At 68.7% G+C, this 111966-nt stretch carries 110 protein-coding genes and 1 pseudogene (2 of these 111 running past the window's edge); 53 read left to right on the top strand and 58 right to left on the bottom strand.

The features are described 5' to 3' along the window. The 10 genes from ABZ319_RS01865 to ABZ319_RS01820 all read left to right on the top strand — a co-directional run. Positions 1-151, top strand: partial view of an ABC transporter ATP-binding protein gene (locus tag ABZ319_RS01865; protein WP_354984387.1) — the end only. 638 nt of this gene lie to the left of the window's left edge; the window shows 151 of its 789 coding nt (coding positions 639-789); its start codon lies beyond the left edge, outside the window; it ends in the stop codon at positions 149-151. Beyond that, positions 148-975, top strand: a complete 828-nt coding sequence (locus ABZ319_RS01860) for an ABC transporter ATP-binding protein (protein ID WP_354984386.1) — start codon at positions 148-150, stop codon at positions 973-975. Before ABZ319_RS01865 ends, ABZ319_RS01860 begins: the two co-directional genes overlap by 4 nt. After that, positions 972-1343, top strand: coding sequence for a hypothetical protein (locus ABZ319_RS01855; protein WP_354984385.1), 372 nt, complete (start codon positions 972-974; stop codon positions 1341-1343). Before ABZ319_RS01860 ends, ABZ319_RS01855 begins: the two co-directional genes overlap by 4 nt. Next, positions 1315-1623, top strand: coding sequence for a hypothetical protein (locus ABZ319_RS01850; protein WP_354984384.1), 309 nt, complete (start codon positions 1315-1317; stop codon positions 1621-1623). Before ABZ319_RS01855 ends, ABZ319_RS01850 begins: the two co-directional genes overlap by 29 nt. 271 nt (positions 1624-1894) lie before the next feature. Further along, positions 1895-3061, top strand: coding sequence for an acyl-CoA dehydrogenase family protein (locus ABZ319_RS01845; protein WP_354984432.1), 1167 nt, complete (start codon positions 1895-1897; stop codon positions 3059-3061). Next, positions 3061-3825 carry an SDR family NAD(P)-dependent oxidoreductase gene (locus tag ABZ319_RS01840; protein ID WP_354984383.1) on the top strand — a complete coding sequence of 255 codons (765 nt, stop codon included), beginning with the start codon at positions 3061-3063 and terminating at the stop codon, positions 3823-3825. The genes ABZ319_RS01845 and ABZ319_RS01840 overlap by 1 nt, the downstream gene beginning before the upstream one ends. Then, positions 3825-4655: an enoyl-CoA hydratase-related protein gene (locus ABZ319_RS01835; RefSeq protein ID WP_354984382.1), complete on the top strand. Its 831-nt coding sequence runs from the start codon at positions 3825-3827 to the stop codon at positions 4653-4655. Before ABZ319_RS01840 ends, ABZ319_RS01835 begins: the two co-directional genes overlap by 1 nt. A gap of 3 nt (positions 4656-4658) precedes the next feature. Further along, positions 4659-5804 carry a thiolase family protein gene (locus ABZ319_RS01830; RefSeq protein WP_354984381.1) on the top strand — a complete coding sequence of 382 codons (1146 nt, stop codon included), beginning with the start codon at positions 4659-4661 and terminating at the stop codon, positions 5802-5804. A 15-nt stretch (positions 5805-5819) separates the two neighbouring features. Then, complete coding sequence (locus tag ABZ319_RS01825; RefSeq protein WP_354984380.1) at positions 5820-6971, top strand: acyl-CoA dehydrogenase family protein; 1152 nt, start codon at positions 5820-5822, stop codon at positions 6969-6971. 71 nt (positions 6972-7042) lie between these two features. Further along, positions 7043-9082 (top strand): nitrate- and nitrite sensing domain-containing protein, encoded by a 2040-nt coding sequence (locus tag ABZ319_RS01820; RefSeq protein ID WP_354984379.1) that lies wholly within the window; start codon positions 7043-7045, stop codon positions 9080-9082. Between the two features lie 85 nt (positions 9083-9167). On the opposite strand, the gene ABZ319_RS01815 is transcribed toward ABZ319_RS01820, so the two are convergent. From ABZ319_RS01815 to ABZ319_RS01780, 8 genes are all read right to left on the bottom strand, one after another. After that, positions 9168-10589, bottom strand: a complete 1422-nt coding sequence (locus ABZ319_RS01815) for an aldehyde dehydrogenase family protein (protein WP_354984378.1) — start codon at positions 10587-10589, stop codon at positions 9168-9170. 2 nt (positions 10590-10591) lie between these two features. After that, on the bottom strand, positions 10592-12298 hold the full coding sequence (locus tag ABZ319_RS01810) for a thiamine pyrophosphate-binding protein (RefSeq protein ID WP_354984377.1): 1707 nt from the start codon (positions 12296-12298) through the stop codon (positions 10592-10594). Beyond that, on the bottom strand, positions 12288-13214 hold the full coding sequence (locus ABZ319_RS01805) for an SDR family NAD(P)-dependent oxidoreductase (protein ID WP_354984376.1): 927 nt from the start codon (positions 13212-13214) through the stop codon (positions 12288-12290). The genes ABZ319_RS01810 and ABZ319_RS01805 overlap by 11 nt, the downstream gene beginning before the upstream one ends. 31 nt (positions 13215-13245) lie before the next feature. Continuing rightward, the gene (locus tag ABZ319_RS01800; protein ID WP_354984375.1) at positions 13246-15069 is read right to left on the bottom strand and encodes an NAD(P)/FAD-dependent oxidoreductase; all 1824 of its coding nucleotides are present in this window, start codon (positions 15067-15069) and stop codon (positions 13246-13248) included. Between the two features lie 28 nt (positions 15070-15097). Then, positions 15098-16468: an aromatic ring-hydroxylating dioxygenase subunit alpha gene (locus ABZ319_RS01795; protein ID WP_354984374.1), complete on the bottom strand. Its 1371-nt coding sequence runs from the start codon at positions 16466-16468 to the stop codon at positions 15098-15100. 27 nt (positions 16469-16495) lie between these two features. Next, positions 16496-17341: an SDR family oxidoreductase gene (locus ABZ319_RS01790; RefSeq protein WP_354984373.1), complete on the bottom strand. Its 846-nt coding sequence runs from the start codon at positions 17339-17341 to the stop codon at positions 16496-16498. Between the two features lie 7 nt (positions 17342-17348). Then, the gene (locus tag ABZ319_RS01785) at positions 17349-18947 is read right to left on the bottom strand and encodes an SMP-30/gluconolactonase/LRE family protein (RefSeq protein WP_354984372.1); all 1599 of its coding nucleotides are present in this window, start codon (positions 18945-18947) and stop codon (positions 17349-17351) included. A 408-nt stretch (positions 18948-19355) separates the two neighbouring features. After that, positions 19356-20171, bottom strand: a complete 816-nt coding sequence (locus ABZ319_RS01780) for an FCD domain-containing protein (RefSeq protein WP_354984371.1) — start codon at positions 20169-20171, stop codon at positions 19356-19358. A gap of 125 nt (positions 20172-20296) precedes the next feature. On the opposite strand from ABZ319_RS01780, the gene ABZ319_RS01775 reads away from it, so the two are divergent. Genes ABZ319_RS01775 through ABZ319_RS01755 form a run of 5 tightly spaced genes read left to right on the top strand, consistent with a single transcriptional unit; the run spans position 20297 to position 25513 of the window. Next, positions 20297-21463, top strand: coding sequence for an acyl-CoA dehydrogenase family protein (locus tag ABZ319_RS01775; protein WP_354984370.1), 1167 nt, complete (start codon positions 20297-20299; stop codon positions 21461-21463). A gap of 23 nt (positions 21464-21486) precedes the next feature. Next, on the top strand, positions 21487-22434 hold the full coding sequence (locus ABZ319_RS01770; RefSeq protein WP_354984369.1) for an acyl-CoA dehydrogenase family protein: 948 nt from the start codon (positions 21487-21489) through the stop codon (positions 22432-22434). 3 nt (positions 22435-22437) lie between these two features. Next, positions 22438-23220, top strand: coding sequence for an enoyl-CoA hydratase/isomerase family protein (locus ABZ319_RS01765; RefSeq protein ID WP_354984368.1), 783 nt, complete (start codon positions 22438-22440; stop codon positions 23218-23220). Further along, positions 23217-24443, top strand: a complete 1227-nt coding sequence (locus ABZ319_RS01760; RefSeq protein WP_354984367.1) for an acyl-CoA dehydrogenase family protein — start codon at positions 23217-23219, stop codon at positions 24441-24443. Before ABZ319_RS01765 ends, ABZ319_RS01760 begins: the two co-directional genes overlap by 4 nt. Further along, on the top strand, positions 24443-25513 hold the full coding sequence (locus tag ABZ319_RS01755; RefSeq protein WP_354984366.1) for an acyl-CoA dehydrogenase family protein: 1071 nt from the start codon (positions 24443-24445) through the stop codon (positions 25511-25513). The genes ABZ319_RS01760 and ABZ319_RS01755 overlap by 1 nt, the downstream gene beginning before the upstream one ends. A gap of 23 nt (positions 25514-25536) precedes the next feature. On the opposite strand, the gene ABZ319_RS01750 is transcribed toward ABZ319_RS01755, so the two are convergent. Further along, positions 25537-25872, bottom strand: coding sequence for a hypothetical protein (locus tag ABZ319_RS01750; RefSeq protein ID WP_354984365.1), 336 nt, complete (start codon positions 25870-25872; stop codon positions 25537-25539). A 164-nt stretch (positions 25873-26036) separates the two neighbouring features. Here ABZ319_RS01750 and ABZ319_RS01745 point away from each other — a divergent pair, with 164 nt between their 5' ends. The 8 genes from ABZ319_RS01745 (at position 26037) to ABZ319_RS01710 (ending at position 34051) form a co-directional block, all read left to right on the top strand. Then, positions 26037-26432 (top strand): hypothetical protein, encoded by a 396-nt coding sequence (locus ABZ319_RS01745; protein WP_354984364.1) that lies wholly within the window; start codon positions 26037-26039, stop codon positions 26430-26432. Positions 26433-26575: 143 nt separating this feature from the next. Next, positions 26576-27883, top strand: a complete 1308-nt coding sequence (locus ABZ319_RS01740) for a DUF1254 domain-containing protein (protein WP_354984363.1) — start codon at positions 26576-26578, stop codon at positions 27881-27883. A 240-nt stretch (positions 27884-28123) separates the two neighbouring features. After that, positions 28124-28978 carry a hypothetical protein gene (locus tag ABZ319_RS01735; RefSeq protein WP_354984362.1) on the top strand — a complete coding sequence of 285 codons (855 nt, stop codon included), beginning with the start codon at positions 28124-28126 and terminating at the stop codon, positions 28976-28978. 131 nt (positions 28979-29109) lie between these two features. Further along, a complete protein-coding gene (locus ABZ319_RS01730; protein ID WP_354984361.1) occupies positions 29110-29337 on the top strand; it encodes a hypothetical protein in 228 nt (75 codons plus the stop codon). Between the two features lie 265 nt (positions 29338-29602). Continuing rightward, complete coding sequence (locus ABZ319_RS01725; protein WP_354984360.1) at positions 29603-30025, top strand: DUF6325 family protein; 423 nt, start codon at positions 29603-29605, stop codon at positions 30023-30025. A 13-nt stretch (positions 30026-30038) separates the two neighbouring features. After that, a complete protein-coding gene (locus ABZ319_RS01720) occupies positions 30039-30338 on the top strand; it encodes an SHOCT domain-containing protein (protein WP_354984359.1) in 300 nt (99 codons plus the stop codon). 170 nt (positions 30339-30508) lie between these two features. After that, complete coding sequence (locus ABZ319_RS01715; RefSeq protein WP_354984431.1) at positions 30509-31420, top strand: formylglycine-generating enzyme family protein; 912 nt, start codon at positions 30509-30511, stop codon at positions 31418-31420. A 126-nt stretch (positions 31421-31546) separates the two neighbouring features. Continuing rightward, entirely contained in the window at positions 31547-34051 is a 2505-nt protein-coding gene (locus tag ABZ319_RS01710) for an arylsulfatase (protein WP_354984358.1), read from the top strand. Positions 34052-34251: 200 nt separating this feature from the next. Here the strand turns inward: ABZ319_RS01710 and ABZ319_RS01705 are convergent, their stop codons facing one another. Continuing rightward, positions 34252-35091, bottom strand: coding sequence for a LysR family transcriptional regulator (locus tag ABZ319_RS01705; RefSeq protein WP_354984357.1), 840 nt, complete (start codon positions 35089-35091; stop codon positions 34252-34254). 105 nt (positions 35092-35196) lie between these two features. On the opposite strand from ABZ319_RS01705, the gene ABZ319_RS01700 reads away from it, so the two are divergent. The 3 genes from ABZ319_RS01700 (at position 35197) to ABZ319_RS01690 (ending at position 37543) form a co-directional block, all read left to right on the top strand. Further along, positions 35197-35922 carry an SDR family oxidoreductase gene (locus ABZ319_RS01700; protein ID WP_354984356.1) on the top strand — a complete coding sequence of 242 codons (726 nt, stop codon included), beginning with the start codon at positions 35197-35199 and terminating at the stop codon, positions 35920-35922. Positions 35923-35962: 40 nt separating this feature from the next. After that, entirely contained in the window at positions 35963-36499 is a 537-nt protein-coding gene (locus ABZ319_RS01695) for a MarR family transcriptional regulator (RefSeq protein ID WP_354984355.1), read from the top strand. Between the two features lie 138 nt (positions 36500-36637). Next, complete coding sequence (locus ABZ319_RS01690; RefSeq protein WP_354984354.1) at positions 36638-37543, top strand: LLM class flavin-dependent oxidoreductase; 906 nt, start codon at positions 36638-36640, stop codon at positions 37541-37543. Here ABZ319_RS01690 and ABZ319_RS01685 read toward each other — a convergent pair. Further along, positions 37536-38492, bottom strand: coding sequence for a LysR family transcriptional regulator (locus tag ABZ319_RS01685; RefSeq protein WP_354984353.1), 957 nt, complete (start codon positions 38490-38492; stop codon positions 37536-37538). The genes ABZ319_RS01690 and ABZ319_RS01685 overlap by 8 nt on opposite strands. A gap of 121 nt (positions 38493-38613) precedes the next feature. Here ABZ319_RS01685 and ABZ319_RS01680 point away from each other — a divergent pair, with 121 nt between their 5' ends. After that, positions 38614-39873: an MFS transporter gene (locus ABZ319_RS01680; RefSeq protein ID WP_354984352.1), complete on the top strand. Its 1260-nt coding sequence runs from the start codon at positions 38614-38616 to the stop codon at positions 39871-39873. A gap of 44 nt (positions 39874-39917) precedes the next feature. Next, positions 39918-41816, top strand: coding sequence for an alkyl sulfatase dimerization domain-containing protein (locus ABZ319_RS01675; protein WP_354984351.1), 1899 nt, complete (start codon positions 39918-39920; stop codon positions 41814-41816). Between the two features lie 103 nt (positions 41817-41919). Here ABZ319_RS01675 and ABZ319_RS01670 read toward each other — a convergent pair whose 3' ends face one another. Then, complete coding sequence (locus ABZ319_RS01670; RefSeq protein WP_354984350.1) at positions 41920-42657, bottom strand: hypothetical protein; 738 nt, start codon at positions 42655-42657, stop codon at positions 41920-41922. A gap of 139 nt (positions 42658-42796) precedes the next feature. Here ABZ319_RS01670 and ABZ319_RS01665 point away from each other — a divergent pair, with 139 nt between their 5' ends. Beyond that, positions 42797-43396 carry a DUF6000 family protein gene (locus tag ABZ319_RS01665; RefSeq protein WP_354984349.1) on the top strand — a complete coding sequence of 200 codons (600 nt, stop codon included), beginning with the start codon at positions 42797-42799 and terminating at the stop codon, positions 43394-43396. Between the two features lie 37 nt (positions 43397-43433). On the opposite strand, the gene ABZ319_RS01660 is transcribed toward ABZ319_RS01665, so the two are convergent. The 4 genes from ABZ319_RS01660 to ABZ319_RS01645 are packed head-to-tail and all read right to left on the bottom strand — an operon-like array spanning position 43434 to position 44489. Then, positions 43434-43640 (bottom strand): hypothetical protein, encoded by a 207-nt coding sequence (locus ABZ319_RS01660; RefSeq protein ID WP_354984348.1) that lies wholly within the window; start codon positions 43638-43640, stop codon positions 43434-43436. Between the two features lie 27 nt (positions 43641-43667). Beyond that, the gene (locus ABZ319_RS01655) at positions 43668-43916 is read right to left on the bottom strand and encodes a Clp protease N-terminal domain-containing protein (RefSeq protein ID WP_354984347.1); all 249 of its coding nucleotides are present in this window, start codon (positions 43914-43916) and stop codon (positions 43668-43670) included. After that, positions 43909-44238: a hypothetical protein gene (locus tag ABZ319_RS01650; protein WP_354984346.1), complete on the bottom strand. Its 330-nt coding sequence runs from the start codon at positions 44236-44238 to the stop codon at positions 43909-43911. The genes ABZ319_RS01655 and ABZ319_RS01650 overlap by 8 nt, the downstream gene beginning before the upstream one ends. Further along, positions 44235-44489 carry a MarR family transcriptional regulator gene (locus tag ABZ319_RS01645; protein WP_354984345.1) on the bottom strand — a complete coding sequence of 85 codons (255 nt, stop codon included), beginning with the start codon at positions 44487-44489 and terminating at the stop codon, positions 44235-44237. The genes ABZ319_RS01650 and ABZ319_RS01645 overlap by 4 nt, the downstream gene beginning before the upstream one ends. Positions 44490-44745: 256 nt before the next feature. Here ABZ319_RS01645 and ABZ319_RS01640 point away from each other — a divergent pair, with 256 nt between their 5' ends. Beyond that, entirely contained in the window at positions 44746-46002 is a 1257-nt protein-coding gene (locus ABZ319_RS01640) for a hypothetical protein (protein ID WP_354984344.1), read from the top strand. Here ABZ319_RS01640 and ABZ319_RS01635 read toward each other — a convergent pair. The 7 genes from ABZ319_RS01635 to ABZ319_RS01605 form a co-directional block, all read right to left on the bottom strand. Further along, positions 45999-46649, bottom strand: a complete 651-nt coding sequence (locus ABZ319_RS01635; RefSeq protein WP_354984343.1) for an HAD family hydrolase — start codon at positions 46647-46649, stop codon at positions 45999-46001. The genes ABZ319_RS01640 and ABZ319_RS01635 overlap by 4 nt on opposite strands. A gap of 94 nt (positions 46650-46743) precedes the next feature. Then, positions 46744-48324, bottom strand: a complete 1581-nt coding sequence (locus ABZ319_RS01630; protein ID WP_354984342.1) for an alpha-(1->6)-mannopyranosyltransferase A — start codon at positions 48322-48324, stop codon at positions 46744-46746. A gap of 189 nt (positions 48325-48513) precedes the next feature. Continuing rightward, positions 48514-50217: a class I adenylate-forming enzyme family protein gene (locus ABZ319_RS01625; protein WP_354984341.1), complete on the bottom strand. Its 1704-nt coding sequence runs from the start codon at positions 50215-50217 to the stop codon at positions 48514-48516. Positions 50218-50236: 19 nt separating this feature from the next. Next, positions 50237-51502: a MaoC family dehydratase N-terminal domain-containing protein gene (locus ABZ319_RS01620; RefSeq protein ID WP_354984340.1), complete on the bottom strand. Its 1266-nt coding sequence runs from the start codon at positions 51500-51502 to the stop codon at positions 50237-50239. 13 nt (positions 51503-51515) lie between these two features. Next, positions 51516-52499 carry an MDR family oxidoreductase gene (locus tag ABZ319_RS01615; protein WP_354984339.1) on the bottom strand — a complete coding sequence of 328 codons (984 nt, stop codon included), beginning with the start codon at positions 52497-52499 and terminating at the stop codon, positions 51516-51518. A gap of 169 nt (positions 52500-52668) precedes the next feature. Next, on the bottom strand, positions 52669-53451 hold the full coding sequence (locus ABZ319_RS01610) for an SDR family oxidoreductase (protein ID WP_354984338.1): 783 nt from the start codon (positions 53449-53451) through the stop codon (positions 52669-52671). 3 nt (positions 53452-53454) lie between these two features. Continuing rightward, the gene (locus tag ABZ319_RS01605; RefSeq protein WP_354984337.1) at positions 53455-54951 is read right to left on the bottom strand and encodes a class I adenylate-forming enzyme family protein; all 1497 of its coding nucleotides are present in this window, start codon (positions 54949-54951) and stop codon (positions 53455-53457) included. Positions 54952-55058: 107 nt separating this feature from the next. Between ABZ319_RS01605 and ABZ319_RS01600 the strand changes: the two genes are divergently transcribed. The 5 genes from ABZ319_RS01600 to ABZ319_RS01580 all read left to right on the top strand — a co-directional run bounded on the left by ABZ319_RS01600 (position 55059) and on the right by ABZ319_RS01580 (position 60047). Continuing rightward, positions 55059-56228, top strand: a complete 1170-nt coding sequence (locus ABZ319_RS01600; protein WP_354984336.1) for a CoA transferase — start codon at positions 55059-55061, stop codon at positions 56226-56228. Further along, positions 56228-57115 carry a CoA ester lyase gene (locus ABZ319_RS01595; protein WP_354984335.1) on the top strand — a complete coding sequence of 296 codons (888 nt, stop codon included), beginning with the start codon at positions 56228-56230 and terminating at the stop codon, positions 57113-57115. Before ABZ319_RS01600 ends, ABZ319_RS01595 begins: the two co-directional genes overlap by 1 nt. Further along, positions 57112-58380: an acetyl-CoA hydrolase/transferase C-terminal domain-containing protein gene (locus tag ABZ319_RS01590; protein ID WP_354984334.1), complete on the top strand. Its 1269-nt coding sequence runs from the start codon at positions 57112-57114 to the stop codon at positions 58378-58380. Before ABZ319_RS01595 ends, ABZ319_RS01590 begins: the two co-directional genes overlap by 4 nt. Beyond that, complete coding sequence (locus tag ABZ319_RS01585; protein WP_354984333.1) at positions 58380-59159, top strand: enoyl-CoA hydratase-related protein; 780 nt, start codon at positions 58380-58382, stop codon at positions 59157-59159. Before ABZ319_RS01590 ends, ABZ319_RS01585 begins: the two co-directional genes overlap by 1 nt. Before the next feature lie 291 nt (positions 59160-59450). Then, the gene (locus tag ABZ319_RS01580; RefSeq protein ID WP_354984332.1) at positions 59451-60047 is read left to right on the top strand and encodes a hypothetical protein; all 597 of its coding nucleotides are present in this window, start codon (positions 59451-59453) and stop codon (positions 60045-60047) included. 3 nt (positions 60048-60050) lie between these two features. Here the strand turns inward: ABZ319_RS01580 and ABZ319_RS01575 are convergent, their stop codons facing one another. Beyond that, positions 60051-61283 carry an acyl-CoA dehydrogenase family protein gene (locus ABZ319_RS01575; RefSeq protein WP_354984331.1) on the bottom strand — a complete coding sequence of 411 codons (1233 nt, stop codon included), beginning with the start codon at positions 61281-61283 and terminating at the stop codon, positions 60051-60053. Between the two features lie 35 nt (positions 61284-61318). After that, a complete protein-coding gene (locus tag ABZ319_RS01570; protein ID WP_354984330.1) occupies positions 61319-62473 on the bottom strand; it encodes an acyl-CoA dehydrogenase family protein in 1155 nt (384 codons plus the stop codon). Between the two features lie 142 nt (positions 62474-62615). Here ABZ319_RS01570 and ABZ319_RS01565 point away from each other — a divergent pair, with 142 nt between their 5' ends. Continuing rightward, complete coding sequence (locus ABZ319_RS01565; RefSeq protein ID WP_354984329.1) at positions 62616-63914, top strand: cytochrome P450; 1299 nt, start codon at positions 62616-62618, stop codon at positions 63912-63914. Then, positions 63911-64099, top strand: a complete 189-nt coding sequence (locus tag ABZ319_RS01560; protein WP_354984328.1) for a ferredoxin — start codon at positions 63911-63913, stop codon at positions 64097-64099. The genes ABZ319_RS01565 and ABZ319_RS01560 overlap by 4 nt, the downstream gene beginning before the upstream one ends. Positions 64100-64230: 131 nt before the next feature. Here ABZ319_RS01560 and ABZ319_RS01555 read toward each other — a convergent pair whose 3' ends face one another. From ABZ319_RS01555 to ABZ319_RS01545, 3 genes are read right to left on the bottom strand one after another with little or no spacing between them, the layout of a single operon-like run. Beyond that, positions 64231-65049 carry an NAD(P)-dependent oxidoreductase gene (locus tag ABZ319_RS01555; RefSeq protein WP_354984327.1) on the bottom strand — a complete coding sequence of 273 codons (819 nt, stop codon included), beginning with the start codon at positions 65047-65049 and terminating at the stop codon, positions 64231-64233. Next, positions 65049-66044, bottom strand: coding sequence for an alpha/beta hydrolase (locus ABZ319_RS01550; protein WP_354984326.1), 996 nt, complete (start codon positions 66042-66044; stop codon positions 65049-65051). Before ABZ319_RS01550 ends, ABZ319_RS01555 begins: the two co-directional genes overlap by 1 nt. A gap of 30 nt (positions 66045-66074) precedes the next feature. Beyond that, complete coding sequence (locus tag ABZ319_RS01545) at positions 66075-66782, bottom strand: SDR family NAD(P)-dependent oxidoreductase (protein WP_354984325.1); 708 nt, start codon at positions 66780-66782, stop codon at positions 66075-66077. A 106-nt stretch (positions 66783-66888) separates the two neighbouring features. Here ABZ319_RS01545 and ABZ319_RS01540 point away from each other — a divergent pair, with 106 nt between their 5' ends. The 4 genes from ABZ319_RS01540 to ABZ319_RS01525 all read left to right on the top strand — a co-directional run bounded on the left by ABZ319_RS01540 (position 66889) and on the right by ABZ319_RS01525 (position 71969). Then, positions 66889-68355: an aldehyde dehydrogenase family protein gene (locus ABZ319_RS01540; RefSeq protein ID WP_354984324.1), complete on the top strand. Its 1467-nt coding sequence runs from the start codon at positions 66889-66891 to the stop codon at positions 68353-68355. Continuing rightward, entirely contained in the window at positions 68352-69560 is a 1209-nt protein-coding gene (locus tag ABZ319_RS01535; RefSeq protein WP_354984323.1) for a CoA transferase, read from the top strand. Before ABZ319_RS01540 ends, ABZ319_RS01535 begins: the two co-directional genes overlap by 4 nt. A gap of 76 nt (positions 69561-69636) precedes the next feature. Next, complete coding sequence (locus tag ABZ319_RS01530) at positions 69637-70815, top strand: OB-fold domain-containing protein (RefSeq protein ID WP_354984322.1); 1179 nt, start codon at positions 69637-69639, stop codon at positions 70813-70815. After that, a complete protein-coding gene (locus tag ABZ319_RS01525; RefSeq protein ID WP_354984321.1) occupies positions 70812-71969 on the top strand; it encodes a thiolase family protein in 1158 nt (385 codons plus the stop codon). The genes ABZ319_RS01530 and ABZ319_RS01525 overlap by 4 nt, the downstream gene beginning before the upstream one ends. A 142-nt stretch (positions 71970-72111) precedes the next feature. Here ABZ319_RS01525 and ABZ319_RS01520 read toward each other — a convergent pair whose 3' ends face one another. The 7 genes from ABZ319_RS01520 to ABZ319_RS01490 all read right to left on the bottom strand — a co-directional run bounded on the left by ABZ319_RS01520 (position 72112) and on the right by ABZ319_RS01490 (position 79760). After that, positions 72112-73476 carry an oxygenase MpaB family protein gene (locus ABZ319_RS01520; protein ID WP_354984320.1) on the bottom strand — a complete coding sequence of 455 codons (1365 nt, stop codon included), beginning with the start codon at positions 73474-73476 and terminating at the stop codon, positions 72112-72114. A gap of 226 nt (positions 73477-73702) precedes the next feature. Then, positions 73703-74113 carry an SgcJ/EcaC family oxidoreductase gene (locus ABZ319_RS01515; protein ID WP_354984319.1) on the bottom strand — a complete coding sequence of 137 codons (411 nt, stop codon included), beginning with the start codon at positions 74111-74113 and terminating at the stop codon, positions 73703-73705. A 183-nt stretch (positions 74114-74296) separates the two neighbouring features. Further along, on the bottom strand, positions 74297-75295 hold the full coding sequence (locus ABZ319_RS01510; protein ID WP_354984318.1) for an RNA polymerase subunit sigma-70: 999 nt from the start codon (positions 75293-75295) through the stop codon (positions 74297-74299). A 143-nt stretch (positions 75296-75438) separates the two neighbouring features. After that, the gene (locus ABZ319_RS01505) at positions 75439-75738 is read right to left on the bottom strand and encodes a hypothetical protein (protein ID WP_354984317.1); all 300 of its coding nucleotides are present in this window, start codon (positions 75736-75738) and stop codon (positions 75439-75441) included. A gap of 12 nt (positions 75739-75750) precedes the next feature. Then, complete coding sequence (locus tag ABZ319_RS01500) at positions 75751-77007, bottom strand: amidohydrolase family protein (RefSeq protein ID WP_354984316.1); 1257 nt, start codon at positions 77005-77007, stop codon at positions 75751-75753. A gap of 135 nt (positions 77008-77142) precedes the next feature. Continuing rightward, positions 77143-78582: a FadD3 family acyl-CoA ligase gene (locus ABZ319_RS01495; protein WP_354984315.1), complete on the bottom strand. Its 1440-nt coding sequence runs from the start codon at positions 78580-78582 to the stop codon at positions 77143-77145. Continuing rightward, positions 78579-79760 carry an amidohydrolase family protein gene (locus ABZ319_RS01490; protein WP_354984314.1) on the bottom strand — a complete coding sequence of 394 codons (1182 nt, stop codon included), beginning with the start codon at positions 79758-79760 and terminating at the stop codon, positions 78579-78581. The genes ABZ319_RS01495 and ABZ319_RS01490 overlap by 4 nt, the downstream gene beginning before the upstream one ends. Positions 79761-80017: 257 nt before the next feature. Between ABZ319_RS01490 and ABZ319_RS01485 the strand changes: the two genes are divergently transcribed. The 3 genes from ABZ319_RS01485 to ABZ319_RS01475 all read left to right on the top strand — a co-directional run bounded on the left by ABZ319_RS01485 (position 80018) and on the right by ABZ319_RS01475 (position 82860). After that, the gene (locus tag ABZ319_RS01485; protein ID WP_354984313.1) at positions 80018-80578 is read left to right on the top strand and encodes a hypothetical protein; all 561 of its coding nucleotides are present in this window, start codon (positions 80018-80020) and stop codon (positions 80576-80578) included. A gap of 117 nt (positions 80579-80695) precedes the next feature. Further along, positions 80696-81973, top strand: coding sequence for a cytochrome P450 (locus ABZ319_RS01480; RefSeq protein WP_354984312.1), 1278 nt, complete (start codon positions 80696-80698; stop codon positions 81971-81973). A 50-nt stretch (positions 81974-82023) separates the two neighbouring features. Next, positions 82024-82860 carry a mycofactocin-coupled SDR family oxidoreductase gene (locus tag ABZ319_RS01475; RefSeq protein ID WP_354984311.1) on the top strand — a complete coding sequence of 279 codons (837 nt, stop codon included), beginning with the start codon at positions 82024-82026 and terminating at the stop codon, positions 82858-82860. Positions 82861-82953: 93 nt separating this feature from the next. Here the strand turns inward: ABZ319_RS01475 and ABZ319_RS01470 are convergent, their stop codons facing one another. From ABZ319_RS01470 to mftA, 8 genes are all read right to left on the bottom strand, one after another. Then, positions 82954-83463, bottom strand: coding sequence for a DoxX family protein (locus ABZ319_RS01470; RefSeq protein ID WP_354984310.1), 510 nt, complete (start codon positions 83461-83463; stop codon positions 82954-82956). A gap of 127 nt (positions 83464-83590) precedes the next feature. Then, positions 83591-84337 carry a mycofactocin biosynthesis peptidyl-dipeptidase MftE gene (gene mftE, locus ABZ319_RS01465; RefSeq protein WP_354984309.1) on the bottom strand — a complete coding sequence of 249 codons (747 nt, stop codon included), beginning with the start codon at positions 84335-84337 and terminating at the stop codon, positions 83591-83593. A 187-nt stretch (positions 84338-84524) separates the two neighbouring features. Next, a complete protein-coding gene (mftF, locus tag ABZ319_RS01460) occupies positions 84525-85847 on the bottom strand; it encodes a mycofactocin biosynthesis glycosyltransferase MftF (protein WP_354984308.1) in 1323 nt (440 codons plus the stop codon). Beyond that, a complete protein-coding gene (locus ABZ319_RS01455; protein ID WP_354984307.1) occupies positions 85844-86635 on the bottom strand; it encodes a mycofactocin-coupled SDR family oxidoreductase in 792 nt (263 codons plus the stop codon). The genes mftF and ABZ319_RS01455 overlap by 4 nt, the downstream gene beginning before the upstream one ends. Next, entirely contained in the window at positions 86635-87807 is a 1173-nt protein-coding gene (gene mftD / locus ABZ319_RS01450) for a pre-mycofactocin synthase MftD (protein WP_354984306.1), read from the bottom strand. Before mftD ends, ABZ319_RS01455 begins: the two co-directional genes overlap by 1 nt. 30 nt (positions 87808-87837) lie before the next feature. Next, on the bottom strand, positions 87838-89019 hold the full coding sequence (mftC, locus tag ABZ319_RS01445; protein WP_354984305.1) for a mycofactocin radical SAM maturase: 1182 nt from the start codon (positions 89017-89019) through the stop codon (positions 87838-87840). A gap of 20 nt (positions 89020-89039) precedes the next feature. After that, on the bottom strand, positions 89040-89330 hold the full coding sequence (gene mftB, locus ABZ319_RS01440; protein WP_354984304.1) for a mycofactocin biosynthesis chaperone MftB: 291 nt from the start codon (positions 89328-89330) through the stop codon (positions 89040-89042). Beyond that, positions 89320-89427 (bottom strand): mycofactocin precursor MftA, encoded by a 108-nt coding sequence (gene mftA / locus ABZ319_RS01435; protein ID WP_354984303.1) that lies wholly within the window; start codon positions 89425-89427, stop codon positions 89320-89322. Before mftA ends, mftB begins: the two co-directional genes overlap by 11 nt. A gap of 74 nt (positions 89428-89501) precedes the next feature. On the opposite strand from mftA, the gene mftR reads away from it, so the two are divergent. Both mftR and ABZ319_RS01425 read left to right on the top strand, forming a co-directional pair. Beyond that, complete coding sequence (gene mftR, locus ABZ319_RS01430) at positions 89502-90113, top strand: mycofactocin system transcriptional regulator (protein ID WP_354984302.1); 612 nt, start codon at positions 89502-89504, stop codon at positions 90111-90113. Between the two features lie 129 nt (positions 90114-90242). Beyond that, positions 90243-90677 carry a GH-E family nuclease gene (locus ABZ319_RS01425; RefSeq protein ID WP_354984301.1) on the top strand — a complete coding sequence of 145 codons (435 nt, stop codon included), beginning with the start codon at positions 90243-90245 and terminating at the stop codon, positions 90675-90677. 88 nt (positions 90678-90765) lie between these two features. Here ABZ319_RS01425 and ABZ319_RS01420 read toward each other — a convergent pair whose 3' ends face one another. From ABZ319_RS01420 to ABZ319_RS01390, 7 genes are all read right to left on the bottom strand, one after another. Further along, positions 90766-92166, bottom strand: a complete 1401-nt coding sequence (locus tag ABZ319_RS01420; protein ID WP_354984300.1) for an amidohydrolase family protein — start codon at positions 92164-92166, stop codon at positions 90766-90768. Continuing rightward, on the bottom strand, positions 92163-92297 hold the full coding sequence (locus ABZ319_RS01415) for a hypothetical protein (RefSeq protein ID WP_354984299.1): 135 nt from the start codon (positions 92295-92297) through the stop codon (positions 92163-92165). Before ABZ319_RS01415 ends, ABZ319_RS01420 begins: the two co-directional genes overlap by 4 nt. Continuing rightward, a complete protein-coding gene (locus ABZ319_RS01410) occupies positions 92294-93493 on the bottom strand; it encodes a CoA transferase (protein ID WP_354984298.1) in 1200 nt (399 codons plus the stop codon). Before ABZ319_RS01410 ends, ABZ319_RS01415 begins: the two co-directional genes overlap by 4 nt. Positions 93494-94002: 509 nt before the next feature. Continuing rightward, a complete protein-coding gene (locus ABZ319_RS01405) occupies positions 94003-95034 on the bottom strand; it encodes an enoyl-CoA hydratase/isomerase family protein (RefSeq protein WP_354984297.1) in 1032 nt (343 codons plus the stop codon). Continuing rightward, a complete protein-coding gene (locus tag ABZ319_RS01400) occupies positions 95031-95609 on the bottom strand; it encodes a helix-turn-helix domain-containing protein (protein ID WP_354984296.1) in 579 nt (192 codons plus the stop codon). Before ABZ319_RS01400 ends, ABZ319_RS01405 begins: the two co-directional genes overlap by 4 nt. A gap of 496 nt (positions 95610-96105) precedes the next feature. Further along, complete coding sequence (locus tag ABZ319_RS01395) at positions 96106-97239, bottom strand: phosphotransferase (protein ID WP_354984295.1); 1134 nt, start codon at positions 97237-97239, stop codon at positions 96106-96108. Positions 97240-97290: 51 nt separating this feature from the next. Beyond that, positions 97291-97737, bottom strand: a complete 447-nt coding sequence (locus ABZ319_RS01390) for a hypothetical protein (protein ID WP_354984294.1) — start codon at positions 97735-97737, stop codon at positions 97291-97293. Positions 97738-97925: 188 nt separating this feature from the next. Between ABZ319_RS01390 and ABZ319_RS01385 the strand changes: the two genes are divergently transcribed. Then, positions 97926-98735 (top strand): NAD(P)-dependent oxidoreductase, encoded by an 810-nt coding sequence (locus ABZ319_RS01385; protein ID WP_354984293.1) that lies wholly within the window; start codon positions 97926-97928, stop codon positions 98733-98735. Between the two features lie 8 nt (positions 98736-98743). Here ABZ319_RS01385 and ABZ319_RS01380 read toward each other — a convergent pair whose 3' ends face one another. Further along, positions 98744-99130, bottom strand: a complete 387-nt coding sequence (locus ABZ319_RS01380) for a DUF427 domain-containing protein (RefSeq protein WP_354984292.1) — start codon at positions 99128-99130, stop codon at positions 98744-98746. 44 nt (positions 99131-99174) lie between these two features. Beyond that, a complete protein-coding gene (locus ABZ319_RS01375; protein ID WP_354984291.1) occupies positions 99175-100086 on the bottom strand; it encodes an acyl-CoA thioesterase domain-containing protein in 912 nt (303 codons plus the stop codon). Positions 100087-100235: 149 nt separating this feature from the next. On the opposite strand from ABZ319_RS01375, the gene ABZ319_RS01370 reads away from it, so the two are divergent. Together ABZ319_RS01370 and ABZ319_RS01365 are read left to right on the top strand one after the other, a co-directional pair. Beyond that, on the top strand, positions 100236-101774 hold the full coding sequence (locus ABZ319_RS01370) for an AMP-binding protein (protein ID WP_354984290.1): 1539 nt from the start codon (positions 100236-100238) through the stop codon (positions 101772-101774). A gap of 34 nt (positions 101775-101808) precedes the next feature. After that, the gene (locus ABZ319_RS01365) at positions 101809-103002 is read left to right on the top strand and encodes an amidohydrolase family protein (protein ID WP_354984289.1); all 1194 of its coding nucleotides are present in this window, start codon (positions 101809-101811) and stop codon (positions 103000-103002) included. Positions 103003-103046: 44 nt separating this feature from the next. Here the strand turns inward: ABZ319_RS01365 and ABZ319_RS01360 are convergent, their stop codons facing one another. After that, on the bottom strand, positions 103047-103892 hold the full coding sequence (locus ABZ319_RS01360; RefSeq protein WP_354984288.1) for an LLM class flavin-dependent oxidoreductase: 846 nt from the start codon (positions 103890-103892) through the stop codon (positions 103047-103049). Positions 103893-103998: 106 nt separating this feature from the next. Between ABZ319_RS01360 and ABZ319_RS01355 the strand changes: the two genes are divergently transcribed. Then, positions 103999-104370, top strand: a complete 372-nt coding sequence (locus tag ABZ319_RS01355) for a hypothetical protein (protein ID WP_354984287.1) — start codon at positions 103999-104001, stop codon at positions 104368-104370. A gap of 110 nt (positions 104371-104480) precedes the next feature. Here ABZ319_RS01355 and ABZ319_RS01350 read toward each other — a convergent pair whose 3' ends face one another. Beyond that, positions 104481-105713 carry a CaiB/BaiF CoA-transferase family protein gene (locus ABZ319_RS01350; protein WP_354984286.1) on the bottom strand — a complete coding sequence of 411 codons (1233 nt, stop codon included), beginning with the start codon at positions 105711-105713 and terminating at the stop codon, positions 104481-104483. A 139-nt stretch (positions 105714-105852) separates the two neighbouring features. On the opposite strand from ABZ319_RS01350, the gene ABZ319_RS01345 reads away from it, so the two are divergent. Then, a complete protein-coding gene (locus ABZ319_RS01345; RefSeq protein ID WP_354984285.1) occupies positions 105853-107502 on the top strand; it encodes an OB-fold domain-containing protein in 1650 nt (549 codons plus the stop codon). Between the two features lies 1 nt (position 107503). Here the strand turns inward: ABZ319_RS01345 and ABZ319_RS01340 are convergent, their stop codons facing one another. After that, complete coding sequence (locus tag ABZ319_RS01340; protein WP_354984284.1) at positions 107504-107947, bottom strand: SRPBCC domain-containing protein; 444 nt, start codon at positions 107945-107947, stop codon at positions 107504-107506. 420 nt (positions 107948-108367) lie between these two features. Between ABZ319_RS01340 and ABZ319_RS01335 the strand changes: the two genes are divergently transcribed. Further along, positions 108368-108502 (top strand): hypothetical protein, encoded by a 135-nt coding sequence (locus ABZ319_RS01335; RefSeq protein ID WP_354984434.1) that lies wholly within the window; start codon positions 108368-108370, stop codon positions 108500-108502. Positions 108503-108713: 211 nt separating this feature from the next. On the opposite strand, the pseudogene ABZ319_RS01330 reads toward ABZ319_RS01335, so the two are convergent. Beyond that, a pseudogene (locus ABZ319_RS01330) lies at positions 108714-108818 on the bottom strand (NAD(P)-binding protein); the annotation flags it as partial. Then, positions 108785-108919 carry a hypothetical protein gene (locus ABZ319_RS01325; protein ID WP_354984283.1) on the bottom strand — a complete coding sequence of 45 codons (135 nt, stop codon included), beginning with the start codon at positions 108917-108919 and terminating at the stop codon, positions 108785-108787. The gene ABZ319_RS01325 and the pseudogene ABZ319_RS01330, both read right to left, overlap by 34 nt. Positions 108920-109477: 558 nt before the next feature. Between ABZ319_RS01325 and ABZ319_RS01320 the strand changes: the two genes are divergently transcribed. Beyond that, on the top strand, positions 109478-110434 hold the full coding sequence (locus ABZ319_RS01320) for a helix-turn-helix domain-containing protein (RefSeq protein ID WP_354984282.1): 957 nt from the start codon (positions 109478-109480) through the stop codon (positions 110432-110434). Positions 110435-110452: 18 nt separating this feature from the next. Here the strand turns inward: ABZ319_RS01320 and ABZ319_RS01315 are convergent, their stop codons facing one another. Beyond that, positions 110453-111966, bottom strand: partial view of a long-chain fatty acid--CoA ligase gene (locus ABZ319_RS01315; protein WP_354984281.1) — the 3' portion only. 370 nt of this gene lie beyond the right edge of the window; only the last 1514 of its 1884 coding nucleotides appear in the window; the start codon falls outside the window, past its right edge; its stop codon occupies positions 110453-110455.

Here is a 111966-nt window from a genome sequence, read left to right as displayed (position 1 = left end):
GGTCCTGCTGGTCGAACACGACATGGGACTGGTCATGGAGGTCTGCGACGAGCTGTTCGTCCTGGACCTGGGCACGGTCATCGCCGCCGGCCCGCCCGCCGCGGTGCAGGCGAACAAGGCTGTCATCGCCGCCTATCTGGGGGAGATATGAGTTCGCGAGCGACGACCACCGCCGGATCTCCGGGCGCGGTGGCGGTGAGCGAGGAGCCGGCCACCGGTGCGTCGGCCGACGCCATCGAGAGCAGTCCTCCCACAGCGATATCGGCGCAAACCCCGCTGCTGGAACTGCGCGGTGTGCGCGCGGCCTACGGGGCGATCACCGTCCTGCACGGCGTCGATCTGAGCGTCGCGGCGGGCAAGGTGGTTGCCCTGCTCGGACCCAACGGAGCGGGCAAGACCACCGCGCTGCGGGTCGCGGCGGGCATCCATCCGGTCACCGGCGGCGACGTAGTCCTGGGTGATCGCGTGGTCACCGGGGCGGATCCGCGGGACCTGGCCCGCGCGGGCGTCTGCCTGATTCCCGAGGGCCGCGGCGTCTTTCCCAATCTCAGCGTGCTGGACAACCTGCTGATGATGACCTTCACCGGTCGTTCGCGTGCGGAGATCCAGGAGACCGCGTTCGCCCGGTTCCCGATTCTGGCCCGGCGCGCCAACCAGATCGCGGGCACCATGTCCGGCGGCGAACAGCAGATGCTGGCGCTGGCCCGTGGGCTTGCCACCGATCCGGCCGTGCTGCTGCTGGACGAATTGTCCATGGGCTTGGCGCCCCTGGTGGTCGGCGGGCTGTACGAGCAGGTCGCCGAGATCGCCCGGCAGGGCGTGGCGGTGCTGGTCGTGGAACAGTTCGCGGCCGCCGTCCTCGACATCGCCGATCACGCGGCCGTGCTGGTGCGCGGGCGGGTCGCCGCGCACGGGCGGCCCGACGCCGAATTCCGCAACGACCTCGCAGCCCACTATCTAGGAAGTACGACATGACCGAGTCCCGCGCGGACCGCTTCGTCCGCGAACTCACCGACCTGAAGATCCCCGATCCGGCCGCCGGGCGGGCCCGGTTGTGGCTGCGCACCGGAATCGCCCTGATGGCGGCGGGTCTGGTGCTCGCGCTGTCCGCGTACTTCCTCTCGCACGGCACCAAGAACCCGCTGACCCAGCGCGACGCCATCACCCTGGCGCTGGGCGGGGTGGCCGCCAGCGTGGTCGGTTCGGCGATCTTCCTGCGTTATTCGCTGACCGAATTCCTGCGCTTCTGGCTGGCACGACAATCGCACGATCTCGCCCTTCTGGGGGATCGACTGGCGGAGAAGGAGATTCACGATGACGACATTGTCTCTGCGACCCGGTGAGCAACTGGCCAGCGCGGTGTGCGCGACCCGAGTGGTCGTGGTGCGCACGCCGAGCGCCGAACCGGTGAGCCTGACCTGTGGCGGTTCGCCCATGGTCGCCGCGGCCACGGCCGAGCCGAAAGACGATGCGGGCCAAGCGGTCACGCTGATCGGCAAGCGCTACGTCGACGCCGCCGAACAGGTAGAGCTGCTGTGTACGCGTTCGGGCAGCGGCGAACTCGCGCTCGACGGCGTGGCCCTGACCCTCAAGGCCGCCAAGGCGCTGCCCGCCTCGGATTGAGCGCGGGCCCACGGACATCGCGCTGATCACGCCGGGCAGTTCGCCCGGCGGGCGCGGAACACATCCCGGTGCCTCCACGTGCCGGGATCGATGACGGCCGTCGTCGGCGCGCCGCCGCCCCGGGGTACAGGCCGGTGCGGTTCGGACGCGTTCGGCCGTCGAGATGAGCCGCCGATGCGGGCGGACCGGCAGACTCCGCCCGCATCGGCGCGCCCACGGGGCCGATGGCCCCGTGCGAGGAGAAAGGCAGGCCCCACCCATGTCCGAGGGCATGAATTTCGAACTCTCCGAGGATCAGCACCTGATCCGCAAGGCTGTCGCCGAACTGTCCCGGCGCTTCGACGATCAGTACTGGATGGAAAAGGATCAGGCGCACGAGTTCCCGTCCGAGTTCTACTCCGCGATCGCTTCGGGCGGATGGCTGGGCATCACCATTCCCGAGCAGTACGGCGGGCACGGCATGGGCATCACCGAGGCCACGCTGCTGGCCGAGGAGGTGGCGCGCTCGGGCGGCGGCATGAACGCCGCCAGTTCGATCCACATGTCGATCTTCGGCATGAATCCGGTGGTGATGCACGGGTCCGACGAGCTGAAGGCCCGGACCCTGCCGCACGTGGCCACCGGTGAGCTGCATGTATGTTTCGGCGTCACCGAGCCGACCGCGGGCCTGGACACCACGCGCATCACCACCTTCGCCAAACGCGTGGGCGACGACTACGTGATCAACGGGCGCAAGGTGTGGATCTCCAAAGCCCTGGAGTCCGACAAGATCCTGCTGCTCACCCGCACCACCCCGTACGACGAGGTGGTCAAGAAGACCGACGGCATGACGCTGTTCCTGACCGATCTGGACCGTGCGCACATCGATATCCGCCCGATCAAGAAGATGGGCCGCAACGCGGTCAGCTCCAACGAGCTGTTCATCGACGATCTGCGCGTCCCGGTGCGGGATCGAGTCGGCGAGGAGGGCAAGGGTTTTCAGTATCTGCTGGACGGACTGAATCCCGAGCGCATGCTCATCGCCGCCGAGGCGCTGGGCCTGGGCCGGGTGGCCCTGGACCGCGCGGTGCGCTACGCCAACGAGCGCGTGGTCTTCGACCGGCCCATCGGCATGAACCAGGGCGTGCAGTTCCCGCTCGCGGACTCTCTCGCCCACTTGGACGCCGCCGAGCTCATGCTGCGCAAGGCGACCTGGCTCTACGACCACGGAAAACCCTGCGGGCGCGAGGCGAATACCGCCAAATACCTGTGCGCGGAGGCCGGCTTCACCGCCACCGACCGGGCGCTGCAGACACACGGCGGCATGGGCTACTCCGAGGAGTACCACGTGTCGCGCTATTTCCGGGAGGCCCGCGTCATGCGGATCGCGCCCATCAGCCAAGAAATGATCTTGAACTACCTGGGTTCACACACCCTGGGACTGCCGAGGAGTTACTGATGACCCAGCGCGCACCATTCGACCTCACCGGGCGCTCGGCGCTGGTGACCGGCGCCGCGGGCGGCATCGGAGCGGCCGTGGCACAGGCCCTGGCCACCGCCGGCGCGACCGTCCTGGTCACCGACGTGGACGGTGACGCGGCCGCGGCCGTGGCGGAGAAGATCCGCGGAAACGGCGGCGCGGCTTCGAGTTTCGCGCTCGACGTGGCGGACCGGTCCGCCGCCGACGCCGCGGTCGCCGCGGCCGCCGAACCCACCGGCGGCACCCTGCACATCCTGGTCAACAACGCCGGGGTGACCGACCCCGCGATGTTCGCCGACACCACCGCCGAGTCGGTGCGGCGACTGTTCGACATTCACGCGCTCGGCGCGATCAATTGCGCGCAGGCCGCACTGGCCGCGCTGCCGACCGACGGCACCGGCCGCATCATCAACGTCACCTCCGCCGCGGCCCTGGTCGGCACCCTGGGTCAGGTGAACTACTCGGCCGCCAAGGCCGCGATCATCGGCATCACCAAATCCCTGGCGAAAGAGCTGGCGCGCAAGCGCATTCTGGTCAACGCCCTGGCGCCGCTGGCCGCCACGCCCATGACCGCCACCATTCGCACCGATGAGCGCTTCGCCGAACAGATGCTGAATCGAATTCCGCTGCGGCGCTGGGCCGAACCCGAGGAGGTCGCCGGCGCTTTCGTGTTCCTGGCCTCGGACGCGGCGTCGTTCATCACCGGCCAGGTGCTGCCGGTGGACGGCGGCATGGTGATGTGATGAGCGAGCCGCCGGTGCTGTTGAGCACCGACCGGGACGGCGTCCGCACCCTCACCCTCAATCGCCCGCACCGCAAGAACGCCATCGACCCGGCACTGTGGTCCGCGCTGGCCGAAGCCCTGCGGCGCACCGCCGATGACCGTTCGGTGCGCGCGCTGATAGTGGCCGGGGCCGGGGACGCGTTCTGCTCGGGCGCCGACATCGGCGCACCCGACCTCCGGCACCCGGTGTACCGGATGCGGGCGCTGACCGATGTGGCACTGCTGCTGCGCGAGCTGCCGATTCCCACCGTGGCGAAGGTGGCCGGGGTGGCGATGGGCGCGGGCTGGAACCTGGCGCTGGGCTGCGATCTGGTTGTCGCGACCCCGGAATCGACCTTCTGCCAGATCTTCACCAAGCGCGGGCTGACCCTGGATCTGGGCGGCTCCTGGCTGCTGCCCCGCCTGATCGGACTGCAACAGGCCAAACGCCTTGCCCTGCTGGCCGAGACCATCGACGCCGGACAGGCGCTCGAGCTGGGATTGGTCACCTGGGTGGTGCCCGGGACGGACATCGACGCCTTCACCGACGAGCTGGGCGAGCGGTTGGCCGTCGGTCCGCCGGTGGCGCTCGCCCAGACCAAAGCCCTGCTGGACGCGGGCGCGGAGACGGCGTTCCGGGACGCGCTCGCCGCCGAAGCTCGCGCCCAGGGCCTCAATTTCGCGACCGCGGACGCCCCCGAGGCCTACGCGGCGTTCGCCCAGCGCCGCGAACCCCGGTTCACCGGTCGCTGGACCGCGCCGCGCCGGGGACCCGAGCACGCGGCGACATCGACCGAGAACGGAGCATGAGCGATGCGGGAAGTCATTGTGGCGGGTGCGGTTCGCACCCCCGTCGGGCGGCGCGGCGGCGGATTGTCCGGGGTGCACCCCGCCGATCTGTCGGCGCAGGTGCTCAACGAGCTGGCTGCGCGAACCGGGATCGACCCGGTGCTCGTCGACGACGTGATCTGGGGCTGCGTCTCCCAGGTCGGGGATCAGTCCAGCAACATCGCCCGCTACGCGGTGCTGGCGGCGGGCTGGCCGGAATCGGTGCCGGGGACCACCGTCAACCGCGCGTGCGGTTCGAGTCAGCAGGCCGTGGACTTCGCCGCCCAGGCCGTGGCGTCCGGGCAGCAGGATCTCGTGGTCGCGGGTGGGGTGGAGGTGATGAGCCGGGTCCCGCTGGGCGCGGCCCGGGGCACCGGAATGCCCTACGGTCCACAGGCATTGGCGCGATACGACGGGTTCTCCTTCAACCAGGGCCTGTCGGCCGAACTGATCGCCGTCAAGTGGGCGCTCGACCGTACCCGGGTCGACGACTATGCCGCTCGATCACACGAGCTGGCCGCCCGCGCGCAGGACGCGGGCGCGTTCGACGCCCAGATCATGCCGGTGACAACCGATTCGGGCACCGTGAGCGCCGACGAGGGTGTGCGGCGCGGCACCAGCGTGAAGAGCCTGGCCGGGCTGTCGCCGTCCTTCCAGGAGGACGGCGTGCTGCACGCGGGCAATTCGTCGCAGATCTCCGACGGCGCCGCGGCGCTGCTGCTCACCACCCCGGACAAGGCACGCGAACTCGGGCTGACCCCCCTCGCGCGCTACCGGGCGGGCGCGGTGGCCGGCGCGGACCCGGTGCTCATGCTCACCGGCCCCATCCCGGCCACCGCCAAAGTACTGGCCAAAGCCGGGGTGTCCCTGGCAGATATCGGGGTCTTCGAGGTGAACGAGGCGTTCGCCCCGGTCCCGCTGGCCTGGCTGGCCGAGACCGGAGCGGACCTCGCCCTGGTCAACCCGCTCGGCGGCGCGATCGCACTGGGCCATCCGCTCGGCGGGTCCGGCGCGGTGCTGATGACCCGCATGATCCATCACATGCGGGACAACGGGATTCGATTCGGCCTGCAGACCATGTGCGAGGGCGGCGGCACCGCCAACGCCACCGTCGTCGAACTCATCCCCTGATCGAGAGGGCCCATCGTGCGCCGCGACCTGTTCACCTCCGAACACGACGAATTCCGCTTGCTGGTCCGGGATTTCGTGAAGCAGAAGATCGTGCCCGACTACGCCGACTGGGAACGGGCCGGACTCATGCCGCGGGAGATCTTCGGCGCCATGGGCGATCTCGGCATGCTGGGCATCGCGCTGCCGCAGGAGTACGGCGGCGCGGGCCTGCGGGACTACCGGTTCAACATGGTGTTGCAGGAGGAGGCGGCACGGGCGCTGGTGACCCTGGGCACCGTGCGCACCCAGCTCGATGTCATCCTGCCCTACTTCCTCGAATACGCCGACGCCGCACAGCGGGAACGCTGGTTCCCTGGGCTGGCCGCGGGGAGGCTGCTGACCGCCATCGCCATGACGGAGCCCGGGACCGGTTCGGATCTGGCGGGCATGCGCACCCGCGCGGTGCGCGACGGGGACGACTATATCCTCAACGGCGCCAAGACCTTCATCACCGGCGGCCTGCACGCTGATCTGATCATCGTGGTCGCCCGCACGGCGACCGATCCGGAGAACCGCCGGGCGGGTCTGACCCTGCTGGTGGTGGAGGACGGCATGGCCGGGTTCACTCGCGGCCGAATGCTGGAGAAGCTGGGCTGCAAGGTGCAGGACACGATGGAGCTGAACTTCGACAATGTGCGCGTGCCGCAGGCGAATCGACTCGGGGAGGACGGGGCGGCGTTCGGCTACCTGGGGCGGAATCTGCCGCAGGAGCGGATCACCGTCGCGGTCGGCTCGGTAGCCCAGGCTGGGGCGGCCATCGCCGCGACCGTGGATTACGTCAAGCAGCGCAAGGCCTTCGGGACGCCGGTGTCCTCGTTCCAGAACACCAAGTTCGAACTGGCCGCCATGTCGGCCGAGGTGGAGGCCGCCCAGGCCATGGTGGACCGGGCGGTGAGCGAACTGGTCGAGGGCAGGCTGTCGGGTGCCGACGCGGCGCGCGTGAAGCTGTTCTGCACCGAGGTGCAGGGCCGGGTGGTCGATCGCTGCCTGCAGCTGTTCGGCGGCTACGGGTACATGCTCGAGTACCCGATCGCGCGGCTCTACGCCGATGCGCGGGTGGCCCGGATCTACGCCGGCACCAGTGAGGTCATGAAGCTGATCGTCGCCCGCGAACTGGGACTTTCCTGATATGGAAGTTTTGATATGCAATTTTGAGAATTGCATTGTTCATGTGATCTAGATCTCGTTATACTTTGCCGATGTTCAAGGCGAAACCCGGTGTGCGGGTACGCATCCTGGCAATCGCTCTCGTTCCCAGCCTCACGTTGCTCGGGGTCGGCGTCGGCACGACCGGCTATCTGGTCTCGACCAGCCGGCACGACGAGGAGTGGGCGTCGAAGATGCTCGACGGCATCGCCCCGGTCTCGGAGCTGGTGGCCGCCATCCAGCGGGAGCGCCAGGTCACCCTGTGGATCTACGCCGGGTCGGCGCCCGAACCGGGCGCGCTCGCGGCCGCCCGGCAGCGCGTGGATTCGGCGCTGCGGCAGATGAATCCGACCGAGGACGCGCTGCGGGCGCTGGGTCGCGAGGACCTCAAGGACTCGGTCGGTGACCTGAACCTGCTCGAGAAACTGCTGGGCGGTCAGCGCACCGCCTTCGACGCGGGAGCGGTGAGCCTGAACGAGGCCTACGCCTTCTACGGCCGCCTGCCCGACATGGTCATCCTGGGCACCCGCATGATCCAGGACCAGGCTCCCAACGCGGAGAGCGCGGGCAAGCTGAACCTGGCCGCGGAGGCCCTCACCGCGCAGGAGGCCCTGAATCGGGCCAATGCCCTCGCGGCGTCGCTGGCCGGCGACGGTGGGCTGCCCGACGTGCTCGCCGCCGAATATCAGCGATTGGTCGGGTACGCGCACAGCCTGGTCGAGAACTTCGCCAAGGACCTGTCCTCCGATCAGGCCCAGGGTGCGCAGCGCCTGCTGCAATCGATGGCGTGGAAGCGCATGACCGGGGTGGAGAGCGCTCTCCTGCAGCGCGCCGACGCCCGCCGGATCGCCGCGGCCTCGGGTCTCACCGGCAGCGCGATGCAGGCACTGTTCGCGACCCCGCTGCCGGTCAGTACCCAGGAATGGCAGGACGCGGTCACCGAGGTCTCGACGGTCCTGACCGGGTTCTGGAACGCGCACAATCACCGGGCTCAGACCCTGGCCATCGAGGCCGCCAAGGCCACGCGCGGGGACGCGATGCTGGCCGGAACCGCCGTGCTGCTGCTGGCCGCCGGCGCGATCGCGGTCGCGCTGCTGCTGGCCGACCGCATCATTCGCCGACTGCGGCGACTGCGCAATCGCACCCTGGCGCTGGCCAATACCGGCCTGCCCGAGGTGATGCGGCGTCTGCGCGCGGGCGAAACCGTGGAGCCCGCCGCGGAAGTCGCGGTCCTGAATTTCGGCGACGACGAGATCGGGCAGGTGGCGGACGCTTTCGGGCACGCGCACACCATCGCGATCTCCGCGGCGGTGACCGAGGCCCGCACGCGCGGCGGCGTCGAATCGGTGGTGCTCAATATCGCGCACCGCAGTCAGGTGATGGTGCACCGCCAGCTCGAGATCCTCGACGACGTCGAAGCGTCCCAGGAGGATCCGGCCCTGCTGGAGGTGTTCTTCCGGCTCGATCATCTGGTCACCCGCGAACGCCGCAACGCCGAGAATCTGATCATTCTGGCGGGCGGTCAGCCGGGACGCCAATGGCGGCAACCGGTTTCGCTCATGGAGGTGGTGCGCTCCGGGGTCGGGGAGACCATCGACTACACCCGCTCCCGGATCACCCGCATGCCCGACGTGGCGGTCGCCGGGACCGTGGTGGCGGACCTGTTGCACCTGCTGGCCGAGCTGATCGACAACGCCGTGGCGTTCTCGCCGCCGAAGGCGCCGGTGGAGATCATCGGCACCGTCGTCGGCAAGGGCGTGGCGATCGAGATCATCGACCAGGGCGTCGGCCTGCCCGCGTCGGAGAAGCAGCGGCTGGACCATATGCTCTCCACCCCACCGGATTTCGGTGTGCACACCCTCTTCGAAGACTCGCGTCTCGGCCTCTTCGTGGTGGCCCGCCTCGCGGCCCGGCACGGCATCGTCGTGCGCCTGGGTGAATCGGACTACGGCGGCGTCCGCGCGGTGGTCCTGGTCCCGTCCCGCCTGGTGGTCGCTCCCGCTCAGCCGGCCAACCCGCCGCAGCCGGCCTCGGCCCAGCTGGAATCGGTGGCCGGGCCGGGCCAACCGGCCGGGCCCCTCGGCCCGTCGTAGCCCCATCCTGGACACGAGATCGCCCCGCGAGCACGATGCTCACGGGGCGATATCGAGCGTGATCAGGCGCTGACTCCGAGGGTGATCAGGCGCCGTAGCCCACGATGCTCTTGATCTCCAGGTAGTCGTGGAAGCCGAACTCGCCCCACTCCCTGCCGTTTCCGCTCTTGCGATAGCCGCCGAACGCGCAGTGGAAGTCGAACGCGTCGTTGATGGTGACGTACCCGGCGCGCAGCCGCCGGGCCACCGCGCGGGTCTGTTCCGGGTCGGCCCCGGCGACGTTGGCGGCCAGGCCGTATTCGGTGTCGTTGGCGATGTCCACGGCGTGGTCGATGTCGTCGTAGCCGAGAATCGAGAGCACCGGCCCGAAGATCTCCTCGCGCGCGATCGTCATGTCATTGGTGACGTTCGCGAAGATCGTCGGCTTGACGTAGTAGCCGGTGGTCAGCCCGTCCGGTCGCCCGGTACCGCCGATCACCAGGGTCGCGCCTTCGTCGATGCCCCGCTTGATCAGGCCCTGCACCTTCTCGAACTGCGGTCCCGAAACCACCGGGCCGAGTGCGACATCGCCGGTGGGGTCGCCGACGGTGAGCGCCGCGGCGGCGGTGCGCGCGGCCGTGACGGCCTCGTCCATGCGGGCCCGGGGAACCAGCATGCGGGTCAGGGCGCTACAGGTCTGGCCGGTGTTCATCATGACCGGGCCGATGGCGGCGGCGACGTTGGCCGCCAGGTTCGCGTCGTCGAGCACGATGTTCGGGCTCTTGCCGCCGAGTTCCTGCACGACCCGTTTGACGCTGGGCGCCGCGTTGCGGGCGACCTCGATCCCGGCGCGCGTGGACCCGGTGAAGGAGATCAGATCCACGTCCGGATGCGCCGACAACGGCACGCCCACGCTCGGGCCATCACCCTGAACCAGGTTGAACACGCCCCCGGGAACCCCTGCGGCATCGAGGATCTCGGCGAAGATCTGACCGCTGAACGGCGCGCGTTCGGCCGGCTTGAGCACGATGGTGCACCCGGTGGCCAACGCCGGGAACACCTTCACCGCGATCAGGCTCAACGGCCAGTTCCACGGCGTGATGAGTCCGCACACCCCGATCGGCTCGCGCACGATGCGGGTGTCCCCGCGCTGCTCCTCGAAGGCGAAGCGCTCGAGCACCTCGATGGCGGTGTCCAGGTGCCCGGTGCCCAGATTCAGCTGGAACCCGCCCGCCAGCGCGGCGGGCGCGCCCATCTCCTCGGTCAGGGCCGCGGCCAGATCCGAGGACCGTTTGGCGTACTGCTCGCCGATCGCCCGCAGCACCGAAACTCGTTCGGCGACCGTGGTAGTCGACCAGGCGGGAAAGGCCGCGCGGGCAGCCGCCACGGCCGCGTCGACGTCGGCCGCCGATCCGCTCGCGACCCGGCCGCAGACCTGCTCGGTCGCCGGGTTCACGACCTCGAAGAGGTCCGTTCGGACCGGATCGACCCAGGCGCCGCCGATGTAGAACCTGCCGTATTCGCGCATGACTACTGCGTCCCTTCCGCGTACCAGGTACGGAACTCGTCGTAACTGGGCATCTCCTCGGAGTTGGCCTTCGGGTCGACCGCCACGTGGATGACCCCGACCTTGCCGCTGGCGTAGGCGCGTGCGATGGCCGGCCCGATCTCCTCTTCCTTCTCCACGTACTCGCCGTAGCACCCGAAGCCCTCGGCGACCTTGTCCAGGCGGACATCGGTGCTCCAGTGGGTGCCGGTCTCGAGCGACCCCTGCCCGAACAGTCCCTTGTACACGCCGACCTCGAGGCCCCACGCGTAGTCCACGGCCACCACGCAGACCAGTGGAAGTCCCAGTCGCGCGGCGGTTTCCAGTTCGGCGATGTGGAACTGGAAGGAGGAGTCACCGCTGATCAACATGACCGGCCGCGTGCGGCCCTGTGCGACCGAAGCCCCTACCGCGTAGGGGATTCCGGTCCCCAGGTGCCCGAAGTTCTGATTCCAGATGACATCGCGGGGCTTGGCCTGGGAGTAGGTCCAGCCGAAGATCGTGGTGGCCCCGCCGTCGCGCACCATGATGCCGTCGGCGGGAAATGCCTTGGTGGCCTCCACGATCAAGCGTGCGGGATGCACCGGGGACCGTCCCGAGGGCGCGGTCTCGGCCAGCTCGGCCAGACGCGCGGCGTCCTGTTCGATCCAGCCCGCCAGCTCGGGGGCCGGGGTGCGCGGGGTATCTCGCAGCGCGGCGGTCAGCTGGGGCACGATGGCCCGCAGGTCGCCGACCAGGGGCACGTCGATGGCGCGGTTCACCCCGATGGCCTCCGGATTCTGTTCCACGAGAATCCATTTACGGTTGGCTTCGTTCGCGACCCAGTGCCGCCCGACCCCGTAGTGCACGGGTTCGCCGAGTTCGGTGCCGATGGCCAGGCACAGATCCGAGGCCACCACCGCCTCGATGGCGGACGGGGAGAACCCGTAGGCGAAGGTGCGATCCTCGAGGCCCTCGATGAAGGAGGTGCCGCCGGAGGTCTGGATGACCGGGCACGCCATGACCTCAGCCAGCTCGCGCACCGCGGCCCCGGCGCGGGTGGTGTGCACCCCGTGCCCGACCAGCAGGATCGGCTGCGCGGCGGACCGGATCAGCTCGGCTGCCTCGTCGATCAGGTTCTGGCCCGCGGTCTGACCGACGAGCCGATACCGGTGCGGCGGCAGCGGTTCCGGGACGTCGAGTTCCTCCTGGATGATGCCCTTGGGCCATTCGATGTACACGGGACCCGGGGTGCCGGTGAGCGCGCGGCGCAGGCCCTCGCGAATGATCTCGTCGGTCTGATCGGCGTATTCGATGCTGGCGCTGTACTTCACCGACGGCGTGAACAGCTCGGCCTGCTTCACGAACTGGATCCGCCCGCGCCGCACCCGCTGTTCGGTGATCCGGGCACGCTGGCCGCCGAGGAAGATGACGGGGGAGTTCTCCACCTTCGCGCACATCATGGCGGCGGCCAGATTCGCCACGCCCGGTCCCAGGGTGCCGATGCAGACCGCGGCCTTACCGGTCATCCGCGAGACCGCCTCGGCCATGAAGCCCGCCGATTCCTCGTGGTGCGGTGCGATCACATTCCAGCCGCGTTCCTCGGCGAGATGGAACATGTGCACGAAGTTCGGGTCGGGAATACCGAAGATCGTGTCGATGCCCTCGGCCTCGAAGAGCTGGAGGATGCGTTCGAAAACCTTAACGGCCATGGTTGGCTGCCTCCGTGGCTAGCTCGAAACTCTTGGTCAGATGAACGGTGTGGCCGTCGGGCACCGGGGCCAGGGTCCAGGCGCCCGCGGTGTCGCGAATGCCCTGGATCTGCGCGCCGATCTCCTCGACGCTCCAGTCGGGCCGGTAGACGCCCGGGGTCTCGGCGATGTACGCGCGCGCCACCCGGCCCGCCACGGCCACCAGCATTTCGCCGGTGACGGAACAGGATTCGTGTGCCAGCCAGCCGACCGCGGGCGCGATGAGCTCGGGCCCCATCGGGGGATAGGCCGAGGTGTCCAGGCCGTCGGCCAGGCGGGTGACCGCCGCGGGCACGATGACGTTGCTCTTGATGTCGTGCTCGGCCCCTTCCAGGGCGATCACGTTCGAGAGCCCGATCATCGCGGACTTGGACACGGCGTAGTTCACCACGCCCTTGTTGCCGTACAGCCCGCCGATGGAGGAGGTCAGCACCACGCGCCCGTACCCGGCGTCGGCCATGACCGGGAACGCCGGTCGCACCAGGTGATACGCACCGCGCAGGTGGACGTCGAGGACGGATTCGAAGTCCTCGTAGGACAATTCGCGCAGTGAGCCGTAGCGCACGTTGCCCGCGTTGTGGATGAGGATGTCCAGCCGGCCGTAGCACCCCAGCGCGGTGTCGATGATCGCCTGCCCGCCGTCGGGCGTGGCCACCGATTTGGTGCAGGCGATGGCCGTGCCACCGGCCGCCTCGATCTCCCGGACGACCGAGACCGCGGGGTTCGCGTCGACGCCGTCGCCGCGCACACTGCTGCCCGGATCGTTCACCACCACCTTCGCCCCGCGCGCGGCCAGCAGCAGCGCGTAGGCCCGGCCCAGACCGCGGCCGCCGCCGGTGACCACGGCGACCCGGCCGTCGTATCTCAGTTCATCCACGAAATATCCTCTCCTGCAACGACGTACGCGACTACTTGCCGACGCTCAATCCCGGCATGTCCCCGGCGTCCCGCCAGCCCTGCAGCACGTCCTCGAACGCGTAGAAGCCCGGCCAGTAGGGCTCGCCCAGATGCGAGCGAATGTTCTTCTCGCCTTCGTTGTTGTAGTAGCCGGGCGTGCACTCGCGCTGGAACGCCGAATTGTCGATGGCGGTCTCGCGCACGGTGGCGACCCACGCGGCCACCGCCTCCGCGGTCGGCTCCACGGTGGTGATTCCACCGGCGACGGCCTGTCCGAGAATGTGCGCGATGTGTTTGGCCTGCTGATCGAAGACCGCGGTGATGCTGGCGGTGACCCCGCCCTGCAGGAACCCGGTGAAGAAGACATTCGGGAAGCCGTGGGTGGTGAGCCCGTGCAGGGTCGAATAGCCCTGCGCCCAATGCTCGTACAGCGAGAGCCCGTCGCGGCCGGTGAACGGCGCGATCCCCAGGCGGCGATCCAGATCGGTGGTGATCTCGAAGCCGCTGGCGAAGATGATGCAGTCCACCTCGTGCTCGACGCCGTTCGCGACGATGCCCTTGGCGGTGATCCGCTCCACGCCCTTGGTGGCCGCGACGTCGACCAGCGTGACGTTGTCGCGGTTGTACGTCGGCAGGTATTCATCGCTGAAACACGGCCGCTTGCACAGGAACCGGTAGTAGGGCTTGAGCGCCTCGGCGATCGCCGGGTCGTCCACGAGCTCGTCCACGCGCTGCCGCACGCGCTCCATCGCCCGGTAGTCCTCGATCTCGCGCAGCTCGACGAACTTCTCCGGGGTCAGCGACGCCCAGCCGTTGCTCGCGCTGATGTTCGCTTCCAGATTCCGGGAAACCTCGGTCCAGCCGTCGCAGATCAGATCCTTCTCACCCGGCGCGAACGCCTCGAACGCGGCGGTGTGGAAGTTGCGCTTGCGCACCTCGGTCCAGCCGGGCTCGAGGGTCGCGGCCCAGTCGGGATCGGTGGGGATGTCGCCGCGCTCGTTGATGAACGACGGCGTGCGCTGGAAGACGTACAGGTGCTCGGCGGATTCGGCGATGTGCGGAATGACCTGGACGCCACTGGCTCCCGTTCCGATGACCGCGACCTTCTTGCCGGCGAGCTTGTCCAGCCCGCCGCGCGAGCTGCCGCCGGTGTAGTCGTAGTCCCAGCGTGCGCTGTGGAAGGTGTGGCCCTCGAAGTCGCCGATGCCGGGGATGCCGGGCAGTTTCGGCTTGTTGAACGGTCCCTGCGCCATGATCACGAACCGGGCCCGGAGGTCGTCGCCGCGATTGGTGCCGATGCGCCAGCGCTCGATCGCCGCGTCCCATTCCAGGGATTTGACCATGGTGCCGAAGATGGCCCGCTCGTACAGGTCGTAGTGCTTGCCGATGCGCTGGGCGTGCTCGAAGTTCTCGTCCCCGCGGGTGTACTTCTCGCTCGGGATGTAGCCGGTCTCCTCGAGCAGCGGCAGATACAGGTAGCTGTCGGTGTCGACCTGGATCCCCGGGTAGCGGTTCCAATACCAGACACCGCCGAAATCGCCCGCGTGCTCGATGATTCGGAAGTCGGTGACCCCCGCCTCGCGCAGCCGCGCCCCGGCGAGCAGCCCGGCCCAGCCGCCGCCCAGCACCGCGACGCCGATCTCCTCGGTGATCGGCTCGCGCGGCACCACCGGGGAGTAGGGGTCGCCCTCGTGGAACTGCTCGAACCCGCTCTCGGTGGTCAGGTACTGGTCCTGGCCCTCGGTCCGCAGGCGCTTATCGCGTTCGGCGAGGTATTTCGCGCGCAGCGCGGGCAGATCGATCTCGGGCGTCTGCGTGGGTGTGCAGTCTTGCATTGTGTGTTTCCTTGTCGAAGAAGCTGATTCAGGCCAGATCTCGGGGTTCGCCGGTCCCCATGTAGGTGGCCAGGTTGTGGTGCAGGTTCACGACGCTGCGTTCGCGGTAGGGATTGGGTTTGGGGCCGGAGAACCCGCGGCTCTTCATGCCCTGCTGGACGGCGGCCATATTGTCGAAGTCCTGGGGCAGCACCGTGCGCCAGCCGGGATCGCCGACCGGGGTGTACTCCCATTCGGTCTCGGGTTCCTCGCCGAGCGGGAACAGCTCGAACACCGCGGCTTCGAACACGCATTTGTCCGGGTCCTGGCCGTAGGGCCGGAATCGGTAGCAGAGCATGTTGTTCAGTGCGTGGCCGATCTGGAAGTTGGGGAAGATCTGCCACGCGGTCCCCGCGCGTGCGACCACGGCGGGATCGATCTTCGGCCAGATCACCCCGCGCGCTTCGTCTTCCGCGCGGGCGGTGTCGAGCCAGTAGCGCAGCACCTCGGGGGCCGGTGTGCCCTCGGGCACTTCGTCGACGAGGCGGTTCGCCACGTCGACGAGGGTGCGGGTGGTGTTGGTATTGGCGTTCTCCCAGGTGAAGTTCTGGAGTTCGGCCGTGGCCAACCGGGCGTCCGGGCCGCTGCCCAGGCGCACCTTGGCCTGGTTCTCCTCCATGCCCTTGGGCGCGTCGTAGCCGATGTTGCTGTGCTTGCCCTGGGCTCGCGCCCAGCCCAGGAACTGGCCGAAGTTCATGAACTCGGGGTGCGTGTAGGGGACGTGGTAGGTCTCCATGAACGCCTCGAAGGCGACCTTCCAGTTGCAGTCGAAGGTCAGCCAGCGCCGCCACCGGTAGCGCATGTTCTCGAGTTCGAAATGCTCGAGCAGGCTCGCGGCCGGTTCCAGGTAGTCCCGCAGCGGCTCGCACTCGGGATCCATGTTGATGAAAACCCAACCGCCCCAGGTGTCCACCTGTACCCGCGCGAGGCCGTCATTGCGTTCGGTGAGCCCGCAGGTCCAGTCCTCGCGTTCGGCGGCGAAGGTGTTGCGGCCCTCGAGGTCGTAGCGCCAGCCGTGGAAACCGCAGACGAATTGCCGTGCCGCGCCGCGGGCGTCGTGCGCGCCGGGCGGGGTGTCGACGAGCCGGCGGCCGCGGTGCGCGCACACGTTGTGGTAGGCGCGAATCGTGTCCGGCGCGGTGCGCACCACGATGATCGAGTCGGCCATGATCTCGTACGTGAGGTAGTCGCCGACCTTCGCGATCTCCTCCACGCGACAGACCTGCTGCCATATCTTGGCCCACAGCTTGTCGCCTTCGGCGCGGGCGTACTCCGGCGAGATGTAGGCCTCGACCCCGATCTGCTTCGGGGTGGCGAGCGGTTCGGCAGGGGCGGAAGTGTTTTCGACGGTATCGGTCACGACATCCTCCTGAGGTTGACCGTGGTGTCAGCGGGTGAGCGAGGCGCGGAAGTCCTCGTTCTCGAGGAACAGCGAGGTGTTGTCGGCCCCCAGGTGGGTCCACTTGAGGTTCAGCCCGCCGTCCACGAGCAGGGTCTGCCCCGTGATGTAGGTGGACAGGTCCGAGAGCAGGAACAGGATGGGGCCGGCCTGTTCCTCGGGCGTGCCGCGCCGCCCCATCGCGATCGCGCGCTGATCGCGTTCGGGATCGTCGCCGACGTAGGCGCGCGAGGCCGGGGTGGCGGTGACGCCGGGGGCGACCGCGTTGACCCGGATCCCGTGCCCGGCCAGCTCGACCGCCAGTGTGCGGGTCACCGCGACGAGCGCGGATTTCGCTGTGCCGTAGGCGATATGGAACGGGGCGGTGTTCATGCCGCTGATCGAGGAGATGGACACGATCGAGCCGGGGTGTCCGGTGGCGGCCAGCTCGGCCGCCACCGCCTGGCTCATGAAGAACATCGACTCGAGGTTCTGGGTGAACAGGGCGCGCCAGTTGTCCCGGGGCACCCGGATCGCGGGCATCCAATCGGCGAGCGCCGCGCCACCGGCGACGTTGACGAGCCCGTGCAATTGCCCGGGTGTGCGGCGGGCGTGCTCGAGCACCGTGGCCACGCCCTCGTCGGTGGACGCGTCGGCGGCCAGCGGAATCACCGGAAGACCCTGTGCTGCAAGGGGTTCGACGTGTTCGGCGAGGTTCTGCGGCGAGCGGCTCACCGCGAGGACGGTCGCGCCCGCGGCGGCGACCAGCCTGGTCACGGCGGTGCCGATGCCGCCGCCGCCCGCGCCGGAGACGATGACGATGCGGCCGTCGAGCCCGAAACCCGGTTCGGTCATGGGGGACTCACGCTCCGATCGTCAGCGCCATGACGCTGCCCTCGGCATCGGCCGAGAGGTAGACGGTGCCGTCCGGACCGGCCGCCAGGCCCGCGAACGGGCCCATGGGGCCGGAGAACGGCGGGCTGGCGTTGAGCGGTTTGGCGACGACCCCGTCGGGTGCGCCCACCGGCAGATTGGCGGCCAGCGTGCGCCGGACCTTGGTCTCGAGATCGACGCCGATGAGCGCCTTGAGGCCCACGTCGAGAATCAGTAACTCATTGCCGCGCAGCAGGATTCCCTGCGGCGACTCGAGTCCGTCGACCACCGTGTCCACGCCGGCGCCGCCGATCGAGACGACTCGTCCGCCGCCGGATTCGGAAACCAGCACCGAGCCGTCCGGGCCGAAGGCCACGCCCATCGGGGCGCTCAGGCCGGACGCGAGCACCTCGACCTCGCCGCTCGCCCGGATCGAGAGCACGCGCCCGGTGCCGAGTTCGGCGGTGACGACGGTGCGGTTCGCGGTCGCGACCAGGCCGTAGAGCTGGTCGAATCCCTCGGCCACGACCTGCGGTTCGGCGTCGGCGCCCGGCTGGAAGAAGGTGACCTGGCCGCTCGAGGTGGTGCCGACGAACTCGCCGGGGCCGACGATGGTGAACCCGCGGATGTAGCCGGGGGTGTTGGGGCTGAAAAGCGAAGCGACGGTGTGCAGTTTGCCTTCGCGCAGCACGTAGAAGAACGTGCCGTCGGCGACATACAGCACGCCCTCGGGCGTGACCGCCAGGTCCAGGGGCCACAGCAGGCCCCCTTCCAGCAGCGCCCTGGTCTGCCCGCCGGACAGGATCTCGGTGATCTCGCCGCAGAAGTTGGAGACGAACAGCCGGTCGCCGACGAACGTGCAGTTGTCCAGGCCCGAGTTCAGTTGGGCCAGTAGCTGACGCTCGCCGGTGCGCGGGTTGATGCGCAGCACCTCTCCGGTGTGCACCTGGGTGGAGACGATGAAGCCCTGGGGGTCGAACTTGACCGAGTCGGGGACGCCGAGGTCACCGACCACGCGTTCGGGCTCGCCGCCGTCGGGGTCGATGCGCCAGATGTCGTTGGTGCCCATGACCGGGTAATAGAGCAGCCCGTCCGGGCCGACCTCCATGGCGTTGGGCATGATCAGGTTGTCCTGCAACACCTTCGGCGCGCTGCCGTCCATCGGCAGTTCCATCAGCCGGCCGCCGGGTCGGCATTCGTTGACGAACAACCGGCCCTGGTGCACGGTGATGCCGTTGGCGCCGGGCAGGTCGTCGCGCAGCACCCGCGAGCGGCCGTCCTTGCCGCGCACGCTCACCCGAGCGTCCAGGTATTCGGTGGCGATGATGTTGCCGTCGGGGTCGAAGGCGATGTCGTCGGGTGCGACGATGTCGCCGCCCTTGGCGCTGATGGTTTCGATGTCGCCGGTGGTGATGTCGATGGCGCTGATCGTGCTGCCTGCGACCTGGGCGACGTATATCCGGTTGTCGGCGCCGGTGCGCAGGCCGTTCGCCCCGAAGAGCCGGCTGGGCGGCGTCAGTCGTTCGATGCGCACGCCGTCGGCGAGGGTGATGGATGTGGTGCTGCTGTAGCGCGCCCCTTGAGACAAGGCGGGGCCTCCCGTGTGAGTGCGAAGTGCGGTCGCGGATGTCGGGCTGCGCTGCCGGGGGCGATTCCGTGGGCGTGATGCAGGCCACTGATCCGTGGGAGTACGCTACTTCAATCCTCATAAGGATAGCAATAGTTCGGGGTTGAGAGCCCTGGATCGGGTGTGAATCGCAGGGTTGTGGATGGTGCCGGACCGCCCGGTCCCGGTGTGGTTCGGGCGACGAATGATGCAGTTGGACAGTGCTATTCGGCCGGGACTCGGCCGTTTCTCCCGTGCGTCGGCAGGCTACGGTCCGGCAGTATGGAGACTTACGTAAGTCTTGTAGGAGAATTAAATACTGACATGCGAGAGCAGCATTATCGCACGTACAGGCCAGATTTGGCGCCCGAATTCGGGTAGAAGCAGGCCTCAGATGCGCGTGCGAGGGGTCGATCCGAAGGTCGAGCGCGCGGACGCGGCCGCATTGACCACGCCGTCGCCGAACCGATCGATCACCAGGGCCTGGGTGGCGGTCAGATGCGTGCGGTACAGCCGCTCGGCCTCGGACGCACGCCCGGCCGCGATCTCGCGCACGATGCGCCGGTGGGTGCGCACCACCTCGGACGCTTCATCCGCCGAGGGGTACTCCCCGCGCTTGGTGAGCGCCTCCGCCCACGCCTCCTCCTGGGTCGACCACAGCGCGACCAGGGTGCTCACCACGTAGCGCACGGTGAGATTGGGGGTGAAAGAGACGATGAGATCGTGGAACTCGCGCGCGGTGTGGGTGAAGGCAACGCCGTCCTCGACCAGCGCCGCGCACGCGTCGGCGTTCGCGGTCAGGGCCGGGACCACGGTCTCGGCTCGGTCGGCGCGCTCGGCGCAGGCCCGCGCGCACTGCGGTTCCAGCAGTCGCAGGCCATCGGCCAGGTCCCCGAGGGTGACCCGTGCGCCCTGCAGGGCCAGGCCCAGGTGATACGCCGCCGAGGACTCGTCGGGCCGATGCACCTCCGCGCCACCGACATTCCCGCGCCGGACCGTGACCAGGCCCTCGGTCTCGAGAATGCGCAGGGCCTCGCGGATCGAGGGATAGCTGACCCCGAAGTCCTGTACCAGCTGCTCCTGGGTGGGCAGGCGGTAGTCTTCGTCACCGGCGAGAATGCGTGAACGCAGTTCCGCGGCAACGGTTTCGGCGATACGCAGCTGCGGTGTGCGACCGGCGGGCCGGCCCCGCCGGGCAGAGGTCACGCCGACCGTCCCGGATTCGTGCGCACGCCCACCGGCGCCTCTGGTTGCATTAGCGGGAGTCTAGTCACCGGCGTATTGGCCTTCAAACATTGCTATCCTTATGAGGATTGAAGTAGCCTCCGCCCATGGACTTCACAATGGGAGAGTCCGTCGCGACGCTCAGGGGGGACCTGCGGCGTTTGATAGCGGACGAGGTCCCGGCCGAATTTCTCGGTGCTTTCACCGACGATCCCGCCGATCTGGCCGTGGCCCAGCGCTTCTGCCGGTTGCTGTCGGACCGGGGGCTGCTGTGCGCGGCGTGGCCCGAGGAATTCGGCGGGCGCGGGGCCTCGATCTGGGAACAGACCGCGGTCCGCGAGGAGATGTGGGCGCGGCACGAACCCCGGGGCGCGCAGTACATGGGCGTGAACTGGGTCGGGCCGACGATCATGCGGCACGGCAGCGCCGAACAGCAGCGCAAACACCTGCCGCCCATCGCCCGCGGCGAGGTGATCTGGTGTCAGGGCTTCAGCGAGCCCGACGCCGGTTCGGACCTGGCCTCGCTGCGGACCACCGCGCGCCGCGACGGGGACGGCTGGCACATCTCCGGCCAGAAGATCTGGACCTCCTACGCCACGATGGCGCAGTGGTGCTTCCTGCTGGCGCGAACCTCGGTGGAGGATCGAAAACAGCAGGGCCTCACGGTGTTTCTGCTCCCCATGTCCGATCCCGGCATCGAGGTGCGGCCGATTCGCGCCATGCTCGGACCGCATCACCTCAACGAGGTATTCCTGGACGGGGTGCGCGCCACCGAGGCCGACGTACTGGGCGAGGTGGGTCGCGGCTGGTCCGTGGTGCAGGAGGTGCTGGCGTTCGAACGCGTCGGCATCGCGCGCTACGCGCGCTGCGAACGGCTGCTGCACGCCGCCCCGGATGTGCTCCGCGCGCGCTGGGCTGGTCTGCCCGCCGATCTTCGCGGTCGCTGGGCGCGCGGGCTGACGCACTGCCGGCGGGCGCGTCTGCTCGCCTACCAGGTTGTGGCACTACAGGATTCGGGCCGGGTATCCCCGGCGGACGCAGCCGTCTACCGGATCGCGGTGACCCGGCTGGACCAGGAGAGCGCCGCGGTGCTCAGCGAGATAGCGCAGGTGGCCGACCCCGGCGATCCGGCGCAACGCCGGTTCCGCCGTGCGGTCGAGGATCACTGGCGCTACGCCAACGCGGCCACCGTCGCCTCCGGGAGCATCGAGATGCAGCGGATCCTGCTGGCTCGAAACCTACTGGCGTCGCGCACAATTCGCGACGCGGCCTGAATCCTCGCGGCGGAAGAACTGACATGAACATCGAGCTGTGTGACGAGGCCCGGGAATTCGGCCGGGAGTCGCTGCGCGCCTTCCGCGCCGCCGGCGGAGACGAGCTGTTGCAGCGAGCCGAGGCCGAGCCGGCGGTGCGCGGGGAGCTCGTGGAGCCCATACTGACCGCGCTCGGCGCCTGGGACCTCGCGCCGCGGGACGACGCGGTGGAGCTCGAAGCCGCGGCGGCCCTGTGCCGGAGCGCCGGGTACTACGCCGTTCCCTATCCGGTCGCCGAACGCCTGGCGCGGGTGCCGGAATCGGACGGGCTGATCGTGGTGGATGGACCCGAACCCGGTGGTGCGGTCGCGGGACTCGACCTGCGCTGGTCCGCGGTCACGCTGTCCGGCGAGCGAGCCGAAGTCACACCGCGAGAACCGGATTCGCCGCCGCGCACCTCGATGTTCGTGGCTCGGCTCGACCCGGGGCCACCGAGCCCGGTCAACCCGGACGGCGAGCGCGATGCGGCGCTGGCCTTGGCGCTGGCGTGCTGGACGCTGCTCGGCATGCTCGACCGGGCCATGGATCTCGCCCGCGACCACGTGCTCGTGCGCGAGCAGTTCGGGCGGCCGCTCGCGGAGTTCCAGTCCGTGCAGTTCCAGCTGACCGATGCCGAAGTCGAGCGCCGGGGCGTGGAAATGCTTGCCCGCTATGCGCTCTGGAGCATCCAGGACCGCCGGGCGGACGCGCTGAACGACGCGCTCGGGGCCCGGCTGGCCGCCGTCGAAGCCGCCGACATCGTGTTCCGGGTCGCGCACCAGGTTCACGGCGCCCTCGGCTTCTGCGACGAGTCGCCACTGTCCTGGCTGTCCCGGTACAGCCTGCCCCTGCGCCGGTTCCCCTGCGGCCGGTCGGGTACCGAAGCCGCGCTGACCCGCCGCATCGAGGGGCACGGCCTGGCCGGGCTCTTCTCCGAACCCACAGGAGCGTGACGCGTGGCCTACGACCTACCTCCCGAACTCACCGTCGAGAGTGACGGCCCGATCCGTACGGTGATCATCAACCGGCCCGAGGATCTGAACGCGGTGAACCAGGCCCTGCACTGGGCGCTGGCCAATGTCTGGCGGCAGCTCGCGGCCGATACCGAAGCCCGCGTGGTGATCCTGACCGGCGCGGGCCGGACCTTCAGCGCCGGTGGAGATCTGGACTGGATCACCTCGTTTCTCGAGGACCCGGTGGGGCGCGACGAGAGTATTCGCGAAGGCGCGCAGATCATCGAGGAGATGCTGCGTTTCCCGCTGCCGGTGATCGCGGCGGTGAACGGGGCGGCCGTCGGGCTCGGCGCGAGCGTGGCTGTGCTGTCGGACATCGTGCTCATCTCCGAGCGCGCGCACCTGGCGGATCCGCACGTGGCGGTGGGTCTGGTGGCGGGGGACGGGGGCGCGGCGTTCTGGCCGCTGCTCACCCCCATTCTGCGATCGCGGGAATACCTCTACACCGGAGACCGCATCGACGCCGCGACCGCGGTAGAGGTGGGATTGGCCAGCCGGGTGGTTCCGGCGCAGGACCTGCTCGCCGAAGCGCGCACGCTGGCTCATCGCCTGGCCGCGCAGCCGGCCGAGGCGCTGCGAGCTACCAAACGCGTTGTGAACATGTATCTTTCGCAGGCACTGGCGGGTCCGATGCAAGCCGGGTTCGCCGCGGAGGTGGTGACCATGCAGTCGGCCGAGCATCGCGAGAAGTTGTCGGCGCTGCGGCAGCGGGTGCGGGCGCGATGACCGGGCTCGCCGCGCCGGGGCATCTCGCCGATACCGCCGACCTCGGGGAATTCCGCGCCGCCGTGCGCGATTGGTGCCGCGACAATGTTCCCGTGGACTGGCGGCGCGCTCAGACGGGCGCCTCGGAGACGGAGTTCGTGGCGTTTCAGCGGGAGTGGTTCGAGCGGTTGCACCGTGCCGGATTCGCGGTGCCGCACTGGCCCCGCGAGCACGGCGGCGGCATGTCCGTCGAGCGACAGGTCGTGCTCTATCAGGAGCTCGCCGCGCACGACGCGCCCCGGCTGGTGCTGTCCTTCGTCGCGATCCATCACGCCGCGGCCACCCTGCTCGGGGCCGGCACACCCGAGCAGATCGCCCGCCACCTGCCCGCCATCGCCGCGGGCGAGATCTGGGTGCAGGGTTTCTCCGAGCCCGAAGCCGGGTCCGATCTGGCCGCGCTGCGAACCTCCGCCCGGCGCGACGGCTCGGAGTTCGTCGTCACCGGTCAGAAAGTGTGGGCCAGCGGCGCCCAGTACGCGGACTGGTGCCTGCTGCTGGCCCGCACCGATCCGGATGCGCCCAAGCGACAGGGTATTTCGTACTTCCTGCTGGACATGCGCAGTCCCGGAATCGAGGTCCGGCCGATCCGGCAGGCGACCGGGGAGGCGCACTTCTGTGAGATCTTCCTGGATCAGGTGCGGATCCCGGCCGCCAACCTCATCGGCCCCGAACACGGGGGCTGGCAGGTGGCGCAGCGGACCCTGGGCGCCGAACGCGGATTGACCATGCTGGAGCTCGCCGAGCGCCTCGGCAACGCCGGATTCGACCGCCTGGTGCGCGAATGCCTGACCCCGGACCCGCTGGGCGGGCGGCCCATCGATGATCCCCTGGTGGCCGACCGCCTCGCCGTCCTGGACATCGAGATCACCGGACTGCGGGCGCTGTGCCGGGACCTGGTCGAACGCCACGCCACCGACACCGTCGGCCCCGCCGATGCCTCGATCGTGAAGCTCTACTACAGCGAATTGCTGCAGCGCACCATGGATTTCGCCACCGAGATCGGCGGCGTCCCCGCCCACACCGTCCTGCGCAAGCCGATGTCCGGCGGCTGGGAGTCCGGGGCCTGGGTGCTGGATTTCATCGGCTCCTGGGAGTGGACGATTCCGGGCGGGGCCAGCGAGATCCAGCGCACCATCATCGCCGAACGCGGCCTCGGCCTGCCACGCCCCTCGAAGGAGAGCTGATGGTTCCCGCCACCGAGTTCGCCGAACTGCACGGGGAGTTGCGGCAGGTTGCCCGCGACCTGCTCGGCCGGTCGGATCCGGCCCGCGCGGTGGATTGGGCCACGATGGCGCGCGCCGGGTGGCTAGGTCTGGAGGTGGGCGTCGAATACGACGGTGCGGCCGCGACATTCACCGAAGTCGCGGTCCTACTCGGTGAGATCGGCCGCGCCGCGGCGTGCACGGCGTACCCCGGCGTCGCCGCGCTCGGACTCGGGGCGCTGCTGGCCGTGGCACCCGATCCCGACCGCGATCACCTACTGGCGGAATCGGTTTCCGGTGCGGCCGTTCCGGTCACGGTCCTGGACAGCCGAAACATGACCGCCGCCAAACCCACGTTCCACCTGGCCGGCGGCCACCTGCGAGGCGACGCGGACCTGGTGCTCGACGCCCCCCTCGCGACGCACCTGCTGGTCCCCGCCTTCACCCGCGACGGATCCCGCGTGCTGGCCATGGTCATTCCCGGCACGCCCGGCCTCACCGTGTCCGCCCGCCCCGCCGTGGACCACACCCGCCGCCTGGGCCGCGTTCACGCCGACAACGTTCGCGCGGCGGCGGCCTGGGACCTGATTCCCGACCCTCGCACTGCCCTGGGCCACCTCTACGACCGCGCTGCCCTGGCAACGGCCTGCGACAGCCTCGGCATCAGCGAGGCGATGCTCGAGGCCACCGTCGCCTACACGAAGGTTCGTCACCAGTTCGGCTGCCCGATAGGCACTTTCCAGGCGGTGCAGCACGCCTGCGCGGACATGCTCGTGGACATCACTGTTGCCCGCCAATTGGTGGCCGCCGCGATCCGGGCCATGGCGACGAACGACCCCGGCACTCCCACCGCGGTCTCGATGGCCAAGTCCCACACCACCGCCGCGGCCGTCCACATCGCAGGAAAGGCGATGCAGCTACACGGCGGCATCGGCTACACGTGGGAACACAACCTCCACACCCACCTGAAACGTGCCACCCTGAACCGCTCCCTCTTCGGCTCACCCGCCGCCCACCGCCGCCGCCTGGCCACCCGATACCTGGACCGGTAGCGGCTGTTCCGCACGTGCGCCGGTCACATCGGCGGAGTGTCCGCGAACTCCCCGAGGAGTCGAAGCTCGAACTGCCGCTCCACGTCTGCCACCGCGTCGGCGGGCAACTCCGGATTCTCATAGGTGATATTGAGCCAAAGAACCGGCAGCGCACCGGCAACCGCCAACAGTCGCTCGGCCACGAGCAGGTCGTTCGCCATGTCCTCGACCGTGAAGTACGCGCGCGCCTGGAACCGTGCAGACGGATACGACTCGAGGATCGGCCCGAGCACGCCCTTCAGTTCGAGGAGCCGGTCGTAGGCGTCCCGCTTGGTCTCCGCCCGCAGCGGTCCCGCCCATTCCCGGCATGCCAGCGACATCGCTCGACTGTACAACCGTGGTGTCGGTGCCCAGGTGTCGTCCGGGCTCGCCGGTGCGGGCGCTGCCCGTCCGACCAGTCAGTTACCGGTCTTGTCGGCTCGGTGCGGCAGGATGCTCGTGCGCCCGGGACGACAGGTTCCGGCGCCGAAAGAAGGGCGGGGACATGACATTCCACCGATTCACCGAGTCCGCACGACGCGCAGCTCTGCTCGGCGCGCTGCCGCTGGCTCTCCTTGCCGGACCGGCGGTGGGCACCGGACATGCCGCCGAGGATCCACTGACCACCTGGTGCGATCTGTACCTCGGTCAGAGCAAGGCCGAAGTAATGGCCGCGATGGGAACAACGAACGGGCACCGCGCCGATTCGCTCATCGAATTCATCCAATGGATGCACGAGGGGTCGACGACCGCGGAATGGAATCCGGACGGCGCGATCCTGTTCGCGGCCTTCGACAAGGACAACGTCGCGATCAAGCTGCTGGCCTACGACGCGGCAGCCGGGGTCGACGGTGCCACTGCGCCCGCGGGAATCACCTGCGAGCCCTGGCGCGCCTCCTGATTACCTGAACCGGGGCGGGGTGTGCGGATCAGCTCAGTGAACCCGGCAATCCGGACGCGGGTGTCGGCGTATCGTGTGCTGAAGATTGCCAGCGAATTGCTCAGCCGTGGCAGTCAGACGGACCGCAATCCGACGGAGGCGTGATGAGCGTACTGTCCGATGATCTGCACACCCTGAGCTACGAAGCGTATGTCTACCTGTACTCGCTGGTGACGATGGACATCACCCGCACGCAGCAGACCGCGGGCGCGGCGGGTTCGGCGTCCGTGTTCGGTCCGCTGAATCAGTTCCATCATGTGCGGCAGTTCCCGGACGCCGACTTCCGGGCGGTGGTGCGGCCGAACTTCGACACCCTCTATTCCTCCGCGCATCTGGACCTCACACGCGGCCCGGTCCGCCTCCACGTCCCCGACAGCGGCGACCGCTACTTCATGCTGCCGATCCTCGACGCGTGGACCGATGTGTTCGCCAACCCCGGCAAACGCACCACCGGCACCGGCGAACAGGACTACATCATCACCGGTCCCGGTTACCGCGGCACCGTGCCCGACAGGGTGCCCGTGCTGAACTGCCCGACGCCGCACGCCTGGATCATCGGACGCACCCAGACCAACGGCCCCGCCGACTACGACGCGGTCCACCGATTCCAGGAGGGACTGGGACTGACCGAACTGGGCGAGCCCGCCCCCTTTCGATCCGACCCGACCATCGACACCACGACCGAACCGCTGCGGACGGTCAACACCATGCCGGCCACCGACTTCTTCGTCCGCGCTGCCGCCGCGTTGCGTGTCGATCCGCCGCACAGCACCGATTTCTCACAACTGGCTCGCATCTCGCTGCTCGGGATCGTGCCCGGCCGGGATTTCGACCCCACCCGGTTCTCCGCGGACGAACTCGCCGCCATCGAGTCCGGGGTGGCGGCAGCCCGCACCGGGCTGGGTGCATCGATTCCCAAACTCGCGCCGCCCGTCAACGGCTGGGTCACCGTTCTCGGCGCGATGGGCGTCTACGGCAACGACTACGCCAAACGGGCCACCATCACCCTGGTCGGGCTGGGCGCGAACCCGCCCGAAGACGCGATCTACCCCCTGGCCGTCACCGACGCCGACGGCGACCCCATGACCGGTGAAACCGACTACGTCATTCACTTCGCCGAGGGCAAACTCCCACCCGCCGCGGCGTTCTGGTCGGTCACGATGTACGACGCCGAAGGTTTCCAGATCCCCAACGAGCTCGACCGCTTCGCCCTCGGAGACCGAGATGCCCTGCAATACAACGAGAACGGCTCCCTGGATATCTACATTTCGACCAAAAACCCCGGCCCCGAACGGGAATCGAACTGGCTCCCCGCCCCCGCCGGCCCGGTCGGGATCACGATGCGCCTCTACGCGCCCCGCCCCGAAGCCCTCGACGGAACCTGGACTCCACCCCCGATTCGCAAGGCCTGAGTGTGCTTGAATCGGCCGCCGGTCACCGTGATCCGCGGCCGAGTAGCGCGTTCCGCGCTGGTGAGTAGTTTCGCGGTGGGCGGATTCGTGCGTGGCCGGGAGGATTCGGCACGTGCCCCAGAATTCGACTGCCCCGCAACAGGTATTCGCCCACCCGCGCTTGCTTTGGACCGGCTCGGCCCTACTGCTGACCGGCCGCTCGTGCCAGCAACGTAGTTCTGCTGGGAAGCGGTAGATCCCGTGCGGGAAGTCCCGATCGTAGGGGAGTTCGTCGGGGGCCTGATCGTAGGCGCCGCGCCCCTGGCTTCGTCGCTCCTGATCCTGTACGTCGTGCTGCGGTTGTGGGTCAATCGCGTCACGATGCGATTGCTCGGCCGGGGCATCGTCGCAACCGGTATGTACCAACTGCTCCACGGCGTGGCGGTGGTCCCGATAGCCCTGTGGCTTTCGCTTCTCCCCTTGGCATTGTGGTGGTTCTACTGCGGTGCAGTCACTTTCGCAGTAGGCGTTTCGATCGCGCTGATACTCCAGCTGCTGGTCTACCCATTCGCGAGGTTCCTGTACAACTTCCTATGGGACAACCCGGAGGCCCTGCTGAATGAGGCGTCCCATCCCGTCGACACCAGCGCAAGGAGCGGAAGAACAAGGCGTGCTTATGATCTCGACGTGACGTATGCGCTGTATGCCTGGGGAAGCTTCATCGACGAGGTCGGCCTGAACCGCGATCCGGGCTGGCTCGACGCCGCCCTGCTGCGCGGCGAGCGGGACGTTGTCAGCACCGACTTGATGATCGGTGATACCGAGACGTTGCGCGTGGATGGGCCGGGCACGATCTTCGACGTCGACGGCCGGAGGCTCCGCGGCCACGACCTGGTGGGCCGCGACCTGACCGCCGCGAACTGGCAGGTCGCACACATCCTGGTGGCCACCGACGGCACCCGGGAACATGCGCTGACGTTCATGGCGGAGGTCGAGGAGGACGGCGAGTACGAGATCGACGATGAGCCGCAGGACAATCCGGTCGGCGTCGGCGAGGTCGTGAAGCTGTGGTCGGACCAGCACGGCCAGTGGGATCTGGCCCTGGTCCGGATGTAGTTGTCGAGCAGAGCGGTGCGACTCCGGCCGGATCAGGTGGCTCCACGGGTTCCGATGAATCCCGCAGTGCGGGACAATCGAATGCTCGGAAACTAGAGGAAGTTCGCACAGCTGACGGAAGAAGACCTCAAATGAAGATCGCTGCTCTCGTCCTGCTGATGCAGTGCTCGATAGGTGTTGCCGCCGCCGTCGCCGCACCGGTATCCCCAGTGTCCGGGCCGGACCTGGGCGACGTCTGCTACGGCTACGAGATCGGCCGCAGAGCAACGGACCCTGCCACTGGGCAACCGATAATCTGCGACTCCGACTACACATGGAATGTCGACACCGGCCAGGTGCCACACCGCTGGTTCGACTGACTGCCCGGACGACGGCCATTCCCCTGGTGCGCCTGATACGAGGATCGAGTAGCCCAGCAGCGCATGCCCGAACGAGCTTGCGAGCAACGAGAACGACTCGCACTCCGCAAAACGGCATGCCTGCCCGTCCGCGCACACCGCGCGCAATAGGACGAACGTTCTCGACGTGCGCCGGAAATCCACTGTGCGACGAAGGCCCCCGGACGCTCCGCTTCATCCGATTCGGGTGAGGCATCTCCGGCCGTCGAGCCGGATCATGGCCCGTATGTCCGAATCAGCCGCGGGCCTGGGCCCGGTAGAACTGGTCGTGCTCACCTTTCCCGGCAACGTGCTGGCGTCCGCGGTCACCGCGGAACTGCGGGCGGTGCTGGACGGGGGATTCGTGAGCGTCTTGGACCTCGTGTATCTGTCCAAGGACGCCGACGGCGACATCACCGAGAAAGAGTTCGGTGAACCGCTCGACGAGCTCGGGCTGGGGGAGCTGGCCGCCGCGCGTGAGTTGATCAGCAACGAGGACCTGGAGCTCGTGCGCGGAGCGCTGCCGGCGGGGTCCTCGGCGGTGATCGTGGTGTACGAGCAGACTTGGGCGCGCGGGCTGGGGGAGGCGGTGCGCGCCGCCGGGGGTGAGGTCGAACTGCACGTCCAGGTCCCGCGCGACGTCCTTGCCGCCGCGTTGGTCGACGCCTAGAAAGGGTGCGGAAATGCTTCGCAGAGGACGAATCGGACGGCCCGGGCTGCTGGGCACGGTGGCGCGCACGGCGGTCGTCGCAGGGACGGCCAGCGCCACCGCGAACGCGGTCAACCGGCGTGGTGAGCAGCGCGCGGCCGAACAGCAGGCCTACGCCGCGCAGAACGCACCGGTCCAGCCCGTATACGCCCCTCCTGCCGCGCCCCAGGGTGAGGATCTGGTGGTCAAGCTGGAACAGCTGGGCAAGCTGCATGCCACCGGCGTGCTGTCCGACGCGGAGTTCGCCGCCGCGAAATCCCAGCTGCTCGGCTGATTCCGCACCCCGCTGGTCGCCGGCACCCGAGCCGCGCCTGCTGCTGCGGCGTGGCGAACTCTCCGCCGACTCCCGAAAAGGCAAGGTGGAGGCCACGATCGAGGTCCGGTGAGCGGCGGTGGAGGTGGTCGGTGCAGACGAGCGGTTCGGTGACTTCGGCACGCAAAGGGATGGTGTGCGTCCCGGGCGGTGAGTTCGTGATGGGCTCGCTGGACTTCTTTCCCGAGGAGCAGCCGCTGCGCACGGTGTCGGTTGAGCCGTTCTGGATGGACGCGCACCCGGTGACCAACACCGCGTTTCGCCGGTTCGTGCGCGCGACCGACTACGTGACCATGGCCGAGCGAGAGCTGAATCCGGCCGATTTCCCCGGCGCCGACCCGGCGGATCTGGTGCCCGGCGCGCTGGTGTTCACGCCGACCTCCGGGCCGGTGCCGCTCGACGATTGGCGGCGGTGGTGGTCGTGGTCCGCGGGCGCGTGCTGGCGGCATCCCGGCGGAGCCGGAACGAATCTCGATGGGCGCGAACACCATCCGGTGATTCACATCGCGTACGCCGACGCGGCCGCCTACGCCGAATGGGCGGGCAAGACGCTGCCGAGCGAGGAGCAGTGGGAGTTCGCCGCACGTGGCGGACTGGCCGAAACCACCTACGCCTGGGGTGCGGAGTTCGAACCGCGCGGACGGCGCATGGCCAATACCTGGGTGGGTCGATTCCCCTGGGAGTTCCTGCCGGGCCGGGGACAGACGGCGCAACCCGGCACGACCAAGGTCGCCGGCTATCCGCCCAACGGATACGGCCTGTTCGACATGACCGGCAACGTGTGGGAGTGGACAACCGACTACTTCCGTCCCGGCCATCGGGAGGCTCCGGCGACTTCGTGTTGCAGCCCGACCGGCGGACCCGCGGGGTTCGAACCGCCCCCGCTCGAGCCGGGTGAACGGTTCGCGCGCCGGGTGGTCAAGGGCGGGTCGTATCTCTGCGCGCCGAACTACTGCCTGCGCTACCGTCCGGCCGCTCGGCAGGGGCAGACCGAGGACACCGCGACCGCCCATCTCGGCTTCCGCTGCATCACGCCCAATTGACGAACCGGCAAACGATAGTCGATCGATTGAACTGGGGTTATAGACTTTGGCTAAGATTTAGCAACTTTTCTGCGGGGTAGTGCGTCAGCACTACGAGCGTCGAAACAGCGTGCCTAGTCTCCGGGCATGACTTCGTTGGATGGCGAGCAGTCGAACGATTCCGAACCCACTCCCGCGCCCCGCAAACTCTCGAGGCGATTCATGCTCGGCGGCCTCGCGGCAGCGGGTGCGGGCGCTGCGGCCGCCCCACTGCTGGCCGCCTGCGGCAACGACAAGTCCGACGGCCCGCCGGGATACGGGACCGGGATCAACGAGGGCTTCGATGGCGACATCGAGCTCGACGTCCGCGATTCCAAGCCGGACTGGACCCCCTTCGAGGTGAAGAAGGCCCCCGAAGGCGCACCCAACGTGCTGGTGGTGCTGTTCGACGACACCGGCCTGGCGTCGTGGTCTCCCTACGGTGGCCGGATCAATATGCCGACCCTCCAGAAGCTGGCCGACGAGGGCCTGACGTACACACAGTGGCACACCACCGCCCTGTGTTCGCCCACCCGCTCCACCATGCTGACCGGGCGCAACCATCACGTGAACCGATTCGCCTCGATCACCGAGTCCACCAACGGTTTTCCCGGCGCGGCCGGTCGCCTGCCCGCGCAGTGCGCGACGGTCGGTCAGATCCTGCAGGACAACGGCTACTCCACGTTCTGGGTGGGCAAGAACCACAACGTGCCCGAGGAGGACGTGTCCTCCGGCGGCTCGAAGTCGGAATGGCCCCTGGCGAAGGGTTTCGACCGGTACTACGGCTTCCTCGGCGGTGAAACCAACAACTGGTATCCGGACCTGGTGGAGGACAACCGGTTCATCGAACCCCCGCAAACCCCGGAACAGGGCTATCACCTGTCGAAGGACCTGGCGGACAACGCGATCAAGATGATCCGCGATCAGCGCTCCTCGAATCCGTCCAAGCCCTGGTACATGTGGTTCTGCCCCGGCGCCAACCACGCCCCGCATCACAGCCCGGCCGAATACGCCGAGAAGTACAAGGGCCAGTTCGACGACGGCTACGAGGCGTACCGGACGTGGGTGCTGGGCCGGATGATCGACAAGGGCATCATGCCCCAGGGCACCCAGCTCACCCCGCTGAACCCGCTGCCGAAAGACGTTGCGCTGGACGATGATCAGGTGCTGCCGTGGGATTCGCTCAGCGCCGATCAGAAGCGGTTGTTCTCCCGCATGGCGGAGGTCTTCGCCGGATTCTCCGAGTACACCGATGCGCAGGTGGGCCGGATCATCGACTTCCTGGACCAGACCGGACAGCGGGAGAACACGGTCATCATGTTCGCCGCGGACAACGGCGCATCCGGTGAGGGCTCGCCGAACGGATCGGTGAACGAGAACAAATTCTTCAACGGCTATCCGGACTCGCTCGAAGAGAACATGCGGTACATCGATGTTCTGGGCACTCCGGCGACCTACAACCACTACCCGACGGGCTGGGCCGCGGCGTTCTCCACCCCGTTCCAGATGTTCAAACGCTACGCCCAGTTCTCCGGCGGCACCTGCGATCCGCTGGTCATCTCCTGGCCCAAGGGCATCAAGGCCAAAGGCCAACTGCGCCACCAGTACCACCACAGCACCGACATCGTAGCCACCATCTACGACGTCACCGGCGTGGAGATGCCCGACACCTACCGCGGCGTCAAACAGTATCCGCTCAACGGTGTTTCGATGCGGTACACCTTCGACGATCCCGACGCGGCCACCAAGAAGGAAAAGCAGTACTACGCCATGCTCGGCACCCGCGGCATCTGGCAGGACGGCTGGAAGGCATCCGCGATCCACGCCGCGATCTCGGGCGAAGGTCATTTCGACGACGACAAGTGGGAGCTCTACCACGTCGACGAAGATCGCTCCGAGTCCAAGAACCTAGCGGACGAGAATCCGGACAAGCTCAAAGAGCTCATCGCGCTGTGGGATACCGAAGCCAAGGACAACTACGTTCTGCCGCTCGACGACCGCACCGCCGTCGAACAGCTCGGCGTCGAACGCCCGCAGGCCGAGCCCCCGCGCGACAAGTACGTCTACTACCCCGGCACCTCGCCGGTTCCCGAGGGCGTGGCGGTCAATATCCGCGGCAAGTCCTACAAGATCCTCGCCGATGTCGATCTCGCCCCCGATGCGCAGGGCGTGATCTTCGCGCACGGTTCACGATTCGGCGGTCACACGCTGTTCGTGAAGGACAACACCCTGCATTACGTCTACAACTTCCTCGGCATCGCTCCGGAGCAGGACTTCGTCGCCTCGCAGCCGCTCACCCCCGGCAAGCACGTGGTGGGTATGGAGTTCAAGATCGAGGGCAAGGGTCCCGACGGCGAATCCACCGGCACCACAACGCTGTACATCGACGGCCAGCCGGTCGGCACCGGACCCATGCGCGCCCAGGTCGGCAAATTCACCCTCGCGGGTGACGGGTTGTGCGTCGGCTGGGACAGCGGCGACAACGTGTCGCAGCAGTACCAGCATCCCGGCACGTTCACCGGCGGCACCATCGCCGACGTCACCATCTCCACCGGCAACGAGACCTACGCCGATCTGCAGAAGGAAGCCGCGGCGGCGCTGTCGCGCAACTAGCGGTATCGAATTGCGTTGTGGGGTAGCACAAAGCGCTTCCTCGCAGCGTCGCCCAACGTCGGCCCGAGCTCCCCGGAGCGGGCCGGCGTTGTGTCGGTCATATGATGCGCACGGAAGATCGTGGTGCGGGCTGAGACTTCGCGCCGCGCCTTGGATGCGGCGGCTGCCGGTGACTCTCGACCACCGCGCGGTGCGCTGGCCTAGAGGCGCGTAGCCGAACGAACCAGGTCCGCAACGGCTTTGGACCTGCTGTGCGGCGGCCAGGCGATGACGGTCGTGACCACCGGTGCGTCCGGCACGGGCACGATCGCGTGCTCGTCGCGGAGCTGGGCGCGAACCGACTCGGGCATCAGCGCGCAGGCTCGTCCGAGTGCGATCAGCTGGGTCAACTGGGTGTGGTCGCGGACCTGCGGTCCGGGGCCGTCCGGATAGCTCCCATCCCGGCGCGGCCAGCGCGGCAGGGGCAGGTCCGGCAGGTCGGTGATCTCGGCCATCGACAGGTGGGACCGGGTCGAGAGGGGATGCCCCGCGGGCAGGACCGCGACCTGCTGTTCGGTGTGCAGGTCCTCGGTATCCAGTCCGGATGTCGTGTCGTACGGCCGGTGAAGGAGCGCGACGTCGGCATGCCCGTTGCGGAGCAGGCCCTCGGGTTCGCCCGGCCCGCAGAGCATCACCTCGATGTCGATCGCGAAGGGCTCGGCGGCGTAGGCGTCCAACAGCTTCGACAGCAGTTCCCTGGACGCGCCGGCCTTGGTGGCCAGCACCACCCCGGGCCGGTCGGCGGCGGCGCGGCGGGTGCGGCGTTCGGCGGCCTCGACCGCTTCGAGTGCGAGTCGAGCCTCGCGCAACAGCACTGCTCCCGCGTCGGTCAAAGCGATGGCGCGAGTCGTGCGGTGCAGCAGGACGACTCCGAGCCGCCGTTCGAGTTGCTGAATGGCTCGCGAGAGTGGTGGTTGCGCGATCGTGAGCCGCTGGGCCGCCCGCCCGAAGTGCAACTCCTCGGCGACGGCGACGAAATAGCGCAGCTCTCGCGTTTCCACCGGGACATCGTATCCGCCCGCAACCACCATCGATACCGGTGAGGTATCAATGTTCACCCGACCGGTCTTGGACGCCGAGTCGGGGACCGCAGCAGGATCGTTTCCATGAGTGAACAGACGATTGCGCTGGTGACCGGCGCGAACAAGGGAATCGGCTACGAGATCGCCGCTGGCCTGGGCGCCCTCGGCTGGCGCGTCGGTGTGGGTGCGCGTGATCGGCAGCGCCGGGAGACCGCCGTGGAGAAGCTGCGCGCGGCGGGGGCCGACGCGTTCGCCGTGCCGCTCGACGTCACCGATGACGCGAGTGTGGCCGCGGCGGCCGAGCTGATCGCCGATCAGGCCGGCGGGCTCGATGTGCTGGTCAACAACGCGGCGATCACCGGCGGTTTCCCTCAGTCGCCGACCACGGTGGCACCCGAGACCGTGCGAGATGTCGTGGATTCCAACGTGATCGGGGTCATCAGAGTGACCAACGCGATGCTGCCGATGCTGCGCGCCTCGACCGCGCCGCGGATCGTCAACATGTCCAGCAGCGTCGGCTCGCTGACGCTGCAGACCACGCCCGGCATCGACATGGGTCCGCTGCCCGTCGCCTACCTGGCCTCGAAGACCTTCCTCAACACCCTGACCATCCAGTACGCCAAGGAACTGGCCGACACCGGCATACTGATCAACTCCGGGTGCCCCGGCTACACCGCGACGGACCTCAACGACTTCCGCGGCGTCCGGACACCGGAACAGGGTGCGGCCATTGCGATTCGGCTCGCGACATTGGCCGCCGACGGTCCGACCGGTGGGTTCTTCGACGACGCCGGTGCGGTGCCGTGGTGACGATTCCCTCGCGAAGCCGGGTATGCGCCGAAGGGGAAGCATGAAGGCCGCGTCGATCGTGCAGAATATGTCGCGCAACCAGGTAATTCGCACTACGAACTACGATATCGGTCCCATGTATCCTGGCCGGGTGAGCAAGAATTATGACGGCCATATCGGCGTGGTATCCGGGCTGGTGCGGTCGGCGTTCCTGGTAGATGCCGTCTATACGGAATCGGCTCGAGAGCACGGCATCACCATGCAGCAGGGGCAATTGCTGTGCCTGCTGATGGCGCGACCGAAGAGCATGGGAGAGCTGGGCGCGCTCCTGCGGCTGGCGAAGTCGAGCGTCACCGGCCTGGTCGAACGCACCGAGCGCAACGGGTGGGTGAGCCGGGAGCCGGATCTGCGGGACGCGCGGACGATCCGCGTCGCGCTCACGCCGGCGGGGGATCGGTTCGCCCGGAAGTTCTATGCCGAAACGTGCGCGCGGATCGAGCGATTGACCGATACCCTCGACCCCGCCGAGCGGGATGCGCTGGGTGAGCTCCTCGGCCGCGTCGTGGCGGACAACCAGGTTCCGGAACTGTTCGTGTAGTCGACAGCCGCACCTCGCCACTTGCAGTTCGTAGTACGAACTATTATGGTTCGTACTACGAACTTAATTGTTGGTTGAAGAGTGCGGGCGGTCTCCGAGAGTCGTTGAGCTACGCACTGTTTCGCGAAAGGTGCTTCCATGTCCCTACCCGATGTCACCTTCGGATTCGGCGCACACAGCGGCGTCGACGACATTCCCGACCTACTGCGTGCGGCCGAACAGGCCGACCGAGACGGGCTCGACATCTTCTCCCTGTCGGACCACCCCTACCTCGCCGACCGCGTCGACGCTTACGCCGCAATCGGTTTCGTCCTCGGCCGCACCCGGCGCATCGCGGGGATCGCCAATGTGACCAACCTGCCCACCCGTCCCGCCCCCATGCTCTCGCGCACCGTGACCTCGCTCGCTGCCCTGTCCGGCGGCCGCATCGTCCTCGGCATGGGCGCGGGCGGCCTCTGGGACCGCATCGCCGATATGGGTGTTCCGCCCCTGTCCGCTGGCGACGCCGTCGATGCCTTCGAAGAGGCGATCACACTGGTGCGCAAACTCTCCGGCGGCGGTGGGCCCGTCACACATCAGGGCCGTTTCTACCGCGTGCACAACATCGACCCCGCCGCCACGCCGGCGCCGCCGGTGTGGACCGGGTCGGTCGGCAAGAAGTCCCTGGCCGCCACCGGCCGGGTGGCCGACGGCTGGATCCCGGGCCACGCCGCCGACTGGCACAGCGACCGCTACCGCACGTCCCGCCCCATCATCGACGCCGCCGCGCTGGAGGTCGGCCGCGATCCCGGCGAGATCCGCACCGTCTACAACCTCCCCGGCATCATCACCGACCAGCCGCTACCCGACACACGCGACCCCGAAGGCCGTTGGCTCGGCGGTTCCCCGGCCCAGTGGATAGCGGAATTGACCGAGGCCGTACTGCACCATGGCGCAGGAGGTTTCACGCTCTTCTCACCCTCGGGCGGTATGCAGGACTCCCGTTCCCTCGCTGTCTGGGCGCAGGAAATCGCCCCCGCCGTACGGACTGCGATCGTCAAGTAGCGGTCTGTCGGTCGGCTGCCTTCGCCCATGCCGGTAGCCACGTTCCGCGATCGGGTTCGCTCGCTCGCCGGGACCGCAGGTGATCGCGGAGCGCGGGGAGACCCGGGTGGGGATTGTCGGCCCGCCAGATGATCGATATGGGGTAGATCGGTGTCGGGTTGTGGATCGGGACGCGTCGTAGGTCGTAGCTGTCCGGCCAGAGGTAGCGCGAACCGGCGCCGATGAGTGTAGACAGGCCGGCTGAGGCGGAGATTTCTTCCAGCACAGACTCTTTGGCGAAGACCGGGCCGCCGCGGTCGATGGTGAAGCCGAAGGTGCCGGCGAATTCGGCGTAGTAGTCGGCCACCTCGCCGTGGGCCGGCAGGCCGGGCACCCAGATTCGGTGCCCGGCCAACCGCGCGGGTGTGATCGCGGGACCCGCACCGAGGGGATGGCGCGGGCCGGTGAGTAGCTGGTGGGGCTCGTCGACGGCGCGGGCCGTGCGAATCGTCGGGGGAAGAGGGTGGTGGGCCGGGACCGCGTGGAAGGTGGCGTCGATCGTTCCCGCGTCCACGGCGGCCACCGCGGCGTCGAGGTCGGCGTCCATGAGCGTGACGACGTCCAGTTCGATCGTGGGGTGGGTGCGATGGAAATCGTGCAGGGCATCCGCCGAAACGATGCGGCGGGCAACCACATCGACGCGCAGGGGGCGATTACCGGGACGTACGGACGCGTCGGCGCGGTGGACGGCGTCGAGTACCGCGCGGGCGTGGGGCAGGAACGTCCGGCCGTCGGCCGTGAGCTCGACGCCCCGGGGCGTGCGGGCGAACAGGCGCACGTTCAAGTGCTTCTCCAGGGCGGCAACGCGTTTGGACACCGCCTGCTGAGTGATCGCCAGCTCGGCCGCGGCCTCCTGGAACTGTCCCACCTCCGCGGCGGTGACGAAGGTGCGTACGGCGTCGAGATCCACCACGCAGAACCTACCCGTACAACCGATGGTTGTGGCTCGCCGAGCGCGCGGTTGTTTGATCGCGGACCCGCGGAATTGCTTTGATCTCGGCGTTCGACAGCGAAGGCGGGAGGTGGCGCGGGTGGTCGGTGGACGAGATCTGGGGCGGCGGTTCGGATGGTTGTGGGCGGCCTACGCGGTCAGTGCCTACGGATCCGGGCTCGGCTTCGGTGCGTTGCCGCTGATCGCGGTGCTGGTGCTGGACGCGAGCGTGCTGCAGGTGTCGGTGCTGTCCGCCGTGGGGCCGGCGGTGGGCGCGCTGATCGCGTTGCCGCTGGGCCCGTGGGTGGAGTTCCGGCGCAAGCGACCGGTGATGATCGCGATGGACTTCACGCGGTTCGCCGCGATGCTGACGATCCCGGTCGCGTACGCCGTCGGCAGGTTGAGTTTCACGCAGCTGCTGATCGTGGCGGCGGTGGTCGCCGCCGCCAAGATCGTGTTCGGAGCGGCGAGTGGGGCCTACCTGAAAAGCCTTGTCCGGCGGGAAGATCTGCTGGTCGCCAATGCGCGGTTCGAGTCGACGACGTGGAGTTCGATTGCGATCGGACCACCCCTGGGCGGTGCGGCGATCGGACTCCTCGGACCGGTGATCACCGTGGCGGCCGACGCCCTGAGCTACCTGCTCTCCGCGCTCGGGGTCATGGCGATCGGCGGCGGCGAGCGAGCGCCGGAGCGGAGCGGCAAGCCCGGACTGCGCGCAGCCGATGTGCTCGAGGGCTGGCGGCACCTGCTCACCCATCGCGGCCTGCGCGCGCTCTACCTGAACCAACTCTTGGTCAGCGGCTCGATCATGGCGACCGAACCCGTGCTGGCCGTGTTGATGCTCCGCGATCTCGGCTTCGCGCCCTGGCAGTACGCCCTGGCCTTCGCCGCCCCCTGCGTCGGCGGACTGATCGGCTCACGTCTCGCCCGCCGCGTCGTAGCGCGCTACGGCCAACAGCGAGTCCTGCAGCTGTTCGGTGCATTTCGCGCGGTATGGCTGATCGGTCTGGCCCTGGTCCACCCCGGCGTCTCCGGTCTCGCGACCGTGATCCTCATCGAACTGGCGATCATCGTCGGCATGAGCCTGTACAACCCCGTGCTGGCGACCTACCGGCTCGAGAACACCCCCGATGCCCTGGTGACCCGCACACTGTCGGCCTGGTCGATCGGCAGCGGCGCCACCATCGCCGCGCTCGGCGCACTGAGCGGGTTGCTCGCGAGCCTGACCGGTCCGCGCACGGTCCTCGTGGTCGCTGGTCTCCTGGTCCTGCTGAGCCCGTTGTCGCTCCCTCGGGGCCGCGACGCCTCCGGCTCGGTTTCACCCCGTTCGGGTGACTCTCCGGTAGCCGTTCGACGCTAGGTTCGGCCCGTCGGACATGAAAGCTTCCCGTGAACGGAGTCAGCATGTGCTACCAGCCCAAGGCCGCCACCGCGCAGACCGCGCAGGTCAACCGGGACGCGGCCGCGCTCTACGACCTCGCGAACACGCAGGACTTCACCGATTCGCGGCGCGGGCTGATTGCCGAGTTGCCCGGAAACGTCGTCCGGGAGGACGGCGGGGTGGTTTTCGATCCCCAGGACTTCGCGTGGATCAGGGACGAGGACGCCGCACCGGACACGGTGAACCCGAGCCTGTGGCGGCAGAGCCAGATCATTCGCCACGGTGGGCTGTACAAGATCGCGGACGGGCTCTACCAGGTCCGGAACAACGACATCGCCAACCTGACGATGGTCGAGGGCGAGGACGGTCTCATCGTCATCGACTGCATGGCCGGGGTGGAATCCGCACGCCAGGGCATGGATCTGATTCGCGAGCACGTCAGCGACAAGCCGGTCGCCGCGGTGATCTACACCCACACCCATATCGACCACTACGGCGGCGTGAAGGGCGTGGTCGATCCCGAGGACGTCGCCTCGGGGAAGGTGCCGATCATCGCGCCCGGGCGCCAGTTCGACAAGTTCGCCCTCGGGGAGAACGTCATCGCCGGAAACGCCATGGCCCGGCGCAGCTTCTACGCCTTCGGCGGACTGCTCGATCTGAATGCCCAGGGCCACATCACCTGCGGCCTGGGCATCGTGAGCACGGCCGGCCCCACGATCTCCTACATCTCACCCACGGATCTGATCACCGAGACCGGCGTCCGCCGCGAGATCGCGGGTATCGAGTTCGAGTTCCTCTATGCCCCCGACACCGAGGCTCCGGAGGAAATTCACATCTGGATCCCGCAGCTCAAGGCCCTGACCTGCGCGGAGAATGCCAACCACTCGCTGCACAACATCCAGACGTTGCGCGGTGCGCGGACACGCGACGCCCGCAACTTCGCCCGCTACCTGGACGAAACCCTCGAGCGCTGGGGCGATGAGGCCGAGGTGCATTACGGACCGCACACCTGGCCCGTGTGGGGCAACGAGCAGGTGACGGGCTTCATCGCCGCCCAGCGCGATGCCTACAAATACATTCACGACCAGGCGCTGCGTCTGGCGAACAAGGGCTACACCCCGCTCGAGGCCGCCGAGGTGATCGAGCTGCCCGAGGAGTTGCGCCGGACCTGGGCCAACCGCGGCTACCACGGCACCCTGCATCACGATGTGCGCGCGGTGTTCCACAAAGAACTGGGCATGTGGGACGGCGACCCGGTGTCGCTGCACCCGCACCCGCCGGTCGACTCCGCGCGGCGTTTCGTCGAATTCGCCGGCGCCGACGCGATTCTCGCCGAAGGCAAACGCGCGTTCGACGCCGGCGACTACCGGTGGGCCACCGAGATCCTGCACAAACTGGTCTTCGCCGACCCCGACAACACCGCCGCCCGCGAACTACAGGCCGACGCCTACGAACAGATGGGCTACCAGGCCGAAGGCCCCCAGTGGCGCGGCATCTTCCTCAGCGCCGCAAAGGAATTACGCCTCGGCGTCCAACCCCCGCCCTACGTGACCGCGAGCCAGGACACGATCCTGGCGATGCCGGTGGACCTGCTGCTCGACTTCCTCGCGGTCCAGATAATCGGCGATCAGGCGGTAGCCTCCGACATCACGATCAACCTGAACTTCACCGACGTCGCCGAGGAATGGACGCTGTGGATCCGGCGCGGGGTCCTCAACGCACGTCGCGGAAAAGCCGCCGATGCGCGTCTGACGGTGACCGGCCCGAAACAGGCGCTGACCGGGGTGCTGTTGAAACCGGCCGTGGCGGACAAACTTTCGTCGGAGAAGGTCATCCAACTCGACGGCGACTCGTCCGTGCTGAAGGAAATGGCCGCGGTCCTGGACACGTTCGAGCCGACGTTTCCGATGGTGACTCCCTGATCCGGCTCCGGTGCGCCGCGGCCTTGTGATCCGGGTGGGTGGGGAATGCAGATTCACGCTGCGGCGTCGCTCGGTTGCGGTACGGCAGGGTGGTCGATGATGTTCAGGCAACAGCCCTGCCCAGCCAGTGCCGGGCGCGAGGATCGATCCGCTGCCCGATGATGGCCGAGACCTGTTCGAGCAATGCCGGTTGGATCTCGATCCCCACTGCTCGCGGCCCCGGATCACCCGTGATGGGCAGGACACGGGAGATCAGGTCGTCATTGATCTGCTGAATCCGGCGGTCGACGACCTCGCCGACGGGCGATCCACCGTCGTTGTAGGTGCTGATCAACTCCCACACCAATGGCGCATCGGTGGGCTGGAGAAAGGTGTCGCACAGGCGGCACCCGATCGAACCCGGGAAGATCGTGTGCCGGTCGCACAGGTCGACGAGGTACGGCCGCGGCGCGACAGTCCAGTCCCCGAAACCGGAGTCGGTCGCCGCACCAGGGTCGAACGTGGTGAGCATCCGCGTGAACGCACCGAGGATGTGGTCGATCGCCGGGGTGTAGTGCAGCTTCTGCCACCCCGTGCGATGGTTCGCTCGGTCGAGCATTTCGATGAAGAAGTCCTGCTCACTTCGGTGTTCGTGTGTCCACGGCACCTCAGCCAGGTCGAAACCGCCCGTCCCGCGGCCATATCGGACCAGGTCGCAGAAGTGCAGCACCAGGTTCCGCTGCCACGCCGTGCTCGCGATCGACGATCCGGCCAGCGCGATCACGTCGCAGAACACGTCGGTGCCGCCGTTCGTCATGTAGACGTCAAGACCCACCGAATCCGCGCTGAAATGGTTGCCCACGGCATCGACCTTACCGGCGTTGATCCTTCCGACACCTCGCGGCGCTGTCGGCGAAATATATTGTCGTGCAGAAGGTCTGGGTGCAATCCGGCACGTCACGTCGCCGAATCTGTCTGGTGTTCGTCACGGCGGCGATGAGATGAGCGGTAAGAATGTTCCTGTGAGCATCCGACTTCCAACCACACCGGACGAACTCGAACTCGTCCAGCGGTGGGTGGTGGCCGATCTCCGCAAGCCCGGTCGGTACATGCGGCTCAAAGGCATCGTTCCGCTATTGGACCGGCCCGAGCAAGCTCGGTTCGAAGCCGACCTGGCCAGAGATGCCCGTCAGATCAGCGACGACGAGCTGTGCACCTTGCTCGAGCTGGACTGGCGGGCACAGCTCACCGCGGTCTGGTTGATCGGTCTCGACAAGCGGTCCCGGTTTCGAGCGAAGCTCGAGAAGATCCTGACCCGCGACGAGATCGCTCCCGACCGAGCCTGCTTTCTGGCGTTCGTCCGCTTCGGTGAATCCGCGGACGCCGACATCCTGGTCGCCTACCTGGAGAGTGGGTCGCCGACCGTCGCCCGCCGCGCGTCTACCAGAGAGTTCGCGTTCGACGCGCTGACTGTCCTCGACGACCAACTCGGCACCGGCCACTCGAGAGTGTTTTCGGGACCTGTACCCCGCCCAATCGCTCACGAATGTTGCAGGTGCACAGGTCCTGGAGTTCGAGCGTCCGATCAGCCTGCTGCGTGATTTCGCCGATCGCATTATGGCTACGTCGTCGACGCCGTCACCGTGTGACCGCTAGAAGCAGCACCTCCACCCAGATGACGGGCTTGGTGATCTGGGGTCTGTTCTGGGGTGTGAATTCCGGCCCGCAGGATGTGCCGGCGGCCGAGGTGTCGTTGCCGATCGTGAGCACGCCGGCGAAGGCCAGCACGATCACGGCGAAGATCGAAAAGCGTTGGGGTGATGGGGATGTGGAGCGAATGCGCATGATCCGATCGCTTGTGAGTGGAGCGGGTCAGAGTCGGGCGGGCGGCGGGGTGGGGGTGCACCGTTTGGCCAGCTCGGCCAGGCGGGCGAAGAGGATGTCCGGTTCCATCCCGAGCGCGTGCAGCCGATCGACAGGGATCCTGGCCGGGTGCCGCAGCAGGGCGAAGAGCACATGCTCGGTTCCGGTTTGGGCGTCACCTGCGGCGTCCGCGATGGAATCGGCGGACGCCAAGAGCGCCACAAGATCCGGTGCCCCGGCGATGTCGGTCTCAGGCATGAGTGGCTACCTCATTCGATGATCGGTGTCGGGGATAGGTGCGATGTGGGTCGACGGTGATGATGTCGGCGACGGCCAAGATGAGGTCCGGGATTCGGCTGTCGAAGTGATCGAGGCTGGGCACGATCACCGCGTCCGCATCTCGGTCGCACACAGCGGCAATCACGCACTGAATGTGGGTGTCGGTGTACGGGCCGAGCGCGATGGTCTTGGCGAGCGTGTAGCCCAATCGTCTGGCCAGGCTGCGGATCTGGATCTCGTCCCAGTCCTGACGTGCACCGGATTCGTCGGTGCGCAGGTAGCCGATAGCGGCGGGGGTCATGACGCGATCGAAGGGAAATCGAGGACGGCGCGGCCGGTCGGGGTGTCGACGTACAGCTTCCCGCGCGCGGTGAGAGCCCAAGCGTCTCCGTGCAATCCGGGATTGCTGGTGGCGAGCCCCCGGCCGCGGAGAGCCTGGGCGCCCTTGCGGACGCGGTCGGCGGACAGGTCGGTGTGGCGGGCGATTTGATCGACGGTGAGGTGACCGCCCGGTGCGAGTGCGGACAGGACGCGTGCCTCGATCGTGGTCATGGCTCTGACCCTTCGGCTGTTGTGTGGTGTGGTTGTGCCCTGGTACCGGAGCGCCGCCGACCGGATCGAAGTGTGGCTACGAACTGTGGTCGGCGACGCCGTTCCCGCTGCGGCGGATTTGGCTGCGGTACTTGGGGAGCTGTCCCAACGATCTCACTACTCGATGTCCTCCTGAAAGGGTTCCAATAGGACATCGATAGGACATTTTCTGTCCGCATGGGGACATCTAACGTTGGGATCGAGCTACGATGAGGACATGCAGTCGAAGCTACGCGCCGCGCGATTAGCACTCGGTTATCAGTCGCAGAAGGCACTGGCAGCCGCGCTGAATCGGAAGGCCCAGGACATGGGTCTCCGTATCTCGGTCGATCCACGCTCTGTTCGGCGGTGGGAGTCTCCCGAGTCCCCATGGCCTCAGCCCGACCATGCGGCCGCCCTGGAGGCGCTACTCGGACGTCCGTTATCCGAGCTGGGATTCAGCCCGGCCCGAGGATCTGCCGCCGCAGACCCTGCCTACTCGACCTCCAGCGGACCCCGCGAGACATGGGCTGCTCGTCACGCAGGCACCTCGGCGAGTGCATTGCCGCAGTCGATCGCGACCGACTTCATGTCCTCCACAGCGGCGCACCGCCGCATGTACTGGTCAGTTCCGGCAGCACGGCTGCAACGCCTTGTTTCGGAGCACGCGGCGCTCGGCTGGGATCTGCTGCACCAAGTCCCAGGCGCGGCCAAACCCCTTATGGCACGGGCGGTAGCGGAATCGAGCCTCCTCGCTGGCCGTCTGGAGTTCTTCGATCTCCAGCAGCCGGACCTTTCGCAGCCGAGTTTCGAGCTCGCTCATCGCGCCGCGTTCGAGGCCGATGATTCGTTGCTCGGCAGTGCGATTCAGGCACACATGGCCTTCGCGCCCGCCTTCTCCGGTGACCCGGACCAGGCCGAACTTGCGCGCGACAAGCTGAGAAGCGCTCGCACGTTCGCGCGACGGGGTGACGCGAGTTTCGAGATGCTGGCATGGCTCGATGCCGTCGAGGCGGAAGTCGAGACCCGGGCCGGTGATACGCAGCGGGCACTTGCCCTCCTGCAGCACGCCGAGGATACCTACGCACAGTACGACCCGGAAACGGACGCCAGTCCGCCATGGCTCGACTGGTTCTCACCTGCCAGGCTCGCAGGCTTCCGAGGCAACACGCAGCTGATCGCGGGACAGAGTGCGGCCGCACGGGAGACGCTCGAACGCGCCCTTGCCGGGCTGCCCGGCGATGCGTTGAAACAGCGTGCGATCTACCACGCCGACCTCGCCGCGGTCGCGGTGCTCGATCGAGATCCCACCACCGCATGCATCGACCTGGAAAAGGCGCTGGAGCTTCTGGGTCAGCATTGGTACGCGACCGCCATGGATCGCGTGAAGTCGGTGCGCCAGTCCCTGCGGGAATGGGATGTCCTGCCGCAGGTTCGAGCTCTTGATGATCAGCTGTACAGCTGGCACACCACGATCAAATCGCTGGCGCGCTAACCGTTCTCTGCCGCAGTGATTTTCGGCAGTTCGTTGAGGTCGTGGATCTTCCAATCCGACAGGTCCGCGACCTCGGGCGCGTCACGCTGGATCCAACCCCACGGACCGCGCTGAATGAACGCCGTTCGCATGCCTGCCTTCTTCGCGGGCGCGAGGTCATTGTCCAGGCGGTCGCCGACGTAGACGATCTCGTGCGGCTCACCGGGGGAGACCTCGGCTACCTTTTCGAAGAAGGCCACCTTCGGCTTCTCGATTCCCCAATCGTCCGACGTGGCAATGAAATCGGTCGGCAGGTCGAGCGAGCGCAGGATCTTCCCGGAGCGCAACGTCTGGTTTCCCACGATGCCCACCCATACGCCCTGCTCCCGCAGTGCTGAGAGCGCCGGCCGAACGTCCGGGTACAGGTCATCCTCGCCGTACGTCTCGGGCTTGCCGGCCGCGGCCCGCGCTTCTCGCTCTTCAGCGAGATCGAATCCGGGCTTGAAGACCTGGAATGCCTCGCGGTAGTCCCTACCCTGAGCGATGGTGGCACCGAAGATGCTGATGAAGGTGTGCCGCGGTACGCCGAGCCAATCGGCCCAGGTCCCGTACTCCCGGGTTTCGTCCACCAGGGTCTCGCCCACATCGAACACCACGCTGCGAATCACGGGCACACGGTACCTCGAGCCTGGTGAGGGTCGCGCTCGTCGGAGGCTGTGGAACTGGGGCGATGGTTGTCCGTGGGCGTTTGGCACCGGGCTTTCATCGCGCCCCCGACGCCGCCGCTCGGTCGCGACTCGCGGGTGGAGGCGAACCCAGGCGTAGCGGATCGACCGTGCGGAGCGATAGGGCCGCGACCACCGCCGCGCACGTCGCGGCGAGCACGTGCGCGGGGTTGTAGAGGCCGTGGTTTCCGTCCGGGTTGAAGATCAGCATCAGCCAGGTGCACAGGCCCACCAGCACCGTCAGGGTCGTGGTGCGCAGGGTGAAGGCGGCGGCCAGGGCCAGGGGCCAGGAGTAGTACCAGGGGAGTGCGGCGGGGGACAGGACGATGATGGCGACGAAGGCTATCGCTATGCCCTGCACGGCCTCTCGTTCGCTGTGGCGGAACCGCCACCACGTCCAGGCGAGCAATGCGGCTAGTCCGAGCATGCACAGTGCCCGGAGCGGGTCGAGCCAGCCATCGAGGCGCAGCGGAGTCGTCCAGGTGATGACATCGCGAATCAGCGTCGGGAGCGACAGCCATTGCACGATCTTCTTCGACCCGGACAGCGCGGTCAGCCAGCCGACACCCACGCCCGCGAGCAGGGACGCCGCGGCGAACACCGCCGCGAAAACCAGCAGGCCCAGCCCCGCAATTTTCGCGAACACGGTCGCCGGGTGCGGTGCCGGCGGGGTTTCGACCGCCGCGCGATCATCCGACCCGTCCGACTGTTCGGCGGCGCGCCTCTCCTTCTCGTGCAGCATCCAGATCCACACCAGGAAGGGCAGCGCGATGCCGGCCGTCGCCTTGATGGCCACTCCTATGGCGACCACGACGATCCCCGCGACGTGACGCCGTTCCAGCACCAGCGCGATGCCGGCGCACATCAGGCCGACCATCAGCATCTCGTTGTGCACGCCGCCGAGCAGGTGGATCAGAACCAGCGGATTGAGCACCGCGAGCCAGAGCGCGACCGTCGGCCGGCCGCCGAGATGTTTGGTCAGGTACGGCACCGCCCACATCATCAGCGCGAGTCCGGGCAGCATGACCAGGCGCAACCCGATGGTGCCCGCGACCACGCTGTCGCCCGTGACCGCGGTGACGCCGCGCGCGAGGAGCAGGAAGATGGGGCCGTAGGGCGCGGTGGTGGTGGTCCAGACCGGGCTCACATTGTCGAGCAGGACACCGGGATTGGCGACCGGCCCGACGGCATACGGGTCGAAGCCGTCACGCAGCAGGGCGCCCTGGGCAAGGTAGGAGTAGGCGTCGCGACTGAACAACGGCGCGGCGAACAGCAGGGGGAAGACCCAGATGCCGACGATGGCCCGCAGCTCGTTCAGGGTCACGCCGACGCCGATCGTGGTGCGGCCCAGCCGGACCCACGAGGCGATCATCAGCAGCACGCCGACCCACACGACCATCGAGGACAGCACGTAGCCGTGCCCGAACCGCAGCCAGGACAGGTGCAGCTCCTCCAGCAGCGGGTCGTGCACGCGGGTCGCCCCCGCCCCGAGCCCGCCGAGCGCGATCATGATCGCGCCGAGGAACCCCGCCAGCGCCTGATGGCCTTCCGGGCTCCGGGCGAAGTCCGCCGCAACGCCGATCCCAGCACGAATCCCGGAACCTGCTCGGTCTGCCATTTCCCGGTCCCCCTGTCGCCGGGGCATGACGCTACCGCTTCGGTCGCGGAACGGTAAGCGGCAGCGTCGCTTCAGGTCGGGCGACGCGGTCGGGATTCTCGGCGCCGACAGCCTCGAACGTGACGTGTGGGCCACCTCCGAGCCGTCGAGGCAGCTCCAGGTCGCGGTGCGAACACGGGATGCCGCGAATCAGGCGCGCAGGCGCTCGCCCGCCAATTCGCGGAGGTCCGCAGTCTTGATCTTGGCGCTGCCGGTCAGCTCGAAGTCGGTGTCGGCGAAGAACAAGACCTCGCGGGGGACCTTGTAGCTGGCCAGACGTTCGCGAAGGAACGCGTGAAGGTCCTCGGGGGTCGGGGACGTGTCCGGATGGGGGATGACGCAGGCCACTACCAGCTCGCCGAGGGTCTCGTGCGGGACGCCTACCGTGCGGGCCACTTTGACCAGCGGGTGTGCGGTCAGGGCCTCGTCTATCTCCAGGGGGGAGACGTTCGCGCCGCCGGTTTTGATGATGTCGGTCAGGCGGCCTTCCCAGTGGAGACGGCCGGCGTCGTCCAGATAGCCGCCGTCGCCGGTGCGGAAGAAGCCCTCGGCGTCGAGGGTCTCGTCGAGCGGCGTTCCCAGGTAGCCGAGCATCAGGGTCGGGCCCTTGATGCCGATCTCGCCGCTCTCGCCCCGGGACAGGATCGCCCCGGTGAGCGGATCGACGATCTTGACGGTTACGCCGGGGAGGGGTTCGCCGCTGCTGCCCGCGATCACGTCGTCGGGCGTATTGGCCGGGAAACATGTTGTGATCGTGAAGGTTTCAGTGCTGCCGTACGCGGCCCCGGGCTCGGTGTACGTGGTCGATACCGTGGGATGGGTGGCGGCGGGCAGGGAGCGGTCCACGTAGCGCAGGGTGCTCAGATCCGTAGCGGCCCAGTTCGGGGCGGCTTCCAATTGCGCCCACTGGTGCGGCCACGCCACGGGGAAGGTGACGCGCTCGGACTGCATCAGGGCGAGCGCCTCGGGGGCGTCGAAAGTGGGTTGCAGGACCAGGGAACCGCCCGCGGCCAGGGTCGCGCCCAGGGCCATGCCGAAGTTGCCGGACCAGAAGAAGCCGTTGGCGGTCCAGCAGCGGACCGTGTCGTCGGGGCCGAAGCCGTACATGCGGCGGAAGCGCCACATCTGGACCGCGACACCGCGATGCGCGCTGCGGATGCCCTTGGGTTTGCTGGTCGTGCCGGAGGAGAAGAACACCACGGCGGTGTCGCTCGGGGTCACCGCGGCCGCGGTCGCCTCGACGAGCTCGGCCGGTTCGGACCAGCCGCGCGCCAGGAACCCAGCCCAGCCTTCGATGACTCCGCCGCGCACCGGCTCCCCGATCATCGAAAGATGCCGCAGGAAAGGATATTCGGCCGACCGCAGCTCGCCGGGGGTCGAGAAGCCGATGGCGGGTTCGAGTTCGGTCAACACGGCCGCGAAATCCCTTTTCGCCACGGTCCGTTCGAACAACAGCACCGACACCCCGGACACGCGGAGCAGGTGATCCAGTTCCGACGGTGTGGAGAACGTGCTCAGGGTGACCGCCACCCCGCCCGCCATGCCGATCCCGAACACCGCCGCCAGCCATTCGGGCCGGTTGGTCATGAGCACCCCGACCCGGCTGTCCTTACCGACCCCGCAGGCGCGCAGCGCCCGCGCGACCATCGTGGCGCGCTCCCGCAACTCGGTGTACGTCCAGCGGGTCACCCCGTCCGGTGCGTGGAAAACCAAAGCCTCACGGTCGCCGTACTTCTCGGCGACCTCGGCGAGGAAGCCGGGCAGGGTCAGCGGGCCCAGGCCAGGTTCCTCGGCGAGGGGCGGCCCCGTCGCGATCGCGGCCCGGGTGGTCACATCGGGGGTCTGGGTGCTCATGGCGGTCCGTTTCGCTCGGTCAGTACGGCAGTTCGACCTCGGCGGTGCAGTCCACGAGCACCCCGGAGTCCTGATTGGTGAGCCGGACCCGCACCTGCACCAGGGGCACACCCCAGACCGAAGCCGGTTCCTTGCCGATGATCTCGGCGTCGAAGTAGGTCACATCGCCTTCGAAGGCGGGCAGGCGGAAGTCGGCCTTGGTGTGGCGCACCATGCCGTCGTGGCCCGCCCAGTAGGACAGGTAGTCGGTGCACCAGGCGCCCATGGTCGCGCCGTAACCGTAGGCCCGGGCCATGCCGACCTCGTCGGCCTTGTCACCGTCGATGTGCCCGCGTGAGGGCCCGACGTACAGGCCGTCGCGTTTGCGCGGATCGATCCGCGCGCCCTCTTCGTCGAAGCCGAACCCCTCGGTCCAGCCCGGATCCTGGTTGATCCACGGATCGGCCAGCCCCGGGGGAGCGGTCCAGTGGAACGTGCCCCAGATGTTGAACAGGAAGGCGCGGTACTCGGTGGTGAAGGACGCGATGCTGTGCGGGCCGATCACCCGGCGCGGCAGCTTGTCCCCGACCTGCACCTCGTCGAAATGCGGTGAGACACCGGCCCGATTGGACATCAGCCAGTCGTGGCGCAGCTGTTCGACCTCGAGCAGTTCGGCGGTGGTCCACTTCTTCAGCTCGCCGTACTGGTTGTTGTAGAACCCGCGCTTGCGGGCCTCCTCGGCCAGATACCGCACCGCGGTGGACCGTTCGCGCGCCACCAGCACCCCGTGCTGATTGGTGTGCACGGTGTCCCCGCGCGAGAGCATCGTCGGCCCGGCGAACTTGGACTCCACGATCTTGTAGTCGTGAAAACGCCGCTCCTGCAACAGTTTGTCCCCGGGACGGACCGGGCAGCCGTAGAACCACCACTCCTCGCCGCCGAAGATCAGATGGCTGCCGGGGATGCGGCCCACGCAGGCGGGCTGCGCGCCGTGCCCGTAATCGAGTGCGACGGCGATGGATTGGGGCGCGACGATCCCGCCGAAGCGGGTTTCGCGGGCGTACTCCTCGTCCCAGTGCAGCGGGTTGGCGTAGTCCATCGCCATCACCCAGCGCCGGATGTCGGAGGAGCTGCACGGATCCCACAGTTGCCCGCCGCCGACCGGCTTGCCGACCCGGTGATCGACATCGGACAGGTCCAGGGTCACCGGCTGCGCCGCGGATGTCGAACCGTTGGTGGCCTTGCGCGCCGACCCGTTCTTCTTGGCGGCCGCCGACTTCTTCGTCGCGGTTGCTTTGTCACTCATCGACGATTCCCGTTCAGTTGTTCACGTCGACGACGAGGCGACCGCGCACGGTCCCGTCGATCAGGGTGCCGGCGGCGTCGATCGCGGCGCCGAGGGTGATGTCCCGTGCGATCGCGTCGATGGCGTCGGCGTCCAGATCCCGGGCCAGACGCGCCCAGGCGTCGAGGCGGCGCGGCTTGGGCGCCATGACGCTGTCCACGCCCAGCAGCGCGACCCCGCGCAGGATGAGCGGCGCGACCGAGCCGGGCAGATCCATGCCCTGGGCCAGACCGCACGCCGCCACCGCGCCGCCGTAGCGGGTCTGGGCGGCGGCATTGACCAGCGCGTGGCTGCCGAGGGTGTCGATCGCGCCCGCCCAGCGCTCCTTCTGCAGCGGTTTGCCCGCCGCGGTGAGTTCGGCGCGGTCGATGATCGTGCTCGCGCCCAGGCCCTTCAGATACGCGGCCTCGCCGGGCTTTCCGGTGGCGGCCGCGACCCCGAAGCCGGCCTTGCTCAGCAGCGCGATGGCCACGCTGCCGACGCCGCCGGTCGCACCCGTCACCAGCACCTCGCCCTGGTCGGGGGTGATGCCGTGGGCGAGCAGCGCGTCCACGCACAGGCTCGCGGTGTATCCGGCGGTGCCGATGGCCATGGCCTGGCGGGCGCTGAACTCGGCCGGGCGGGGCACCAGCCAATCGCCGTTGAGCCGGGCGCGCTGGGACAGGCCGCCCCAGTGGGATTCCCCGACGCCCCAGCCGTTCAGGACAACGGCGTCGCCGATGGACCAGTCCGCGTGGTCGCTGGTGGTGACCACGCCCGCCAGGTCGATGCCCGGGACCATCGGGAACTTGCGCACCACCGGGGATTTACCCGTAATGGCAAGGGCGTCTTTGTAGTTGAGCGTGGAGTACTCCACGGTGACGGTGACGTCGCCGGCGGGCAGCGCGGTGTCGTCCAGTTCGGTCAGCGCGACCTGAGGGCCCGCGTCGCCCTTCTCGATGAGGATTGCCGAGAACATTCGGAGCGAATTCCTTCCCCGGCCCGGAAGCGCGAGCCGACGCGTGCACAATTGGAGAATAGCATTCTCCAATATTGGAACGGATGTTTCCATGCACCTGTGACGGTGTCAACAGATTGCTTCCGATGACACCTGTGATGTGTTCGAAAATGTTGCGGGACAACAGGACTCAGTGTGCGGTCCAGCCGCCGTCCACCACGATCGTCTGCCCGGTCACGTAGCGCGCGGCGTCACCGGCCAGCCAGGTGATCGCACCGACGAGATCCTGGGCGGTGCCCTCGGCGGGCAGCGGGATATTTCGGCGCAGATACGCCGACCCGCGCTCGCTGTCGTAGAGGCTGTCGGTGATCTCGCTGCGGAAGAAGCCCGGCGCCACGGTGTTCACCCGGATCGAGTGCCGTGCCCACTGCACCGCGAGTTCGGCGGTCAACCCCGAGAGTCCGGCCTTGCTCGCGGCATAGGACGCCTGCGGGATGCCGGGCACCCCCACCCGGCCGCTGATCGAGGACACGTGTACGATCGCCCCCCGTCCCACGCGGCGCATATGCGGGAACACTGCCTGCGAGAGCCGCAGGGGTGCTACCAGATTCAGCTCCAGGGTCCGGTGGATGTCGGCGGGCGACTCGTCTTCCGCGCGCTCGGTGGTGAAGCGATTGCCCGCGGCGTTGATCAGGATCTCCGGCGGTCCGAGTTCGTCCAGGACGGCCGGGACGACCGCGTCCAGCTCGGCGGATTCGGCGAGATCCGCGGCGATGGCGACCCCGCCCAGTTCGGCCGCGAGGTCGGCCAGCCGGTCCTTGCGCCGCGCCACCAGCGCGACGCGTGCGCCCAATCCCGCCAGCGTGCGGGCTGTTTCGGCCCCCAGCCCGGAGGAGGCGCCGGTCACGATGGCGACCCGGCCGGCCAAATCGAACAGGCGCAGCGCGGGCGGAACGGGAATCGGATCGGTCATGGTTCAGCCCTCCGCTACGACCGGAGCCCCGGTCACCAACTCGGTGAGCCGGGTGCGCTCGACCTTGCCCATGGCGTTCACCGGCAGCGCGGGCACCCGCCGCCAGATCTCGGGGACCTTGTAGCCCGCCAGTTCTCGGCGGCACAGGGCGGCCAGTTCGTCCATATCCAGCGTCGCCGAATCGCTTTCGATGACCGCGGCGACCTTGTGCCCGAGTCGCGGGTCGGGCACCGCGCACACCGCGGCCTTGGTGACCTCCGGGTGCGCGGCGATGACCCGCTCGACTTCGAGGGGATAGACGTTCGCGCCGCCGCGGATGATGACCATCTTCTTGCGGTCGAGCACCCGCAGCCAGCCCGCCCGATCGACCGTCCCGATGTCGCCGGTGGCGAACGAGCCCGCGGCGGGCGGACGCACCCGGCCGTCCTCCCAGTACCCCAGCAGGGGCCGCCAGTCCCGCGCCCACACCCCGGATTCGGCTCCGCTCAAGCGCAATTCGCCCAGCTCACCGGGCGGCAGCCGGTGGCCCGCGTCGTCGTAGGCGGCGACCTCGTACTGCGGCAGCACCCGCCCGCTCGTACCCGGTCGCCATTCGGTGCCGGGCGGATCGATGGCCACCACCGTGGGGGCCTCCGACAGTCCGTAGGTGGCCCGGGGCACGATGCCGTGGGTCGCGGCGAAATCGGCACGGACCTGGTCGGGGGTGTCGCTGCCCCCGCTCCACACCTCGTGCAGCGAACTCAGATCCGTGTCCGGGCGGCGTGCGAGGTCGTACAGCTGGGCGGGCGCGCCGTTCCACACCGTCACCCGGTGCTCCCGAATCCACTCCGCCACGCCGTCCACGTCCCGGCGGTTCATGATGATCGCGCAGCCGTTGGCCTGGGCCGTCAGCAACGTCGACAACACCATCATGTTGAGGATGGTCAGCGGAAAGCTGTCGCCCTTGCGCAGTTCCGGACCCCAGCCACGATTGGCGACCAGGACCGCGCCGGGCAGCAGCAGATTGCGCTGGCTGTGCACCACCGCCTTGGGCCGGCCCGAGGTTCCACTGGTGAAACCTATTCCGGCCGGTGCGTCGATGTCCTGCGCGACCTCGGGCGCGGCGTCCGCGCCGGCGAGCAACTCCGCCCACCGTTCGGGGTCGATGCGCTCGGCGGTGTCCAGCAGGCACCGCGGGCCCGCCAGCACGACCGAAGGTTCGCACTGGTCGTAGAGCCCGCGCTGCTCGGCCGCGGTCAGCGCTTCCCCGATACCGGTCCAGATCGCGCCGATGCGTTGCGCGCCATGGAAAGCCGCGACGATGTCGAGGTCGTTGGGCAGGCACGCGGCGACGCGGTCGCCGGGGCGCACCCCCAGCGACCAGAGCGCGCCCGCGGCCCGATGGGCCTGCTCGTCGAGCTCGGTGTAGGTCCACGCTCCCGAGGCGGCCACGACGGCGCGGGCTTCGGGGCGGGAGGCCAGGGCCGAATCCAGCACTGCGGCAATGGTGAAACTGTCCACGACCTCTTTGATAGCACTATCCTTGCAAAGATTCATCAGATAGGCTCGCGAACGCTGATGGGGCGGGGTGATTCGTGAACCGGGGACCGGTCGAAAGAGGCATGCCGATGCGAAACAGGGGTCCGTTGACCGGCGTGCGAATCGTGGATCTGACCGCCATGGTCATGGGTCCGTACTGCACCCAGATCCTGGCCGACATGGGTGCGGACGTCATCAAGGTCGAGCCGCCCGGCGGTGACGACACCCGCCGCATCTCGGTCGGGCCCGAGCCCGGTCTGGGCGGGGTGTTCGTGAATGTCAACCGGGGCAAACGCAGTGCGGTGCTGGACCTGCGGACCGAGGCCGGGTGCGCCACCTTGCGCGGGCTCATCGCCGGGGCCGACGTGTTCATCCACTCCATGCGCGCCGGGGCGATAGCCCGGCTGGGCTTCGACTACGCGGCGGTCGCCGCGCTGAATCCGGCCATCGTCTACACCAACTGCTACGGCTACGGCCGGCGCGGGCCCGATGCCGATCGCACCGCCTACGACGACACCATCCAGGCCGAATGCGGACTGCCCTTCGTGCAGGAAAAGCTCACCGGCGCACCGGGATACGTCGGCAGCATCATCGCCGACAAAGTCGCCGGACTGACCGCCGTCTACGCCACGATGATGGCGCTGTTCCATCGGGAGCGCACCGGTGAGGGCCAGGAGGTCGAGGTGCCGATGTTCGAGACCATGGCCGCGTTCATGCTCGTCGAACACGCCAACGGCGCCATGTTCGATCCACCGCTGTCCGGTGCGGGCTATCCACGTGCGGTGACCCCCGAGCGAAAGCCCTATCGCACCAGGGACGGGCACCTCTCGGCGCTGGTCTACAACGACAAGCAGTGGAACGCCTTCGTGAGCGCGGTCCGCCCGGTGTGGGCGGGACCGGAGTACGCGACGCTGGCTCAGCGCGCGGCCCGGATCGACACGGTCTACGGCCTGCTCAGCGAGACCTTCCTGGAGCGGACCACCGCCGAATGGCTGGAACTGCTACGCGCCCTGGACATTCCGGCAGCGCCCGTGCGCACGCTGGACGAGTTGTTCGACAACCCGCAGCTGACCGAGTCCGGTTTCTTCGAAACCGTTGATACGCCCTACGGGAAAGTGCGTTTCCCCGGACCGCCGACGTGGTTCTCGCGCACGCCCGGCGGCGTTGCCGGTCCGGCGCCCCGGCTGGGAGCCGACACCGACGACATCGTGCAGGAGTTCGGCCCCGCCGGCCAACTCATCGACCATCTGGAGAAGTAATGACGCACAGCGGCCGCCACGCGCGATCGTGGCTGTTCGCCCCCGGCGACAGCGAACGCAAGATGACCAAAGCCGCGGCGGGACCGGCCGATATCGTGCTCGTCGACCTCGAGGACGCGGTCGCCGAGAGCGCGAAACCCGGTGCGCGCCTGCGCACGGCGGAGTTCATCGCCGGACACGCCGAGCCCGAGCGCGCTCGCCTGTGGGTGCGGGTCAATCCCCTGGACGGCCCGCACACCCTCACCGACCTCGCCGCGGTCATGCCCGCGCGACCCGGCGGCATCATGGTGCCCAAGACGCGCGGCGGCGGCGATGTCGTGATCATCGACCACTACCTGTCCGCGCTCGAAGCGGCCAACGGCATCGCGCCGGGCAGCACCGAGATCATCGTGCTGTGCACCGAGACCGCCGAGGGCATGTTCACCACCGGCACCTACGGCGGCCTCCCCCGTTTGACGGCAATGACCTGGGGCGCAGAGGATCTCGCGGACGCGGTCGGCGCCGCGTCCAACGTGCGCCCCGGGGGCGGTTACGACTTCACCTACGAGCTGGCCCGCAGTCTGTGCCTGCTCGGCGCGGCCGCGGCCGGGGTGAGCGCGGTCGATACCATCCACGGCGACTTCCGCGACCGGGACGGCCTGCGCGACCGGGTCGCCAAGGTGCGCCGCGACGGCTATCGCGGGATGCTGGCCATTCACCCGGACCAGGTCGAGATCATCAACGCCGGATTCACGCCCACCGCGGCGGAATTGGCGCAGGCGCAGGAGATCGTGGACCTTTTCGCTGCCAACCCGGGCGTCGGCGCGATCGGTCACAACGGCGCGATGCTGGACCGGCCCTATCTGGCCCGGGCGCAGGCACTGCTGGCAGCGGGCGGGCGGGTATGACCGTGATCTGCCCGGCCGGGGAACTGGACCTGAGCCGGTTCCTGCGCCGCGGTGATCGGATAGTGGCGGGTCAGGCGTGCGGTGAACCGAGCACCCTGCTGGAAGCGCTGCTGGAACAGGGCGAGAAGATCGGGGAGCTCTCGCTGTTCATCGCCACGAGCTTCTCCGGGCTGTTGACGGGGGAATCCGATGCGTTCGCCCTGTCGAGCATGGGAGCGATCGGCGCGCTGCGCACGGCGGCGCGAGCACACCGGCTGCGGGTCGTCCCGTGTCACGTCAGCCGCATCGGGCCGATGCTCGAGGACCGGACCCTGGGCTGCGACGTGGCTTTCGTCCAGGTGAGCCCGGCCGACGGCGAGGGCAGACACAGTCTCGGGCTGATCTCCGATCACGTGCGAGCCGCGGTGCACGCGGCGCGCACGGTGGTGGCCGAGGTCAACGACCGGGTGCCCTACACCTTCGGCGAGTCGCTGCACGTCTCCGAAATCGACTGCCTGGTAACGGTTTCGCGGCCCCCGATACAGGTCCCGGCCGCGGTCCCGAGCCCGGTGGACACCGCGATCGCCGCCCACGCCGCGCCCTATATCGGCGACGGCGCGGTGGTACAGGTCGGCATCGGCGCGGTCCCGGACGCCCTGTTGCGGTTGCTCGGCGACCGAACCGACCTGGGCGTGCATTCGGGCATGATCGGCGACGGGCTGGTGGATCTGGTCGAGGCCGGGGTCGTGACCAACGCGCGCAAGGAGATCGATGCCGGCGTCTCGATCACCGGGGCGCTGATCGGCACCGACAGGCTGTACCGATTCGCGGACCGGAACCCGGCGGTGCGGATGCGAGCGGCCGCCTATACGCACGACGCGGCGGTGCTGGGTCGTCTGACGAACCTGGTGACGCTCAACTCCGCGCTCGAGGTCGATCTCTCCGGCCAGGTGAACGCCGAGCAGAGCGGCTCGTCGTATCTGGGCGGCACCGGCGGCCAGGTCGACTTCGTGCGCGCGGGCGCGCGGTCGCCGGGCGGGCGCGCGCTCATCGCGTTGCCCGCCACCGCCAAAGGCGGGACCCTGAGCCGGATCACCGCCGCGCTGTCCGGTCCGGTGACCACCGCGCGCACCGACGTGGACGTGATAGTCACCGAATTCGGCGCGGCCGAATTACGCGGGCGCACCCTCGCCGAACGGGCGCGGCGACTGATCGAGATCGCGCACCCCGATTTCCGTGAGACGCTCTCGCGCACCGCACACGAAATCGAGCGGAGAGGTTACTGATGGGCGAATCCGTGAGTGATGCGGTGCTTTTCGAAGCCACAGACAATGGCGTCGCCATTATCACACTCAACCGGCCCGAGACCCGCAATTGCCTGTCGAAAGAGATCCGGTCCGGCCTATTCGCCGCCTGGGAGCGCTTCGAGCACGATCCCGCACTTCGGGTCGCCATACTGACGGGCGCGGGCACGAAAGCGTTCTGCGCGGGCGGGGATCTCAAGGAAATGGTGGAAACCGCAATGACGGTGCCGCCGCGCGATATGTTTCCGGTGCCCTACGACACCGTGGAATTGTCCAAACCCACCATCGCCGCGGTCAACGGAGTCGCGTATGCCGGCGGGTGGATGCTCGCACAGGCCTGCGATCTGTGCGTTGCCGCCAGCACCGCGCGGTTCGCGGTGACCGAGGTCAAGGTCGGGCGCAGCTCACCGTGGGCGACACCGTTGATCCACATGATCCCGCAGCGGATCATGATGGAGATTCTGTTGACGGGCAAGCCCATTGACGCTCGTCGAGCGTACGAGATCGGCCTGGTCAACCGGATCGCCGAGCCCGGGGAACTGCTGGAGGTCGCGCTGGAGCTGGCCGGTGAAATCTTGGCCGGATCCCCGCATTCGGTGCGGGCGGCCAGAGATACGGTAATGCTATCAACCGAGATGGGACGCTCCGCGGCGTTGCAGGCGGCCCGATTCGCTGCGGTGAGCTGCTACGAAAGCATGGACGCTCAGGAAGGCCCGAATGCTTTCGCGCAGAAGCGTATTCCACGGTGGCAGGGACGGTGAGCGGCTCCGGATTCGGGTCGTCCCGGCAGCGGATGCTTCCACTGTTGACCTGGCGGGAAAGCGCGTGTTAACTGTCTCACAGCACGTGGAACCGAGCAATCGTTCGGTTTCCGACATGTGTGGAACACGGTGCTACCAGCCCTGGCCCGAATTCCGCGAGGAGATCTTCCGTGACCGAGTTCGACGTGACGTTCGGCGCCGATCTGCTATGGCGACGCGCGACACCACGGAATTTCGACACGGTCGACCATCCATCGGGTCAGGTTCTACTCGTCAACGGGATGGACGTTCATGACTGCTCGATACCTCGACACCCTGGAAAAGCCTGAAGACCTCGCTGCTGTCGCCGCGTCGTTCGCGCATGCACGCCAGCACGAATTGAGATATCGAGTAGCCGTGGGGGCGCGAAATCCCGCCGAGGTCGTGCGCTTCGCCGGTGGCTGGCTCTTCGACCGGGTCCATGCCGGATGGGATGTCACCGTGGTTGTTTCCGAGCACGGAGACCCCCGGCCGTTGCAGATTCTCGGCGCGAACGTCCTGCACCTGGACGACTGCCTGGCGTGGGCGACCTACGACACCTGGCCGCACCTGCTGGTGCTGGACACCGCCCTGTTCGACACCGACCCGCGGGTGCTGTCCATCGTCATGGCGACCGTGGACACCGGCCGCTCCGACGTCATGCTGTGGGGCGATGTCGTGCCCGACGAGATGAGCCGGCGCATGGGACCGGTCAGTCACCGATTGAGTTCGGCGGCAAAGGCTTTCAAAGCGCGCGCCTGTACCGCGGCCGCGGTGCCCACGGCCGAGGTGGACCAGGAGGAGAGCTTCCGGCTCGCCGCGTGGCCGGTGCTGGAGTTCCCGCGCGCCGATATGGGGCGCACGGGATAACGCTCAGCGGCCGCGCTGCACCTGATTGAAGGGCACGTCGCGGTCAGCGGCGAACTCGCGCGGCATGCCCAGCACGCGCTCGCCGATCACGTTGCGGGCCATTTCGGTACTGCCCCCGGCCAGGCTCCACGCGGCCCGGAACAGATAGTCGGTCGCCACCCGTTCGGTGTCGGCCGGATCGCCGGGCCCGTGGGTGGCCGCCGCCGCGCCCGCGATCCGGATGGCCGAATCGTTTTGCAGCCAGGCGTTCTCTGCCGTGAACAGACGGGCGAGCGCGCCGGCCGCGGGCGGCAGCGCGCCGGTGCCGATGGCGTGCGCGACATGGTCGATGAGCTGATCGCGCACCACGTTCATCGCCCGCGCTTCGCCGATGTCCTCGCGCACCCGGAAGTCATCGAGTTGCCCGGTGGCCCTGGCCAATTCGAGTAGCACGGTCGCGTCGCCGCCCAGGTGCGGACGGGCGCCGCTGGTGTAGGGGGAGGTGCCGCCGAGCGCGGCGCGCTCGTGGAACAGCAACCGGGAGGCGGCGTCCCAGCCGCCGTCCACCTGACCGAGCACCGCGTCGTCCCCCAGGGCGACATCGTCGAAGAATTCCTGGCAGAACTCGGTGGATCCGGTCACCTGTTTGATGCGCTGCACGGTGACGCCCGGGGCGCCGACCGGAACCAGGAACATGGTCAGGCCACGGTGTTTGGGCACGTCCCAGTTGGTGCGGGCCAGGCACAGACCGTAGTCGGCGGCGTACGCGCCCGAACTCCAGATCTTGGAGCCGTTGAGCAGCCAGCGTTCGCCGTCGCGGTCCGCGCGCGTGGTCAGGCCGGCCAGATCCGAGCCGCCACTGGGTTCGGACAGGAACTGCGCCAGCACGGTGTCCCCGCGCAGTACCGCGGGCAGATGGGTGCGCTTCTGCTCCTCGGTGCCCAGGTCCAGCAGGGCCGCCCCACAGATGGACAGGCTCGGGACGTTGAGCAGCAGCGGCATCGCGTAGGGGAGCGATTCCTCGGTGAAGGCCCGCTGGTGTTCGGCGCTCAGGCCCAGACCACCGTATTCGGCCGGGAACCCGATGCCCGCGAAACCGGCGTCGTACAGCGTGCGCTGCAACTGCCTGGCCTGCTCCCAGGCCGCCTCGCTGTAGTCCTCCTTGGCCTCCGGCGGGGGAGCCGGGGGCAGGTTCTCGCGCAACCAGGCGCGGGCCCGATCACGGAAGGAATCAACCGATTCCAGGTCGGTGCTCATGACGGTGCTTCTTTCCAGACGATGTCCGCACGCCCTCAGGCGGCGTCGCGCTCCAGCAGATCGGTGATGTGGCGGCGGTGTTCCTCCGGCGTGCCGTACAGCGCCCGGCCCAGCACCACGCGGCGCAGGTACAGGTGCAGATCGTGTTCCCAGGTGACGCCGATGCCGCCGTGCAGTTGGACGCAGTCCTGGACGATCGCCGGGGCCTTCGCGCTCACATAGGATTTCGCGACGCTGACGGTCTCGGCGGCGGTCTCGGGCCGCGCGTCGCGCGTGGCAGCCGCGGCGGTGGCGGTGGCGCGGCAGGCTTCGAGCCAGGTCTTGTTGTCCGCCATGCGGTGTTTGAGCGCCTGGTAGGACGCCAGTGGCCGGCCGAAGGTGTATCGGTCGGCCAGCCAGGTCTGCGTCGCCGCCAGGGCGCTGGCGATGGCGCCGACCGACTCGGCGGCGGTCAATATCGCCGCGGTCTGCCATTGCGCCTGCACCGCGATGCTCGCCGCCGCGCCGACGTGCGTGACCGCCTCCTCGTTCACCGTGACATCGGCGAACGAGACCTGTGCGGTGCGGCGGGTGAGGTCCAGGGTCCACGCGGAAGTGATTGTCACGCCCGGCATTTCGGCGGGGACCAGGATCTGGATCAGCCCGTCGGGGCTGTCGGCGGTGACCAGGAACAGATCGGCCTGGTCGCCGGCCTCGACCCGGTCCTTGACGCCGTTGAGGCGGTAACCGCCGTCCACGCGTTCGGCGCACACCTCCGGGCGGGGACTGCCGACGGTGTCCGCGGACAGCGCGTCGAAGCCGTGGCCGGGCTCGTAGATCGCCCAGGTGGCGACCGTGTCCCCGGCCAGGGTCGAGCTGATGACTTCGCCGAATCGTGCCGGCGCGGTGGCCAATCCGGCGAGCACGGCGTTGGTGGTGACGAACGGCCCCGGCGCGCAAGTGCGTCCGAGCTCGGCGGCGATCAGGGCGAGCTCGGTGAGCGGTTGCCCAGAGATCGAACCGCCGCCCAGGTCCTCCGCTACCAGCATCGCCGTCCAGCCCAGTTCGGCAGCCCGCCGCCACCAGTCCCGGTCGAATCCGGTTCCGCTCGCGCCGAGTGCGCGAACCCGGTCCACGGTCATGGTCTCGGCCAGGAATTCTCGCGCCGTGGAGTGGAAAAGCCGCTGGTCGGCGGTGAGGTCGGGAGTCATGGGCGGTCCCTTCTGTTGACGCGCGGCACCCATTGTGGAAATCTCATACTCACAGATGAGAGTCATATTCTCAATCATGAAAGTGAACCGGCCGAATTCGGCTGCCGCGCACCGTGCGAGCGGATATCGAAGGGACCGTCGAGTGGTGGACAACCTCCAGGATCTGGACTTCTTCCTCGGACAGGAATTGATCGCCGATCCGTACCCGTACTTCGACGCACTGCGCGAGCAGTGCCCGGTGCTGCGGGAAAAGCATCAAAAAGTGATGATGGTGACCGGCTACGAAGAGGCGCTCGAGGTCTACAACGATGTGGGGCGCTTCTCCTCCTGCATCGCGGTGACCGGGCCGTTCCCCGGTTTCCCGGTGCCGCTGGCCGGGGTCGAGAACGTGGACGAGTTGATCGCCGAGCATCGGGACAAGCTGCCGATGAGCGATCAGCTGCCCACCCTCGACCCGCCGGTGCACACCGATCACCGGGCGCTGCTCATGCGGCTCATCACCCCGAAACGCTTGAAGGAGAACGAGGAAGCCATGTGGTCGATCGCCGACCGCATGCTGGATTCGTATCTGGCGAACGGCCGCGGCGACTCGATCCGCGACTTCGCCGGCCCCTTCACCCTGTACGTGATCGCGGATCTGCTCGGGGTCCCGCCCGCCGACCAGGAGGAGTTCCTGCAGGCGTTGCAGCGCGGACCGCACCGTGAGGGTTCGAGCGTCGGCAGCACCGACGGCGAGAACATGTCGCACAACCCGATCGAGTTTCTCTACGAACGGTTTTCGACCTACATCGAGGACCGCCGCCGCGAACCGCGCGACGACGTACTGACCAGCATGGCCCAGGCGACCTTCCCCGACGGTTCGGTGCCCGAGGTGCTCGACGTGGTGCGGGTGGCGGCCAATCTGTTCTCGGCCGGCCAGGAAACGACCGTGCGCCTGCTGAGTTCGGCGTTCCGGACCATCGCGGAGAATCCGGAGATCCAGGCGTACCTGCGCGCGGACCGCAGCCGGATCCAGAACTTCATCGAGGAATCGCTGCGGATGGAGAGCCCGGTCAAGGGTGACTTCCGGCTGGCCAAGTCGGCCTCGGAGGTCGGCGGTGTTCCGGTCGAGCAGGGCGATGTGCTGATGGTGGTCAACGGCGCGGCCAATCGCGATCCGCGCCGCTTCGAGGATCCGACCACCTTCGATCCCGCGCGGTCGAATGCCCGCTCGCACTTGGCTTTCGGTCGCGGCGTGCACACCTGCCCCGGTGCGCCACTGGCCCGCACCGAGGCGCGCGTTGCGATCGAGCGACTGCTGGACCGCACCACCGACATTCGCCTCGACGAGAGCGTGCACGGCCCCGAGGGCGCGCGCGACTTCCGCTACCTGCCGACCTTCATCCTGCGCGGGCTCACCGCCCTGCACCTGGAATTCGACAGCAAGGAGAACGACCGATGAAGGTCACCGTCGACGCCGACCGCTGCCGCGGGTTCGGCGTGTGCGTCTCGATCTGCCCCGAGGTCTTCACCCTCACCGAGTGGGGTTACGCCGAAGTGCCGAATCCGGATGTGCCCGCTGATCTGCAGGGCGCTGTCAGCGAGGCCATCGCGGCCTGCCCCGAACACGCCATCGAAACTCTCTGACCGCCGACGGCGGAAACCCACGATGCCCGGCCGCGTGAATGACGCGGCCGGGCACCGGCGGGTGGTGACCCGGTCGTCGTGGGACCGGGCCGGAGCCCGGGTCGTGGTTCGACCCGGGCGGTCTGAAATCCTCAGCGAGAGCGGCCCATCATGCCCAGGGTCGCGTCGGCGGTGCCCAGGACCACCCCGGGGGTGATGCCCGCGCTGGTCGCGAGGTCGGCGACCAGGCCGACGTCCTTGCGCAGCAGATCGCCGGCGTGGGCCGCGAGCCGGGTGAGGGTGCCGTCGCCGGCGACGAGCCGGCCGAGGGCGAAGCTGTTGGCGGTGCCGTGGGAGATGACCTCGCCGAGCCGGTCGGGACTGATGCCGAGGTCGCTGCCCAGGGCCAGGGTGCTGGCGGAGGTGGCCAGATTGGCCGTGAACAGCAGGTTGTTCAGGAGCTTGGTGGTTTGACCCGCGCCGACCTCGCCCAGGTGCACAACGGGATCGGCGTAGGTGGCGAACACGGGGCGCGCCCGCTCGACGGCCTCGATCGCGCCGCCGACCATGACCAGCAGGGTGCCTGCCTCGGCGGCGGGCCCGCCGCCGCTGACGGGTGCGTCGATGACCGATACCTGCTGGGCCGCGGCGATATCCGCGAGTTCGCGGCAGGTGGCCGGATGCACCGTGGCATGGATGGCCAGGATCGAGCCGGGTGCGAGGCCGGCCAGGACGCCGCGCTCGCCGAGCACGACCTCGCGCACGTCGGCATCGCCGACCACGCAGACGCAGACCAGATCGCTGGCCGCGGCCAGATCGGCGGGGGAGTCCGCGGTGGACGCGGCGGTGTCCGCGAACGGTTCCAGGCTCGCCGGCCGCCGCGCCCACAGCGTGGTCGGGTATCCGGCCGCGACGATGCGGCGGGCCATGGGCCCGCCCTGGCTGCCCAGTCCGATGAATCCGACACGCATCAGCGGGTTCCCTCCGTGCTCGGCGACGCGTGCGCGAAGCCGTCCAATTGTGTTGTGGGAGCCGAGAAATCACCGTCGGCGCGCGCGGCGACACATTCCTCGGCGAAGGCCAGCAGGCTCAGGTGATAGGCGGCGGCGGTATAGCCGACGCTGAGGTTGTGCCCGGTGTTGGGGCGGTGGCTCAGCACGACGCGGGGCGCGGCGCCGAACAGAGCGGCGACGGCGGTCAACTCCTGGGAGTCGTTGCGCCACACTCGTTCGTGATCGCCGATGGTGAATCGCACCGGGATGGGAACCCGGCCGGCCAGCCGCGGGAAGTCGTGTTCGGCCCACTTCTGCACCGTGCTGGATTCCAGGCGCGCGCCCGAGGCGGCGATGGTGCCGCCGAATCGGACGTCGGGCGGATACAACCGCTCCGGCTGCCACAGCAGATCGCCCAGGGTCGGCGCTCGCGTGCCGCCGTCGGAGTCCGGACCCCGCAGTGTTTGCTCCGCGAACGGCGGGTGCAGCCGGCCGGTTCCGGCCAGCTCCACCCCCAGCAGGTCCGCGCCGCGCTCGTCGGCGGCCATTCGCATGATCAGTTCGCAGCCCGCGGAGTGGCCGACCAGGAAGATCCCGGCCCCGCGCGGCCGCGAACCCAGGTGTGCGGCAATGGCTCCGAACATCAGGTCCACCCGCTGCGCGGCGGTGCCCAGCTCGGCCGCGAACGGGGTCGAGGCTCCGTAGCCGGGCCGGTCCAGGGCCTGCACGGTGTAGCCGAGGCGCTGTCCGAGCCGCAGCAGCGACAGCTCCGGGTGGCCCGGGCAGTCGTAGTACACCGAGCTGGTCGAGCCGCCGTGCAGGGCCACCAGCACCGCTCGCGGGTCCCGGGCCTCGGCGAGCAGGCCCGAGACCGGGATTCCGCCGACCTCGGCGAGTATCGGGATCGGCGCGGAATCGCCGTCCAGCGCGGACAATTCGGAGTCGATGAGGGTCATGATGATGCCCCCTGCCATGCGACGGTGTTCACGGGTGGCCTCTCCGGCTCAGGTGTTGCGGCCGCCGTTGACCCCAAGGATCTGCCCGGTGATGTACCCGGCCTCCTCGGAGATCAGGAACGAACAGGCCGCGGCGATGTCCGCCGGCGTTCCGATCCGCCGGACCGGGGTGCGCTCGATATGGTCCTCGACGGTGCCGCCGAGTAGTCCCTTGCTCTCGGACTTGCGCAGCATCGGGGTGTCGATGAAGCCAGGCGGCACCGCATTCACGGTGATGCCCGCCGGACCCAGTTCCAGCGCAAGGGATTTGGTCAGGCCGTTGATCGCGGATTTGGCCGCGACGTAGTGCGCCATGAACGGCTGTCCCGAATGAGCGCTCGAGGACGAGATATTGACGATGCGCCCCCAGCTCGCATCGATCATGTCCGGGAGTACCGCCTGCACGCAGTGGAAGGTGCCGTGCAGGTTGACGTCGATCACCTGTTTCCACTTCTCGAAGCTCAGCGAGGTGAAGCGCTGGAAGCCTTCGAGCCCGGCCGCGTTCACCAGGACGGTGACCGGGCCGAAGCGGGCTCGGATGCCGGTGAGTGCGGCGGCGATCTGTTCGGGGTCGGTGATGTCGGCCCGGTATTCGAGATCGTCGTTCTCGGGATTGTTCAGGTCCAGGGTGGCGACGGTGAAGCCGTCACCGCGCAGGCGCTGGGCGATGGCCAGGCCGATGCCGGAGGCGCCTCCGGTGACCACTGCGGTCTTCACGACCGGATCTCCTCTCCAGCAAGGATTCTTGCTACCGTTCGCGGAATCGAATGTATCATTCTCGCTCAGTGAGAATGATATTTCCACAATAGGGTGAGGAGCCGGGATGTCAACGCGGGAACAAGCGGTAACGGTCGCGCGGCGACTGCTCATCGACGGGCAGCTGGTCGAAACGGGTCGCACGGTCGACTCGCTCAACCCCGCCACCGGCGAGGTCTACGGGCACGCGCCCGAAGCCGGGGTCCCCGAAACCGACGCGGCCATCGCGGCCGCGCGGCGGGCCTTCGACACCACGGACTGGTCCACGAACGTGGAGCTGCGCATCCGCTGTCTCGACCAGCTGTACCAGGCCCTGCGTGACAACGTCGAAGACCTGCGCGAGGTCACCATCGGCGAGGTAGGCGCGACCCGGCTGCTCACCCAGGGCAACCAGCTCGAACAGCCCATCGAGATCGTGCGGTACTACGCGAATCTGCTGCGCGAGTACTCCTTCACCGAGGACCACGGCGCGGTGGAGATCCGCGGCGCACAACACCATCGCTGGACCGAACGAGAAGCGGCGGGCGTGGTTTCGGCCATCGCCGCGTACAACTACCCGCACCAGCTCGCGCTGGCCAAACTCGCGCCGGCGCTGGCCGCGGGCTGCACGGTGGTGCTCAAGGGCGCACCCGACACCCCGCTCGCCACCCTCGCGCTCGGCGAGGTGATCGCGAAGCACACCGACATCCCCGCCGGTGTGGTGAACGTGCTGACGTCCTCGGATGTCGCCGTGGGCGAACGCATGACCACGCATCCGGACGTGGACGTGGTCAGTTTCACCGGGTCCACCGTCGTCGGGCGCAAGATCATGGCCGCGGCCGCGGGGTCGCTCAAGCGGGTGTTCCTCGAGCTCGGCGGCAAGTCCGCGATGATCCTGCTCGACGACGCCGACTTCACGCTCTCCGCGCTGTTCGCGGCGTTCAGCATCGTCACCCACGCCGGTCAGGGCTGCGCGCTCACCACGCGAATCCTGGTGCCGCGCGCCGAGCACGACCGGCTGGCCGAACTCATCGCCGCGAACTTCGCCAACGTCTCCTACGGCGATCCCAACGACCCGAAGAACTACATGGGCCCGCTGATCAGCGAACGCCAGCGCGAGAAGGTCGACGGCATGGTCCAGCGCGCGGTCGCCGCGGGCGCGAAGCTGATCACCGGCGGCACCAAGGCCGATCCCGGTTTCTTCTACGCGCCGACGCTGCTGGCCGGGGTCGATCCGGACAGCGAGATCGCGCAGGAGGAGGTGTTCGGGCCGGTGCTCGCGCTGATCCCCTACGACGACATCGACGAAGCGGTGACCATCGCCAACAACTCCATCTACGGGTTGTCCGGCGCGGTGTTCGGCGCCGACGCCGAGCGAGCCAAGGCCGTGGCCAAGCGGATTCGCACCGGCACCATGAGCATCAACGGCGGCAACTACTTCCAGCCCGACGTCCCCTTCGGCGGGTACAAGCAGTCCGGCATCGGGCGCGAAATGGGCCGGGCCGGTCTCGAGGAGTTCCTCGAGACCAAGACCGTCGCCGAGGTGCGCGCATGAGCGGGCCCCTGGCCGGAATCAAGGTCCTCGAGGTCGCCATGTACGGCTTCGTGCCCTCGGCGGGCGCGGTGCTCGCGGACTGGGGCGCGGACGTGATCAAGGTCGAGCACGCGATCACCGGCGACCCGCAGCGCGGGCTGCGCCAGGTCGGGCGGTTCAAGGTCGAGGGCGACGCCAATCCCAATGTCGAGCATGCCAATCGGGGCAAGCGCAGCATCGGGATCGACATGTCCACCCCGTCCGGGCGCGAGGTCGTCCACGAGTTGGCCCGCACCGCGGATGTCTTCCTGACCAGCTTCCTGCCGGGTGCGCGCACGAAGTTCGGCATCGACGTGGACGACATCCGGGCCGTGAATCCCTCGATCGTGTACGCGCGGGGCAGTGCGCTCGGGCCGCGGGGGGTCGAGTCCGATCGCGGCGGCTACGACATGACCGCGTTCTGGTGCCGCGCCGGCATCGCGGCCAGTCTGACCCCCGAGGGCATCGAGGGCATGATCAATCCGCCCGGACCGGCGTTCGGTGACACCATCTCGGGCACCAATCTCGCCGGTGGCATCGCCGCCGCCCTGCTCAAACGCGAACGCACCGGGGAGACTTCGGTGGTTGACGTGTCGCTGCTGGGCAGCGGGCTGTGGTCGATGGGACACGGCATCGCGCTGTCGGCGCACGTCGGGGAACCGCTGTCCGCGCCCGCGCCGGGCGTGCACGGTGCGCCGACCAATCCGCTGTCCGGGCTCTACGCCACCTCCGACGGCCGCTACCTGTCCTTCGTCATGTTGCAGCCGGGCAAGTTCTGGGCCGACGTGTGCCGTCATATCGATCGGCCCGATCTCATCGAGGACCCGCGGTTCGCCGATGCCGCGCAGCTCAGCGCGAATACCGCGGACGCCGTGGCGATTCTGCGCGAGGTGATCGGGGCGCGGCCGCTGGCCGAGTGGACCGAACGCTTCGCCACGCTCGCCGGGCCGTGGGCTCCGGTGCAGGACACCCGCCAGCTCGGGAACGACGCGCAGGTGCGGGCGAACGAGTACCTGCTTCCGGCAGGGGAATTGGAGCTGGTCTCCAGTCCCGTCCAGTTCGACGTCGGGGCGCCGGAGCTGCGGCCCGGGCCCGCGTTCGCCGCGCACACCGAGGAAGTGCTGCTCGAACTGGGCCTGGACTGGGATCGGATCATCGAACTGAAGACCGCGGGCGCGATCTCCTGATCGGTGCGGGCGGCACGGTGTGCCGGTTGGCCCGCACCGCACTCCGAATCGATTCGCCCGCACAGAAAGGCAGCCGATGCCGTATATCGCGTCGATGGGGACGTACCTGCCGTGCTGGGGTGCGCCGCGTGCCCGGGTCGCCGGGGATGACGAGGACGCCATCACACTGGCGGTGGCGGCGGGGCGCTCGGCGCTGGACAGCGGCGATCCGGTGGAACGGGTGGTGCTGGTCAGCCGGGATCTGCCGTTGACCGACACCAGCAATGCCGCCGTGCTGCTGGCCGGGCTCGGGCTGGATCCCGAGCTCGAGGTGATCGAACGGCTCGGCGGTGCGCCGGCAGCTCTGGACGCGCTGACCTCGGCTCGGCCGCGCACGCTGGTGATCGGCGTCGACATCGAGCCGACGGCGGGTGCGGCGGCGGCTCGGGTGTCCGATCACGGTCTGCACGTGCGGATCGCGGCGCGGGTGGCACGCAGTCTGCCCGCGCGCACCCGCAATGCCACCGGGGCCGTTCATGATTACGGTGATCCGCGCATGCTGCACGAACGCGGACCGGTCGCCTCGCTGTCGGCGGCGTGGCTCGATACCCCGGTCGCGGTGGCCGGGGTCGATCACCGCCAGGCCGAGCGGCTCTGCCTCGGCAACCCGCCCGAGCTGCCGACGCTCGGCGCCGCCGCCGGGCTTTTCGCGCTCGCCGCGATGGCCGAATGGGATACCGGGGGACTGCTGGTCGGGGTCGAGCAGGCGAATCTGTCCGGGCTGATCGTCGCGCCCGGGCCGGTGCGGGTGCGGCGGGCGGAACCGCCCGCGCGCGAACCGCTCGAGCGCGCCGAGACGCCGGCCGCCGATCTGCCGCTGTCACTGGCGGCGTACGAGCGGGCGTTCGAGGCCAAGGTGCGCTGGGAGGCCGGGCAGCACGCGGGCAGCGCCGAATTGGATTTCCCGCCGCGCTATCGGGTCGGGCCCGACGGCAGTCTGCACACCGACTACACGCCGGTTCCCCTGCCGCGCACCGGCACCGTGTACACCGAGACCACCGTCCGGCTGCCGGTGCCCGGGCAGCGCACCCCCTATTCGCTGGTCGTGGTGGAACTCGACGAGGTCGGGGTGCGGGCGCTCGCGCCGGTCACCGGCGTCGATCCCGGGACCGTGGCGATCGGTGACCGGGGGCGAATGGTGTTGCGGCGGGTGGCTTTGCGCGCCGGCGTCCCGGATTACGGATACGCGTTCGAACCCGAAGTGGAGGCATCGTGAGAAAGGTCGCCGTCGTCGGCGCGGGGATGACGCCCTTCGCCGAACACTTCGCCCTGGGGGTGAAGGACCTGCTGCCCATGGCGTTCGCCGCGTGCGCGGCCAGCGTCGACAAGGGAATGCGGACCGCCGAGGTGCGGGCCGCCTGGTTCGGTTCCACCGGCGCGACCGACGGCTTTCCCGCCGGGGTGCTCTCGGACGCGCTCGGCCTGCCCGAGCTGGCGGTCACCCATATCGACAACTCCTGTGCCACCGGCAATGACGCGGTGCGCAACGCGGTCTTCGCGATCGCCTCCGGCGCGGTGGACATCGCCCTGGTGATCGGGGCGGACAAGCTGCGCGAGACGGCGCAGAAGGACCTGCTGCGCGAATGGGAGGCGATGGGCAGCGACAAGGTCTGGGACTACCCCCTCGGACTGTTCGCCCCCGCCGGCTTCGCCCTGCATGTGAACAGGTATCTGCACGAAAGCCCGGCCACCCGTGAGCATCTGGCGATGGTCGCGGTGAAGAACCACCGGCACGGCGCACGAAACCCGAAGGCGCGCCTGCGTTTCGAGATCACGATGGACCAGGCGCTGAACGCCCCCATCGTGGCCGACCCCTTCGGGGTCTACGACTGCGTGCCTCAGAGCGACGGCGCCGCGGCGCTGCTGCTGGCCGCCGAGGACGTGGTGGACCGCTACACCAACCGCCCCGTCTGGATCCGCGGCGTCGGCCTCGGCCTGGATTCGGTGATGCACCAACATAAACGCGACATGACCACCTTCCCCGCCACGGTCCGCGCCGCCCAGCACGCCTACGCGATGGCCGGGGTGACCCCCGCCGAGATCGACGTGGCCGAGGTGCACGACTTCTTCACCGGCATAGAGCTGATCAGCTACGAGGACCTCGGCTTCGCCCCGAAACTGGAGGGCTACCGCCTCGTCGAGTCCGGCGCGACAACTCTCGGCGGCAGCCTCCCGGTCAATCCCAGCGGCGGCCTGAAAACGAAGGGTCACCCACCCGGGGCGACCGGCATAGCCCAGTGTGTGGAGCTCTTCGAACAACTCCGGGGCACGGCCGTGAACCAGGTGGAGAATCCCCGCTACGCCCTGGCCCACAACATCGGCGGCCCCACCGCCGTGGCCGCGGTGACGATCCTGGAAGGCCCCCGCTGATGTCCCGTCGGGCTTCGGCCGCGGTGCCGGTGGGCCGCGCCCGACGACCGAGAAGGCCCGCCGGACATAGCCTTTGCCGACGACGGTCGGTCAGCCCGCGCACCGTCTACGACGACCCAACCGGTTCGGAGATACCGCTCGACTAGCCGGGCGGTGTCGTCGTCGCGGGCGACGTTGTAGTGGGTGCTGTGGTACCGGGTGCCGTCGTGGTGGGCGGCGGCGTCGTCGCAACGTAGGGGGTCGTGGTGACGGGCGGTGTGCCGGTGATCGACGGATTGTTGGTGGTGGGGATCGGGAGCTCCAGTTTGAGACCGCCATTGTTGAGGTACAGCATCGCGGCGACCTTGATGAACTCGGTCAACTGGAAGTAGATCGCGTCGACACCGGGGACGATCCTGCCGAGTTGGTAGAGCCCGACGAACGGCACCCAGAGCGTCGCGAAGATGCCGTCCCAGATCCCGTCGGTCTTCAGATTGAGCCATTTGGCGACCTGGGCGCCCAGCACGTACTTGGTGAACGAGGCGAGCATCGGCTTGGTGACGAAGCTGGTGGCGGCCAGCACCGGCCCGATGGTGAGGAGATGGTCGGCGATCTTGGTGCCCTCGGGCGTGGGGCCCAGAATCGGGTCCAGCACCTGTTTGGACTGGGCGTTCGCGGAGTCCCACGTCGCGGGGATGTACTGGTCCTGGACGCCGAGCAGGTGCGCGGTCACCTGCCACGAGTGCAGGAAGCCGGCCGACTGGGCGTCGGTCACGGGTACCTTCCAGGCTTTCAGCTTCTGCATGATGGTGGTCGGCAGGCTGTGCCAGGTGACCAGGATGTCGTTCTGACTGATCGGAATCTTGGGATTCTCGGTCGCAACCTGCAGCCACGGACCGGATTTGGGCAGCAGGTGCCGCACCGCCGCGTGCACCATGCGCGTCTTGACGCAGGTGACGATCAGATGGCCGTTGGGCCCGAACGGCTGCTGGGCCATGAGGTCGTAGCCGAGCTTGGCGGTCTTGGCGATTCGATCCTGGAGATCGGCGCCGCCCTTGGAGTAGTAGACGGCGCGTGACTCGTGCGGGATCACGGTCGCCAGCAGGCCGGCCCCGAAACCGTATGCGGTGCCGATGAACGGCCCCTGCTTGGTGTTGAAGTCGTCCGCCGCCTTCAGTTTCGACTGATCGGTCCAGGCCGGCAGTTGGCGCGCCTGCTCGATGAAGGCGGTCAGATTCGGGGGCAGTCCCGCCGGGGTGGGCTGGTTGTTGGTGGTCCAGGTGGCCAGGACCTTGTTGATCGCGGCCACCTGTCCGCTCTCGAGTATTTCGGCTATGACCTGGTCGGCTGCCGGATCCCACACGGTCATCGGGTCGATCCCGTCGCCGGAGCCGGCGACCGAGCCGCTGGCCGGCCAGCTCCACGCCCGCGCTCGTGGCGGGGCGGTGAACATCGCCAGGGACAGCGCCCCCAGTCCCGCCAGCAACCCGCCGGTCCTCAATGCGTCACGTCTGTTCAGGTTGTCCATCGACTCACGACCTCGATAATTGCGGTGACAGCCGCTGCGGTGATACGCAGAGGCACGTGCCGTATCTTCGTAACATCGGGCGCGGGTGATTGTGAACCACGTCACGATTACTCTGGGTCAGGTCCCAGTGCCCCAACGATTTCCGGTGTGAAGCGAAAGAGACCACACCATCCGCTCTTGCGAATCCCGTAGCGGCTGCAACCGGACCTGGCGGTGACGCCGTGGATTACGGCGCGGCCAGTACCGGGCTGTTGTGGTACGCGGCGATCAGCCACCGGCCCTCGCGCTTCTCGAACACCCACGTGGCGTTGACCTTCCGAACGTCATCCGGTACCTCGGTCTCGCCCGCGAACAGGATCGCGGAGACACTGATGACGATCGCGGCGTCGCTGCCGAGAAAGCGGATGCTGAGCCGCTCGTTGTAGGTCGAGCTCCCCGCGAGCGGCCCCTCGAACGCGAGCGACATGCTCTGCCTGATCGTTTCGCGGCTCGCCCGCAGGGAACCGGTCATGATGGCGGTCGCGTCCGCCGTGTAGTCGGCGACCATCGCCGCGGCGTCGCCGGCCGCCCACGCCCGGTAGGAGTCGGCCAGCACGGCCTCGATGGCGGCTACGTCTTCGGTACGACTGTTCGACATTGGATGTCTCCCTGGTATCCGGCTCGCTCGGTCTGTTCCGAGTGAACTCGCGAATACATACCGGCGGCGCACGCCGAACTCATCGCGCGACCGCGAGAAAGTTTCGGAACGCGGCGTCGGCCCCGCACGGGCAACGTGAGGCACGCACGGTCGGAACGTGATCCCGATATCGCGGGCGCGATGTCACCGGTCGATGCGCGTGGCGAGACCGAAGCTCGCGAAGACCTCGGGATCCTGGAACACCGAGTTGCGGCTGATCCCCTCCGCGGTGACGGTGAAGATCTGCACCGTGTGCAGTTCATAGCCGCCGTCGGCGGCCCGCCGATAGGCGGCGAAGCCGGGTTGGCCGCCGTTGGCCGCCAGTTCCACCGTGTGCCAGTCCTTTCCGGCTTCGAATACCCAGTGCATGAACAGCCCGTAGTTCTCCCGCCCGCGGAACCAGTGAAGCATCGGGGGCATCTCCATGATCACGTCGTCGGTGAGCAGCTGTTTGAGCGCCTCGACGTCGGCGCGTTCGAAAGCCCGGATGTATCGCTCGATCCACACGCGCTGGTCGCCCAGCGACGGTTCCGCGACGTCTTCCTGGACGACCCCGGCGTCCCGCAGGCGGGCTCGGGCCCGCTGCAGGGAACTGTTGACCGACGCCACCGAGCAACCCAGGATCTCCGCGGATTCGGCGGCCGAGAAACTCAGCACATCGCGCAGGATCAGGGCGCCGCGCTGACGCGCCGACAGATGCTGCAGTGCGGAGGCGAACGCCAATCGCACACTCCCGCGGTCGATCGCGGCCGCGGCCGGTTCGTCGCTCGTCAGCAGCGAATCAGGCAGTGGCTGCAACCATGCGGCGTGTTCGCCCCGGACGAGAGGCGCCAGCGGCTCACTCGCGGCGACGAAACCCGAAGGCAGCGGCCGGGCTCCGCGCGCCCGCAGGGCCGTCGAACAGACGTTGGTGGCGATTCGGTACAGCCACGTGCGCATCGAACCGCGATTCGGGTCGTACTGATCGCGTGCTCGCCACGCCCGCAGATAGGTCTCCTGGACCAGATCTTCGGCATCATGAGCCGAGCCGAGCATGCGGTAGCAGTAGGCGAGCAACTCGGTGCGGAACGGCTCCATCCGATACTCGAAGGCTTGTTCCCCGTCTCGCCCGTCGCCGTCGATCACCCGCGTCCGCGTGGACATCTCGCCCCGGCCTCCTTCCGGTCCGGCGGTAGGCCGGACCGGATCTCATCCTCGGCTCTCACGGGTCGCGAAGACAACCACCACCGCCACGGCGGTGCGGATGCCGAATCATCCGGGCCGCGCGGGCGGCTCGGACCGGCCGCCTACAGCGGCTGCCAGACCGTCATGCGCAGGCGCTGCGGGTCTACCGAGGGATTCAGGCGGAGGCGGCCGTCGGCCGAGCGGGCGCCTATCTCCTTCAGGACGGCCAGGGGGTCGCCGTCCACGTCGTACACCGCGAGGTATTCCAGGTCGTCGGGGTCGGTGGGGTTGATCCGGCGGTGGCGGGTGCAGGACAGGACGCCGGGGATGTCGAGCATGTCGGAGATGTGGATGTTCTCGTACCACTCGTTGTATTCGGCGTCCATTCCGTCGCGGGGAGTGGAGAAGACCATGATCGGCATGTGGGGGCGCTTTCAGTGTGTGCGCCGGGCGAAGGCCTCGGCGTATTCGCGGCGGGACTTGGTGGAGGTGTCGACGTCGGCGGCCTTGGCCCGCAGCGCGCCGACGGTCGCCTGCTCCTTGGGGATGTGAGCGAAGGGGTCGAAACCGGTGAAGCGCAACGCGTTCTGCCAGGTGATCTTGTCGATGTCGGTGTCGTCGGCGCCGGCGGCCTCGAGCTCCTCGAGCACGAACTCCGGTGCGTTGGGCCAGATCGAATCCGAATGCGGGTAGTCGCATTCCCAGGCGATGTTCTCGATGCCGATCTCGTGCCGGAACTTCAGCGAGGTCCGGTCGGTCACGTAGCAGGCCAGCACGTGCTCGCGGAACACCTCGCTGGGCATCTTGCCGCCGAAGTCACGGCGCAGCCAGCGCTGGTTGGTGTAGTGCCGGTCCGAGCGGTCCAGGAAGAAGGGGATCCACCCGACACCGCCCTCGGACAGCGCCACCTTCAACTTCGGGAAGGTGCGAAAAGCCGGTCCCCACAGCAGATCCTGGGCCGCGATCAGCGAAATGCTGGGCGCCAGCACCATGAGATTGTCGATGGGCGCGTTCGGCGCCAGGCGCAGCACGCCGAAACCCTGCCCGATGTGCAGGTTCATCACCATGTCGTGGTCCGACAGGGCCGCGAAAACCGGTGACCAGTAATCGATGTCGTGGTAGCTGGGCAGGCCGTCGATGTGCGGCAGTTCGGGCATGGTGACCGAGAAACAGCCCTTGGCCGCCACCCGCTCGATCTCGGCGACCGCGAGCGCGGGATCCCAGGTCGGCAGGATCGCGATCGGAATGAACCGGCCCGGATATGCGCCGGCCCAATCCTCGATGTGCCAGTCGTTGTACGCCGAGATCATCGCCACCGTGATCTCGTCCTGGCCGCCGCGACTCAGGTGCCCGGCGCTGAACCCGGCGAAGGTCGGAAAACACATGGAGGACAGCACGCCGTTGACGTCCATGTCGCGCACCCGGTCGTGCACATCCCAAACGGCGGGCCGCATCTCGGCGTAGCCCGCCGGATCGCGGCCCCACTCCTCGGGCGGCCAGGACACCACGGCGTTGAGCCCGGCCACCCCGGTCGGGCGGTCCCGGTAGATCCAGCGGTCGACCCCGGTCTCGTCGACCACGACCTTGGGCGCGAGATCGGCCCATTTCTTGGGGACGTGGCCGTCGAACATGTCGAGCGGTTCGACCACGTGGTCGTCGATGCTCACCAGGATCATGTCGTCGATGTTCACGGGCTTCCTCGCTGTTCCTGAGGGGCCGGACCCGGTCCGGCGCGATGGAGAGTGGAGATCTCTATTCAAGAGAATCACACTCTCGTCTGGGTTGAAGATACACCGGGCCGGTGGTCCGGGTCACATTCGGGCGGTTCAGTCGCCGGCGGGCAGCCGGTCCTTCATCACCTTCCCGGTGGCGTTCAGCGGCAACTCCGGCAGGAACCGCACCGACCGCGGAACCTTGTAGCCCGCCATGCGATCTCGGCTCCAGGAAATCAATTCCGCTTCCGAGACATGCTTTTTCGCGACCACGAAGGCCATGCCGATCTGCCCCAGCCGGTCATCGGGCACCCCGATGACCGCCGCCTGCGCCACGGCGGGATGCTCGAGCAGGAAGCCCTCGATCTCGGCCGGATAGGCGTTGAAGCCGCCGACGATGAACATGTCCTTCTTGCGGCCGATGATCCGCAGCCGGCCGCCGTCGTCGAGTTCGCCCAGATCGCCGGTGTGCAGCCAGCCGTCGGGGTCGACGGCCGCGGCGGTGGCGCGCGGATCGTCCAGGTACCCCTGCATGACGCTGTAGCCGCGCACCAGCACCTCGCCGTCCTCGGCGATCCGCACCTCGACCCCGTCGCACGGCCGCCCGACGGTGGCGGCGATCTGCTCGAAGGTGTCCCCGGGCCGGGACGCGGTCGCGGTGCCCGCCTCGGTCAGGCCGTAGCCGGTCATGATGGTCTCGAAGGGCAGTTCCTCGCGGATGCGCCGGATCAGTTCCACCGGAATGTCGGCCGCGCCGGTCACCGCGGCCCGTAGCGAGGAAAGATCGTGCGCGCCACGGGCTTGCAGCAGTGAGTGATAGAGCGTGGGCGGCCCGGGCAGCATGGTCACCCGTTCCCGCGCCACCAGGTCCAGGACCCGGTCGACCTCGAACACCGGCACCGGCAGCATGGTCGCGCCCCGGATGAGGGAGGCGACGATGCCCGCCTTGTAGCCGAAAGTGTGGAAGAACGGATTCACCATCAGGTAGCGGTCACCGGCCCGCAGGTCCGCCAGATCGCACCATTCCGCGTACAACCGCAGCGTCTGACGATGATTCATCATGACGCCCTTGGGTTTTCCGGTGGTGCCGGAGGTGAACACGATGTCGGCGATCGCGTCGCCGTCCACCTCGCGCTCGAAGGGCTTTCCGCCGGACAGGAATCCGGATTTCAGATCGATCACCGGAACCCCGCCCGGGGCGGTGTAGTCCGCACCCAGGAAACCCTGCTGCGCCAGCACCATTCGCGCGCCGCTGCGCGCGATGACATCGGCCGCCTCGGCGGCTTTGAACCGGGTGTTGACCGGCACCAGTACCCCGCCCGCGGTCACCAGTCCACCGGCGGCGATGATCCATTCCGCCGAGTTGGGAGCCCAGACCGCGACCCGGTCGCCGGCTCGGACCCCGGCCTCGGCGAAAGCCCCGGCGGCGCGGCGGACCCGGTCGGCGAGTTCGGTGAAGCTCAGACGCAGATCGCCGTCGACAACGGCCTCCGCGTCGCCGAAGCGCGTCGCCGCCGCCGCGAACAGCTGCGGCAGGGTCTCCCGGTCGCTCATACCGACAGCAGCCGTGCGAGATTGCCGCCCATGATCAGCTTCTGGTGTTCGAGCGGCATGTCCTTGATCTCGTCGACGTAGCGGGCGGGCTGGGCCAGCCCCTCGGGGTGCGGGTAGTCCGACCCGAACAGCACCCGTTCCACGCCGATCAGGTCCGCGAGCGCGGCCAGATCCTCTTCCCAGAACGGGCTCACGTGCACGCTGTTCTTGATGGCCGCCACCGGATCCTGGAACCCGAAGCCCTCGGGCGCCTTCTTGTACACGTCCGCGAGCCCCTCGAGCAGTGGCGGCAGCCAGCTCGCGCCGTTCTCGATGACCGCGATCTTGAGCTCCGGGAACCGCAGCAGCGCACCGTGACACACCCAGGAGGCGACGGCGTCCTGAATGGGCCGCCACTCGTTGAGCATGCGGTAGGTGTTGGTCTGGAAGGGCAGCATCTCGTCGCGGTTGCCCTCCCAATCCGCGGAGTACTTGGCGTAGCCGCTGTCCGAGGAATGCATGGTGACCAGCACGTCCAGCTCCACCACCCGCTTCCAGAACGGGTCGAACTCCGGCAGGGCGAACGAGCGCGAGCCGCCGAGCCCGGGTACCGGCGCGGGCCGCACCAGGATGGCCTTGGCGCCGCGCTCGACGCACCACTCGAGCTCCTCGATCGCCTTGTCCACGATGGGCAGGCTGACCACCGGAACGGTGAAGATCCGCTCCTTGTAGTTGAAGGACCAGGTCTCGTGCAGCCACTGGTTGAGCGAGTGGACCACCGCGTGGATGAGCTCGGGGTTGTCGCTCATGCGCTCTTCGATGAGGCTGGCGAGGGTCGGAAACATCAGGGTGCGATGGATGTTCAGCTCGTCCATCAATTCCAGCCGGGGCGCGGGCTCGCGGAAGGCCGGGGTGGATTTGATCGCGGCGCCGAAGATCTCGCGCCGGCTCTTGCCCTCGGGGTTGCCGTTCTTGAAGTACTCCTCCATCGCGCCGGGCCGGGCCACGACCTCGAAGGTGGGGTTCGGGATGTAATCGCTGATCTGCCCACGCACCGCGATCTTGGTGCGGCCGTTGACCTCGACGTACTGGATGGCGTTGGCGTACTTCTCCGGGAGGTACTTGGTCAGCGCCTCCTTGGTCTCGTACAGGTGGTTGTCGGCGTCGAAGAGTTGGTACGGCAGCTCCGGCTTACCCATGAGATCCTCCTTGTCGAATTGTGAGAATGATATTCTCGCAAACGTGCGCCGACAACCCTCGCGGGTGGCGGGCCGGACGGGAGTGCGGCGGTGCGGGAGTCGGGCGTGGGCGTCCGGGCGCGGGATCGGCATCCCGCTGCTGCGGCTGTCGTTTGTGTGTATCGTGAGATCGATCTCACAGAAAAAGAGAATCTCGTTTCCGTGGCGCAGGTGGGTACCTCGACGGGTAGCGCGATTCCATCAGGGAGGGAGCCCCGATGGCCGGGCAGTCCGCCGTTTCCAGCGATCTCGACTCCGATATGCCGGGGGCGCTTCCGCTCTCGGGCTGGCGGGCCAAGACCCGCCGCCGCCCGATGCGATATCGGGTGGTCGTGGTCGCTCCCCGGGCGGCCGACGTGGTGCGGTACGCCGGTGGCTGGCTCTTCGATCACGCCTCGGCGGGGTGGGAGGTGAGCGTGCTGCTCGCGAACCGCGAGGATGATCGGCCGCTGGAGATCCTGGGTGCTACCAGCATGGATCTCGCTCCGGCCCTGGCGCTTTCGGAGCCGGAGATCTGGCCGGATGTCATCGCGGTGACCGTCGAGGCGTATCTGGCCGACGCCCGGGTGCGCACCGGCGTGCTGTCCTGTCTCGACAGCGGCAACGCCCGGGTTCTGGTGTGGGGCTCGGACCTGCCGGGTGAGCTGGCGGGCCGGCTGCACCCGGCCGAGCATCGGGTGAGCATGGCCGCGCAGGCGTTCAAGTCGTGTGCGCTGCGCGCCGCCGGATGTCCGGGGGAGGCGGCGGAGCCGACGGAAGCGATGCTGGTCGGCCACTGATCGTCCGCGTGGAATTCCGGTGATGGCCCATGTCTATGGGAGAACGCTATTCTCGTGAGAGAAGATCGCAATTATCATTCAGAGTGAATTCTCTAACCACGGCAGGAGCTGTCCAGGATGACTGACTTCGACACGGTCGACTACTTCACGGACCAGGCGCTGGTGCCGAATCCGCACCCGTACTACGACCACCTGCGCTCGAAGTGCCCGGTGACCGGGCTGCCGCACCACGGGGTCGTGGCGGTCACCGGGTACGAGGAGACCGCCGAGGCGATGCGCAACGGGGACGCCCTGTCCTCGGTTATCGCGGTCGGCGGACCATTTCCGCCGCTGCCGTTCGAAGTCGAAGGCGACGATCTGGGTGCGCTCATCGCCGAGCACCGGCACAAGATGCCCATGTACGAGCACATGGTGACCATGGATCCGCCGGATCACACCGCTGCCCGTTCGCTGCTCAACCGCCTGCTCACCCCGGCGCGGCTGAAGGAGAACGAGGAGTTCATGTGGCGGCTCGCCGACGCCCAGCTCGATGAATTCGTCGCCGACGGGGCCTGCGATTTCCTGGCCGCGTACGCGAAGCCGTTCTCGCTGTTGGTGGTTGCCGACGTGCTCGGCGTTCCGGAGGAGGACCATCAGCAGTTCCGGGTGGTGCTGGGCGCCGAGCGCCCGGGCGCGCGCGTCGGCGCGCTCGACGACGACATCGTCTCCAGCAACCCGCTCGAGTTCCTCGACGAGAAGTTCAGCGCCTACATCTCCGACCGGCGCGCGAATCCGCGCGATGACGTGCTGACCCAGCTGGCGCTGGCCAAGTATCCGGACGGGTCCACCCCCGAGGTCATCGACGTGGTGCGTTCGGCGACGTTCTTGTTCGCCGCCGGGCAGGAGACCACCGCCAAGCTGCTCACCTCCGCGCTGCGATTCCTGTGCGACACACCGGGTTTGCAGGAGGAGCTGCGCGCCGATCGCAGCAAGATCCCGGTCTTCATCGAGGAGACCCTGCGGATGGAGGCTCCCGTGAAGAGCCTGTTCCGGCTGGCCAAGCAGACCACCCAACTCGGTGAGACCGAGGTGCCGATCGGGACCACCCTCATGCTGTGCCCCGGCGCGGCGAACCGCGACCCGCGGCGCTTCGAGGACCCGCACGACTTCCGCCTCGATCGCCCGAACTCCCGTGAGCACATGGCTTTCGGGCGCGGGGTGCACACCTGCCCGGGCGGCCCGCTCGCGCGGGTCGAGGGCCGGGTGTCGATGGAACGCATCCTCGATCGGATGCTCGACATCCGCATCGACGAGAACGAGCACGGCCCGCTCGAGGCGCGGCGCTACGACTACGAGCCCACCTACATCTTGCGCGGGCTACAGAAACTGCAGCTCGAGTTCACCCCCAAGTCCTGAGTTCCGCACTCGGGCACGCCGATTCGGCGAACCAACGAATTGAGGTAGTGATGACCGGACGGGTCGAAGGAAAGGTCGCATTCATCACGGGTGCGGCCCGCGGTCAGGGCCGCGCACACGCGGTGCGCCTGGCGCAGGAAGGCGCCGACATCATCGCGATCGACGTCTGTAAGCAGTTGGACAACGTGCCGTTCGCGATGTCCACCCCGGAGGATCTGGCCACCACCGCGGAACTGGTCAAGGGCCACGGCCGCCGGGTGGTCACCGCCGAGGTGGACGTGCGCGACTACGAAGCGATGAAAGCCGCGGTGGACAGCGGCGTCGAGCAGCTGGGGCGGCTGGATATCGTCGTGGCCAACGCCGGCATCGGCAACGAGGGCGGCCTGCTGACCGACCTGAAGGAAGAGCTGTGGGACGACATGATCGGGGTCAACCTCGGTGGCGTCTGGAAGACAGTGAAAGCCGCTGTCCCGCACATCGTCTCGGGTGAGCGCGGCGGCTCGATCATTCTCACCAGCTCGGTCGGCGGTCTCAAGGCCTACCCGAACGTCGGGCACTACGTGGCCGCCAAGCACGGCGTCGTGGGCCTGATGCGCACCTTCGCGGTGGAACTCGGCCACCACTCGATCCGCGTGAACTCGGTGCACCCCACCCACGTGAACACCCCCATGGTCATGAACGAGGGCACCTACAAGCTCTTCCGCCCCGACCTGGAGAGCCCCGGCCCCGCCGACCTCGAGCCGATCTGCCGGATGTTCCACACCCTGCCCGTCCCGTGGATGGAGCCGGAGGACATCAGCAACGCGGTCCTGTTCCTGGCCTCGGACGAGGCCCGCTACATCACCGGCGTACCGCTGCCGATCGACGCGGGCAGCATGCTGAAGTAGTAGATGCCCCAGCGCCTTTCGGCGCCGGTACAGCCTTTCGGCGTCAGCGGAGTTCTCCGCTGACGCCGTGGCAGTTACCGGTCGGTGCGTGGATCAGCTCGCCGGGGCGGCGGCGGGCACCGGACGCCAGAAGACCGCGAGCAGCGCGGCGGTGGCCGCTACCGCCGCACCGAGGGCGAGGCCACCGCCCGCCCAGCCGGTGATCTCGATGTCGGCCGCGCGGTCGAGGGAGATGCGGCCGGGACCCAGCAGGGCCAGGGACAGGGCCGTGACGCCCAGGGCCAGAACGTATTCGTAGCCCTCCTTGAAGACGAAGAAGCCGTTCGGGCGGTGGGCCAGCAGGCCCGCGACCAGCATGATCGAGATCGTGGCGGCGCAGGCCAGCGGCGTGAACAGGCCCAGGACCAGCAGGATTCCCGCGCCGATCTCGGTGATGACGCTGAGCCAGGCCTGCAGGACGCCGTTGCGGAGGCCGAGGCCGGTGAACCAGCGGGCGGTACCGGCGATCTTGCCACCGCCTATCCAGTGGTTGACGCCGTGGGCGATCATGATCGCGCCCAGGACCAGTCGGATCAGCAGCGTGGCAGCGTCTACGGGGTGCATGGATTTCCTTTCGGGCCGGTGCGGCCTCGAATCATTGTGGGGGACAGCATGGTCGGAGTTGACTCACCCGTGCCGGGCCGGTTCGTTCACCTGGTCCAGCTGGGTGTTCTCGTTGGCTCTGGCTTGTTCATAGGGGTAGAGCAGGTGTCTCCGCAGGGGTTGGAACGTCGGTTGCGGTGGCAGCACGGGGGAAGTGCCGTCCCACCCGTTCGGCGAGTGCGGTCGCCCAGGTTTCGAGCAGGCGTTCGCCGTCCTCGGCATTGGCCCGGGTCGGGTCGCCGAGCACGCCGTTGGCGCTGACCGCCGCGACGCCGTGCTGTCGTAGCTGGTCGATGATCTCGCCGAGCGGGCGGGTCTCACCGGGCTCGAGCCGTTCCATGGCAACGGATTCGGGGCGCAGGCGCAGCATGACCGAGGTTTCGGCGTGCCCGGCGTGACTGTCGTCCGGGTTGCCCGTCGGTGACCAGGCCAGCACGTGGCGGCCTTCGTACCGCAGTATCCGGGCGGCCGCGTGCAGCGGTTCGAGGTTGCCGCCGTGGCCGTTGACGAGGATGACGCCCGCGAATTCGTCCGCGGAGCGCACCAGTTCGACCAGCAGCACGCGCAGCGCGTGGCGGCCGATCGACAGCGTGCCGGGGAATCCCGCGTGCTCACCACTCGAGCCATACGGAATGGCGGGCGCGACAACGACATCCGGGACGCGTGCGGCCAGCCGTCGGCACAGCTCGACCGCGACGGCGGTGTCCGTGTCGAGGGGCAGGTGGGGTCCGTGCTGTTCGGTGGCCCCCACCGGAACGGCGAGCAGGACGCGGGGCCGCGCGCCGAGTTCGGGGGAGCGGTGCCGCACGAGGTCGACGGGGGGCGAGTCGTTCATCGGCGGATCCGATCTGGGGTGAGGCCCGCCCGCGGTCCGCACGCCGGTCCGCGGTTCGCCCGCCCACCGAGGTTGCGAGCGAATTCATTGACCGGCAACAGGATCCGGCCGTTGCGCTCGATGGTCGCGAGTGTGCGGGCCGGACGTGGCCGTACCCGATTCACGGGCGAGGAGGTGGCCGGGTCGTTCATCGGCGGGACCTGCGTGTGAAGCGTGCCATGCGGGGCAGCATCGGGCGCCACGTGCCGGTCCGGGCGCAGCCGGCCCAGACGCCGAGGGCGTACGCGGCGTCATCGGCCAGTCGCAGGGCCGGATCGGTTCCCTCCGCGGCGGATTCGAGGGCGGCGACGGCGCAGGCGATCCGCAGGACGGTGCGCCCGCGCGGGCTCCACAGCAGCAGCGGCCACCAGGTGCGCCGCGTGGCCGCAGCCAATTGCCGTGCGAGGGTGAGTTGCCCGGTCGCCACCAGTTCCGCGGCGATCGGCATCGGCACGCCGCCGCGGCGCAGCGTGCGCAGGGCCATGGCGGCGGACACGAGGCTCGGCGCGAGCGCGGCCGCCGGGAATCCACACATCGCGAGCCCGAACTGGGCCAGCGTGGCGGGGGTCAGGATCGCGGGCGCGAGCATCTCCGGGTGTCGCGCCGATAGTGGCGCGGCGGATGTGCCGTAGTCGAAGCGCTGGCGTAGGAACGGGATCAGGCTCGCGCGCGGCTCGTGGTGCACGATCGAGTCCGGCTGGTAGCGCACCGTATGGCCCGCCGCCACCAGCCGCCACACCAGATCGACGTCCTCGCCGAAGCGCAGGCGCTCGTCGAAGCCGCCGACCGCGCGCAGCGCGTCCACGCGCACGACCAGCGCCGCGGACGGGACGTAGCGCACGTGGCTGTCGGGGCGGACCGTCGCGGGGCGCTCACCCATGTCCAGTGCGGACCGGCGCGATTCGTAGCGTCCGATCGGACCGTCGGGCAGGCTGCGTACCCGCGGGGCCACCGCGGCGACAGCGGGATCCTCGAACAGCGGGACCACGGTGTCGAGCCAATCGGGGGCCGGGATCGTATCGGAGTCCAGAAAGGCCACCAGTGCGGTCTCGACACCGTGTACTCCGGTGTTCCGCGCTGCCGCCGGCCCCCGGGAGACGCGGTGCCGGGCGGTCGCGTCCGGGAGCGGAATTCGTGATCCGTCGTCGACGATGACACATCGGCAGTCGCCGACCGTGGTGGAGGTCAGTCGCGCGAGTCCCGCCGCGTTGTCCCGAACCGGGATGACGATCGTGACCGAGTGCCGCGCAAAACGATTCGGTTCGGGCGTCGGATGCACGATGCCAGCGTCGAGCAGCCGCCGAGCCAGCACGGTATGCGCCGGATCGTCGCTCACGCCGTGACCGGCGAGCCAGCTGTCCAGCACCCGCGCGCCGGACGCTCCCAGCCGCATCAGTCGCGGGGGTGATCCGCCGAGCAATCCGCGACCGTCCGCGAACCGGCGGCCACGTGAATCCAGCAGCACCCTCATGGCACGAAACCTCCATCGGCGTGCACGACGGTGCCCGTGATGCACGGTGATTCGGCCGCGCACAGCCAGGCCACCACTTCGGCGACCTCGTCGGGCTCGAGGATTCGGCCGAGCAGTTGATGAGCGGCGAACGCCTCGACATCGTCCAGGTCGTAGATGCGGGCCGATTCGGCCAGCAGCGCCGTGCGCGTGCAGCCCGGCGATACCGCGACCGCGCTGATCCCGGTGCCGCGCAGATCGTTCGCGAGCCCTTTGATCAGTCCCACGACCGCGTGTTTGGCCGCGTTGTAGCCGGCCAGCCGCCACATGCCGTGATGTCCGGCCGCCGAAGCGAGTGCGACGAAACGCCCGGTGCCCGTGCCGTTCCCGCCCAGCATCGCGGGAATGGCGGCCCGGGCCAGGTTCGCCACCCCGTGCACGCCGATGTCGAACATGGCGGTGAAGTCCACGGCCCGGGTTTCCCACAGCGGCACACCGCCGCCGGTGATGACCCCGGCCGCGGCGACGGCGGCGTCGAGTCGCCCGAAGCGTTCCCCGGCCAGCCGCACCGCACCGTCCAGTGCGTCCTGATCGCGGACGTCGGCCGTCACCGGCGCCACCGAATCGGCGTATTCGTTTGCCAGCGAACGCAGTTCACCGGCGGTAGCGAGCGAATACGGCACCCCGGGGTCATCGGCGCAGCGGTCGACGGCGACGACGCGCCAACCGGCGGCCGCGAGCCGGCGGACGGTCGCCGCCCCGATGCCGCGGGCCGCGCCGGTCACCACGGCGACGGGGGCGGTGTCCATCACAGACCCCGGGTGAACCCGTCCGGCACGAGCACGTCGGCGGGGCTCAGCTCGTGAATGCTGCTGTGCCCGAGCCCGTACAGCGTGGAATCGATGCCCTGGCGCAGGACTTCGAGCACGTTGTGGACCCCGCGTTCACCGCCGGCGGCCATGCCCCACAGGTAGGGGCGCCCGATCATCACCGCCTGCGCGCCCAGCGCCAGCGCCTTGACCACGTCACTGCCGCGCCGGACACCGCCGTCGAGCAGGATTTCCACCTGTCCGCCAACGGTGTTGACGATGCTGGGCAGCAGGCGGATCGCGGCGGGGGTGGAGTCGAGATTGTTGCCGCCGTGGTTGGACACCGAGATGGCGGTCGCGCCGATATCCACGGCCCGTTTCGCGTCATCGGGTCGTGAGATGCCTTTGATGAGAAACGGACCGTCCCATTGACTGCGCAGCCAGGCCAGATCGTCCCAGGTGGGCGGCGGCGTGCCCATCCATTGGCCGTACGCGCCGAAGAAGGTCGGACCCGTCTCGCCGCGCCCGACCAGGTTGGGCGTGCTCAGATCCGGCAGTTTGCCCGAGCGCGCGAATCGCCACAGCCAGCCCGGCCGCGCCAGCACCTGGGGCGCGAACTTCACCGCCGTCTTCACGTCCACCTTTTCGGGCAGGGCGGGGCTGCCCCAATCGCGGGCGGTGGCGAAAATCCAGTCCAGGGTGACGATGACGCCCTTGGCACCGGCCTCGCGGGCCCGCTCCAGGCGCGCGACCATGTCCTCGCGACTGCCCAGCCAGTAGACCTGGAAGAAGGTCTTCTCGTTGGCGGCCACGACCTCTTCGATGGGTTTGGAGCCGAACGAGGAGAGCCCGAGCGCGGTGCCGGACTGCGCCGTACCGCGCGCGACGCCGATCTCACCCGCCGGATCGACCGCCTGCACGCCGGTGGGCGAGCAGATCACCGGCAGCGAAATCTGCTGTCCCAGCACGGTGGTGGACAGATCGCGGGTCGCGGGCAGATCCGCGATGTGCGGGCGCATGCCGATTTCGGCGAACGCCGCGGAGTTGTCGTCGAGGGTGACCCCGGCCTCGGACCCGGCCAGCAGGGCCAGGTAAACCGATTTGGGGACGCGCTTCTTGGCGCGGCGCTGGGCCTCGGCGACGGATTCGAACCAGTCGCTGGTGCTTGCCATCTCGTGAATGTCCTTCTCTGATTACGCGATTCAGCGCATACCCGCGAGCGGGCTGGTGTCGCAGGCGCGATCGGGAACGGTTGCCCGGGCGAGCGTCGGAATCCCGAGCGTCACCGCGGATTTCCGAGTTCGGGTGCGGGAGTGGTCCTTGTCCGGCGACGGTCGCGCTCCGGCGGCCGCGAGGCCGTGCTCGGCGTTTCCGCGGACGCACTCCGGATCGGGGCCGTCCAGGGGCAGGCCGGTGAAGAATTTGGCGGCCATGCAGCCGCCGCGGCAGGCGTCGAAAGCCGAGCACTGCGTGCACGCCCCGGCGGACTGGGGTTCGCGCAGCGAGGTGAACAGTGACGAACCGCGCCAGACGGTTTCGAAGCCGCCGGTATCGCGGACGTTTCCGGCCAGGAACTCCTGGTGGATCGCGAACGGGCAGGCGTAGACATCCCCGACCGGGTCGATCAGGCACACCACGCGCCCCGCACCGCACAGGTTCAACCCCGGCAGCGCGGTGTCGCCCAGCGCGTTGAGGTGGAAGAACGAGTCGCCGGTGAGCACCTGTTCGCCGTTGGCGACCAGCCAGTCGTAGATGGTCAGCTGCTGCTCGGCGGTGGGGTGCAGCTCCGGCCAGACGTCCGCGCCGCGTCCGGACGGCCGCAGGCGCGTGATGCGCAGCTGCGCGCCGAAATGGTCCGCGATGGCCTTGAACTCGTCGAGCTGGCCGACGTTGTGCCGGGTCATGACGACCGAGAGCTTGAATCCGGTCTTGCCGGCGTCGGCCAGGTTCTGCATCGCCGTCCACGCCGTCGCGAAGGACCCCGTACCCCGGACAGCGTCGTTGACCTCGGCGGTCGCGCCGTCCAGGGAGATCTGGACGTCGACGTAGTCGCTGGCGGCGAGCATGCGGGCGCGCTCGGCGGTGAGCCGGATGCCGTTGGTGGAGAACTTGACTCCTACCCCGTGGTCCACGGCGTAGTCGATGAGTTCCCAGAAGTCCGAGCGCACGGTGGGTTCGCCGCCGCCGATGTTGACGTAGAACACCTGCATTCGCTGCAGTTCGTCGATGACGGCCTTGCATTCCTCGGTGCTCAGCTCCCGGGGGTCCCGGCGGCCGGAGGACGAAAGGCAGTGTGTGCACGCCAGATTGCAGGCGTAGGTCAGCTCCCAGGTCAGGCAGATGGGGGAGTTGAGTCCGTGTTCGAAATGTTCGACCAGTTTCATGATTGCTCCCGGTTCGGGGCTCAGCCGGCGTGGCGGGGCGCGATGGCGCCGGAGGCGGCCAGTCCGGCCAGGGCCCCCAGATAGCGCGGGTGATCGGCCGCGGGAACCCCGGCGGCGACCAGGGTGGCGTGCACGTCGGGCTGGTGTTCGAGCGACTCGACCACCCGCACGAGCAGCGGGGTCTTCAGGAAGGACAGCTTGCGGGTCGCGTAGTCGTAGACCAGCGCGCCGAAGGGCTCGGGTCGCAGCGACACCGATTCGGCCAGCCGATGCGGCAGGGCCGGATCGAAGGCCGCGAGCTCAGTAGACACCGCACATGCCGTCGATCGAGACCTCTTCCACGAGCAGGTCTTCTTCGATGAGCACGCCGTCGTCGGCAGCGGGCGATTCGTTCGAATTGGTGAACATGACTCTCCTCAGAAGAGAATGATATTTCCTGTCACGGACAGCATAATGGCACCGGGTGCCGAAAAGGAAGGCCGATGACCGTGAATTCAGCCGCCGCGCAGTCGAGTTCGGCCGGTCCGGGGCGGCGGCGCTCGACCACCGCCCACGCGCTCGAGCGCGCTGCGTTCGAACTCTTCGATCGCCACGGCTTCGAGGCGACGACGGTCGGGGACATCGCGACCGCGGCGGGCATCGGCCGGCGGACGTTCTTCCGCTACTTCGATTCCAAGAACGATGTGGTCTGGGGCGATTTCGACGCGCACCTGCGCACGATGCGCGAGCGGTTCGCGAGGGTGCCCGCCGGCGAGCCGCCGCTGGACGCGCTGCGCACGGTCGTGGTGGAGTTCAACCGGTTCGATCCGGCGCAGATCCCCTGGCACCGCGATCGAATGCGCCTGATCCTCGGCGTTCCCGCGCTCCAGGCGCACGCGGCGCTGCGTTACCACGCCTGGCGCACCGTGGTGGCCGATTTCGCCGCCGAGCGACTGGGCGTCCCGGCCTCGGATCTGGTGCCCGGCGCACTCGCGCACGCCGCCCTCGGCGTGGCCATCGCCGCCTACGAATACTGGCTCGCCGACGACACCCGGGAGCTGCCCGGAATTCTGGACGAGGCGTTCCGAAACCTGGCCGCGGGCTTCCGGTTGTAGGAAGGCGGGCGGTCCACGCCTCGATCGGGTCGAAATCGGCCCGAATGATGTTGTGGCGCAAGTATCATGGGCACTCGGTGGGAACGCGCGCACCCACCCTTCTAGATACTCTTCAGAAGGGGCGGGCCGATGAAGGCTAGCTACCAGTATCAGATCGCGCTGCCGGAAAACATCGAGTTCGATGTCACCTGGGTTGCGGACGGCGCGGTCGTGCAGTCCGAGGTGGACACCTACGTCAACAAGCTGCCGAAGCCGGCGTGGTACACCGATCCCGGTCAACTGCGCGCTAACCGCGACACCCGGATCTTCATGCTCAGCCACCGCAAATTCCAGGCGGTGGCGGACCCGTGGAATCCGCAGCGGCAGTTGCGGATCTACCAGTGCGAGACCTGCGGCAACGGATGCACCGAGAGCGGCATCGAACTGGGCCACGTCCAGAAGTGGCGCGACCATCTCAAGGCCGCGGCCGTGGCCACCCCCGCCGAAGCCAAGGCGGCGTACAACAACCTGAACAACCTGCGGCTGGAATGCCGTTCCTGCAACGCCAGTCACGATTGGGAGTAGCTCGAACCACGGTCGGGACCGGGGGATTCCGATGGGTTCGGGCAGGGCCACCTGAGCGGGACTGCGGCAGGGGCGCGGCGGCGTTCGATCAGCGGCGCGCATCGTGCCACCGGCCCTCGATCATGACGCCGCGCACCAGCGCGCTGTCGAGCTTGTCGAGGGCGATCGCCAGTGGCTCCTCGAGCAGGCAGAGGTCGGCGCGGGCGCCGGGTGTGACCGTTCGCGCGGGGCCGCCCGGATCATCCGGGGCGCAGAGGTATCCGGCCAGCGCGGTTCTCGCGTCCACCCGCTCGGTCACGCCCAGAACGTGCCCCGTGCACGTCGAGCGGTCCACCGCCGCACGCATGTTCGCCCAGGGATCGAGCGGGCCGTGCGGTGCGTCGCTCGACAGCGCCACCGGAACGCCCGCGCACAGCAGTCCCGCGTGCGGATACAGGTGCGCGAGATCGTCCGGATCGACCTCGCGCAGGTAGTCGTCGCCGCGTGCGCGCAGGAAGCCCGGCTGGGTGACCACCCGCAGGCCGAGGTCCGAGATCCGCTGTGCCACATCGGCGGGCACCACCGCGGCGTGTTCGATGCGATCGCCCGGCCGGGTCCCCACCTCGGCGAGGACCGCCAGGGTCAACAGCAGGGAGACGCGGGTGACACAGTGCACCGCGACCGGCCTGCCCGACAGGTGTGCGGCCGCCACGGTGGCGGCGAGGCGGTCGTAGTCGGGCAGATCATGGTCGCGCAGCAGCAGTTTGCGCGGGCCGACGGTGAATCCCGTGCCCGCGCCGAGGTCGGCGCCGAGCAGCGTCAGCCGCTGCGGCAGTGCGCCGTCGGCTCGAGCGGCGGCGAGGATCGCGACGGCGGTCGTGTCCAGATCCGGTGTCGCGTCGGTGACCCCGGTGATTCCTGCCCGGACGAGAGCCCGGCCGAGCGGGCGCAACTCGGGCGGATCATCGGGCAGGGCCGCGCGCAACCGGCCGTCGTAGCGCCACAGCCGGCCCGTCGGCTCGCCGGCGGCATCTCGCTCCACGTCGGCGGAATCGTCGAGCACGCTCGATATCCGTTGCAGCGCAAGCGAGTTGAGCATCCACAGCGCGCCGCTGCGGTGCTGTATCCGCACCGGGCGATCCGCGCACAGCCGGTCCACGACATGCCGGTCGAGGGTTCCGGCGACCGACTCGTGGTAGCCGACGCCGCGCACCCAGCCCTGCCCGTCGTGCTGTCGCAGGGCCGCGCGCAATTCGCGCAGTCCGCGCACAGCGCCGGGACCGCACTCCACCGATCGCGACGCGGCCGCCATGGCGAGCAGATGCAGGTGGTGGTCGTGCAGTCCCGGCAGCAGCGCCCCGCCCGCACCGTCGATCACCTCGCCGCCGTCGCCCCGCCGCGTGCGCCCGACCGCCACCACGCGGCCATCGCGCACCAGCACGTCCGTGTGTTCGCCCGCCACCTCTACATCACGAAAAACGGTGCGCCGTGGCACCTGTGCCGCGCTCACCGCGTCACCTGGGCGACACTGTGCCGCTGGAAGCCGAGCGTTCCGGCATGCTCACCGATCACCTCGACCCTCCCGTTGGTGCTGTCGCCACCGAGCTCTCGCGGCCGGTCCGGTGTCGCGGTCGCGTTCATCGCTCGATCACCTCGAGCCCGAACCCGGCGTTGTCCGCGCCGAGTGGCCCGGCCGGGGCCGGCGCACGGCGTGCTCGTGGTGCGGCGACCGGGTAGGAACCCGCGGCCGAATCGACCCACCAGCCCTGTCCGGTCCGGCGGATGGAGTGCTCTTCGACGGCGCCCGTGGCCGTTTCGGCCGCCAGATGCAGCATGGACACATCGATCAGCCGGGCGTTGTCCGCCAGCAGCGCCGCCGACGCCGCTGCCGCCGCGCACACCCCGGTCAACGGGTCCGCGATGGCGTCCCCGCAGGGCAGGACCGCGTCTCGATCCCGGATGACCAGTCCGGCGGCGGCCGCGACATCGTCGCCGAATCCGATGGCGTCGCTCGCACGGCCGTGCGCGGTGATCGACAGCCAGGAAGTGCCCCGTGCCGCACACTCGGCGGCGTCGATGCCGAGCTGGCGCAGCGCGCGGGGGCGTGAACTCTCGAGCACCAGATCCGCGTCGGTGATGAGGCCGTGCAGCAGGTCGAGGTCACGCGATTCGCGAAAGTCCAAGCCGACCATGGTATGTCCGTGGTGCAGCAGGTCGAAGAAGCCCGCAGCGCCCCTCCGCGAGCCGTCCGGGCGGGTGCGGCTCTCGATCTTGATAATGCGAGCCCCGCCCAGCCCGAGCAGATGCGCGCACAGCGGGCCGGCCCACAGCGCGGTCAGATCGACCACTACGGGGTGGGTGCGGCGATGGGTACGCCGGCCGTACTCGGTGAACGATATCCCGGGGCGGGAGTGGCGTTCGGGTGTGGGCACAGCCGCTCCGGCCAGCCCGAGCAGCCGCACTCGCGCCGCGGCGTCCACGGTCGAGGTCCTGCGCGCCCACCGGGCCACCGAGCCCCACGTATCACCCTGGTGCAAAGGACCTTCGACCAAGGCGGGAAGCAGCTCGACATCCTCGGCGCGCGGGAGCGAAAGGCCCACGTGCCCGTCCGCGGTACCCAGCACGCGAAAGGCGCCTCCACACGACTCGGGACCACGCCGACCCAGACCCGCGAGTGCCGCCCGTTCCCCGAGCAGCTCGACCCCGGGCAGTTCCGGCCACACTCCGGTCCGCTCCCGGGTCAAATGCCCCGTCCGCGCCAGCTCCCGCGCGACCCGTGCCGCCGGGTCCCCGGGGGCGGCGAGCGGCGGCCCGCCCGCGCGCCCGGTGAGAGCCATGGCCCCCGACTCCGCCCACGCCCGCAGCGGCGATGACGGGGTCGTATCCGCCGAAGAGATCCGCCCGGGGAGCCCGGCGATCGTCCGCGACGATTCGGGGAACTCGGCCCCGTTCTCTCTGCGCTCATGCCGCACAAGCGTTCCGACCGCCGGCATCCGCTTCTCGCCCTCGGGTGCCTGCGTGCCGGCCGCTGGGAGCTGCGTATCGGCTTCTGGTCCAGGTGTTCCGGCCGCCGGAGGCTGCGTCTCGGCCTCAGGTGCCTGGGTATCGGCCGCCGGCGGCCGGGTATCGGCGTCCGGCCCAAGTGTTTCGGCCCCGGGCGCGCAGGCTCCGGTCGCTGGCGGGTGCGTACCGGCCCCTGGCACCTGCGTTCCGGCCGTCCGGACCGGTCTATCGGGCGACTGCGCCCCCGGCGGTGGAGTGGTTGCCGCCGTGGTGGACGCTGTCGGCGGGAGATCTGGGGCGGGCGTTCGGCGTTCGTCCCGGCCCGATTTCGCACCGTGCTCGGTCATGACCGCCCCGCTTCGGCGTCGATCAATCCCCAGTCCAGTGCGGTCCGCGTGTCGATGGGTCGGCCGGTGAGGGCCAGGAACGCGGTGCGCCACCGGCCGATTCGGCGGGTGATGCCGACCGTTCCGCCCGCACCGGGCACCAGTCCCATGGAGAGTTCGGGCAGCCGGAAGTACGCGTCGGCGCTCGCTGCTACGTGCGCGGCGAAGGATGGCACCTCGATGCCGGCCCCGATGCACGCGCCGTGCAGGACCGCGTGCATTCGCGGCCCGAGGCGATGCACTGCCTGGGCCGCGCCGCGTCCCAGCCGGATCAGGTGCGCCGCCGAGACATCGGACGCCGACCCGAACTCGTCGAGATCGCCGCCGCTGCAGAAGGATCGGCCGTTGCCGCGCAGCAGCACCCGCTCGATGGAGGAATCGTATTCGGCCACCGCCAGCGCCTCGATCAGGCCGTCGCGGACCGCGTGCCCGAACGCGTTGTGGCGCTGCGGCATGTTCAGGCTCACCGTCAGGGTGTCGCCGCTGCGCTCGAGCAACACCGGGTCCGCCGCGTCCGGCACCGGGCGGCGCGGGCGGCCCGCGCGCCACGCGGCGAATTCCGGTCCGGCCAGCAGCATCGAATAGGCCAGCGATTCGGCGGTCAGGCCGTCGGCGACGCCGGCCCGCGCGGTCAGCGCAAGCAGGCCCGCGAGGGTGATCGCCGCGCGGGGCGCGGCGTCGACGGTGGCGACGATCGCCGCGAGATCGGCGTCGGTCCCGGCGACCCAGTAGCGGCCGGGACCGTCCGGGGCGAGGGTGCAGGTGAACTCCGACAACAGGGTTCGCGCGGCCTCGGGGAGCGGGCGGTGCGCGAGTCCCACCACGACCACACCGGGCTGCCGCCGCAGCGCGGCCGCCGCCGCGTCGGCGTACTGCCACTGCTCGCGATCGAGATCCACCACGACCAGTGGGGTGCGGGGAATTCCCTCCGGGGTGAGGGTGAGCGCGGCCGCGCCCTCGGCGATCTCGGCCGGGCCGAGGAGTTTCACGACGGTTCGAGCGGGAGCCGGGCCGTGAAGGCCGCGCCGAACAGGGCCCGGGCTTCGTCCGCGACGAGTGCGCTCTGGGTCCGATGGCCGCATTTGCCGAGCGCGAGGGCGAGCATGGCGGCGGCGAGCATGACGTGCTCGGCGGTCAGGTGGGGGCCGAGTTGCCCGGCGGCCCGGGCGCGTTCGTAGATGCGGGTGACGGTCCTGCGGATCCGATCGTCGAGGCGGGCCACGCGCGGATCGGAGCGGTGGGTCATCAGCAGTTCGGTGAGCGCGGCCGCGGAGGTGGCGGCCTTGGCCACCACGTCGAGCAGATCGTCGAGCGTGCCGTTGCGACGCGAATCGAACTGTTCGAACGCGGCGATGTCGGAGTCGAAGACCGCGACCGCGAGCTCGATGCGGTCGGGGAAGTGGCGATACATGGTGCCGTGCCCCACGCCCGCGCGTTTGGCGATCTCGTTGAGAGAAGCGCCGAAACCTATCTCGGAGAACGCTTCTCGTGCGGCTCTGAGCAGAGCCTGGCGATTGGCGGGCGCGACGGCCGGGCCGCCACCGCTGCGGTATCGACTCGACACGGGCATCAGCGTAGTACCGTGAGGACCAATCCGGACGATACTGTCCGGATTGGTTCGACGGCCACCGGCGACGCTGCCGATGCTCGGGGGGTGGTTGGCGACGAAGGGACGCAACCACCCCCCGAGGGTCCCGGTGGGGCGGCAAACCGGGACGCCGCCGCCATGCCGGCGTCCGGCGCGCTCTGCAGGAAGAGCGGGTCCGGAACTGGTTGCGGGGCCGGCACGGGCGGCGAGTTCCGAAGAACTCGGCGCAACCGGACAATGCTGTCCGGTTGTCTGTGAGTCTGCTGCACGAAGTGCCGTGGCGTCAAGACCGAATCCATGATCGGCCCATGCGGCGCCTGGAGCGGGATGGTCACGGCGGGCTCCGATCTCGGCCGGGCGGCCGGTGATCCGGCCAGGCGAAACAGCTCAACTGTCAGTCTTACAGTTCGAGTAACGATACGCGTCTCAGGCGATCTTGGACAGGGTGGAAATCGTCGTCTCGCCGAGGCCACTACAGGAGGCTGCTCAATAGATCGAATCCGTCGTGCGCCTCGACCGCGGCCACCGCGCGTTCCACGCCCACCCGCGAGACGGCCAGGGGTTGCATCCGGTCCCCGGCTTCAGCGGTACACACCGCGGCGAGGAACAGTTCGGTGGTGGCCGCGCGGTATCCGGTCCACAGCCGGTCCGGGTCCACCGCGACCCCGCCCGCGGCCAGCCCATCCGCGTACCGCCCGACCAGCTCCCGCTCGGTCCGGCGCAACAGCTCGGGTTCGACCGAGGCGCAGGCGAAGTAGGCGACATCGCGGATGCCGGCCCCCGCGCGGGCGATCTGCCAGTCCAGCAGACCCGGCTCGGCGCCCACGAAGAAGAGATTGCCCAGGTGCGGGTCGCCGTGCGTCAGGGTGTGCGGCTGGGCCGCCCAGAACGCGTCGATCTCGTCGTCGCGCTCGTAGAACATCCGGCACTGCTTCTTGATATGCGCGGGGATCAGATCCGCGGTGTGGCCCTTGATGTCGCGCAGGAAGGCACGGCGAATGAGGTTGCCCAGCCGGATCTCGGCGGTGGTCCGCCGGGCCAGCGGGGCCAGATCGGTGTCGAAGCGGGCCGACTCCCAATACGTCGAGTGGAGTCCGGCCAGCGCGTCCACCACGGCGAATGCCTCGGTCTCGTCGAGTGATTCGCGCACCGTCCGGAATCGGGCGGCTCCGGAGAGGTCCTCCAGGATCAGGACGCTGCCGCGCTCGGCCGCGTCGATGCCGCCGAAGTGACAGCGCGGCACCCGCACCGGCGGCCGATCGCCCAGCGCCCGGTAGGCGAGAACTTCGCGCACGCCGAGCCCGAACAGGTTCAGCAGCACGTGCTGGGAGAAATCCCGCGGCGCCAGCTTTACGAACAGGGTCCGCGCGGTCGTGCCCGCCTCCCCGTCGATGGCGATGCGCACTCGCGCGGCCGTACCGGAATCCGCGTCGAGCACCCGGAATCCGCGAATCATGTCCGCGCCCTGGCCGAGTGCGGAGCGCAACCACTCGGTCGTCAATTCCTCCGCCCGGCGCGGGAGCCTGCCCCGGCCGCGGGTCCGCTCCAGTCCGGTGCGGATCGTCTCCCGCGCGATGCCGGCCAGGCCCAGTGTGGCATTCAACATCTACGATTCATCCTGCGTGTTCGGTTCCGGCGGGGGAGTGCGCATCGCCGCTCAGGCGACCAGGCTGTCGGGCTCCAGCGGTGCGAAGAACGCGCTCATGCCGCTGCCGCTCAACACGTCACCCAGGGCCGCGAAATCGTAAGTCTCGGGCTGGTTTCCGGACCCGCGGCCGAGCCGTGCCAGAACCTCGTGCTGCCCGTCGGACAGCAGCTCGGCGCGCAGGCGGGCGATGTCGTAGTCGACCGCGTCGCGGTATCGCTCGACGTAGGCGCACATCAGGTGCAGGCACAGTTGCTGGGCGGGCGTGGCCGGGTACGGGTCGAGCCCCCGGGCCAGCGTGGTCCTGGTCGAGTCGAAAGTCTGCGCGACGTAGTACATGAACACCGGTCGGGGGCTGTGCAGGATCCTTGCCCGAACACCGTCGGCGAGTGCGTCCGCCGCGGCGATCAACGCCTCGCGAATACGCGGCCGGATGAGGATGGAGGTGTCGTCGCTCATGATTTCTCCCGATAGCGACCATGTGATTCGCGCCGGGTGGCCGAGAATCGGACACCCCCGCGACCATCTATGGTATTAGAAACTGTAAGACAGGCAGTTGTCCCGTTCAAGGGATTCTCGCCGCGGTCGTATCCCGGAACCCCCTGTGCCGAGCGGAGTTCCGTCATCGAACAACAGGAGTGCTGCGCATGCCCGAGGTCATCGGATTCATCGGAACGGGCCAGATGGGCGAACCGATGGCGGCCCGGTTGCTGCGCGCCGGGCACGAGGTGGTGGTGTTCGCCCGCCGCACCTCGGTGCGAGAGCGGCTGCGCGCCATGGGCGCCGAAGTCGTCGACTCGGTGGCCGAGGCCGCGGTGCGCGGGCAGATCATCGTCGTGTGCGTCTACACCGACGAACAGGTCACCGAAGTGCTGGCGGGACCGGACGGCGTGCTCGCGCATGCCGCCCGCGACGCCTTGGTCGTCTCGCACACCACCGGATCCCCGTCCACCCTCCGCGATCTCGCGGCCGCGCACCCGGACGGGCCGGTGCTGTTGGACGGTCCGGTGAGCGGTTCGCCCGTGGACATCACCGAGGGCACGCTCACCGTGCTGCTCGGCGGGCCCGCACCGGCGGTCGCCACGGTCACCACGGTGCTGGGCGCGTACGCGAACACCATCGTGCCCACCGGCGAGCTGGGCAGCGCGCTGACGGTGAAACTGCTCAACAACGCCCTGTTCGCGGCCAACGCGCAATTGGCCACCACCACCGTGCGGGTGGGCCGCGAACTCGGTATCGCCGAGGACGATCTGCTGCGCGCGCTGCTGGTGTGCAGCGGGCGCAGTCACGCCGCGAGCACCATCCATACCGCCGGGGGGAGCGCCGGTTTCGAGCGCGTGGTGGTGCGGTATCTGCGCAAGGATGTCGCGGCGTGCTTCACCGCCGCCGCGGATCTGGGCATCGAGCTGGGTCCCCTGGCGGCCGCGATCGACGGCGGGCCGTTCGAGATGCGCTGAGGGTCGGCTCATGAGGGCCGCTGCACCGCGGGAGTCGCGACGCCCACCTGCACGCTCACCCGGTTCTGATAGAAGGCCAGGTGCCCGTGCAGGATCGCGACTTCCGGGTAGGGGTCCGGGTATTCCCAGGCGATGGGCTCGCTTCCGTCGATCTCCCGCCAATATCGCGCCTCGCCCTTGAACGGGCACCGTGAGGTTCCGACCGCGGCCTCGAGCAGATCGAAGCGCACGTCCGCGGCCGGGAAATAGAAGACGATGCCGTGATCCTGTTCGGCCACCAGCAGTGCCGTGGCCGATTCGGCGAGCACCATGCCGTCCAGGGTCGCGCGGACCACGTTGCGCACGCGGCTGACGTCCACCCGGTAGTCGGGCCAATCGACGTATCCCGAATCCATCACGCCTCCCTTTCGCCGGACCGGTGTTCCCGGCCCGATGTCGTTCACAAACGCGTCCCCGAATCCGGTGCGCCCGAGGCGGGAAAGGCCCGCACCATGGCGTGCACACCGTAGGAGGCGACGATCGCGCCCTGCTCGGTGTAGATCCGTCCTTCGCTCTGGGCGTGCCCGCGCCCGGCGTACACCACGCGGGTCGCGTACAGCAGCCATGCGCTCACGTTGGCCTCGTCGTGAAAGGTGATCGTGGCCATGGTGATTCCGGTGGAGATCGAATGATGCGCCATGGCCTCGCTGAACCCGGGGTGCGGGCGCAGCGCGGCGGCGACGGTCCAGTGCGTCGTCGACTGCGCCAGCAGCGCGGCGTGCAACTCCGGCCGATCCGGCGACTGCCGGAATCGGGTCCACACGAACAATTCCGGCGGGCCGGTCTGCTCGCGATACGGGTCGTAGGCGTCGTCCACCACCCGCATGTCCCGGCCGCGCACGACGCCGCCGGGAATGTCGAGCGGGCGCAATCGGTGCGGCGGGGTGACCTCCGGCATGGGCAGCGCCGAGCGGATCAGGTCGGGCGTGTCCGCGTCCAGCAGGACAACCCCGGCCGCACATTGCTTTCCGGCCTGGATCACGCGCGCCTGCACGGTCGACAGGGTCCGTCCGGCGTGGGGAACCTCGAGGGCCACCGACAGCGGCGCGTCATGGGTGGCGACGCGCGAGAAGACCATCGACACCGAGGTGACCCGTTGCCCGGGAACGGCTTTGGCCGCGGCGACGACGGTGGTGCCCAGGAGCTGTCCGGCCTCCACGACGTTGCGTTCGGTGGGGCCGTGGGCCGGGGCGAGGTAGCGGCCGCCGGGTTCGGGGCGCACATCCATCAACCGCAGCAGTTCGGCCTGATCCCACTCCCGGGTGGGGGAGTCCGCACCGGCCGGCGGTGCGGACCGGGAACGGCCCGCCATGGCACTCCTCGCTCCGAAGTTCGGCGAATGAATATCGGATTCTCATTCGTGAGAATAACATATCCATTCGGGTGCGCCCGCGGGTCGAGCCGCCCCTGACATCGATGCGCCCCGCGCATCGTTCGGTGCCGGATATGGGAGATCGTCGAATGCGCAAGGTGCCAACGGATCTGGTGGAGCGATATCTGTCGCAAGGGTGGTGGACCGACGAATCGCTGGGTGAACTGCTGGCCCGGGGCCTGGCCGCGGCCCCCGAGCAACGCTTCGAGGTGCATTCGGAGACGCGACCGTGGTCCGGCCGGGTGTGCGAGGTCGAGGCCGTGGCCCGGCGCCTGGCCGCCGGGCTCTCCGCCCGGGGCGTGAAAGCCGGGGACACGGTCGCCTTCCAGCTCCCCAACTGGATGGAGGCCGCGGCGACGTTCTGGGCCTCGGCGCTGCTGGGCGCGGTGGTGGTGCCGATCGTGCACTTCTACGGCCGCAAGGAAGTCGGGTACATCCTCGAGACCACCCGGCCCAAGGTGTTCATCACCATCGAGCGGTTCGGCGCGCTCGAATTCGACCCCGCCGTCTACGCCGGCGTGCCGATCGTCGGCGTGGTCGGCCGCGACTTCGACGACCTGCTCGCCGATGAGCCGATGACGGGCGTGGCGGCCGTGGACCCGGACGCGCCCGCGCTGATCGCGTTCACCTCGGGCACGACCCGCGATCCCAAGGGCGTCATCCACTCCCATCGCACCCTGGGCTTCGAGACCCGGCAGCTCGGCGGCCACTACCCGGACGACTTCGGCCCGCAGCTGACCGCCGCGCCCGTCGGGCACTTCATCGGCATGGTCAACGCCCTGCTCATCTCGGTGCTGAACGCCGCGCCGATCCACCTGCTGGACGTGTGGAATCCCGAACGCGCGCTGGCCTTGATGAGCGAATTCGGCGTGAACGTGGCGGGCGGCGTGCCGTACTACATGACCAGCCTGATCGACCACCCCGACTTCACCCCCGGTCACCTGCGCTACATGCGCTACGCGGGCATGGGCGGCGCACCGGTTCCGGCGGCGGTGACCACCCGCTTGACCGACCTGGGCATCACCGTCTATCGCTCCTACGGCAGCACCGAGCACCCGTCGGTGACCGCGTCCAAACACACCGCCGCACTGGGCAAGCGGCTGTACACCGACGGGGATCCCATGCCCGGGGTCGAGATTCGCCTCACCGCGGAGGGGGAGATCCTGAGCCGGGGCCCGGACCTGTGCCTGGGCTACACCGACGCCGAACTCACCGACCGCGCCTTCGACGCCGAAGGCTGGTATCACACCGGCGATATCGGCGTCCTGGACGCGGACGGATATCTGAGCATCACCGACCGCACCACCGATCTGATCATCCGGGGCGGGGAGAACATCAGCGCGGTCGAGGTCGAGGAGGTGCTGCTGGGCCTGCCCGCGGTGGCCGAGGCCGCCGTGGTCGCCGCGCCGGATGCCCGGCTGGGCGAGCACGCCGCGGCCGTGCTGCGGCTGCGCCCCGGTCTGGACGCGCCGACCCTGGACGAGGTTCGCGCGCATTTCGCCGATCGCGGTCTGGCCAAACAGAAGTGGCCGGAGGAGGTGCGGGTGGTGGCCGACTTCCCGCGGACGCCCAGCGGCAAGGTCCAGAAGTTCCGCCTGCGGCAAGACATTGCCTCCGAACAGCAGTGAGAATACTATTCTCAGTGAAGCAAAGGAGATTCTCATGACCAAGGTCGATCTGCCGTACCAGTTGTTCGACGCCGACAATCACCTGTACGAGACCGAAGAATCGCTGACCCGGTACCTCCCCAAGGAGTACGAGGGCGCGATCAAGTACGTGGAGATCAACGGCCGCAAGAAGATCGCCGTGCTGGGCCAGATCAGCGAGTACATCCCCAACCCCACGTTCGACTACGTCGCGGCGCCCGGGGCCATGGAGGATTACTTCAAGAACGGCAACCCCGAGGGCAAGAGCAAGCGCGAGATCTTCGGCCGCGCCATCCCGGCGCACGACGCCTTCCGCAATCCCGAAGCGCGCCTGAAGGTCATGGACGACCTGCAATTGCACCGCGCGCTCATGTTCCCCACCCTGGCCAGCCTCATCGAAGAGCGCATGCGCGACTACCCGGATCTCATTCACGCCGTGGTGCATTCGCTGAACCGGTGGATGCTCGACGACTGGGGCCAGAACGGCAACTTCGTGCACTCGGACCGCATCTTCAACGTGCCGGTGATCAGCCTGCCGATCGTGGAGAAGGCGATCGAGGAGCTGGAGTGGTGCGTCGAGCGCGGCGCCAAGGCGATTCTGGTGCGCCCGGCGCCGGTTCCGGGCCTGCGCGGCATGCGGTCGTTCGCGCTGCCGGAGTTCGATCCGTTCTGGAAGAAGGTCGTCGAGCACGATGTGCTGGTCACCATGCACTCCTCGGACTCGGGCTACTCGCGCTACGGCGCGGAGTGGGACGGCAACAGCCTCGAGATGCTGCCCTTCCAGACCAACACGTTCCAGATGACCATGGCGTGGCGGCCGGTCACCGACGCCGTCGCCTCCTGGGTGTGTCACGGTGCACTGTTCCGGTTCCCGGAACTCAAGATCGCGGTCATCGAGAACGGCTGCTCGTGGCTCGCGCCGCTGCTGGAGACGCTGCACGACACCCACAAGAAGGCGCCCGAGGGCTTCGATTTCAACGATCCGGTCGAGGCCCTCAAGCGCAGCCTGTACGTCAGCCCGTTCTGGGAGGAGGACCTGCAGGCCACCGCGGACATGATCGGCGCGGATCACGTGCTGTTCGGCTCGGACTGGCCGCACCCGGAGGGCCTGGCCGAACCGGCGCGCTACATCCACGAGATCAAGGACATGACCCTGGCGGATCAGAAGCTGATCATGGGCGGCAATCTGGCGCGCCTGCTCAACGTATGAGCGTCCGGGCCGGGCGGCCGGTGCCGCCCGGCCCGGATCCGGGGTCAGCGCGGAAAGCCGGTGATCACCGAATCACCGAACGCGGTCAGGGTTTTCGGGTCCGCGAAATCGGCGAACCAGACGTAGAAGCGCTCCGCGCCACGATCGGCGAGTTCGGTGAAATGCGCGCGCAGGCGTTCGGCGTCGGCGCACACCAGGCCGCCGCCCAGGTAGCCGAATCGGCGTTCGGCCCGCTCGCGCACCGAGTTCTCGTCCGCGCCCGGGGCGATGAACGCCACCATCTGCTGAATCGAGACGCGGGCCGGGCCCACCCGGCCGGCCAGCTCGGTCAGCCGATCCAGGTGTGTCGCGGGCAGATTCCACCAGGTCGCGTGCTCGCGCGCGAGGTCGAGTATGCGCGGCCCGGTGCCGCCGATGACGAGCGGAATCGGCACTGACGGGTGCGGCGGCAATTCTGGTTCCGATGCCGGATCCCAATACCCGGCCAGCAGGTCGATCGTCTGCTTCATCCGTGTATGCCGCTGTGCGGCAATCGCTTCGGTGATGCCGAACTGCACGAGCTCGGCGGGTACCGAACCCGAGCCGAGTCCGAGTTCGAATCGCCCGCCGGTCGCCTCCTGCAGGGTCACCGCCTGTTTGGCCAGCAGGGCCGGATGCCGGAACGCGTCGCACAGCACCAGGTGCCCGATCCGCAGGCGGCGGGTGCGCGCGGCCACCCAGGTCGCGATCGTCATGGCCTCCCACAGTGGCTGGGCCGGTGCGCCCGGGGCCACGAGGTGATCGATGAAGGCGATCCCGTCGAATCCGGCGTCCTCGGCGGCCAGCGCCCGATCGACGACATCGGTTGTGCTCATCCGGATTTGGGGCAGGAACAGGAACCATTCGGCCATCGGTCACATCCTCGGCGGCGGGAGACGGCCGCAACCACCCGGCCGCCGGGAAATTGTATTTCCCATTTGAGAGAATGCCATATACGTCGAGCGAAAGGCCGATCGGATGCACCTGCACGTGACCTCCACCCCCTACCCGGACCGGGTCGACGAATTCGATCGCTGGTACTCCGAGGTGCATGTCCCCGACATGCTCGCCGTCCCGGCGGTGAAGTCCTGCAGCCGCTTTCGGCTCACCGACCCCGACGGTCCGGTTCGGTTCCTGGCCGTCTACGCGGTGGACGGCGACGACCCGGCCGCGCTGCTGGCCGAACTCGGGGCGTGCGCCGCGGACGGCAGGATCCGCCCCGGCACCGCCTCGGACCCGACCGCCACGCGCATCGAATTCTGGAAATCCTGGGACGCGCCGAGCGCCGAGGCCGCGCCTCGGGCGGGCGCGCACGCCGACCCGGGCCCGGAGAATTCCGGGGCGCTGTAGTGCACGCCCGCCGCGCACAGCGGGCCGATCGAATCGGATCGACGCGGTCATTCCGTGTCGTGGACGCGGGTGCACCGCCCCGCGTGCGGGCCCGCGCCGGACAGCCCGCCTCACCCGGCGGCGGGACCGATCGCGCCGCTCTCGCGCAGCCGGGCCACCGCGCCGGCGTCGAAGCCCAAGTGCGCCAGCACCGCATCGGTGTGTTGACCCAGCGCCGGGATGGCGCCCATCGGCGGCTGCCAGCCGTCGATGATCGGGGGCGGCAGCAGCGCGGTGACCGGACCTGCCGGGGTGTCGATCGAGCGCCAGCGTCGCCGGGCGCTCAGGTGCGGGTGCGCGATCACATCGCTGGGCCGGTTGTAGCGCGAGTTCCCGATGCCCACGGTGTCCGCGTCGGACTGAATCCGGGAGATGTCGTGTCGCGCGGTCCATTCCGTGATCGCGGCATCGAGTTCGGCGCGATGCCGCACGCGACCGGCATTGCTCGCGAAGCGAGCGTTCTCGGCCAGGTCGGCACGGCCGATCAGGTCGCGGGCCAGCCGCTGCCATTCGCGGTCGTTGGTCGTCCCGAGCACAACCGTGTGCCCGTCGGCGGTGGGGTAGGCCCCGTACGGCGCGACGGCGGGGGAGCTCATGCCCAGGGGCTGCTGATCGGTTCCGGTGTGCCGGGTGTAGTTCAGCGCGTATCCCATGAGTTCGGCGGCGGTGTCGAACAGGCTGACCGCGGCCGCGCCCGAGGTGGCCACGGCGCCGGGGGTGTGCCTGCCGCACAGCATGGCCATGATCGTCAGTGCGGCGTACAGACCCGAGCACACGTCGGCGATCGGCGGCCCGGGTTTGGCGGGTGCGTCCGGCTGCCCGGTGACCGCGCAGACGCCCGCCTCGGCCTGAATCAGGAGATCGTAGGCGCGCTTGTGGGACAGCGGACCACCGGAGCCGTATCCGTCTATGGCCATGGTGATCAGCTCGGGATAGCGCGAACTCAGCTCGGCGGGACCCAGCCCCAGGGCATCGATCGCCCCCGGGGCGAGATTGGACACGAAGACGTCGGCCTCGCCGAGCAGGCGATGCACGACCGCCATGCCCGCGGGATCCTTGAGATTGACCGTGACCGATTCCTTGCCGCGATTGGCCCACACGAAATGCGCGGCCAGGCCGTTCACCACGTCGTCGTAATCCCGGGCGAAGTCACCGCCGCGCGGGTTCTCGATCTTGATGACCCGCGCGCCGAAATCGGCCAGCGTGCGCGTGCACATCGGCGCCGACACGGCCTGCTCGAGCGTCACCACCGTGATCCCGGAAAGCGGGCCGGTGACCGGCGCGGGCGAATCGTTCGCAACCATGGCGATTCCTTTCGACTCCAGGAACGACCCTGGCCATAGCCATAATGAATGGTTAACAGTAAAGCCGACTATAAATCACGCCGGTACCCACACACAATCACCTGTTCAGCGAACTGGCAACGCACACAACGGAGTACACATGACCGCCACGCATCGACCGGTGCCCTCCCTGACGCCCGAGAACGAATTCTTCTGGACCTCCGGCGCGGACGGCAAACTCCGGATCCAGGATTGCCGAGGGTGCGCTGCTCTCATTCACCCGCCGCAACCGGTCTGCCGCTACTGCCACGGCGAGGACATGGGCGTGCGGGAGGTGTCCGGGCGCGCGACCCTCATCGGGTTCACCGAGAACCATCGCTTCGCCCTGCCCGGCCTGCCCGCGCCCTACGTGGTCGCGCAGGTGGCGCTCGAGGAGGACCCGCGGGTTCGCCTGACCACCAACGTGATCGAGTGCGCGGCGGCGGATCTGTCGCTGGGCATGGCGATGGAGGTCGTCTTCGAACAGGTCGATCGGGTGTGGCTGCCGCTGTTCCGGCCCGGCGGCGGTGCGCCCGCGCCGCTACCGGCGGACGAGATCGAACCCGCAGCGTTCCGGGAACACGTGCGGCCCATGGCGACCCGCGAGAAGTTCGAGGACAGGGTCGCGCTGACCGGAATCGGCATGTCGCCGATCGGCCGTCGCCTCATGGTGAATCCGCTCTCGCTCACCGTGCAGGCCGCCAAGGCGGCGGTCGCCGACGCCGGGTTGCGCCTCGAGGACATCGACGGCCTGTCCACCTATCCGGGCCCGGGACTGCCCGGGCCGTTCGGCGAGGGCGGCGTCACCGCGCTGGAGACGGCGCTGGGCATCCGGCCCAGCTGGTACAACGGCGGTCTGGACACCTTCGGCCCCGGCGGATCGGTGATCGCGGCGATGCTCGCGGTCTCGGCCGGTCTGGCCCGGCACGTGCTGTGCTTCCGCACCGTGTGGGAGTCGACGTACGCGGAACTGATTCGCGCCGGCCGGATTTCGGCGCCCGCGCCGCGTGCCGAGGGCTGGATCGCCCCGTTCGGGGCCACCTCGGCCGCGCACACCCTCGCCCAGAACGCGCAGCGGCACTTCCACCGCTACGGCACCGACCGCGAGACCCTGGGCTGGATCGCGCTCAACCAGCGTGCCAACGCGGCCCTGGAACCGACCGCGATCTACCGTGATCCGCTGACGATGGACGACTACCTCGGCGCCCGGCCGATCACCACGCCGTTCGGCCTCTACGACTGCGACGTCCCCTGCGACGGGTCGGTCGCGGTGATCGTCTCGGCTCGCGAGACGGCGGCGGATCTGGCGCAGCCGCCGGTCCTGGTGGAGGCGGTCGGCACCCAGATCATCGAACGCCTGGCCTGGGATCAGAGCACCCTCACCCACGAGCCGCAGGTGCTGGGCCAGGCCGCGCACATGTGGTCGCGCACCAGCCTGCGGCCCGCGGACGTCGATGTCGCCGAACTCTACGACGGGTTCACCTTCAACTGCCTGTCGTGGATCGAGGCACTCGGGTTCTGTGGCATCGGCGAGGCGAAAGACTTTCTCGCACACGGCAAGAACATCGCCCGCGACGGCGTGCTGCCGCTCAACACCCACGGCGGCCAGCTCTCGCACGGCCGCACCCACGGTATGGGACTGATCCACGAGGCCGTTCTCCAGCTGCGCGGCCAGGGCGGTCCGCGTCAGATCCCGGATGCCCGCGTGGCGGTCACCAGCAGCGGCGGGCTGACCCCGAGCGGGGTGCTGCTGCTGCGCGCCGATCGCTGACTCAGCTGGCGAGCGCGCCCGCCATCGCCCCCAATTGCCCCAGGGTGCAGTCCAATTGCTGATGGCTGTGCTTCTCGACCAGCGGGGCGTCCTGCCCCTTCAGGGTCGTCCCGGTCAGTACGACGCTGGCGGTGACCTCGGTGCCGTGCTCGCACTCGGTCAGCCAATAGGTGAGGTCGCAGTGCACGCCGGAGCGGGCGGTGCCGTACAGCCGGACCTTGCGGGGCTCGTCGAGTTTCGCGACGACCCACTCGATCTCCTCGACCATTCCGTACAGCAGGATCTCGCAGGTGAACCGCGCACCCTCCTCCAGCCGCTCGGGCGGGGTGGTGAGGAACTCCTTGTGGGTCGCGACCCAGTGTTCCCACGTCGCCGGGGTGGTGATCGTGGCGAACAGTGCCTCGGGTGTACCCGGGACTTCCCGTGAAATGACGATGGTGCGCACAGCTGCTCCTCGGAGTAGTTCGATGCAGCGGTCGGCCAGTCGCCGATGACTGTGTCCCGCAACGTGTTCGGATCATCGACTGACTCCCCCGAGCCGATGCGGGTGATCTTGACACACCGGAAACGGGAGTTCAAGGCCGGGTTTTTGGTGCGCGAACAAATGAAATCTCATTCGTAAGAATGGCTTTCGCAATAGTGCGAAAGCCCAAGAATTGGGGTCCGCGGACGCCGATCGCCCAGCTGCCAAGGCAGCTGAACGACCGTGAAAATTTTCTTCTAGTTCTCGGGCGACCCCGGTGCGGATCCGAGTTCCAGCGCTTCACCGGCGCTGCCGCTCGACGCGTCCCGGGCCGTACCCTGCTTCGAGCCGTCGCCGACGAATCCCGAGCCGAGAGTGCTGCCCGCGACCGGGGTTGCCAGAATGCCGTTGCTGCCGGCCGATCCCAGCCCCGAGCCGGTGTCCCCGGATCCGGAACCGCCGTTGTCCGCGATCGATGCGGCGGGGTTCGCCGCCGCGACCGTGGCCGGATCGCTGCTGCCCGCCGAGCCGGTGTAGGCGCTCTCGGCAGGATGTGTTGGGACGGTGGACCGTCCGGGAAGAGTGCGGGGGCCACGCCGCCGTGGGAGCAGCCGGTCATGGCCCCGGACCGGCGTCTCCGGTGTCCGCTGCCCGAGTGCCGGTCGGTGACGTCAGCGCGCGGGGAGAGGGATGGCGCTTCCATGGATCGCGCCGGGTTCCGAGGAAGTATTGCAGCCCGGCGGGTATTGCCGCCCAATACTTTTCGCGCCTCGTACACCGTTGCCGCGAAACCGCGTTCGGCGAGTTCGTGAGCAGCTGTCATGCTGGCCGGGCCTGCGCCGAAAATGGCCACGGATTTCCCGGGAGAGTGGCCCCGGCTCGCCGGCCTTTTCCGGGTGCGCCCGATTTTCCCAGGGCCGCCGCGCCGGGGCCGACCGCCGCGGCCGTTTTCATGAACGAGCGCCGCGATTGCGGCGGTAACCGGTTGTCTTGCACCTTGGCCTCCCGACCAATCGCCCCGGAGTGGGCGACCTAGCGCCCGTGGTCTGTTCAATGCGTCGAGCCAATATGTTAACAATTATTCTGGCCTGAAACGGAGGTCAAGCAAGTCTGTATCAGATCACAAAAAGTGTCTTGAGCGGCCAATATGGGAGAATCCTTACGAACGAGCCGCAGCTGTGGAGTCGTAACTAATTACCGCGTATTTCAGAGAAACGTTGTGCGATACCGGCGTTGCGTGTCAAGCTACACCCCACAATCCGGTGGCCTCTGGCCGCCGGGACGGAGCACGTGCCGCACGGTGAAAGCGCTGTGCGACAGCAGAATTCGTGGTGGAGTATGGACCAATTTTCCGAATCGGCAGATATGCCAGCGTATCTCGGGGAAACTATCGAAGAATTGGTCCTTGCGCAGAGTGTCATCGTAGGTCGATGCTGTGCCGAGTTCGCGACCGCGATGATGGCCGGACCGCCCGCTTCGGGCGAAGTGGAATTGAACCGTTTTGCATTCTTGGTGGCCGAATGGGCCCGCGCCGGTGTGCGGCTCGAATCGATCCAGCACGCCATTCACGCCGGATTCGGTACCGCACTGCGCGAACTCGCCGCCCATACCGGACCGTCCGAGTTCCCGGGCTTCACCGCCGATGCCGACCGCGCCGTCACCCTGCTCGGCCGGGCGACCACCACCGTGTCGCTGGTATATCTCGCCGAACTGGAGAACGTGCTGCGCGAGCGCCGCGGAATCGAGGACGCGGTCGCCGCCGCGCTGCTCGCCGGACATGGCGCCGACGCGTTGGCCCGCGAATGCGGAATGCGGATAGCCGAGTCGTACTGCGTTCTCGCGCTGCGCATTCCCGCTGATTCCTCCGGGCCGGACCATGTCATGCTCGATACCGCCCGGCAGGCGGCGGGGAGATTGCAGCGCGAGCTCGCCACCCGCCGCACGGACGGCATCCTGACCCTGATCGGTTCCGGTGGCGGCACCGTGCTGATTCCGAGCCCGACCGCCGTCGCCGGCGACCTGAACGGTTTCCTGGCCGGGCTGACCGGCGTGGCCGGGGTCCCGCTGACTGCGATATGCGCGCCGTCAGCGGTGCGCGACATCCCCGATGTCGCCGGGCGCGCGCACGAGCTACTGAATCTGATCCAGCAGGTGCGCAGTGCCCCGGGCCTCTATCGTTTCGAAGACTTCGCCCTGGAGTACCAGCTGACCCGCCCCGGACCCGCTCGCCGTCTGCTCGCCACCCTGCTCGACCCGCTCGATCCGTATCCGGACCTGCTGGAAACCCTGCGCGTACACCTGGCCAACGAGCTCAATCGCCGCCGCACCGCACGCCAGCTCCACATCCACGCCAACACCATCGACTACCGGCTGCAGCGCATCAAACAGCTCACCGGGCTCGACCCGGCCGTGCCCTCGGCGCTGTGGCACCTGCGTTCGGCCCTCATCGCCCGCAGTTCGGAGACCTGACGCGGCCCGCGTCGCCGCTCATGATCGCTGGGCGGTGTTGCGGGGCTGCGCGTTTTCCCGGTCCCGGTGTCCGAGGTCGATGATTTCGGGCCCGGGGTACTCCGAGTACAGCTCCTCGATGTCGTCCTCGTAGCAGCGTTCGATGGCGTGCCGGCGCATCGAGTTCTTCGGCGTGAGCTGTTCGGACCCGGGCTCCCAGTAGTGATCGAGCAGCAGGAATCGCTTGATCTGCTCCGGGCGCGAGACCAGCCGGTTGCCCGCGAGCACGGCCTCGAGGACCTGCCGGCGGATGCCCGGCCGGGCGCAGAGGATCTCGACGTCGGCGACCCGCACCCCGGACGCCGCGCAATCCGCCGCGATCGCCTCGCGGTCCAGGGCCACCAGCGCGGTCAGATAGGGCCGGCCGTCCCCGATCACCATCACGTGCCCGATCAGGAAAGAGGCTGCGACGATGCCGCTTTCGATGCAGGCCGGGGCGATGTTCTTCCCGGTGTCGTTGATGATCATCTCGCTGCTCCGCCCGATGATGCGGAGATTTCCGTCGGCGTCCAGCGTGCCGAGGTCGCCGGTCGCGAGCCAGCCGTGTGCGTCGATGGCCGCTGTGCTCGCCACCAGATCGCCGCGGTAGCCCCGCATGACCATCGGGCCGCGGACCATGATCTGCCCGTCGCGGTCGAGTTTGATCTCCGCTCCGGGGATCGGCGTCCCGACCGAGCCGAGCGCGGGGGTGGATCGGGTCGTCGCGGTGCTGACGCCCGCGGCTTCGGAGAGCCCCCATACCTCGGTGATCTCGATGCCCAGTGCCTGGAAGTACTCGAGCACCTGGACCGGAATCGGCGCTGCGCCCGAGGCGGCGAACCGGAGCTGATCCAGACCCAGCTGCTGCCGTATCCGGGCGAGCACCAGGCGATCTGCCACCCGTCGCCGCACGTGCTTCCGTAGCCGGCCGAGGCCGCGCGGGGCTTCCGCGTGCGCGGCGTGGCCGCCGACCTCGAATGCCCACCGCGCCAGCGCTTGTCGGCTGCGCTTGGGCTCGCCCTCGATGCGGGTCTCGATGGCGGCCCGGGCTTTCTGCCAGATCTGCGGTACCCCGAACAGGATGGTGGGACGTGCGTCATGAAGTGCCGCGGACAGGTGGTGGGGGTCGGCGACCGAGGTTACCTGTAGTCCCCAGGCGAGCCCGCCGTAGTGCGCGGTGACCCTGTCCGCGATGTGTGCCGCGGGGAGATAGGACACGATCCGATCATCGGGTCCGGCGCGCAGTTGTTCGCTCACCCCCGCGAGCTGGGCCAGGATGTTCGAATGGGTGAGCTCGACGCCCTTGGGCGCGCCGGTGGTGCCGGAGGTGTAGGTGATGGTGGCCAGATCGTCGGGCCGCACCAGCCGCCAGGTCGCCTCGAAGTCGAAACCCTGTGCCGGAGCGCGTATCAGGCGCTTCAGGGGCAGCACTCCGGGGCCGACGTAGTCCACGCAGATGATGTGGGCGAACGTGATGCCTGCCTTGGCGATGCGCGGTAGGAACTGCCGTTCGG

The sequence above is a fragment of the Nocardia sp. NPDC005978 genome, from assembly GCF_040614455.1.
In the GTDB taxonomy this organism is placed as follows: Bacteria; Actinomycetota; Actinomycetes; order Mycobacteriales; family Mycobacteriaceae; genus Nocardia.
Note: the sequence above shows the minus strand (reverse complement) of the source record. Positions and strands in the feature narration are given on the sequence as shown.

Bases quoted from the DNA above. Each gene is read 5' to 3' on its own strand.
- ABZ319_RS01505 (WP_354984317.1), bottom strand. From the start codon at position 75,738: ATGCCGATCATGGTCTTCTCCACTCCCCGCGACGGAATGGACGCCGAA.
- ABZ319_RS01370 (WP_354984290.1), top strand. From the start codon at position 100,236: ATGCGCAAGGTGCCAACGGATCTGGTGGAGCGATATCTGTCGCAAGGG.
- ABZ319_RS01760 (WP_354984367.1), top strand. From the start codon at position 23,217: ATGACCGGGCTCGCCGCGCCGGGGCATCTCGCCGATACCGCCGACCTC.
- ABZ319_RS01665 (WP_354984349.1), top strand. From the start codon at position 42,797: ATGAGCGGTAAGAATGTTCCTGTGAGCATCCGACTTCCAACCACACCG.
- ABZ319_RS01860 (WP_354984386.1), top strand. From the start codon at position 148: ATGAGTTCGCGAGCGACGACCACCGCCGGATCTCCGGGCGCGGTGGCG.
- ABZ319_RS01640 (WP_354984344.1), top strand. From the start codon at position 44,746: ATGCAGTCGAAGCTACGCGCCGCGCGATTAGCACTCGGTTATCAGTCG.
- ABZ319_RS01455 (WP_354984307.1), bottom strand. From the start codon at position 86,635: ATGGACACCGCCCCCGTCGCCGTGGTGACCGGCGCGGCCCGCGGCATC.
- mftE (WP_354984309.1), bottom strand. From the start codon at position 84,337: ATGAACGACTCGCCCCCCGTCGACCTCGTGCGGCACCGCTCCCCCGAA.
- ABZ319_RS01745 (WP_354984364.1), top strand. From the start codon at position 26,037: ATGACATTCCACCGATTCACCGAGTCCGCACGACGCGCAGCTCTGCTC.
- ABZ319_RS01750 (WP_354984365.1), bottom strand. From the start codon at position 25,872: ATGTCGCTGGCATGCCGGGAATGGGCGGGACCGCTGCGGGCGGAGACC.
- ABZ319_RS01325 (WP_354984283.1), bottom strand. From the start codon at position 108,919: ATGAAAACGGCCGCGGCGGTCGGCCCCGGCGCGGCGGCCCTGGGAAAA.
- ABZ319_RS01695 (WP_354984355.1), top strand. From the start codon at position 35,963: ATGAAGGCCGCGTCGATCGTGCAGAATATGTCGCGCAACCAGGTAATT.
- ABZ319_RS01740 (WP_354984363.1), top strand. From the start codon at position 26,576: ATGAGCGTACTGTCCGATGATCTGCACACCCTGAGCTACGAAGCGTAT.
- ABZ319_RS01570 (WP_354984330.1), bottom strand. From the start codon at position 62,473: ATGACTCCCGACCTCACCGCCGACCAGCGGCTTTTCCACTCCACGGCG.
- ABZ319_RS01475 (WP_354984311.1), top strand. From the start codon at position 82,024: ATGACCGGACGGGTCGAAGGAAAGGTCGCATTCATCACGGGTGCGGCC.
- ABZ319_RS01480 (WP_354984312.1), top strand. From the start codon at position 80,696: ATGACTGACTTCGACACGGTCGACTACTTCACGGACCAGGCGCTGGTG.
- ABZ319_RS01585 (WP_354984333.1), top strand. From the start codon at position 58,380: ATGGGCGAATCCGTGAGTGATGCGGTGCTTTTCGAAGCCACAGACAAT.
- ABZ319_RS01815 (WP_354984378.1), bottom strand. From the start codon at position 10,589: ATGCGCGAATACGGCAGGTTCTACATCGGCGGCGCCTGGGTCGATCCG.
- ABZ319_RS01555 (WP_354984327.1), bottom strand. From the start codon at position 65,049: ATGCGTGTCGGATTCATCGGACTGGGCAGCCAGGGCGGGCCCATGGCC.
- ABZ319_RS01490 (WP_354984314.1), bottom strand. From the start codon at position 79,760: ATGGGTAAGCCGGAGCTGCCGTACCAACTCTTCGACGCCGACAACCAC.
- ABZ319_RS01620 (WP_354984340.1), bottom strand. From the start codon at position 51,502: ATGAGTGACAAAGCAACCGCGACGAAGAAGTCGGCGGCCGCCAAGAAG.
- mftR (WP_354984302.1), top strand. From the start codon at position 89,502: ATGACCGTGAATTCAGCCGCCGCGCAGTCGAGTTCGGCCGGTCCGGGG.
- ABZ319_RS01590 (WP_354984334.1), top strand. From the start codon at position 57,112: ATGACCGTGATCTGCCCGGCCGGGGAACTGGACCTGAGCCGGTTCCTG.
- ABZ319_RS01715 (WP_354984431.1), top strand. From the start codon at position 30,509: ATGGTGTGCGTCCCGGGCGGTGAGTTCGTGATGGGCTCGCTGGACTTC.
- ABZ319_RS01660 (WP_354984348.1), bottom strand. From the start codon at position 43,640: ATGCGCATTCGCTCCACATCCCCATCACCCCAACGCTTTTCGATCTTC.
- ABZ319_RS01495 (WP_354984315.1), bottom strand. From the start codon at position 78,582: ATGAGCGACCGGGAGACCCTGCCGCAGCTGTTCGCGGCGGCGGCGACG.
- ABZ319_RS01510 (WP_354984318.1), bottom strand. From the start codon at position 75,295: ATGTCCACGCGGACGCGGGTGATCGACGGCGACGGGCGAGACGGGGAA.
- ABZ319_RS01520 (WP_354984320.1), bottom strand. From the start codon at position 73,476: ATGGACAACCTGAACAGACGTGACGCATTGAGGACCGGCGGGTTGCTG.
- ABZ319_RS01580 (WP_354984332.1), top strand. From the start codon at position 59,451: ATGACTGCTCGATACCTCGACACCCTGGAAAAGCCTGAAGACCTCGCT.
- mftD (WP_354984306.1), bottom strand. From the start codon at position 87,807: ATGGCAAGCACCAGCGACTGGTTCGAATCCGTCGCCGAGGCCCAGCGC.
- ABZ319_RS01645 (WP_354984345.1), bottom strand. From the start codon at position 44,489: ATGACCACGATCGAGGCACGCGTCCTGTCCGCACTCGCACCGGGCGGT.
- ABZ319_RS01690 (WP_354984354.1), top strand. From the start codon at position 36,638: ATGTCCCTACCCGATGTCACCTTCGGATTCGGCGCACACAGCGGCGTC.
- ABZ319_RS01755 (WP_354984366.1), top strand. From the start codon at position 24,443: ATGGTTCCCGCCACCGAGTTCGCCGAACTGCACGGGGAGTTGCGGCAG.
- ABZ319_RS01560 (WP_354984328.1), top strand. From the start codon at position 63,911: ATGAAGGTCACCGTCGACGCCGACCGCTGCCGCGGGTTCGGCGTGTGC.
- ABZ319_RS01800 (WP_354984375.1), bottom strand. From the start codon at position 15,069: ATGCAAGACTGCACACCCACGCAGACGCCCGAGATCGATCTGCCCGCG.
- ABZ319_RS01845 (WP_354984432.1), top strand. From the start codon at position 1,895: ATGAATTTCGAACTCTCCGAGGATCAGCACCTGATCCGCAAGGCTGTC.
- mftC (WP_354984305.1), bottom strand. From the start codon at position 89,019: ATGAAACTGGTCGAACATTTCGAACACGGACTCAACTCCCCCATCTGC.
- ABZ319_RS01835 (WP_354984382.1), top strand. From the start codon at position 3,825: ATGAGCGAGCCGCCGGTGCTGTTGAGCACCGACCGGGACGGCGTCCGC.
- ABZ319_RS01375 (WP_354984291.1), bottom strand. From the start codon at position 100,086: ATGGCGGGCCGTTCCCGGTCCGCACCGCCGGCCGGTGCGGACTCCCCC.
- ABZ319_RS01335 (WP_354984434.1), top strand. From the start codon at position 108,368: ATGCCGTTGCTGCCGGCCGATCCCAGCCCCGAGCCGGTGTCCCCGGAT.
- ABZ319_RS01655 (WP_354984347.1), bottom strand. From the start codon at position 43,916: ATGCCTGAGACCGACATCGCCGGGGCACCGGATCTTGTGGCGCTCTTG.
- ABZ319_RS01410 (WP_354984298.1), bottom strand. From the start codon at position 93,493: ATGGCTCTCACCGGGCGCGCGGGCGGGCCGCCGCTCGCCGCCCCCGGG.
- ABZ319_RS01385 (WP_354984293.1), top strand. From the start codon at position 97,926: ATGCCCGAGGTCATCGGATTCATCGGAACGGGCCAGATGGGCGAACCG.
- ABZ319_RS01810 (WP_354984377.1), bottom strand. From the start codon at position 12,298: ATGGCCGTTAAGGTTTTCGAACGCATCCTCCAGCTCTTCGAGGCCGAG.
- ABZ319_RS01730 (WP_354984361.1), top strand. From the start codon at position 29,110: ATGAAGATCGCTGCTCTCGTCCTGCTGATGCAGTGCTCGATAGGTGTT.
- ABZ319_RS01395 (WP_354984295.1), bottom strand. From the start codon at position 97,239: ATGTTGAATGCCACACTGGGCCTGGCCGGCATCGCGCGGGAGACGATC.
- ABZ319_RS01425 (WP_354984301.1), top strand. From the start codon at position 90,243: ATGAAGGCTAGCTACCAGTATCAGATCGCGCTGCCGGAAAACATCGAG.
- ABZ319_RS01360 (WP_354984288.1), bottom strand. From the start codon at position 103,892: ATGGCCGAATGGTTCCTGTTCCTGCCCCAAATCCGGATGAGCACAACC.
- ABZ319_RS01600 (WP_354984336.1), top strand. From the start codon at position 55,059: ATGCGAAACAGGGGTCCGTTGACCGGCGTGCGAATCGTGGATCTGACC.
- ABZ319_RS01725 (WP_354984360.1), top strand. From the start codon at position 29,603: ATGTCCGAATCAGCCGCGGGCCTGGGCCCGGTAGAACTGGTCGTGCTC.
- ABZ319_RS01595 (WP_354984335.1), top strand. From the start codon at position 56,228: ATGACGCACAGCGGCCGCCACGCGCGATCGTGGCTGTTCGCCCCCGGC.
- ABZ319_RS01515 (WP_354984319.1), bottom strand. From the start codon at position 74,113: ATGTCGAACAGTCGTACCGAAGACGTAGCCGCCATCGAGGCCGTGCTG.
- ABZ319_RS01790 (WP_354984373.1), bottom strand. From the start codon at position 17,341: ATGACCGAACCGGGTTTCGGGCTCGACGGCCGCATCGTCATCGTCTCC.
- ABZ319_RS01540 (WP_354984324.1), top strand. From the start codon at position 66,889: ATGTCAACGCGGGAACAAGCGGTAACGGTCGCGCGGCGACTGCTCATC.
- ABZ319_RS01840 (WP_354984383.1), top strand. From the start codon at position 3,061: ATGACCCAGCGCGCACCATTCGACCTCACCGGGCGCTCGGCGCTGGTG.
- ABZ319_RS01770 (WP_354984369.1), top strand. From the start codon at position 21,487: ATGAACATCGAGCTGTGTGACGAGGCCCGGGAATTCGGCCGGGAGTCG.
- ABZ319_RS01535 (WP_354984323.1), top strand. From the start codon at position 68,352: ATGAGCGGGCCCCTGGCCGGAATCAAGGTCCTCGAGGTCGCCATGTAC.
- ABZ319_RS01710 (WP_354984358.1), top strand. From the start codon at position 31,547: ATGACTTCGTTGGATGGCGAGCAGTCGAACGATTCCGAACCCACTCCC.
- ABZ319_RS01485 (WP_354984313.1), top strand. From the start codon at position 80,018: ATGGCCGGGCAGTCCGCCGTTTCCAGCGATCTCGACTCCGATATGCCG.
- ABZ319_RS01610 (WP_354984338.1), bottom strand. From the start codon at position 53,451: ATGACCGATCCGATTCCCGTTCCGCCCGCGCTGCGCCTGTTCGATTTG.
- ABZ319_RS01615 (WP_354984339.1), bottom strand. From the start codon at position 52,499: ATGTTCTCGGCAATCCTCATCGAGAAGGGCGACGCGGGCCCTCAGGTC.
- ABZ319_RS01415 (WP_354984299.1), bottom strand. From the start codon at position 92,297: ATGAACGCGACCGCGACACCGGACCGGCCGCGAGAGCTCGGTGGCGAC.
- ABZ319_RS01390 (WP_354984294.1), bottom strand. From the start codon at position 97,737: ATGAGCGACGACACCTCCATCCTCATCCGGCCGCGTATTCGCGAGGCG.
- ABZ319_RS01350 (WP_354984286.1), bottom strand. From the start codon at position 105,713: ATGGTTGCGAACGATTCGCCCGCGCCGGTCACCGGCCCGCTTTCCGGG.
- ABZ319_RS01355 (WP_354984287.1), top strand. From the start codon at position 103,999: ATGCACCTGCACGTGACCTCCACCCCCTACCCGGACCGGGTCGACGAA.
- mftF (WP_354984308.1), bottom strand. From the start codon at position 85,847: ATGAGGGTGCTGCTGGATTCACGTGGCCGCCGGTTCGCGGACGGTCGC.
- mftA (WP_354984303.1), bottom strand. From the start codon at position 89,427: ATGTTCACCAATTCGAACGAATCGCCCGCTGCCGACGACGGCGTGCTC.
- ABZ319_RS01380 (WP_354984292.1), bottom strand. From the start codon at position 99,130: ATGGATTCGGGATACGTCGATTGGCCCGACTACCGGGTGGACGTCAGC.
- ABZ319_RS01630 (WP_354984342.1), bottom strand. From the start codon at position 48,324: ATGGCAGACCGAGCAGGTTCCGGGATTCGTGCTGGGATCGGCGTTGCG.
- ABZ319_RS01855 (WP_354984385.1), top strand. From the start codon at position 972: ATGACCGAGTCCCGCGCGGACCGCTTCGTCCGCGAACTCACCGACCTG.
- ABZ319_RS01550 (WP_354984326.1), bottom strand. From the start codon at position 66,044: ATGGCAGGGGGCATCATCATGACCCTCATCGACTCCGAATTGTCCGCG.
- ABZ319_RS01830 (WP_354984381.1), top strand. From the start codon at position 4,659: ATGCGGGAAGTCATTGTGGCGGGTGCGGTTCGCACCCCCGTCGGGCGG.
- ABZ319_RS01675 (WP_354984351.1), top strand. From the start codon at position 39,918: ATGTGCTACCAGCCCAAGGCCGCCACCGCGCAGACCGCGCAGGTCAAC.
- ABZ319_RS01345 (WP_354984285.1), top strand. From the start codon at position 105,853: ATGACCGCCACGCATCGACCGGTGCCCTCCCTGACGCCCGAGAACGAA.
- ABZ319_RS01700 (WP_354984356.1), top strand. From the start codon at position 35,197: ATGAGTGAACAGACGATTGCGCTGGTGACCGGCGCGAACAAGGGAATC.
- ABZ319_RS01820 (WP_354984379.1), top strand. From the start codon at position 7,043: ATGTTCAAGGCGAAACCCGGTGTGCGGGTACGCATCCTGGCAATCGCT.
- ABZ319_RS01720 (WP_354984359.1), top strand. From the start codon at position 30,039: ATGCTTCGCAGAGGACGAATCGGACGGCCCGGGCTGCTGGGCACGGTG.
- ABZ319_RS01365 (WP_354984289.1), top strand. From the start codon at position 101,809: ATGACCAAGGTCGATCTGCCGTACCAGTTGTTCGACGCCGACAATCAC.
- ABZ319_RS01470 (WP_354984310.1), bottom strand. From the start codon at position 83,463: ATGCACCCCGTAGACGCTGCCACGCTGCTGATCCGACTGGTCCTGGGC.
- ABZ319_RS01850 (WP_354984384.1), top strand. From the start codon at position 1,315: ATGACGACATTGTCTCTGCGACCCGGTGAGCAACTGGCCAGCGCGGTG.
- ABZ319_RS01775 (WP_354984370.1), top strand. From the start codon at position 20,297: ATGGACTTCACAATGGGAGAGTCCGTCGCGACGCTCAGGGGGGACCTG.
- ABZ319_RS01530 (WP_354984322.1), top strand. From the start codon at position 69,637: ATGCCGTATATCGCGTCGATGGGGACGTACCTGCCGTGCTGGGGTGCG.
- ABZ319_RS01625 (WP_354984341.1), bottom strand. From the start codon at position 50,217: ATGAGCACCCAGACCCCCGATGTGACCACCCGGGCCGCGATCGCGACG.
- ABZ319_RS01575 (WP_354984331.1), bottom strand. From the start codon at position 61,283: ATGAGCACCGACCTGGAATCGGTTGATTCCTTCCGTGATCGGGCCCGC.
- ABZ319_RS01650 (WP_354984346.1), bottom strand. From the start codon at position 44,238: ATGACCCCCGCCGCTATCGGCTACCTGCGCACCGACGAATCCGGTGCA.